This window comes from Streptomyces noursei ATCC 11455 (assembly GCF_001704275.1).
GTDB classification, from domain to species: Bacteria; Actinomycetota; Actinomycetes; order Streptomycetales; family Streptomycetaceae; genus Streptomyces; species Streptomyces noursei.
Genome location: NZ_CP011533.1, coordinates 1,644,691 through 1,759,709, shown reverse-complemented (window position 1 = coordinate 1,759,709; position 115,019 = coordinate 1,644,691). Strand labels below are relative to the sequence as shown.

The following is a 115,019-nucleotide window of genomic DNA, read 5'->3' as shown; positions in this document are numbered from 1 at the left end:
TGCACGTATACAACCGCGCCGCCGCCCAGCACGACGCCCAGCTGGGTACGACGAGCCGAGAGCGCCTCGGCAACTTTCTCGCACTTCATGCCGTGCTGACCGCGCCCTATGCCGGTCGCAACGGCTACCGCTACCGCTGGCTGCCCCAGCGCTGACCAACCCAAGGTCCCTCGTGATCACCACCGAACTCGTCTTCGTCCGCCACGGAGAAGCGCAGTGCAATGCCGATGGCCTCGTCGGCGGCCCGGCCACCTGCACAGGGCTCACCCGCCTCGGATACGTCCAGGTCGAGAGGGCCGCAGCCAGGCTGGCCGCCGAGCATCGGGCCCAGCCCTTCACCGCGCTGTATGCCGGCCCCCGACTGCGCCTCCAGCAGAGCGGAGAAATCCTCGGGCAGGCCCTCGACCTGGAGCCGCTCGTTGAACCTGGCCTCGACGGACCTGTTCATGGCGCGGCCGACGGCAAGCCCTGGCACTACGTGAAAACCGTGGCCAACGGCGGCCCGCATGCCCACCCCGACCAACCCTGGGCCGCCGGTTCCGACACCTGGAACGGCTACCTCCGCCGGGCCGAAGCGTTCCTCCACGACCTCATCGTCCAGCACCATGGCGACCGCGTTCTGCTCGCCGCCCACGGCGAAACAATCCTTGCTGCCCACGCTCTGCTGCTCGGGCTCGGGTCGATGACGGAAGCGGGTTTCACCGTCTCACATGCCTCCATCACCCGATGGCAGCACCATCTCAATCGGCTCGGCCAGCGCAGGTGGATGCTCGACCGGCACAACGACACCGCCCACCTCTCCGCCCTACGAGCGGGAGCGACGCCGTGAGCACGACCAACGAAGACCCGCGCATCGCATTCGCACGCCACACGGTCGGGCCGGTCAGCGTCGTCGACACCCCGAACCTCCCGTCCCACCTTCTCCAGCTCGTCGACACCCAGGGCAACACCTACGTCGCCAAGCAGTACGGAAGCCAGGCGCGCTACGTCCAGGAGACGCAGGCGTACATGACGTGGCGCCGCTATCTCAAGGACCACGCCCCCGAGTTGGTCGCCCGCCAGGACTCCATCCACACGCTCCTCATCACCGCGGTGCCGGGGCACAACGGCGACGCACTGCCGCCGGGTTCGGACGAGGAGGCGAGGGCGCACCACGACGCCGGAGCCGTCCTCCAGCTCCTTCATCATGCGACGCGCCGCCGTACGACTGCGGGGGCCGGAGCCGCCCTGGCGGATCGGCTACGAAGCTGGGTCGCCAGGGCCGACCACGCCAGCCTCCTGTCCCACGCCGAGCGAAAGATCCTCTCGCGGACCGCGGACGAGCTGGCCGGCAGCAGGATGGACAGTGCCGTCTGCCACCTCGACTACCAGCCCAGGAACTGGCACGTCGGACACGGCTTGTGGACCTACGACTTCGAGCACATGCGACGCGACGCCCGCATCCGGGACTTCGCCCGACTTCACTTCCGCCACTGGCAGGCAGCCCCCCGGCTGCGCGAGGCGTTCTTCACCGGCTACGGGAGCCGCCTCACAGACGCCGAGCAACGGCTCATGGAGCGATTCGGCGCCATCGAAGCCGTCACCGCACTCGTCCGCGGCCACGAACAAGGCGACATGACCCTGAGCGCCCACGGCCGCACCGTCCTGTCCCAACTCAGCTGACGCCCCACCCGCCAACCCGCCCACCTCGGGAGCATTCCGTGCCGGACACCCACTCCACAGCGACCCCCGCGATCCCCCGACGTGCCCTTGTGACCGGCGCGGCCGGCTTCATCGGATCCCACCTCGCCCAGACCCTCGCCCAGGCAGGCACCACCGTCATCGGAGTCGACCGCCGCGATCCAACCAGGGACCAGACGGCCGCCGCCAACCTCGCCCCACTGCACGGCCTCCCGGGCTACCTGCACATCACCGCGGATCTCCTCAACTGCGCCATCGATCCACTCCTCTTCGACGCAGACGCGATCTTCCATCTGGCAGGCATCCCCGGCGTACGACCCTCATGGGGACCGCAATTCAGCGAGTACGTCAACGCCAACATCCTCGCCACCCAGCGGCTGATGGACGCCGCCACCCGCATGCGCGTCCCACGGCTGGTCGTGGCCTCATCCTCCAGCGTCTACGGCCCCACAAACGGCGGTCCCAGCACGGAAGGCGACCACCCCCGGCCGGCATCCCCGTACGCCGTCACCAAGCTCGCCGAGGAACAGCTCTGCCTCGCCCACGCCTCCCGAGCCGACTGCTCCACCAGCGTCGTCGCCCTCCGCTACTTCACCGTCTACGGCCCCCGCCAGCGCCCCGACATGTTCACCCACCGCGCCCTCCACGCCGCGCTGACCGGGCAACCACTGCGACTGTACGGGGACGGCCACCAGCGCCGTGACTTCACCTACATCGACGACGTCGTCACCGCCACCATCTCCGCCGCGAGCGCCCCCATCGACACAGGCATCGTCAACGTCGGCGGCGGCTCGAACGCTTCCTTGCTCGACGTGATCAACATCGCGAAGTCCCTCGCCGGCCGAGAGATCCACGTCCACACCGACGGCGCCCGCAACGGAGACGTCCTGACTACCCGCGCCGACCCGCGGCGGGCCCGCTCCGTACTTGGCTGGCAGCCCACCGTCGATCTGACCGCCGGCATACGCGCACAGATGCACGCCATGACCGGACCCACCCACCAATCGGCCGCCTGACCGTTGCACGATGAGAGAGGAGCCGTTGTGGAGAGCCCAGAGAAAGCCCGGCTGGACGCCTTCTTCCGACGTATCACCGAGCGCTTCCCGGCCGTCGGCGACGTCAGCGCGCTGATCATCACGCATCTGCTCTCCGACCGCCCGGCCTTCCTGCGCGCGATGGCCCGCACGACCACCATCGCCGCCGTGCTCCCCAAGCCCAAGTCCGTGAATGCCACAGCCCTGGCAGAGACCCGCCGCAGGTACGCCGTCCACACCCTCACGCGCGAGATGTTCGCCGACCCGACCAGCGCCCTCGACTACCTCGAAGTCAACGTGCCAGGCCGCGACGTCGTCCTCCTCGACATCGGCGGCTACTACGCCCCCAGCCTCGACACCCTCGTCGACAAGTTCTCCGGACGCATCCTGGGAGTCGTCGAGGACACCGAGAACGGCCACCAGCGGTATGAGGCACTCGGCCAACTACCCTGCCCCGTGTTCTCGGTGGCCCGCTCCCCGCTGAAGGACTGCGAGGACCACCTCGTCGGGCGATCCATCGTCTTCTCCACGGAGGCCCTCGTACGCACCCGAGGTGACATCCTCACCGGCCGCGACGCCTGCGTCGTCGGCTTCGGCAAAGTCGGCCGGAGCATCGCCCAGACCCTGCGGGCCCACGACCTCCGCGTCGTCGTCTACGACAACGATCCCGTCAAGCGAGTGCAAGCCCACGCTCAGGGCTTCCGCACCACCGCCACCTGCACCGAAGCGATCCACAATGCCGGGCTCGTACTGTGCGCCACGGGCAACCTGGCCCTCCGGCAGAGCGACTTCGCGGCCCTCCGCAACGGCGCGTACGTCGCCTCGGTCACCTCCTCCGAGGACGAACTCGAACTCGACGCACTGAACGACCTCTACCGGCGCACGTTCACCGGGGAACATCTGGACCGGTACGACGTGACCGGCCACTACTTCTACGTCCTGGCCGACGGCAACGCCGTCAACTTCCTGCACGGTGCTGCCGTCGGCACATACATCCACCTCGTCCAAGCCGAAATACTCGCGGCCACATCCACGCTCACACAGGGCCCTCGCGACCCCGGCCTCCACGAGATGCCCTCGCGCGACCGCCAGGCCATCGCCACGGCCTGGCTCGACCACTTCGCCAGGTGAACCGCCATTCCTCCATCCCGCACGCACATCCGCAATGTGACCGCGGCATACCTTGTACGCCACTCCGACGAGCAGGAAGCACTCCAGCCACTACGGGAGGCCCTGGCACGCCGGGAAGATCCCACCAGCCACAAGACCTACCCGGGGCACGTCACTTGCAGTGCCATCGTGATCGACCGGCACGACCGGGTGCTGCACATCCACCACCGGATCCTTCGCAAGGACCTGCTGCCCGGCGGCCATATCGAGGCAGCCGACACCACTCTTCCTGACGCCGCTCTACGCGAACTCCAAGAAGAAGCCGGCATTCCGTCCAGCGCCCTGGCGACGCTGAACGGCTACGCAGACATCCCGTTCGACATCGATGTACACGACATCGCAGCCAACCCCGACAGAGGCGAACCACGGCACCACCACTACGACTTCCGGTTCGCCTTCCATCTCCTCGGCGAGCGGAAGATGCACCTCCAACCAGAGGAAGTCACGGACTTCCAGTGGCTTCCTTTCCCCGAGGTCACTGCTCCCACGATCGCTAGCAAGCTCGCCCTCCTGCACCGTTCCACGAGTTCCTGACCCATCTACCGTCCGGAGAACACCGTGGCCGTTACGCCAACGAAGCCCAAACGCCCCCCACGCCGGCACATAGCGGTGATCCCATGCCGCTGGGGCGCATCACGATTTCCCGGCAAGCCCCTGGCCATGCTCGGCGACAAGCCTCTGCTGTGGCACGTCCACCAGCGATGCCAAGAAGCTCAATGCCTTGACGACGCGGTCGTCGCGACTGATGACCACCGCATCGAGGAAGTGTGCCAACAGCTCGGCATCCCCTGCCTGATGACGGGCGAGCACGCCACCGGCACCGATCGCGTCGCCGCATGTGCCCAGCACCTCCAAGCCGATGGATACATCAACGTCCAGGGCGACGAACCGTTCATCGATCCTGCGGCGATCGACGCCGTCTCGGAAGCCGTGGCCCACCTCGAAGCCGCCACTCCAGCGGTCAATGCCTACACGCCCATAGCCGACACAGCAGCTGCCATCGACCACAACGTCGTAAAGGTCGTCATCGGCACGGACAGCAACGCCTTGATGTTCTCTCGGCAGCCGATTCCGTACCCGCGGAGCGGCTACCCGGCCTACTTCCGTCAGCTCGGGCTGTACGGATTCACGGCCGCCGGCCTGGAGGTCTTTCGGGAGCTGGACCAGGGGCCACTCGAACGCACCGAGGGCGTCGAGATGCTGCGCTTCGTCGAGCACTCGTACAACGTGCGGATGCTGCCCGTGGCAGACGCCGGCCTCGCCGTGGACACCCCCGAGGATCTCGTTCGTGCCCAACGCCTTCTACAACGGACGTGGTCTTGCCCCGAGGCGGAAGTTCCGCGGAAGTGCACCTGAGCCCACTGCTCGGACCGTGGGGGCGCCTACGAGTTCAATCCGTAGCCGAGGTGACCCACCGCCGTAGTCCGACGGCGCCTTGGCAGAGCGAGGGACCTGCGCCTACGAAATCAGGACATCCCGCCAAGGCTGCTTCGAGCGGAGAGGCTGCGTCGGGAGCAAGGCCGGCGAAGGCAGCTGCGTCACTCAACTCCCGTTGTGACGCGAGCGCTTGTAGGCCCAATCCACAGCAACGCGTCCTGCGGCACACGTCGTGCCGGTCTGGTAACTCCGACCGGAAATGATCAGTACGCCTGAATGGTGGTTGAGGCGGCTTTACCCCACTCATATGGTCATTTTCGACCGCGGCGTTGATCGACCACAGCAGGGGATGCGCATGACTGACAAGCGAACGGGCGGACTGGCCCTGGGGATTGCCGCCTTCAACGCGGCTCTGACCGTCGCGGCGGCGGTGGTCACATGGAACGGCGGCCCCAGTCCGTGGACGGTTGCTGCCGTCAGCTCCGTGCTTGTCCTTCTCGTGCTCCTCCGCAAGCGCTGACCGCCCTGGTCAATCCGAATTGCACCTACACATCTTGAGCAAGAAGGAAGTCCGCTTTCGTGAAGCTCTCTTACCGCGTCGCCTCTGCAGCCCTGGCAGGCGTCTCGCTCATTGGGATCACCGCCTCCCAGAGCCCGGCATTCGCCGCTCCGGTCGCCGCCTCGGCGGCCTCTGCGAGTGATGTCTCGCCCGAGACCGAGGCCCTGGTCAGCAACATCAAGGCGCTGCAGAGCCAGTCCTCCGTGCTTGAGGGCGAGCAGGCCCAGACATGGGTCAAGCGGGTCACCGCTGACGTCAGCGACCAGAAGGTCGCCACGCACCTCAAGGCCGGTTCGTCCCTCGTGACGGAACGCGCCACTGTCTACAAATTCCACAAGGGCAACACTCAGGTCTCCATCCCCTTCAGCGACCAGGAGCGCGGCGCGAGCCTGAACGTCGTCTACGACTCCTCCGGTAAGGTTGTCGAAACGCTGGAGATGCAGCTCACCCACGACGACAAGACCGGTCATGCGCAGGTGTGGCGCAACGGCGCCCTGACGGCCGACAAGACCATCAAGGCTGCTGACCTTCCCAAGGACCTGCCCGCCACGCAGCCGAAGATTTCCACCTACGGCTTCAGCTGGGGCAAGCTCAACGACTGCCTCTCCGGCGCCGGCATCTCGTCCTGGGCCCTTGCTCTCATCGGCACCGCATGCGCAGCAGCATGCGTGGGAACCGCTGGTGTGGCATGCGTTCCGTGCATCACCGCGGCCGGCGGAGTCGGAGCGGGCACCGTCTGGTTCTGCATAGGCAAGGCCACCAGCTGACCCCCACCAAGTAGTTTGCAACCCGCGGCCGTTCGCCCTCAGTCGCAGTGAGGGCGAACGGCCGCAGGCCGTGAACGCCACGTTAGCCTCGGACACCGGCACCTTCAAAAGAGCGGAAACGATCGAGCCTCAGGCGGATAGTGCCCCCGAAGGAAGCCGGAGGCGCCGAGCCGGACTGCTCGGTGATCAGAGACGCGGACTCATCATCCGGCCGGAGGTCGGGTCGACACGCACGCAGCACGCCGCTGCCATGACCACTTGGGACTCGGATCAGAATGAGGTGCTCCCAGCTCGGGTCCACGCCGAACTCGTCGGCGATGGCTGCGCTGAGAGTGTCCGTGTACCAGGTCCACATGCGTTCGGCGTACGCGCGCAGCACTGGCGTGGACTCCACAAGGTGGGTGAACTCGGCCGCCTGAGGGTGTGCCTCGATCGAGGGCCAGGTGTCGAGGACGTGCTGTCGGAGGGCGTCGAGGATCACCGTCATGTGCCCCAAGTGCGGCGCCCGGCGCGACTGGATGGTCATCTGCGACCGCAACGAAGTCAGCATTCGTTGCCGCTGCGCGCACCAGTGGGTCGAGCGCGAACTGACCCGTGCGGACTACATGGCGATGATCGGCGAAGGTATCGGCCAGGACTACCCGAGCCTGGAGGCCGCAGCCGAGGCTGCGGGATACGACGGCACACTGGCCGGCACCTATCTCGCCGAGCCCCGTGCGGAGTGAGGGCTCATCAACAGTGCCCGAAGACTCGGCTGTGTCCCGCACACCAGCTGGGCGAGCCCTTCGTCTGGAGGACGGCGTGCTGTCCGGTGGGCTTGGCTCAGGTCTCGTCTTCCATCGCGCTGTCGCAGTTGCCGCAGACCCGGTCGGCGTACGCCGGGGGGTACCACGGTGAACCGGGGTGTCCCGAGGGCCGCCAGGAGGATGTCTCCATGGCGAAGGTGTCCTTGCCGCAGAAGGTCCGTGGGCCGGGGGAGGAAGGCCCTCCTGGGGCGCCTGGCGCTGCGTGCACTCGTCGGACCCGGGCCCCGGCCTCGCCGGGTCGGGTGTCGGTCGTGCTCGTAGGTTGGTCGAGCTCGTACACGACGATGATCTCCATGCGCCGACCGTAGTCCGCCGGTAGCCGCGCAGGCGGTAGCCAATCGCCATGATCCGGTATGTGATGAGGATCTGGGCTTCAGCGTGGTGGGACGCCGTGCCGGTGTTCGGCCGAGGTGGGCTTCAGGATGACGGCAAGACGTCACGGCGGCCGAGGAATCATCATGGCGCACTGTCGGTGGCAGCGTCACGGCGCGACGGTTGCGCGACCGGTGCCGGCACTGCCTTCGGGACGGCCGTCGCCGGACGAGCGGGAAGGGCCACCCGGGGCAGGTGTTCCCAGGGAATGAATGATGCGGGCGATTCCGAGGAATGGCGTCCGCGCTGGCCCAACGGTGCCTCATCAAGGGCGGCCGTCGGGTTGCTAGTGATCGTCCGGTGGCGGGTTGGGGTGTTGCTGAGGGGCGGTCGTCGGCCGTCGAGCGGGGAGCGGGCGCATCAAGGGCGTGTGGGCCCCGGGATGGCTTGTGCTTTACCGGCGCGATCGACCCAGCTGATCGCGCCGGACGTATCGTCGAGGAAGTCGGCGGGCGGACCCTGCGGTACCGCCGGTCAAGCGTCGGGCCGACGGGCTGGCTCTGGTCGATCGCGATGGAGCTGGGCGGCTGTCCGGCGGCGAATCAACTACGGGCAGTTCAGGGCCTATCGAAACAAACCGGCCAGCCGATTGTTCCGAACCACTTGACGACCTAAGCTCCCTTCGCCGTGTGTTCATAGTGAACATTGACCTGTACCGCCACGGGGGAAGCGCGTGACCTACGACCAGGATTGGGACCGCCGGCTCAATCCGTTCCGTTACAACGATGACGGATCGCTCACCGATGTTGCCAAGCGGCAGAACGTGGCGATGGAGCTCAACTCCGCAGAGAGCAGGGGAGACGGGGGCGCAGGGAGCGGAGGACGGCAGACATCGGTCCGTACGGTCGCGCTGACCAAGGCGGCCAAGGCGCTGGAGGACCTCCGGGGCGACACCGACAAGGTGGACCAGCCCGCCCTGTCGGAAACCGACGTCGCGTCCAGCGCTCTGGGCGGCTGGCAAAGCTCTCAGGGGCTCTCTGCGCTGCACAAGAGGTGGGCGGACGAGTCCGTGCATCTGAGCACGATGCTGTCCGACGCCGTCATGAAGCTGCACAACACCAGCAGTTCGTACGAGCGGACAGACCGCTCCGAAAAATCCCGGATGGACGCTCTTGACGGCGGGAGGCACTGATCATGGTGGCATTCTCCGATCTCCTCCACGCCGACCTCGGCAAGCTCCAGGCATCAGCGGACGAGTGGAACCTGCTCCCCAAGAAGTACCAGGGCCTGCAGGAGCTGTTCGAGGCACGTGTCACCCAGCCCCTGAAGTCCGACTGGCACGGGGACGCAGCCGAACAGGCGCAGCTGTCACTCACGAAGATCAAGGAGCAGTACGCTGCCGCGGCGCAAGAGGCGCACGCCATCGCGACTCTGTTGCTCGACGCCCACGCGGAGTTCAGCGCGGCACAGAAGAAGCTCCACCGGATCATCGATGAGGAAGCACCTGCCGAGAAGCTCCAAGTGCTGGACAACGGCATGGTCATCGACACCGATCCGGACAGCCAGGGATTCATGGCCGGCGGATATAGCGAGGTCTTCCACCCGGAGCGCAAGGCCAAGATCGAGGCCATCCAAAGGCGCATCGAGAAGGTGCTGCGGGATGCCACCGCAGCGGACGAAGCTGCGGACTGGGCGCTGCGTCAGGACTCCAACGGCAAGAACAACGCTTCCTTCAACAAGAACATCTACACGTCGTTGGACTCGGCCCGAGACGCCAAGAAGGACATGGCCGAGGCTCTGAGACTCACCAAGAAGGGCGAAGACCTCACCAACGACGAGCTCGACCGATTGGGGAAGATCCTGTCCAAGCGCAAGAACGACATGGTCTTCGCGGAGAGGTTCTCCACCGTGATGGGTCCGAAGGGTGTACTGGAATTCTGGCGAGAGGCATCAGGGCCCAACTCCGGAGAGCGGGGCCCGGAGCGTAATGCAGCCCTCAAGCAGTTGCAGGCCGGCCTCGGCTCCACACTCGGAATTGCCACACAGAGCGACAGCACGGCGATGGACGAGTGGAAGCAGAAGATGCTGGCGCTCGGGCCGCAGACCATCGACCCTGGAGGGCCTGGCGGGCCCAGCGCCAAGGGGTACCAGCTCATGAGCAGCCTGATGCGGAGCGGCAGCTTCGACACCGACTTCCTCAACGACTACGGCCGAGACCTCGTGAGCTACGAGAAGTCCAGGGCCTCGTCGACGCCGAGGCAGTTGTGGGCTCCTGACGCCACCATGGCGCGAATCGACTACTCCAGTGACGGCCCGGGCAGCGATCCCATGACGGGCTACATGGACGCGCTGAGCAAGAACCCCGAGGCAGCCACGCAGTTCCTCGACCCGGGCGAGGACCGCCAGAGCGGGAACCTCAAATACCTTGTGCATGGCCGGCAGTGGATGCCGGACAGTTTCCATGAAAAGACCGGGCAGGGTTCACTGGCGCTGGCCATCGAAGCCGGCGCTACCGGACATGAGCCCGGTGAGGAAGACCCTCTACGTGAGCACACTGCGTCGCAGGCCAGGGTCATGCGTGACAGCATCAACATGCTCGATGGTGGTCCAAAGAACGAGAAGCTCCCTGAGGGCATGCAACGTCCGATCGCCAATGCGCTTGGTGACTACGTATCGGATACGCACGACATCCTGACAGCTAACAACGCTTCCCTGGACCATGCCGGGAAGGGTGAATCAGGCGTTTGGAGCGACGAAGGCACCGGACAGATACGGATGTCTACCGACAGGCCGTCCTTGATTCGGGTAATGCGCGGAGTCTCGGATGACCCTGAGGCGTACCACATCCTGCAGGAGGCAGAAACAGCCCATGTAGCACAGCAGCTGTCTGATCTCTCGCCCGATGCTCCAGAGAAGGACGTGAAGGGCGTCATGGGCGATGCTGCAGGAGCCACCGGCGCCATTGACGCTATCCAAGGGGACGTCATCCTCGACCGTCGTGACGACGGACTCACTGACAACAAATGGTGGATCGGAAAGGCTGGCTACCACACCGCTGCGGGCATCGTCACTAGATTCCCTGTAGTCGGCGATATCGCGGTTCGTCTCACCGACGTTGGTGTTACCGCCTGGCAGCAGCACATGGATTCAGCTGTTCAAGCAGCAGGGGCTGGCGAGATTGATCAGAACACCATTCACGGTGAACTAGGCAAGAGCGGACAAGCGGGCGTCCACAAGATGGTGGCCGAGTGGTACAGGATGCACAACGATGACCCCGATTCAGGACATGCTCATTCCATGCAGAATGAGATGCGCGGTATTTACGAAGACGGTCGCACCGATGCCCAAGACGCACTGGGGCGAGGGAAGAACCATAACTAGCCATGAATGATGCTACGGAACAGCGCCGCATCGGTGATCCCGCACCGGGAGTCGACCGCCTGAGCCGCAAACGCCTACTGATCTTCGTTGTCCTCGTCCTCGTCATAGCCGTGCCCTCCGTCTTCTACTTCAGTGGAGCGTATGACCGTTGGAAAGACGAGCGGAGTCTGGCAGATATTTGCAAAGGAAGTGTTGACACTTCGGAAGTCAAGGAGCTGCTCGGAGCTGATCGTCTGCGCGGACATGACGTTGCAGTAGAGCAGGGAATTAACCCGCGGGCAGGTCAACTGCACAAGTGCTCCGTAGGCGACCCTGATGGCCGCGCATGGCTGTCGACGGCAATGGACTGGAGTTCTGGAGCGGCAGGTGCTCTGCATGACTTCGGCGGCTTTCCGCCGAACGGTGGCTTGGGGATGGCCATTCCGCTTGGTCACGGGTGGGAAGGAGTGATGGACGAGGGGCGCTCGGGAGAGGGCCTCGTCGCGACGGTCAACATGCCGTGCGCTAACCACCGCAATGACCCCGAGCGCTCCTCCCTGATCGTCACGCTGCAAGGGCAGGCCATGCGATCGATGGAGGGGACCGCTCAGCGCGCCCGCTTTGCGCGTACGGCGGTGAAGACGGCGCAGAACGCAGCTAGGGCTTGGGGATGCAACGCCCGTCCCGGTGGCCCTATTGATCGTGTGCCGGACAATACGGCACACACAAAAGTGCCGCAGGGCGAAGCTGGGGGTAGCTGCGCAGGCATCGCGGCCGCTGTCCGCGAAAGTGCGACGGACTCAAATGCGCCTATCGAGAATTGCTACCTCCTATCGGATTCGAACAAACCCCACTACCGCCTTAGCGCCTTCTATGGCCCGTTTGTTCGGGCACTGCCGGCGCAGTTGGGGTATGGGGACGAGCTCGACTCTGAAAAGTCAGCCGGTCGTAAAGGTAGCAGCGTCTGGGCTACGGCCGAGTGTCCCTCCGGAGGCAAGGCGTTGTACATCGCCACGGCGCTGCCGGACGATGGCGATCGCTTTACCCCGGATGGGCAATTGGAGGAGTCTACTCTTAAGGCGTTCGCCACGCGGTCAGCCGAACGTCATGGCTGTGCCAGTCTGAAGATGCCGTAACGACCATGGTTGACGTCAGGCCGGCCAGCGGCTCTGGGCCGCCCTGCGAGGCGCGCCCTGCCCAGATTGGCCCACCTTGTCCCAGCTGTTATGTGAGCGGATCAGGGTCGCTTTTAAGACACAGTCATCAGGTCTTGAGTCGCCCCAAGAGATCGGTTGACCAGGCCTTCTGGCAGACGGTTTGATGGATCCGGTGTGCGTTAGGCGCTGTGCACAGGTCTGAAGTGGAGACGCCGGGGGGATTTTGCAGATGGTTGAAGAATATCGAGTTGATCTGAGTGCGCTACAGCAAGTCATCACGCGGCTCAACTCGCTTGTGGACGCGATGGATGGGGTCGGGACCACGGCTGAGTACAAGACGGAGCTGCCGGAGGGGTATCTCGGCCAGCGTTTCGCCGAGGAAGCCGGGCTCCGGAATGCGCACGGAAAGATGAAGCGGGAGATCGCCGACATGGTGACCGAGCTGAAGAGCATGATTGCCGACGCCAGCAAGAAGACGAGGACCGTTCACGACGGCTATGACGCCCGTGAGCAAGAGGTCCGTCAGTCCATGCGTTGAGGCGGCTGCCGTCGGCTCCATCACATGAGCGAGCACAACGGGGAGGGATGACATGGGTAGCGGGGGCGGACACTCCACCAACTTCTCGAGCCATACGCTTGAGGGCCTAAAGGCCATGGTGCGCGACACACGGCCGGACAAGGTCGAAGAGATCGCCCATCACTGGATGTACGTGCATGACCAGCTGGCCGGTGATGCGCCCGACGGAAGTGTGAAGGATCTGCTGGACAAAGCGGTGGCGGATGTCCGCGAGTACTGGCACGGCGCGGCGGCCGAGGCTTTCGAGGCTCGGGCGAAGATGCTCAGCACGAGTCTCAAGAATGGCGCGATGTACGCCAAGAACACCTCGCATGTCCTCCAAGGCGCGGCTGCCGACCTCCGCGAGGTCAAAAGATCAGTTATGGCCCTCCAGGACACCGTCTCTGAGCAGGAACACGGCAACTACGTGGGTGCCGTGGTGTCAGGGATCAAGGACGGCGCAAAATGGCTGAGCAATTTCGGCGTGCGTGACGATAGTGGGCTGAAGCAGGACGTGGCCCACGGCATGAGCGTCAGCGATGCTCTGGCCAAAAACGATGACACGCTTTCGCGGGGCAAGGAGATTGCCCTGCGGGCCGCTGCCCACATGGAGAGGCTCGGCGCCTCGTACAACGTCAAGGCGAATCAGTTGACGCCCCCACCTCCCCGCGACCGGGAGAAGCCCATCGCCCCACCGGACTCGACAGTGCCACCGCCAGATGTGGCATTTGCCGTGGTTCCAGCCATGGCCAGTCCACGGAGCGCAACCGTCCCTCGTGTGTCGGGCCGGAAGACGGCTGGCGACACGTCAGCCGCGGGTGCCGTCGCCTCGCCCCGGCCTTCAGAGCAGGGCGAGGCCACTGGGCGCTCTGCCCGACCTGGGACACGTCCTCCTGCGACGCAAGCACCGAATCCGGGTACAGCGTTGGACGGTGTCCGCGGTGGCGTGCCCAGCGCTCCCAGCCTTCCTGGCACGGGCTCTGCCGGGCCGGTAGTTGGCCAGGTTCCTGGCAACTCCGGTTCGGGCCCCGACGGGCCGGGACTGCCTGCTGGTGGTCCAGTGATTGGCGGGCGTGGCCCTCTGGGCGGCAGAACGATGCGCCCTGGTTCACCCGGCACTCCGAGCACGCCTCCGGGTGGCCGCGCTGGCGCAGGAAGATCCACTGTTCCAGGGGCTCCGGGTCAACCGGGCCGGGCAGGACGACCGCCAGTCGCCGGCGCCACAGACCCGGGCGCATCCGGTAAAGGGGGCGTTCGTGGCCGTCAGGGAGGGCTGGCACGGCGACCCGGCGGCGTCGTCGGCGAACCGAGTAAGCCTGGGGTTCCGGGGCGGGGTGCTCAGGGTGGCTCAGGGCTGCACCGTAGCCGAGGCGGCGCTCTGAGTGGCGGTTCGGGAGGTTCGTCCCGTGCGCGTGGGCCGCTGGGCATACCGGCCAACGGGCGACCCACACAGGAAGAGAAGAGGCGTCGGCAGGGGTTGCGTCCGGACTACTTGGTCGAGGATGAGGAGACCTGGGTCTCGCAGCGGGACGTTGTGCCGGGAGTTGTTGGCGTTTCGGCCACTGAGGAGCCGGCTACCGCTAACTCGCCAGAGCAGGAAGGCAGCGAGGCGGAGCCGGGCAGTTCGGAAGGAAGCAATTAGGCGTGACGTTCACACGATGGATGAGAGCGGCAGGCGGGACGGCACTGTTGTGCGTGGTCGGCCTCGCGAGCGTGGCGTCCCCGGCTGCCGCGGATTCCATTCGCGATCGTCAGTGGGCCTTGTCGGCATTCGATGCTGATGCGATTGAGAAGGTATCCACGGGGCGGGGCGTGACCGTAGCCGTCGTCGACACCGGTGTCGACGGGACACACCCCGACCTCGTGGGCAACGTGCTGCCTGGAAAGAACCTGCTTAAGGGCGACGGTCGTGCCGACCGTGAAACAGAGAGTTCGCACGGCACCGCCATGGCCTCCCTGATCGCAGGACATGGTCACGGGCCTGGGGGCGAGGCTGGCATCAAGGGGCTCGCCCCTGAGGCAAAGATTCTGCCGCTCATTGTGAACAATCAGGATGGCTTGCAGACCGGCACGGGTAAGGGTGAGTCCCCCGTCTCGCAGGCGATCCGTTATGCAGTCGATCACGGAGCGTCAGTCGTCAATTTGTCTTTGGGTGACACGTTCAAGATTACTGATCTGGACGATGCCGTTCGGTATGCGCGGCAGAAGGATGCCGTAATTGTTGCCGCGGCCGGCAATGATGGCGTCGACGAGCCGAACTACCCCGCGAGCATCCCAGGTGTGATCTCGGTAGGAGCGGTCGACTCTTCAAAGAAGATCTGGGAGAAGTCCAACTACGGGTCCAACAACCTGCTCGCAGCACCAGGAGTGGACATCGCTGGCGCAGGACGTGATCACGGCTACCAAAGCGGTACCGGAACCTCCGACGCCACCGCCTACGTCTCAGCCGCCGCCGCCCTGCTCCGCGCAAAGTTCCCAGACCTCACGGCCGGTCAGATCGCGAACCGCCTCGTGAAGACTGCCATGTTGCCGGATTCCATGAAGGGTACAAAGCTCCCGGACAAGCACTATGGCTACGGGTTCATCCGCCCGTACAGCGCCTTGACTGAGGACATCCCCGCCGGTTCGACGAACGGGCCGCTGCCGGACCCGTCGGCCGCGTCTATGCCCTCGGCAGCTCCCGCTGCTCCGTCCGGCGGTTCCGACGCCGCCTCCTCCAAGGACAGCGGTTCCGCATACGTCATCTGGGGTGTCGTCGGGGTCGTAGTGCTGGGGGTCGTGGCCGTACTGGCTGCGGTCGTCGTCAAGCGCCGGCGTCCCGTCGTGCCTCCACCTTCCCCGTACGGCCAGCAACCACCCAGGCCGCCCTTCCAGCAGTAGCCGGGTCCCGTTGGCAACCGTCACCGTCAAGCGCCCTCCACGTGCAAAGCACCCTGGCTATTCCCAGGATGAGCTGCGTCTGAAGGCGCCGCCTGTGCTGCCGGAGCACAAGCGCGAATCCGTCGTCCTAACACTGCTGCCCATAGCGGGTATGGCCAGCATGGCGGTGTATTTCTTCCTGCCCGGCTCACCACCGTTCATGAAGATCACGGGCGGCATCATGCTCATCTTCGCCGCCGTTACGGGGGTGGGCCAGTTCGTCCGTAGCTGGCGCGGCTCGTCGCCAGGTGTTCACGCGGCGCGTCAGGAATACCTGAAGTACTTGGCCCGCACTCGCGAGGAGGCACGGAACACTGCACGCGCTCAGCGGCTGAGCGAACTCCGTACCTTCCCCGAGCCGGCACAGCTCTGGGCGGTCATCGCCGAACGCACCCGGCTGTGGGAGCGCCGATCTGGCGACGACGACTTCGCCCAAGTACGCGTGGGACTTGGTCCGCAGACTCTCGCGACCCGCCTCATCGTGCCGCGGGCGGAGCCGGCGGAGGAGTGGGAGCCGCTGTCCGCGCACGCGTTGCGACACTTCGTGGCGGCGTACGAGTACCTCGACGAGCTGCCCCTGGCGTTGTCCCTGCGGGCATTTCCGCGACTGACGATCAGAGGGGATACCGACACCGTCCAGGGGACGGTCCGGGCGCTGGTCTGCCAACTGGCGGCGCTGCACTCACCAGATGATGTGCGCATCGCAGTCGTAACGGCTCCGGGGACGGTCGCCGAATGGGAGTGGATCAAGTGGCTGCCACATGCCCGTGCCACCGAGCGGGAAGCCGCCGACAGTCGACGGACCCAACGACTACTGATCTATTCCTCGCTCGACGACCTCGAAGAGGACTTTGCCGAGGACTTCTCCACGCGCCCCGCCTGGGATGCGGATGCCCAGCCCCTGCTCGACCGAGCCCATGTGGTGATCCTCCTGGACCCCGGCCCCACAATCACATTCCCGTGGCCATTTGACCGGGACGGTTTCCAGGGCGTGACCGTCATCGAACTCGAAACGGCCATCGACGGGCAGCGACAGCGCCGTACATCCGGACGTGGGGCACGTCGAGTCGATCGCCGACCGGGTATGGCCGTCGAGCAGAACACCCTGATCCTCGTCTCCAATTCCGGCTCCACCTACGCGGGCATTCCAGACACCCTCAGCGCGGTCGAAGCCACCGCACTCGCCCGCGCCCTCTCCCCGCTGCGGACCAGCGACGACGAGGACGCGGACCCGCTGCTGGGCAACCTCGGCTTCACCGAGCTCATGGGCATCGCGGACCCCACGACCTTCGACCCGGTGCCGAGGCATCACCTCGTGCAGGACCGCCTGCGTGTACCGCTTGGCGTGGACGGTGACGGAAAGCCCGTCGTCCTCGACCTCAAGGAGGCATCCCAGGGAGGCATGGGGCCACACGGCCTGTGCGTCGGCGCCACCGGCTCCGGCAAGTCCGAGCTACTGCGCACCCTCGTCCTCGGCCTCGCCGCCACCCACACGTCCGAGACGCTGAACTTCATCCTGGCCGACTTCAAAGGCGGCGCGACGTTCGCCGGCCTGGCCGACCTACCGCACGTGGCCGCATTCATCACCAACCTCGTCGAGGACCTCACCCTCGTCGACCGCATGCAGGACGCCCTCTCCGGCGAACTCCTCCGTCGCCAGGAACTGCTCCGCACCGCTGGCAACTTCGCCAACATCGCCGCCTACGAGCGAGCGCGGACGGCAGGTGCGCCACTCCGGCCACTACCCACCCTGCTGATCATCCTCGACGAATTCAGCGAACTGCTGGCGGCCAGGCCCGAATTCATCGACACGTTCCTGCAGATCGGACGCATCGGCCGCTCGCTCGGCGTCCACCTCCTGCTCGCCTCGCAGCGGGTGGACGAAGGCCGGCTGCGCGGCTTGGACACCTACCTCTCCTACCGACTGGTGATGCGCACCTTCTCGGCCGACGAATCCCGCATCGCCCTCGGCGTCGCCGACGCATACCACTTGCCCAACGTCCCCGGAGCGGGCCTTCTGAGCCAGGGAACGGAAGCCCTGACCCAGTTCAAGGCCGCATACGTCTCCGGCTCCTACCGCCCCCAGCGCACCACCGCCTCCGGCCGTCGGGAAGACCTCACCCCGATGCTGTTCACTGCCGAGTCCCTCGTCGAGGACGCCGACGCGTGCTTGATCAGCGAAGATGAGGCACCGCGAGACGGAGACGGCACAGACCTTTCCGTACTGGACATCCTGGTGGAGCGGCTCCGGGACCAGGGACCGGCGGCACAACAGGTCTGGCTGCCCCCGCTGGAAGAGTCCCCTTCCCTCGGCGATCTGCTTCCCCCGCTCACGGTCACCTCCGAACGGGGCCTGCAACCGGTCGAGTGGCGGGAGATGTCCCTCGTCGTCCCACTGGGCATCGCCGACGTGCCATTTGAGCAACGCCGCGAAACCCTTCACTGCGACTTTTCCGGCTCACAGGGCCACGCCGCGGTGGTCGGTGGTCCACGGTCGGGGAAGTCCGCCCTGCTCCGCACCCTCGTCATGGCGTTTGCCCTGACGCATACGGCCCGCGAAGTGCAGTTCTACTGCCTGGATTTCGGTGGCGGCAGCCTTTCGCCCCTGGCCGGCCTCCCGCACGTCGGGGGTGTCTGTTCCCGACTGGATGCGGCCAAGGTGCGACGGACCATCGCCGAGATGCGGGAAATCCTCGACGAGCGGGAGGAGTTCTTCCGGGCCCATCACATCGACTCCATCCGGACCTACCGCGGACGACGGGCTGTAGGGCACTACCCCGATCACCTCTTCGGCGACGTCTTCCTGGTGATCGACGGCTGGAGCAACTTCAAACGGGAGCACGAGCAGCTGATCCCCGACGTCGAGGCCATGGCCATTCGGGGCCTCGCCTACGGCGTTCACCTCGTCCTCACGGCCGGGCGGTACAACGAGATCCGCCCTGACCTGAAGGACCAACTCGGCACCCGGCTGGAACTTCGGATGGCCGACCCGCTGGACTCCGAACACGACCGCAGACGCGCCCGCAACGTGCCCACCACCCGGCCCGGACACGGCCTCGCCCAAGGCGGCCTGCACTACGTCGCCGCACTGCCGCACGCCACTTTCCCCAACGCCACGCACGACCCTACGGACGACGCCCACAGCTCTACCGAGCTGATCGCGGCCGTCGCATCCCACTGGCACGGCCCGGTGTGCCCACCCGTACGCATGCTCCCCGACCGCCTGCACGTCGACGCCCTCCCCAAGGCCAGCGAAACACCCGACCTCGGCTTCGCCGTGGGCTTCGACGAAACAGCGCTCGCGCCGGTCTATCTCAACTTCGACACCGATCCGCTCCTGGTCATCTACGGCGAAAGCGAGTCCGGCAAGTCAGCGCTGCTTCGCCTGCTCGCACGGCGACTGGCTGAACGGCACCAGCCCCATGAAGCTCTGGCTGTCGTGGGCGACTACCGACGCGGGCTGCACGGACAGCTCCCCGAGGACCACGTGCTGCACTACGCTCCCGCCTCAGCCTCGCTCGAAGACGGACTGAAGCGCCTCGTCCCGATCCTCCAAGCCCGGATGCCGACGGAGGACGTCACCGCCGAGCAGATGCGCGCCCGCAGCTGGTGGCACGGCCCCGAGATCTTCATCGTCATCGACGACTACGACCTCGTCGCGCTCCCCTCCGGCAACCCCCTCGAAGCACTGGCGGAATTGTTTCCCTATGCCCGGGACATCGGGCTCCGCATCATCGTCGCCCGCAACACCGCTGGCGCAGCCCGCACCTCGTTCGACCCGGTCACCCGACGCCTCAAAGAGCTCGGAGCCGCGGGTGCCATTTTGTCGGGCAACCCCGATGAGGGGCCGCTGGTGGGCACTACGAGAGCTGAGCGCATGCCGCCCGGGCGGGCTCAATTGGTCACTCCGCGGCAGCGGCCCCGGGTCATCCAAATCGGCTGGTCTGCCCCCAAGTGAGTCAGGGGGACTGTAAACCGCTCGCTTGGCAGCCCCCTTGAGTGCCCTGATGGGCCACTCGAAGACTCCCCGCTGATGTTGATCCGCGACTCCGACGAAGAGCCCTTCGCGGCTGCTCGCCAAGTGCGGGTGTGCTTTTAGGCGGGCGGTTCAGGGCCGGCACCACCCCGGAGGGAGGAGATGACGAGGCGCCCGTACCGAGTGGTGAGGGCTCCGGCGGTGGCGGCGATCGACAGGCCGAGGGCGACGAACAGGTGGGCGGCGGACTGGTCGCCGAGGACCTGGAGGACGCTGAGAGCCGTGCCGAGCGGGAGGCCGAGGATGGTGAGAACTCCGAGAGCGCCGCTGATCTGCTGGCTTTCCTGGTTCTGGGCCAGTCGGCTGTAGTCCGCGGCTTCGGCCAGGATCTCCGCGAATCGCTGGGGCAATCGGTGCTGAGTCTGGAAGGCAAGAAGCAGCTCGTTCGCCGGACCGTGTGCGGTCAGGTGCTGGCGCCAGTAAGTACTGCGGAAGTGCGCGATGTTCCTCTCCAACCAACCGACCTGGACGGAAAGAAGCGGGCCGTCGAACACCCCGGAGAGTTCGTCGGTGAGTCGGTCGATGTGGTCACGCTGGAGCGTTCCGAGTAACAGGGCGTCGAGGTAGACCGTACGGGCATGCAAGGCTGCGAAGTCGTAGAAGTCGCCCTCGCCGGCGTCGGGGCGATGACCGAGGAATGCGGCGCTGTGTCGCAGCACCAGAGCACTCCAGTCGGCGGAGATGCGCACAGCCTGATCGAATTCGTCGGCGGCGGATTCCGGAGCGAGAGGAAAGTCGCGTGGTGTGGAACGGGATGCCAGCTGCCACAGCCAGTGGTCGGCGGTGGCCGGGAGCGCTGCCGTGGGCTCAGATCGAAGCGCGGGGGTGTGGTGGGCTTTGGGAGTGAGGAGAGCGATGGTGTACGGGCGGGTGATCGCTGACGCGTCGGTGGCGTCGCGGACCTCGGCCACCTGTCCGAAGAGCTGCTGCGGCGCGAACGGGCCGGTGAGTGGGTCGGGGCCGGCGTCGGGCCGGTGGCCTATTGCTCGCAGTACGGGAAGCAGTGGTCTGTCCACGGTGAAGTGCAGCACCGCCAGAGCGTGTCCGTGGCTCCGTCCCGTGGCGGTACGCAGCAGCTCCATGCCCTGCAGATGCAGCCCGTCGTGGACGATTGACATCGTCCGATGCCAGCGACAGGGGCGCCCAGTCGATCCGTACAGCACTCTGGCGGAGGCGGGCGCGAAGTAGGTCGCGCGGGTGGCCGCATCCGTCCGTCTGTTGCCGACCTCGAAGGGGAAGGGCCCCTCCGGCCAGTCCGGGGTGCGCAGCAACCGTACCGGGAGCACGACCACGAGGATCTGTCGCGCGCCGGCGATGGCCTCCAACTCAACGGTCATCGGTAGTACTCCGCAGGGTCGGGCTGGTCGAGCCGGACCACAAACTCGGCGCCACCGGGGCGGTCTGCGGACGCATGGAACCGTACGCGCTCACCCGTGCGGATGGTGCGGAAGCCTTCGGTGACGATCTGCGTGTAGTCGAAGGTGTAGTAGCCACCGTCCGCCTCGTCCTGGACGATGAAGGCGCCGACCGCGCCGGTCAGTCCTCCGCCACTGGGCCGGCGGTCGACGATGATGCCGTGCCGCGCGTCGCTCATGAGATGGCCGCCTCTGGGTCGGTGAGGTCCTGTACGCAACGGAAACCGACCGCGTTACTGCAGCCACGTTTCCGGTAGATGCCCTTGCTGCTTGCTTGCACGGCGCGCAGCGGATTGTCGTAGCTGCCACCACAGATGACCGCTTCGCCTGCGTCATCGAGGCTGGTGGAGGTCCACTCCCACACGTTCCCCGCCATGTCGGTGATGCCGTACGGGGAGCGGTTCGCGGCCCTGTTGCCGACCGGGGTGACCCAGGCTCGGCGAAGTGCCTTTTGGGCGAACTCCTGCTGCCAGGCGTGGAAGGTCACCACGGGATGCCCGACCCACGTATCAGCACAGTTGACCGGCGCGCCGTCCGATGCGTCACCCCAGGGAAAGAGGGAAAGAGTCGGCCGTCCGTGCCGCGAGCTGCGGCCTCCCATTCCAGTGCGGTGGGCAGGCGCTTGCCCTCGAAGGCTGCGAACGCGAAGGCGCTCCACCAGCTGACGCAGATGGCTGGGTAGTCGTCGTAGCGGGCATCGCGGTAATAATCCGATTCGCGGAGCCGGTCGGCCCAGGGGGTGTGGGTGACGTTGTCCGGTTGGTCGGGGTGGTCCCAGGGCGAGGTGCCATCGGGCCGCAAGGCGTCGAGGAAGCGGCGGTAGCGGCCGACCGTGACGGCGTGGCGGTCGAATCGGACTGCGTGTCGTACGCGGCGCAACAAGAGTCGTTCGGCCGGTCCGACGAGGTGGACCCCCGCGGGAAGTAGGCAATCGTCGGAAGGGAGAACTGCCGATGTGCGGGCGAGGAAGGCTCTCACCTGCTCGGTGATGAAGGCACCTCCAGGCAGCTCTGCTGCCTCTTCACGACCGCTCGGCGTGGCAAGGAATCGGGCAGCCAGCAGCTCCTGGTAGGCGGTGTGGACGAAGGCGACCCGGTCAGGACCGGCCGGCCGCAACAACGGGGCGAGCGCGCAGCTGTCGAGTTCGAGGCGACCGTCGGTGAAGGCGCCGGGACCAAGGTCGCGGTGCAGGTCGAGGAGGGAGAAGACCGTTTGATCGGCGAGGAAGGCCCTGCCGAAGACTGCGGGCAGGCGCTCTTCGATATCGGCCTGACCGTGGTCTGCGAGGGTCTTCGTGATGTGTGCGCCGAGCAACGCGTCGAGGGGTTGTGGAGAGGCAGGTTGGAGGAAGGCGGTCAGCCGCATCTCCAGGAACGTGGCATCGGGGTCCGCGAGCCGTACCAGGTGGAAGTGCGGTACTCGGGCCGGGTCGACTCCGTTCGCGTACATTTGCTCGACCAGCTGCTCGGATCGGGCGGCGCAACTGTCCAACAGCTGGCGGACCTGGGGGGAGTCGGCGAGGAACGAGACCCGCGAGCTCATGACCACAGTGGACTCAGCGGAGAGCACAGGGGCCAGATCAGCAAAGAGCCGCAGGAAGCCGGCTGGGCTGGCTTCGTCCACACCCTCGTCAACCGCGTCCAGGACGCACAACGCAGAGCCGGACCGGATCAGGTAGAGGAACAGGTCGTACGCGTGGGAGCGGTCCGCCGTCATGCATGGGGACAGCAGGCGTGCAGCGTATTCGGGGAAGGTCTCGCCCCTCGGCTTGAGACTGAGGTCGAAGTAGAAGCGAAAGCGCCGTGCGTCGGGGTCCGCGGCCAGTGTCCGGAGCAACGTGCTTTTGCCGCTGCCGGGACGACCGGTGATCAGAACGTTGGCTTGGCCACGGGCAAGGCGGCCGAGGAGGGTGGCTGCGTCCTCGGCTGTCTGGATGAGGGACTCTCCCGTGCGGGCATCGGTTGACAGCACAGTGGCGGTGACGGCCCTGCGTGGCTCGGCACAGTCCGCGGAGGTCACGCCGGCCAGGTGGGCGTCAAGGTCGACGTGCCTGTCGATGAAGCTGTCGTAGCGCACCAGCCGGTAGTCGCGACCGAGCAGTTCGCGAATGGAGCCGGGCAACTCCTCGTCCTCACCGGCCTGATCAAGGATGACGAAGCGGGTGAGTTTGGGCAGACGGGTGCGCAGCAACTCACCGTCGTTGGACGTGAGTACGGCACGCAGATCGTCAACGTCTTGCGAGACCATCAGCTCGACGTACTCCAGGCGCATGCCCGATTCACGGCAGAAGAGCTGGTAGACGGTGTTGGAGGTAAGGACGAATCGCTTGGCCTGGCGGTAGCCGAGGGTGATGTACAGCCCGGCGAGGAACTCGCAGCGCCGGGCGACCTCGGGATCCATGTGTGGCTCTCCGCCCAGCAAGGCGGAGCTGCTGGTACTGGTGAACCAGACCAGTACGTCGACGAGTCGACGTACCGCGAGCAGCCCGTCTTCGTCGGAGATGTCGTAGCCGTCGTGCGTGGACCGGTTGCGCAGACGACGGATGTCATCCAGCGCGTTCAGGACGGTACTGCTGCGGATATGCGGCTGGCACCGCTTGACCAGGTCATTGAGGGTTCGGCCCGATGGGTCGCCCTCGATGCCGTGGTGTCGCCACAGCTCCTTGAGGAGCTTCTCCGTCAGCTTGCCAACGAGAGAGATCGCGTTCTCTGGATAGCCATCATTGAGGCTGCGTAAGGGACGTTCAAGATCGAGACCGAGGCGGTCGGCGACACGGGAGTGGTCGTCGAGTTCGTTGCGGAGCCGTTGCAGTCGTTCGTCCACCACCATGTTCATCGCCCTTCACCCGGTTTCACGCCCAGTACGAAGGCAAAGCGGTCGGGAAAGGCGAGCACCGGCTCCGGATGCGCGGCTCTCATCTCCTCGATTCCCTTCTTGATCTCGCTGTCACTGAACATGGAGAGCACTGACATGTAGCGGGCCCGAACCATCCCAATGTACTTCTCGCGGTCGAGGCGTAACTGGTAATCCACATAACGAAGTTGGGGGCGCAATCCGGCCGCCCGTAGGTGGTCGACGATGAGTTCGGGGTCGGGCTGGAGTTCCGCGAAACGGTCAAGCGCCGCCTGGAATAGCGGGTACTCGATGCTTGTCGGCAGCATGACCACGAGCAAATGACCACCGGGAGCAAGCCGATTGGCCAGGCCACGCAGGGTGGCGGCGGGATCGGTGACGTGATGTACCGACTCCTTCAACCAGATGGCATCCAGTTGCCCGTACGGCAACTGGACGTGTCCGACGGCGATGCCCTCCGCCGAGGCTACGATCGGAGTCAAGTCGACGGGCGGTGGGGTGCCGATTTGGCGCAGCATCGCCACTGACGGGTCCACGCAGAGGAGGGCATGCTCCGGGTTTACGATCCGCGCCACCTCGCGTGCGAACATCCCTGTGCCGCAGCCGATGTCGGCGATTCGGTCAGCAGAAGACAGACGCAGGGACTCGGCTATGCGTGCAGACATCCAGGTGATGTAGTGCGGCCCATACGCCCAATGCTCGTCGTACTCGGCAGCAAGCTGCTCGTAATGTCCCTGAACATCCCGCCGTTCCACAGTCCCCCCGCCCGGGTACACGGCCCTGCTAGCCCCCGGTCAGGCTACTCTTCCCGTAACTCCATGCAACCAATCAGCCACAGTTTCAGCCAGAGCGGCGGTCCCCGGAGCGGCTCCACCACCTGCGGCATCAGGACACGGTGTAGCGGGCCAGGAATGCGCGCTCGGCTTCCGAGAGGCGGCGGGGCCGACCCGTGTCGAGGTTGTAGGCGGCGATCGTAGTCGTGCCCTCGACGTACAGTTGATCGGCGTCGCGGATCTCGTAGGCCAGCTCGAAAGAGACGGCCCGGTGCTGTGTAACCCAGACGTGTACGTCGATGGGCGTTTCGCGGTAGTGCAGAGGGGCTCGGTAGTCGATGCTGGCGCGGCTCACCACGAATGCGTTCCGGCGACGGTCCACTTCGTCCGCGGGCAGCACTTCGCGGAACATCCTGGTGCGTGCTTCCTCCATGTACCGGAGGAACAGTGCGTTGTTGATGTGTCCGTAAGCGTCGGCGTCGGCCCAGCGCAGCGGGCAGGGGTAGATGTAGCTGTGCACGGAAAGGGCTTTCTACCAGTTCGGAAGGGTCACAGGGGCCGCAGCGGCGTGAAGCTCGCCGCCGTGTCCTTGGCTAGGCCCCCGGCCTGAGAGCGCGCTGCGCCAGGCCGGGCCGCAGCTCATAGACCTGGCTGTCCATGTCTCGGCAGTCGGGCTGTATGTGGTCGTGCCCAGACAAGTCCTCCTGGATTTCGCGAAGGAGCCGCTGCTCCTCATCGAGTTCGCCGAGGAGCAGCTCGATGTGGGAGTCGGCGGCGTCGCGGGGTGCGGGCAACGCGATGCGTATCAACTGCTTCATCTCTGCTCGTGCCTCCGGCGGCAGAGTTCCCCGTGGGACACGGGCGATCACTGTTGAGGGCGCCACTTCGCTTGCGCCCCAAGCTCCCGGCGCCTCTTCGATGGCCCAGATCACAGTGCGCTTGGACGGCGAGAGAGTCAGCTGACAGTCGGGCCCCAGGAGGCGGCTGAGGGCAGGCAGACGGATGCCCCCCGTGCCGGCCCGCGCCGCGGCTTCATCGGCGCTTTCCATCACGAGGCGAGCGGTGCGAACATCTTCGGCGCGGAGTCTCTCTGCGTCCGCGATCCGCTCCTGAGCCCGGTGTCGCTCGCCTGGTGTGTTGTGGGTCTCGCCGACCCAGGCGTTGCGGATACCGCCCAGCGCGTCCCGCTGGCTGTCTGATTCCGCCTCCACCCAGGTCATGACGACGAAACGGCAGTCGGGCATGATCGCGGGGTATGCCACATGGCTGACGATCTCGATCGTCTTCCAGCCCAGTGTCGGCACGCTGGCCAAGAAGACATGGCCATCGCGGTGCTCAACCATGCCGTCGTCCGAATCCCAGATATGCCGTACCTCGGGGTTCTTTCTGACGTCCTCGATCAGTTCCAGCAGGTCCGAGTCGTTACGCTGGTTAGTGAGCGCAAACCGGAGCATCCGCACGAAGACCGTGGCGTGCTTGTGCCAGTCGTGATAAGTGGCGCGCCCCTCGGCGGTCGTGAGGGCCCAGCGAATCAGATTGGCCCGGGGCTCCATCACCCACGGCCACAGCTCGGCCATGGCCTCGTTGTACGCGAGGATGTTCCAGTTGCGGTCGCACAGATAGGTGGGGCTGGGCATCTGCCGGTCGATAAGCAGCCTCAGCGCCGGCTTCACATCAGGGCGCTCCTCGGAGGGTGCGGTCCGCAGATATGTGCCCACGTTGTGGAGCAGCAGGGCGTGGCGCTTCTCGTCGTCGAGCTTCAGCACCTCTGCCAGAGCATCGCACTGAACCCGCGAGAACCGAGGCGTCGCACCGTGTTCGATGTCTCGGTACGTGCGCTCGCTGATGCCCAGGGCCCGCCATACAGGTCGCTGTGTGAGGCCGGCGGCTTCGCGCCATTGCTTGAGCATCGCACCGAACCCCATGTACTGCCCGGCGACTCCGGTGGGCCGGCCAGTCCTCTTGCCGGCAGAGCCCTTGCCGCTGCCGGCCCGCCGCTGCGCGACCATCAGCCCTCCTGTCGTGTCCTCGCTTCGGGGAGACGCCTGCTTTCGGGCATGAAAAAGAGGGGGCAGCGCGATCGCTGGCCCCCCTGCGTCTCGCGGTAGACGATACGCAAGATTTTGCGATCTTGTGTACTTGTGGTACTGGCCACACGCTGCGGAGAATGTCACCGTTCAGGATTGAACATTTCAAGCGGAGCGGCGGGGGATTGTGTGCGAAAGGGGCATCTCTCCCGCCCGCCGCGATGGAGATCGCAGGACCGGCAAATGTTTGCCGGTTTTCACCTCCCTCCATCGCAGCCGGTCTAGACCGCGATCGTGGAGCCACCCTCCAATCCGCCAGAATCTCTCATTCCGCTTGTAAAGCAAGGCAATTGGGGGCTCGTAGGCGCCCTCGTGGGCGCTCGTCACCCGAGCGATCTATCCACGCAAATCAGGCATAAGGTCGCCGTTGACGCCCTCTTGGTGTCTGACTTAAATCCTCGTACCGGCTGGTTCGACAAACAGTTGCGGCATGAGGCGTGCGGGGTCGAGTAAAGATCATCTCCGTGGCTCTTTTGCCCGTCGATGGAGGCGCAGTCATGGGGCACTGACGCCCCTCGCCCCAGTGCATCGCAAGATCGGCTGCGGGGAAGCCATGAGTATGAGGAACAGCTATGTGGAATGCCCTTGTCCAGGGAACGGCGGAGGCCGACGGTCACGGCGAGGGCGCGGGTGCCGACGCAAGGCAGCCCGTGGCCGCGGTGCGGCGCCCAAGACGTACCTGGCGCAAGCGTGCGGTCGACAGCGATCTGCAGCGTCGCATCCGGCAGGAACTGCGCGAGCTTGACGTTCAGCCTCCCCTGAGTGTGGAGGCCCTGTGCAAGGCGCTCGGCGAGAAGCGCGGGCGTCCCATCGAGCTTCGGGCGTACCCCCTGCCGCAGCCAGGGCCGTCGGGGCTGTGGTTCGAGACCTCAATGGTCGACATCATCATTTACCAGCAGGAAACGACCAAGCTCCACCAGGACCACATCATCCTGCACGAGATCGGCCATATTCTCGCGGACCACCAAAGCGACGACCGCGTGGACGAGTGGCATGCACTGATCGCCGGACTCGTGCCCAGCGCCATACGCCGGGCGCTGGGGCGCTGCACCTATGACGATGCGCAGGAGCAGGAGGCAGAGCTCGTCGCGACGATCATTTTGGGTTGGGCCTCGGTGCTGGACCGTGTCACGTCCTGCACGTCGGTGGACCCGTCGGTGCGCCGTCTCCACCGCACCTTCGGTGCCCTTGAGGGGTGGTTGTGATGGTGGTCATCTTGGTCTTCGCCGCCTTGGCCATCGCCGTCGCCTGGAGGCTGTTCCAGCTGCTGAAGGACCCGCGCAACCCCTCGCAGCGCAGCGTGTGCTTGTGCTTGGCGTGTGCTTTTGCGTCCTATCTCGTCGCCGCGCCGGTCGGGCCCGGCTTCGAGACGGTCGCGGGGCCGGGGTGGGGCAAGCTGGTGCAGAATGTGCTGCTTCTCGCAGCGGCGTACTTCGTGATGTGTGTCTACCTGTACGCGGCGTCGGACGAGCGCGCGGGCAGGCGTCGGGCGCGGCTTGAGGGCGTGGCCCTGGCTGTGGTCGTCGGCGTGATCAGCGTCGCGGCCCTGGCCGCCCCCCGGTCCGCTCTGACCGGCAGCGTGGGGACGGCGGACATGACCGTTCCCCAGGTCGCCGCGTTCTACGTCGCGGCCGGCCTGTACTTGCTCTACGCGCTGGCTGCGGCCTCCTACTGGACTCGGCGGTATGCGCGGATGTCCCAGCGTCCGGTGTCCACGGGGCTGTGGGCGGCGGCTGTGGGGCTGCTCGGTGGTGCCGTCGTGTGCGCGGTGAACGCGGTCTTCGTGATCGTCCGCTGGCAGGGTGGTGCCATACCCAAGGCGCTGACTGTCGCTGTGGCGCTGACGTTGATGGCTTCGCTCACGCTGGTCGCCTTCGGCTTCACCTTTCCGGGCGTGATGGCGCGGCTGGCGGCCTTGCGGGTATGGCGTGAGCACCGCCGCATCCACCGTCAGCTGGAGCCGCTGTGGCGGCTGCTGTGCCAGGCATATCCCCACAGTGTCCTGACGCCCCCGGGTGGCGCATGGCGTGACCGCTGGAGGGCAAAGGGCGTACATCGCCGCTACCACCGCCGAGTGGTGGAATGTCGTGACGGCCTGGTGCAGATCAGTACGCGCCTCCAGGGCCGCGGGCACGAGGGCGCCATCGTGGACTTGGCCTGCCCCGAGGTTCTGGCCCAGCATCTGCGAGCCGCCGTGGAAGCCCTCGCGAACGGCGCACCGGTCTCGGACCGGGCGGTCCCGCTGGCCGTGCCGGAGAACGGCGATCGGGACACTGATGTACAGCAGCTGGTCGCGCTGTCGCAGGCGTTGCGCAGCGGAGCCAGGAGCGGAAGGGAGACAGGGTGCTGATCACCGCTGGACGAGTCCTCACCGGCACCGCGGGCGGGTGGATTGCAGACGGTGCCGTCCTCATCCGGGGTGGCACGATCATCGCTGCGGGTCGGCGGGCAGAGGTGGAATCCCAAGCTCAGCCCGGCGAGGCCCAGATGGCCTTTCCCCATTCCACGGTGCTGCCCGGCCTGATCGACGCACATATCCACCTCTGCTTCGACGGCGGGACCGACCCGGTCGCCACGCTGCGCGATCGGGACGACGACGCTCTCCTGGGCGACATGACGAGCCGGGCCGAGCAGCTGCTGAGCACCGGTGTGACCACCGCACGCGATCTGGGCGACGGAAGCGGCCTCGCGCTGCAGCTGGCCGACGCCATCGCGCACGGTTCCGCCGTGGGCCCGCGGCTGATCTGCGCGGGACGTCCGCTGACCACCAAGGGCGGGCACTGCTGGTTCCTCGGCGGTGAAGTCGACGGGAAGGACGAGATCCGCGACCTCATCCAGCGCAACATCGCAGCCGGCGCGAAGGTCATCAAAGTCATGGCGACCGGTGGCGGCCTCACCAAGGGCGGGCCGGCCAGCTGGGAGACACAATTCACCCCGGAAGAACTCGCGTTCGTCGTCCAGGAGGCTCATCAGGCCGGGCTGCCCGTCGCCGCACACGCCCACGGGGCTGACGGCATCGCCGCCGCCGTGGCCGCCGGGGTGGACACCATCGAGCACTGCACGTGGATGACCCGCGACGGTTTCGAGGTGCGCGAGGAGGTGCTGGCCCAGATCATCGACAAGGGCATCTTCGTCTCTCGCACCGTCAGCCCCCAGTGGCCCATGCTGCCCAAAATCTTCGGCCCCGAGCGCGCCGAGGCCCTGGTCGCCATGGCCCGGCAGGTCACGGAATCGGGGGTGAGCCAGATCGCCGGCACGGACGCCGGGGTGGGGCGTGCCGGGTTCGACGGGCTGGCCTCAAGCCTCGGCTTCCACCGACACCTCGGGCTGCCGAACAGCCGGATCATCGAGATGGCGACCGTTGACGCGGCGCGCGCCCTGGGGCTTGGTGAGGTGACGGGTCGGATTGCCCCGGGGTACAGCGCAGACTTGCTCATCGTCGACGGAGACCCGCTCTTGGACCTCGACGCGTTGAAGGAAGTCCGGGCTGTCTTCGCCTCCGGCCTGCGCCACGAGCCCAACGCAGCGGCCGAGTAGGAGCTGTTCAATGCCCTGTTCCCGAGACTTCTCGCGCCTTGGGAACAGGGCACTATTCGTTGGTGTCGGGCGCGGCCTTCTTTTCGAACTCGGTTGCGAGGTCGTTCAGGAGTGCCAGGACGTCGGCTGGCAACCCCTCCGCGCCGAGGCCGCGAGCCCGGACGCGACCCACCTTTCCCTGCTTGGCCGCCGACAACAGGCGAAGCCCTTCGTAGACCTGCCGGGCCACAGCGTCGTCCGGCTCGAAATACAGTCGCGAGACGCCCAAGAAGTGGGCGAGACCTTCCAAGATGACCGGGGTGGGGGCCCCGGCTTCGCCGGTGCCCATTCGAAGGGCCTCGACCTTGTCGGCCGTGGTGACCTCCGACCCGGCGTAGGCGTTCACGGCTTTAGCGATCTCTGCGTCTCCTGGTGCTGTCCCCTTGGGGTATGAGCGTTCCAGGAGGAAGGTGATTTTCTCAGCGATCGTTCGGGGCGGCTTTTGGGCCGCTGCGACGGCGGCAGCCTCGCCCTCCACCTCTTCGCCGCGAGCCTTCGCCAGCGACCGTTCCTGTGCTCGCTTCACCTCGTCCACGGTGACGCGATATGCCTCCGCCAGGCCAGGCAGGTACCTGTCCTTCAGGCGCCGGATGCCGTTCTCTGCACCGGCCACTGGACCGTCGCTTTTGGTGCCGATGACCGCCGCCATCTCGTACCGGTAGAGGCCAGCGTCGCATCGCAGGTCGGTGAGGTCAGGCAAACCGTCGCGGGGGAACAGCTCGTCCAATGGCTTCTTGAGCACCCCGGCGAGGGCGGGCAACTTCTCCTGGTCCGGGACGCTTGTGCCCAGCTCCCACCCTGCCACCGTCGAGTCTGCAACACCGAGGGCAGATGCCACGTCGGACTGCGAAATCTCGGCGACTCGACGTACCGCGCGCATGCGAGTTCTATCGAAGCGTCGAGCTGGCATGAGACCCCATCTTTGTGCGAAGCGAAGAAACTTCGGACCGTTGACCTTTCGCGTGAATCAAGGTAGCTTCAGACTACCGAAAAACGAGGAGATTCGCATCCCTCGGTTGACAGGCCGTGCGCCCGCCGAAGGGCTCGCGCAAGGGAGAGGGAGAGCCTCACCTCCTCGTACGGCCTACGAAGAGACGCCGGTCAGAGACGGGCCAGGGAGGAGGCGGGGCGATGCAAACGAACGGTCCGTGAAGCGGCCATGCAACGAAAACCGGCGCCCGGGAGCTACCAACTCCCAAGCGCCGGGCTGGCACCCCCGAGGGGGCGCCGATTCACATCTCGCGGGGCGACGGGGCTTTTGCACGAGAACCGCCGCACCGCACTCCTACGAACAACGGAGTGTCTCATGCTCGCCATGCCGAGCGGAACCCCGGCCTGCCCGGACACTGATCGCCAGCACCGCCTCGCCGCCCAGCTCGCCGACATGATTCCGGGCGCGGCCACCATCAGGGTCAGCCTCAACGACCCGAGGCAGGCTTGGCCCCACCCGCACGCCATCGTCAAGGACGGGGGCGGGGAGACCATGGAGCTGGGCCGGACGACCGCCAGGGTCGCAGCCCGCTGGGTCCTGCGGGTCTGGCCGGAGGCGGACTGGACACGGCCGCACACCTTCGACCTTGCCAGCGCGACCCTCACCCGCGGTGACCTGATAGCCGCCGGTCGGGGCTGCTGACATGGCTCGGATACGAACCATCAAGCCGGAGGCATTCTTCTCCGAGTCGCTCGCCGAGGTGAGCGTCGAGGCGGAGCGGACCTTCTTCGGCCTCCTCACCCAGGCCGACGACCACGGTCGCCACCGCGACAACGCCGCGATCATCGCGGGACTGCTCTGGCCCTTGCGGGCCGAGCACACCTCGGTCCACGTCGAGGACGACCTCCAGCAGCTCGCCAACGCCGGCCTGATCTGCCGCTACACCGGCTGCGATGGCCGCCGCTACCTCCACATCGTGACTTGGTTCGAGCATCAGAAGATCGACAAGCGGAGTCAGTCCCGCCTGCCCTCTTGCCCGCAGCACCACGCGGACCGGTGCGGCACCTGCAAGGGGACCTGCACCAAGCGCACCGAGGTGTCGCCCACCCCTACCCGAGGGCTCGCCGACACCTCGCCGAACACTCCCGGAGCCCTCGATCAGCCCGCGCTGCCCGCCCCGGAGCTTCCCGCACCCCGGAGCGATGCCCCCGCTGCCCAGCAGGACGCCCTCGTCGGAGTCGCCGACACCCCTGATCGCAACAGCAGGGAAACCGCAGGTCAGGCAGCATTCCCCGAGGGCTCCCCGAACACTCCCCGAACCTTCGGAGAGGGCTCGGCGCCTGGATCTAGGATCTTGGATCCTGGATCTTCTTTCCCTACGGGGCGCACAGCGCCCGACGCGGGCGTCTCGGCCAAGGAGTTGATCGGCGAGTACATCGCCTCGTGCGGCCAGCGCCCGCCCGGGGACGTGATCGGCCACGTCGGACGGATTACCAAGAAGCTCCTCGGCGAGGGCATCGCCCCGGAGCACGTCCGCGCCGGGCTGCGGCGCTTCACCGAGATCCAGGGCCACCCCTCCCGGCTGCCGAGCCTGGTCAACGACTCGATGAACGCACCGGCCGCCGGTTTGGCGCGGCCGGGAATCCGGCCTACCGTGCCCGCTCACCAGGCGTGGACCAACCCGGTCGACGCTGCCGCCGCCTACGCCGAGGAGCTGTGATGCGCACCCGTACCCGCGACCCGCAGACCCTCGGCAGCGAGGGCACCCTGGACCGGATGGCCCGGATCCTGGCCGCCCGCAACATCGCTCCAGTCACCGCCGCCGCGTTGGCCGACGAGCCCGAGCCCTTCTCTCCGCTGGACGCCATGTCGGCTGGGATGCCCCCGCGCTACAAGGTCGCGGTGGCCGACCACCCGCAGGTCCTGGCCTGGGCCCGGGACGTCGCCCAGCAGGCCGTCGCCCCCAGCCTGGGAGCCCGGCGACAGGTCACCACGGGCCCGAGCCTGCTGATGGCCGGTGTGGTCGGCGCCGGTAAGACACACCAGGCGTACGGCGCGGTCCGACAGCTGGTGGAGAGCGGCGTCGGCGTGCGCTGGCGCGCGACGACCGCCGCCGACCTGTACGCGGATCTCCGCCCCCGGCCTGGGGTGGACAGCGAGCGGGAGCTGGCGGCCGTCAGCCGGTGCCCGCTGCTGATCATTGACGACCTCGGTGCGGCCAAGGCGTCCGAGTGGGTCGAGGAAGTGACGTACCGGCTGATCAACCGCCGGTACAACCACATGCTCCCGACCCTGGTCACCACCAACCTGGCGATCAAGGACCTCCGGGCTTACCTCGGCGACCGCGTCACCAGCAGGCTCGCGCAGATGACCACCCGGGTCGAGTTCGAGCCGGTCGACCGCAGACGCCACCGCACCGCCGCCTGACCTGCCGCAGGCAGCCACGCCGGGCCGCGCCCCCAGAGCGCCGCCCCATGCACCTCCCGACCCAGCGCACCCCCTCCGCCGACGCCCCTGCGCGCGGAGAGCGATCGGAGCAACCCGCATGACCACCACGACGATCAGCCCTGCCCGCCACCGGTCGCTCGGCGACCACACCTGGCAGGACCAGGCCGTCTGCCAGAGCACCGAGTACAACCCGGTGGACCCCGAAATCTTCTTCCCCGAGCCGGACGAGACCGCCAAGATCACCGCCGCCAAGTCGCTCTGCGGCCAGTGCCCGGTCCGCCGCACCTGCCTGGACGCAGCCCTCGAAGGCGGCGACACCCACGGCATCCGGGGCGGGATGACCGAGGAGGAGCGCGAGCCGCTGCACGAGAAGCTCGCCAACCGCCTCGACTACAGCCGCGTCAACGCCACCGTCGCCGGGCGCGACGTCCACCTCACCAAGGCCGAGCGGCGCGCGGTCGTCCTGGCCGCCTTCCGACACGGCCTCACCGAGCAGCGCCTGGCCTGGCTTCTGAAGATCAGCGAGGAGCACGCCCAGAAGCTGTACCGCGAGCTCCGTCGCGCCATCCGCAACCGAGACCTGAACCAGACCACGAAGACCGCCACGACTCCCGGGACCGACGGTAAGCGCCTGGGCCGCGACGACTTCGGGACGGCGGCGTGAACATCGCGAGCGCGTCGAAGGCGGCGCACATCACCGGCTGGGACCGCGCGGTCGTCATCGCCCTCGGCGGTGCCGGATGCGCCTTGTCCTACGACGCCCTGCAGCAGATGGCCGTCGCCATCCACGTCCGCGGCTTCCTGACCTACCTCTTCCCCCTGGTGATCGACGGGTTCATCGCCTACGGGATACGGGCCCTGGTGGTGCTCCGCAATGCGCCACTGCGCGCCAGGCTCTACGTCTGGACGCTCTTCGGCACGGCCACCGCTGCCAGTATCTGGGCCAACGCGCTGCACGCGGTCAGGCTCAACGAGGAGAACGCCTCGGCTACCGGGCTGCGGCTCGGCGACACGGTGGTTGCCGTGCTCTCCACCATCGCCCCGCTCGCCCTGGCCGGAGCGGTCCACCTGTACATCCTCATCGCCCGGGGGCTGGTCAAGGGCGGTGACCGAAGTGACCGCGATGACCTCGGTCAGGCCGGTCACCTCGGTCAGGCCGGTCAGCCCGAGCGCATCCCGGTCACTCGGACTGACCGGGCCGGTCAGTCCCAGCCCCAGCCCGGTCAGGTCAGCGCCGGGGAGCCGGTCAGCGCCCTGACCAACCGGCCCCGGCCCTCTCTGGACAAGCGCCACCCGGGCACCCGGACACTGACCGGGGACAGCGCCCCGGCGGACGCCACCCGCCCGGACACCGGTCACCACGACGGGGAGCCCAAAGCCGCTGACCTGGCCGGACAGCCGGACACCCTCCCGGCGGTCAGTGACCGACAGGCCGGCACCGAGCCCGTCACCGGTCACCCGCACAGCGTCCCGCCGGTCACTGACCCGGGCACCCGGACGGCCGGTGACCGGCGACCTGACCCGGACACCGAGGAGCTGCTGGAGATCGCCCGGTCAGCGGTCAGGGCCGAGGACAAGCTGACCCGCAAGGTGGTCGCCCAGGCGATCCGAGGTCAGCAGATCCCGCTGTCCAGCGACACGCTGACCGCCCTGATGGTCCAGCTCCGCGAGCAGCACGGACAGCCGGTCACCTCCTCCCGGAACTGACCGGACACCACGGGGCGGGTGACCGAGCCGGACACCTCGGCCGGTCACCCGCCCCCGGACACGCACCTCACAACCGCCCGAAGCGAACCGGAGAGCACCGCCATGCGCACGAACCCCGCCACACCGGCCGAGGTGGACTCCTGGCTGACCGTCCTGCACCAGCGTGGCCACCTCCACCGCGCCCAATCCGGACCCAACAACACCTGGACCGTGCAACGACGCCGCCACAGCCGCCCCTGGACCCTGCACCACCCGGTCCTGGCCATGGACTGGATCGAGGAAGTCGTCCGCGACATCCACCAGCAGGACGCGGAGACGAGGCGGTGAACGCCAACGACCCGGAGGTCACCACGCCCGGACCGCAGCGTGACCTCAACACAGCTCCTGGCGGAGCAAGTTGTCGCATACGACGGTCCTACGGCCCGTCGCACGCACTTGCCTCCGCCCAGGAGAGCGGAGGAAGTCCGGCTGGTCCCCGAGCGAGGGCGCACAGGGACCAGCCGGACTCCCGGCACCAGGGGGCGCCGGTCGCAGAGGGAGAAGCAGACAACCGCGCCCCGCGCGAGCAGCCGAGCCCCAGCCAGCCAGCGTTCCCCGACCGCAAACCGCGCCGGCGCACCCGCAACCCCAGCGAGCGCACGCACAAGACGACCACCCGCCTCTCCGAGGCCGAGAAGACCGAGATCACCGCCGCCGCCAAGCAGCGCGCCGTCACCGTCGCCCGATTCCTCGCCGCCGCCGGCCTCGCCGCCGCCCGCGGTTCGACCACAGTGCACGCCAACGAACAGCTCGACGCCGCCATTGACGAGCTGGCCGCCCTGCGCACCGCCCTCTCCCGCATCGGCAACAACATCAACCAGATCGCCTACGTCTACAACGCCGGAGGACAGCCCCGCCCCGGCGAACTCGACCACGCCCTCACGACCTTGACCCGCCTCCTCGCGCGTATCGACGACACGGCCGACACCCTGGTGAAGAAGCGACTTTGATGGTTCCCAAGATCCGACGCGGCTCACGCACCCACGGCCTGCTCGTCTATCTGTACGGCCCCGGCAAGCGCGACGAGCACATTGACCCCCACCTCGTCGGGAGCTGGGACGGCTTCGCACCCGACCCCGGCCGCGACACCAGCCCCGACCCCGACCCCAAGGTCCCCCTGGCCCGGCTCGCCGCCGCCTTGGACCTGCGGGTCAAGCAGGCCGGCACCAAGGCCCCGGCCGAGCATGTCTGGCACTGCTCGGTCCGCACCGACCCCGGCGACCGGACCCTGACCGACGCCGAGTGGAACACCGTCGCCCGCCGCCTGGTTCACGCCGTCAACCTCGCCCCCGAAGGCGATCCGGACGGCTGCCGCTGGGTCGCGGTGCGCCACGCCGACGACCACATCCACATCCTGGCCACCATGGTCCGAGGCGACCTGCGCCGCCCCCGGATGAACTACGACTTCAAGAAGGCCCAGGCCGAATGCCGCCGCATCGAAGACGAGATGGGCCTGCGCCGGCTCAAGCCCGGCGACGGCACCGGAGCCAAGACTCCCACCAGCGCCGAGCGCTTCAAGGCCGAGCGCACCGGCCGCCCCGAGGCTCCGCGCGAGACACTCCGCGAAGCCGTCCGCCAAGCCATCGCCGGAGCCGCCAGCGAAGAGGAGTTCTTCACCCGGCTGCGCGACGCGGGCCTGCGCGTCAAGATCCGGAACGCCCCGTCCGGCGATGCCATCGGCTACAACGTCGCACTGCCCGGCGACCGCAACCGCGACGGCCAGCCGATCTGGTTTCCCGGCTCCAAGCTGGCCCCTGACCTCTCCCTGCCGAAGATCCGTCGTCGCCTGGCCGAAGGGACTGTCGACGAGGCTATGCCTCCGGGCGCCGCCAGCGGCCGACCGGACTGGTCGCCGCCCGCCCGGGGACGACGCGCCGCCGCTGGGATCGCCGAGCGCGCCGCGATCCTGCTGGACAGCGACGACGACGAAGCCGCAGCCCAACTCGTCGGGGTTGGCGAACTCCTGGACGCGGTCGCCCAGACCTCCCTGGCCGCCACCCGCGCCGAGCTGAGTGCCGCCGCCCGATCCTTCGAACGCGCCACCCGCAGCCACGTCCGTGCCGAACGCGCCGACACCCGGGCAATCCGCTCGGCGGCCCGGGGCATCATCCAGGCCGGCGGCGCGCTCGGCCGGGGCGAGGACGGCGGCACCACCGCCATGCTGGTCTCCACTTTGGTCCTCGTCGCCCTGGCCGCCGCCCGTTGGCACTCCGCCCGCGGTCACGCCCAGCAGGCCGAAGCCTCCCGTCAGACCGCCGAACACCTGCGAGCCGCCTACCGCCAGGCCGCCACCGCACCCATGCAAGCCCTGCACGAACACGGCCGCGCCCTGCCCGATGCCGAGCGCCGTGCGTACGAGACCACCATCCGCGCAGTCCTTCCCGCCAGCGGGCTTCCTGCCGACGCCTCGACGAACACCGACGCCCTCGCCGCCACGCTGGCCCAGGCCGAACAAGCAGGCCACGACCCCAAGGTCCTGCTCCAGGAGGCCATTGACATGCGCGAACTCGACACCGCCGACGACGTGAACGACGTCCTGGTCTGGCGACTGCGCCGACTCGCCCAGCTCCCCGCGCACCCCGGCGATGCGGCCCGCCGCCCGCAGGCCGGCACCGGCCGCGTCAAGAATGTGCCCACTCGGTCCGGCATCCGGACCGCACCTTCGACAGCGACACGTCCCGCCGCTCCGGACCCGCGCAATCGCCCGCCGCGCCGTTGACCAGCAGCCCGGCAGGCCCATCACGGGCCTGCCGGGCTGCGTGAAACCCTCTGGACAACCCGTTCTACCGGCTGTTACGGATGAACAGAGAAGGCCCTCGACCGGGAGATGACGCTCGTGCTCAGAACGACCGACCACCACGTAGAGCCGACCCCCGTCCTGCCCGCCGTCCCCGCCGGAAGCGATCCCCTGCTGCAGCTCCAGTACGAGACGCAGCCCCCCAGCGGACCCGGCGCGACGCGCTGCCTCAGCCATCCGCGCGAGCTGTCCCTTCGTGGGATTCCCGTGATGTGCTCGGCCTGCCGCGCCCGGCGCGACTGGCTCCTCATCAACCACGGCCGCAACGTCTGGGTCCGCTGCCGCTGCAGCAACCAGTGGCTCGAACCCGAGATCAGCCGCGCCGACTTCGACGCCATGGTCGCCATCCCGGACGGAACGACCTACCCCAGCGTCGAGCAGGGCCTGATCGCACTCGGCTTCGACGGCGCCTTCGCCGGCACCTACCTGGAGTAGAGCAGTGCGGTTCCGCTCCATGCACGAGCGGCGAACACTGTTTGCGTAGCATGCTGTCGGCCCCCGGACGCATCCGGTGAGGCCGAGAGAGCGCGGTGAAAGGGCAGCAGTGCAGCGGATCGGCCTTTACTACCCGTACGTGCACTTCCGTGATGAGCGGTGGATCAAGGCCGCCGCCCTTTACTGGCCGGGCCTTGCCCGAGTAGTCCCCCCTGGGTTTCCTGTCACCGACCCGGACTTGGTCAAGGCCCTGCGCTACGAGCTGGACTTCGTCACCGACGTGGACCCCAGGGAAGCCGCAGCCGCTGTCGCCCCCACCTTCCTGAAGGCTGTCGAGGATCACGGCGGCGAACTGAGGCAGCGATTTCTGGCAACTGCTGACACCCGACCGTTCCGCGCGTATCAGGGGAACGAACCTGAGCTGTTGATGGGACAGCGCATCGTCAACGCGGAGCCGACCGCACCTGACGACCTGCGAACGCTTCCGCGCGACGAACGCCCCCTCGCCGGCCTGTACCCGCACGAAGTAGACCCACGGCTTGCGGATGCTCTTCGCGGTGCCGGTCTCGCTGTACCGGCCATGCGGTCGCGCATTGCCAGATTCGCGGACGTGACGTGGCTGGCCATGGACCCGGTCCTGGCCTGGATCTATAAGTGCGTGCTCACCGAGGAGCTCGCCCGCCGTACGAGGTACGCGCCGATCACCGACCAGGTGGCGGCCCACAGCGCCACGGACGGCTGGGACAGCGACCGGATCGCTGCCGCCATGTTGGGCGAGCCGCCCCGACCAGCAGGCACCGACGAGACAACACGACTCGGGCTGATGGCCGTGCAATGCGTGCTCCCGGACGATCTGCGGTCGGTGCCTGTGGCGAAGATCATCCAACTGCGGAGGGATCACCGAGCGGAATTCCATGCCTTTACCCAAGCGGTCGACAAGGCTGCGGCGGATCTACGAGAGCAGGTGGACGGCATCGAAGACCGGGCGGCGTTCGAGCAGCACCTTCGGCTGAAGTTCGACGAGAGCATTGCCCTGCCTCTTGAGAACCTGCGGAAGGCCATGAGCGGCCTCGGCCTCAAAACCTTCTACAGCGCGCTGAACTACAAGTTCGAACTGCCCGCCCTCGCCGCTGCGGCGAGCGGCTGGGCAGGCAACGTGCCGATCGCCGCAGGAAGCCTCGCGGTCGCCGCCGCAACCCTGCGCCAAGCCACGGTGGAGGCCCGCGATGCTCAGCTCAGTGGCTCTCCGGTCAGCTACCTGCTCAGAGTGGAACGGAACCTGAAGCCGACCACACTGGTGCGGCGAGTCGCGCGAACGCTTGGCCGCGCTGCGGGCTCCGCAATCTAGCCGCGCTCAACCACGGTTGCTGTGCTTGGGCAACTCGCCCCGGAAGTCACATCCAGGGCACTCGTCCTCGCCCTGAATGTGGCCCTCGTACCAGCCATGAACGGCCGCGTGGAGGCTCGCCTCCTCCACCGAGGCTTCGCCGCTGTGGACCGATGCGATGGCGTTGCCGACGATCAACCGGAGCACGGCGTTGTCAGGCGAGGGGAACGGCGGGGGACGGCATCGGCGAGCCGGTCGCCATGGCTGCGGCCTACGGCGGGTCTGGCTGCCAGTCAGCCGGATTCGGCACTGTCGTGCTGGGCTGTGCCGTGCAAGTCGCTGCGGAACCCCCGGCCGACCGGCTGCCAGCCCTGGATGGTGGCGGGCCTCCAGCGCGGCCGGTCCGGCACGCTGGTGTCGTCGGGCTCCGGCAGGCTGCCCCGGCTCTTGCGGCTGCGGGCGGCTTGGACGCTGATGCCCAGGTGGGTGGCGACCTTCGGGTACCCCCAGAGCTGCTGGTCGTCGACCATCGTCTCCTCCGTTCGTCAGTGACGGATGATGGCGCTCGTTGAATCTGGCTCTGGCCGCAGTTTCGTGAAGGTCATGGTTGGGTGAGGATGCGGGTGCGGAGAAGTTGGAATGAGGCCCGTCCGTACATGGCTCGCTTGAGCGTTTTGACCCTGTTGACGTGGCCTTCGACGGCGCCGGAACTCCAGGGGAGGGTGAGGCCGGCGGTGACGGCGTCGAGGTCCTGTCGGAGGGAGCCGGCGAAGCTCTGCATCGGTTTGGGAGCGTCCTGTTCGGCCTGACGGATCCACTGCAGCAGCAGGTATCCACGTTGGTGGCGGATGAGGTCGGCGAAGGTGCGGGCGAGATCGCAGGCGCGGGTGATGTCGGGGCAGGCGAGCCGGACTTGGAGCAATCGCTCCTCTTGGCTGTCGGTGAGGGTGTCACGGGGCCGCATGATCCAGGAGGTGATCTTGCGGGGGCTGGGGATGTCGGCTCGGACCGGTGCGGCGGTGCCCGCCCGGAGGGCGGCAAGGTGTTTGCGGACGACCTGGCGGCTGCCTCGGTAGCCGCGTTCGTGGATTTCGTGGAAGAGGCGGGTGCCGCTGGCCTGGCCCTGGGTCTCGGTGAAACGAGCGTTGAGGTATGCCTTGAACGGTTCCAGCACGCCGTTGGGCCGGCGGTCGCGAGCGGAGGCCAGTAGCTGGTCGAGGTCGGTATCGCGGAAGCGGCGCACGGTCTTGCGGTCGAGGTTCAGCCTCCGGGCAATGGCGCTGATCGACCAGCCTTGCTCCACCAGGCGGTGGATGTCCTCGTAGCGGTGACGGGTCCGTTCGATGATCTGGGTGCCAGGCAGCTCGGCGGGCGGCATCGGCATCGGTGGCGACTCCGGTGCGTTCGTCACTGTCTCCTGTTCTGCGTGTTTGCGCAGGCAGTCGCGGTGCTGGTGGCAGGTCTTCTCCATCGCGGCAGACAAGTTTTGAAGCAAATGCCAGCGATCGGCTACTTCCAGGGCGTCCGGGGCTGCCTCCTTGACCGCCTTCGTGTAGGCGGAAGCCCTGTCACGGCAGATGATCTCCGCACCGGGATGGTCCTTGAGCCAGGCCGCGAACGTCTCTGATGTGCGGTCGGGCAGCACATCCACGACCCGGCTGGCCTCCACATCGACCAGCACAGTGCCGTACGTGCAGCCTTTGCGGAAGGCGAACTCGTCCACCCCCAGGACCCGCGGGGCACGGTCCGGCACAGGCGGCGGCGTCAGCAGCCTGAGCAGCCGGGTCCGGCCCGCGGCCATCCGCAGCTTGCGGCACAGCCGCGCGGCCGGACGGCCGCCCAGCTCCACCGCGATCGACCAGAGCCAGCCCGTCATCCCGACGCTTGACCGGCGGTACCGCTCGGTCAGCCCGCCGACCTGCTCGACGAACGTCCGGCGCGAACAGATTGATCGATCGCAGAAGAACCGTCGCACCCGGAGCCGGACCGTGACCTGACGCGGACCCAACGGCCTCTCATCCAGGGAGCGTTGATACGAACTGTGCACGCGATCCGCCCGCTTCCGGCAGTCCGGGCACCGACCCGGACGCCCCGTGGACTCCGCCTCCAGCACCAGGCCGCCGGAGACATCATTGACGCGCACCACTCGCACATCCATCCCCGCAAACAGCACATCCTCGATCATCTTGCTCGCCACGGCAGGGAACACCGTGCTGAAACGATCCCTCGTTCCCACCCCTGACCATGACCTTCACGAAACTGCGGCCAGAGCCTTGAATCTCCCCAGCTCTTGCTCAGGGGTGGGACGGATCCGCTCACTCGTCTCCCCAGCGCGGCGGAGGCTTCTGCACCCGAGCGCCGGGCATGGATGCTCAAGGGCCGAACTGTGGAGCGGGAGTGGACCTGGTGAGCCTCAGGGGCAGGAATGCGAGGGCGGCGGAACAGGTCATCCCCAGAAACATGGGGACCGCGGTGTGCGCACCGCCCAGGCCGACCAGCGGGGCGGCCACCGCGCCCAGCAGGCCCTGCCCGGTTCCCAGAACGGCCGAGCCGGCACCGGCCGCCTGAGGGACACGGTCCAGGGCGAGCGCCGTGGCGTTGACGGTCACCAGGCAGATCCCGACGAGCGCCACGTAGACCAGTCCGAGAGCGAACGCCAGGGTGAGGGCGTGGCTCAAGGCGAGCACGGTCAGGGCGGCGGAGCTGGCGAGCATGGCGTACAGCCCGGCTCGCAGGAGCGCGGTCGGAGTGAAGCGGCCGACCAGTTTGGTGATGGCCACTGTGGCCAGGGCGCCGACGATGCCGGTGGAGGCGAAGGCCGCGGAGGTCTCCCCGATGCTCAGGCCGAGGATGTTCTGGAAGAGGAACGAGGCACCGGCGAGGTAGCAGAAGAGCACGGCCAGGGAGAAGCCGAAGGACAGCGTGTAGCCCAGGTACGACCGGTCTGCCAGTACTTCACGCACCGCGCGGATCGTGGCAGCGGCGCCCCCGGTGCGGCGCTGGTGCAGGGGGAGGCTTTCGGGCACCGCCACGGCCGCAGCCGCCAAGGCAAGGACAGTGGCGGCAGCCAGCACCCAGAACACCGTGCGCCAACCGCTGGCTTCGATCACGGCGCCCCCCGCGACCGGGGCGATCACGGGTGCGAGGCCGTTGAGAGCCATCACGATGCCGAACAGCTTCGCCGCTTTTTCTCCCGTGGCCACGTCGGCTATCACCGCCCGCCCGATCACCACGCCGGCGGCACCCCCGAAGCCCTGGAGGAACCGCAGCACCACCAGCCAGCCCAGCGACGGGGCCAGCGCACACAGCGCCGTGGCCGCTGCGCACACGACGCTGCCCGCCAGCAACGGCACCCGTCGGCCGAAACGGTCGGAGAGCGGGCCCAGGATCAGCTGCCCCAGGCCCATGCCGATCAGGAAGGTGGTCAGCGTGAGCTGGATGCCCGAGGCGTCGGCGTGCAGATCACCTGCCATCTGCGGCAGAGCAGGCAGGTACATATCCGTTGCCAACGGCATGACAAAGGCGAGCAGCCCCAAGGCTGCAATCAGGACGGGCATCCCACACTCCAGACCAACGAACGAGCGGTACCGGACAGCGGGCGCCCCCGTCCAGCCGCGCACAGCCAGACGGGGGCGGGCACGAATCTGCCGCTGTCCTGGACTCCGACCGTAGAAGCGGAAACCCTTATTCCGTATCGTCCGCAGGACCGGGAGTGCGAGGTCATTGGCCCTAGACCGTCAGCCCCAGCGGTGCATCAGCACACCGCGCAGGGAGGGCCTTGGCGAGACGGCCGCCGTCTACTGCTTCAACCCACAACGAAGTGGGGGCAGCGAGCGGCTCCGGCCGAAATCACAGAAGATCCACCATCTTGAAGTTGCTGGTGATGGGGCTGGCGTGGGAGCCGAGTCGTGTACTCGTCCTGGTCGGAGGTGGCTGTCTGAGATCAAGATCATCTGTCAGTGTGAAACGCGCAGGAGGGTAGTAGCGTGCCGCAAGTCCAGGCGGAGTTTGGTAAACACGTGCCGTTCTTCAGGTGTGTGAAGGCATGCCTGCAGACCGCGCGGACGGACGCGATCAGCTTGTTGACCTGCTTCTTCGCCGGGGTGAGTGGCTTGGTGCGGGCGGCCTTGTAGCCGGTGATGACCACTGGATTGTCTGGGTCGTCGTCCAGGTTGACGAAGCCGAGGTCGCCAACTGGGTGGGCCGTGAGTGCGGGCGGCGGTGTGCTGCGGCTGCTGAACGGCAGCCGCAAAGTCATCTTCCGGCGAAGATACCTCACCGCTACGATGCCTCTGGCAGTCGCGTGCTTGGGCATTAACACACGGAGCTGGAAGGCAGTTTGGCCATCCACGGAGGGTGCTATGGGGGACACGACTAGCACTGGCGAGGTGATCGGGCGCCGTTACACGCTAATCCGCACCCTCGGGATCGGGGGATTCGGCCAGGTGTGGCTCGCCCGTGACGAGGATCTGAACGTCGAGGTCGCCCTGAAGCAAGTGCGCTTTCCGGGCCCGGCGACGCCTGAGGAGCAGAGGCAACGCATCGCCCGCGCAGTGCGGGAAGCCCGGCACGCGGCCCGGCTGCGCGACCACCCCAACATCGTCACCGTCCATGACGCCCTTGAGCACGACGGCAGTCCGTGGATCGTGATGCAGTTCGTCGACGGCCACTCGCTCGCCGAGGAGCTGCGGCAGCACGGGCGCCTGCCGGTCGACCAGGTCACCAGGATTGCCGAGGCAATGCTGTCGGCCCTGGGTGCAGCACACAAGGCGGACATTGTGCACCGCGACGTCAAACCTGCGAACGTGCTGCTGGACGCTGGCGGGCAGGTGCTGCTCACAGACTTCGGCATCGCCATCGCTCCCACCGACGCCACGCTCACCGCCTCCAGCATGGTCGTCGGCTCGCCCGGCTACGTGGCACCCGAGCGGTGGCAAGGTGCCGAACCGGGCGCGGCGGCTGACCTGTTCGCCCTCGGGGTGACCCTGTATGAGGCGGTCGAGGGCGAACCGCCTTTCCCGCGCCAGAATCCGGTCGCGGCCCTGACCCAGGAGCCCCGGCCGCCCCGGCACTCGGGGCGACTCGGCCCGCTTCTGCTGAGACTGGTGGAGAAGGAACCCACCCAGCGGCCCGATGCCGCCGCCGCCCGCGCCCTGCTCCGGGCCGATCCGGATACCTCCATCACGGCCAGCACGCCCACCAAGGTCATCACCACGGCGCACACCCTGAGGAAGGAGCCCGCGCGCCCCTCGTTCAGCGAACCCGCGACGATCACCAGCGATCGGATGAAGACGGTCGAGGCACACGCCATCAGACGGGCCAACTTCTTCGGCATATTCTTCGGGGTGCTGGGCACGATCTTCGGGCTGGTGCTGGGACTCCAAGGCATGCCTGCGTACCCCAACGTCGGAGTGGGCCAATGCGTCCTGTACGGCGTCTTGGGCGGCTCGTTCGGCGGCTACGCATACGGCTGGATGCAAGGCGCCTGGAAGTGGCTGTTCCGCGATCTGGACAGTCTCACGGTCACCCCCGGCGGACTGACCATGACCGGCGAGCTATCGGCCACGTACAAGTGGGGTGAACTGAAAGCGGTGAAGCTCAAGCGATCCGGCAGCACCGTGACACTGGTTGCCACCGTCCGCCCGGAACGAGTGTCCGATACGAAGTGGCGATCGAAACACCCGGTCGCGATCGACAGCGAAGGCAACGCCGAGGTATTCGTCGGACGCGGCATCCCCGCAAGCGACACGGGTCGCGTGATGGCCGCGCTCTCCCACTACGCCGGGAACCTGTACAACGGTCCGTCCAGCCTGCCCTGACACACGTCAACGGGCCCCTCGCGTCGGGACAACACTCGACGTGAGAATGCGGCCCTCCACTGTGTGAGTCGTTGGTCGTGTCCTCGTGCTGGTTGTAGGCGATTGTCCGGCGTGAAGATCGTCTGTCAGCGGGTGACTTCGAGGTTCGTCAGGACGAGAAGGGCGCGCAGGAGCGTGGTGGCGTGCCGCACGTCCAGGCGGAGTTTGGTGAGCACGCGCCAGTTCTCACGTGCGCGAAGGCGTGCTCGCAGACCGCGCGCACTGACGCGATCAGCTTGCTGACCTACTTCTTCGCCGAAGTGAGCGGCTTGGTGCGGGCGGCCTTGTAGCCGGTGATGACCACCGGGTTGTCCCAGGCGTCGTCCAGGCCGGTGAAGCCGAGGTCGCCGACGGCGCCCAGCTCATGGGCGCGCAGCTGCTCCACGAGGTGGTTGTAGCGAGCGGTGGTGATCTCCGAGCAGCGTCCCGGGCGAGCTGCGGAGATCCACAGCAGGCGGCCCTTGTCGTCGGTGAGCGGGAGGAAGAACAGGCCGTGGACCTTGTGCTTCCCGCTGTAGTAGCGCCGGTTGTCCGCTCCAGTGCGGCGCCGGGTGCGGATCAGGGTGCCGCTGGGTCACCTACGCCAGACGCGACTGGGCCGAGTACCTCGCCGCCCGGGCCGAGGAAGACCCCCGCAAGCGCCGCTAGGCCCTTGTAGGCCAGCTTCCGCCGCAGCCCCTCCGGGGTGAAGGTGAAGTCCGCCGGCACGGGCCGTCGCCGTGGTGCACGGCGAGCAGGAGCGGCTGCTCGTGCTCAGGCGGCCACGGCTCGGCACCAGGCGTGCCGCCGTTCCACAGGTGGAAGACCACCATCGGCTGCCTGGGATCCGCGCCAAGGTGGCCGAGCGCCTTGTCCTACAGCGGGTTGCCGCTGTCGAACAGCACGGGCGGGGTGTCGAACTCCGCCGTCACGTCCACCCAGCCGCGGTCCTCCGGCCCACTGGCGGACCCGCGCCCTGAGGGCCTCGGTACGCGTCGCCCGCGAGCACCCGGTCCGGCCTGAGCCAGCTCGTCCGGAACGCCCCGCACAACTACTTGAGCGCTGTGAGGACGGACCGGGTCAGGTTGAGCGTCCGCTGCAGTTGGCGGTCCCTGCTCCCGGTCCCGCCGTCGTACCTGATGGTGACCATGTCGTCGCCATGAACGACGTAGAGGTCGGTGGAGTTCGGGAGGTTGTGCTCGGTGAACATCCATCCGCACAGTTTGTCGCCGAACTCGGCGGTTTCAGATGGCTTGATCAGATTCTCGGGGCGCTCCTCGTGTGACTTCATCTTCTGGCAGAGGTCGGCGTACATGCCGTTGCGGCCGCCGTCCTGGTCGAGTTTGATGGTGAGCTTGTAGCCGCCCGGGGGAGAATGCCCATCGCATGCGGCGATGTCGGGGGGAATCTTGTCGGACTCGAATTTGTTGTTCGGGGCGTAGTCGGCCAGTGTCTCGGCGCCGATTACGCCGCAGAGATCGTCGGTCACCTCTGGTTTGTGGCCCTTCGGCCACACGAGAACGGCGCCAGCGGCGATCACGGCCACCCCGGCCGCGATGGCGATCCAGGTGCGCCGGTCCCGTCGAAGCGGTGGCTTGGTCGGTGCGGCGACCTCTGCCGGTTCTGTCATGTGTGGATCTCTCCTGTCATCGCAGTTTGGCGAGCACCAGCCGGGTCAGTTCCACAGCGTTCTGCAAGGTGTCCTGCTGTCGTTCCGGCGGAATGCTGTACTCAATGTCGATCAGATCACCGCCCTGAACGGTGTGCACGAAGACCTCGTGCTGGTACTCGCTGTGCACGATGACGCCGCACATCCGGTCACCGAACTCGGCCGTTTCGGAGCGTTTCAGGGCGCGGCCGTCGATGTCGATGGCCAGGGAGCTCGCCCTCCGGCACGTCTTGGCGAAGTCCTTGACGGGCGACTTGCTCCACCGGTTGAGGTGTATCCCGAGGTAGAAGCCGGACGGTGAGTCGGCGGAACAGAACGTGTAGTCGGCATCCGGCTTGCTCAGCTTGGGGCTGGGGACGTACTTCGCGATCGCGTCCCTGCCGATGAACGCGCACAAGTCCTTCGGCGTCTCCGGGAGGTGGCCGCCGTCCCGCGGCCACACTAGGACGGCTCCGGTCACGACGACCGCCAGGCCGACGACGAAGGCGATCCAGTTGCGCCGGTCGCGCAGTATGGACGTACGAGTCCGGGGCGGTGAGGCGGGACTCGATGGCGTTGTCATGGGCGGACTCCTCCAGGCCGACCGATCAGGACTTCCCTGAACTGTCATCGCCTGGTGGGCCGGGCTTGGTCGGGCGACGACGGTCGAGAATCCGCCAGCCGACCAGCAGGGCCAGCATGCCGGCGACGATCAGTTCGATCCCCAGGTTCCGGTTGGACCCGGCAAGGTCCGAGAGCAGCCCCCACGGGCCCGACGACGTCGGGCCCTCGGGCTTGACCGGCGCGACCTCGGTGCCGGACTTCGACTGGGACACGCTCGCGCCCTTCACGTGCGTCCGGCCAGCCGACAGGCTTCGCCATCTAGCCTCGAAGTCCTGCTTGCTCACGTTGCGCTCGACGACCCTGCCGAAGTCGACCCCACCGGTCTTGATCCGGTAGATCTCCTCGCGCGTGCACCGGCGCTGAAAGCAGGACACCTGCTGCTCGTAGTTCCGCACGTAGCCTTTGAAGATCGTCTGCGGAGACCACCCCTGCCGGGCCGGCCACTTCGATACGTCGCCGCTGTCGATGACATACTCGAAGCCCGTCTCATGAAGAGCCGCCCGCTGGCGGACCCACTCGGCGGCGACCCGGGTGAGATAGACCCGTCGCAAGGCTGCGTACTCAGGGCTTTCGTTGACCTCGCGAACAACCTGGGGCAGGACGATGTCGTTGTAGGCGGCGTCGATGGCCGCCGAGACGTCCGCGGGCTGGCTGGGGCACCCCGCGTGACTGCGGTTCCCGGAATTCCCGATGTCGTCGATCTCCGCCTTCACCTCCAACGGGGCGTTCAGGATGTAGAAGTCGTCCCCCTCGCTGTAGACGTCGGCCGGCCCGGGGGTGATCCATAGGCGTTGGTCGTAGCATGCGCCGACGTGACGTAAGCGTTGGAGGCGCTGCCGGAACCGATTCGCGACCTCGTTGTCCTGGTAGATCAGATCCGCATCGACCTTCTTCAGCCGATCGTCGGCCTCAAGCAGGATCCTCCCGACATCGGTGCCGCCGAGCCGCTTATCGATGATCCGGTCTGGCTCGTTGGGATTCAGGTTCACCCAGAACGTCGACGTCGGAAGGGCCAGCCATACGTAGAACGAGTCGGAAGCTCCGCGCAGGCTCTGCGAACCGGCATCGGCGTGCTCCGCACTACTCGCCTGCGCGGTGAACTCGTAGCTGAATCCGAGCCGATCGCCCGGGTAGGCAGACAGGTGCCGCAACTCGACGGTCGAGAAGTCGATACCGCCCGGGGCGCCGATCGTGGCGCCGGCCATCAGCTGCCGCGGCGACCTTGAGCCGCCGCTTCCCCGCGGAGCGGCCTTGCGGCCGGAGGACTTCCGCGGTGGCGGGTCGAACAGCCCGTCCCCGTTCTGGTCCCGCCATTCGTTCTGCTTCTGGATCAGGTCCTGGACACGGCCGGTCGCCTTCCCCTGCTCCTCCTTGGTCCCGTAGGGCACCAGGAACCTCATGCCCTTGGAGTACCGGGCGCAGCGCGGCCCGCCGGCGTAGTCGCAGGGCTCCCGCTCGGAGGCTCCTCCAATGAGCCGCTCGGGTGTGATGTCCACCCCGTTCTTGGTCTGCAGCTCCGAGTCGATCTGGTCGTGGGAGGCGCCCTCCTTGAGCCGCTTGAAGGTGTACTCGATCTCTCCCAGGCGCCTGAGGATGAGCTCCTCGGAATGGCCGACGGCTTCGCCGCGGTACCGGGCGCTCCTGGCAACCACCTGCAAGGTCACGTCGCCGGGCTGCAAGCCGAGTTTCTTGAGCTGGGCGAAGAGTCCGGGATCCTGCTGCTCGATCTCGGCCGCGGTACGGACCTTGCGGTAGATCGCGTCGTTCCACTCGCCGCGGTGCCGGTCGAAGCGGGAGTAGAGCTCCTTGTCGAAGATCCTCAGCTCGGCGGCCGTGTAGTCCGTGACCCGGAGCCAGGCGACGGCATAGTTCACGGCCGCACGGTCCTTGGAGTCGTAACCGTCGAAAACCCTCCCCTCGTAAACGTACGAGAACATCGGATCGCCGTAAGGGGCCTGAGCCGACGAGCCGGACGCGGCTCGGACTGTAAGCGAGGGAGCGCCCGCAGCGGCCGTGGACGGACCGGTGAGGAGGCAAGCCAGCCCAACGAGCACTGCCAGCAGGCTCACGAAACGACTACGCATGCGGTCATTGTGTCGGCAACTTGCTTGTGGCGCCCATGACTTGGGCGATAGCCGCAGATCTGTCGCGATTCATTCACGCGAGCCCCGGTTTCGGGCCGTGAGGTTCCAGTTCGGCTCGCTGCTGCAGCCAGCCCGGCGGTCAGGCGAGGGAAAGCCACCGATCCGCGGCCCACGCGCGCCAGTCCGGCTAGCCCGGAGGGGCGCGTCGAGCTCTCAACCGCGAGCTCAGCCGAGTCGGGCTCTTGGAGCAGCGCGCGCCCGCGGCGGATGCCAGACTCGCTCATCGGGAAGGTCCGGTCCAGCGCCGTCGCCCAGCGGTGGGCGATGCAGGTGCGCTGGGCCTCCGGGGCTGGTGGGGGTGGATCACCGGAAGCTCGACATCAGTCTACTTTCCCTGCAGGTCGGGACTCCGAGCTTCGATCAGTGATGCCCTGCCAACTTGAAGTCGCAGGTCAGCGAGGTGGCGTGATCGGTGAAGGGCATGCTCACGCGGTTCGCGAGCGACAGTCTGTGCCCTTGATCGTCTGTCAGCGGTTGACCTCGAGGTTCGTCAGCACGAGCAGGGCTCGCACAAGGTCGGTGGCGCGGGCCGGATCGGTACGGAGCTTGGCGAGGGTGCGCCACATCTTGAGGTGGGCGAAGCCGTGTTCGACGGGAGCGCGTGAGGCGGCCAGGACGCGGTTGGCCTCCTTTTGGCCGGGGGTGAGCTTGCGGGCGCGGGTGGCTTTGTAGCCGGTGACGACGACGGGCTGGGCATCGTCGTCGTCCAGCCCCAGGAAACCGAGGTCGGCCAGGGTGCCGAGACCGGCGGTGCGCAGATGCTCGAGGATGTGGTCGCGGCGGGCCGCGGTGATGTCATGGGTGCGGCCGGGGCGCGCCGCGGAGATCCAGATGAGGCGGCCCTTCTCGTCGGTGAGCGCAAGAAAGTGCAGGCCGTGACGTCGGTGTTTGCCCGAGTAGTTGGGCCGGTTGTCCTTGCCGGTGCGACGGACTGTGGGGATGAGGGTGCCGTCGATCAGGACGACTTCCCCGCCCCGCTGGGCGATGTTCTTCAGGGCTCGGTCCAGGCGCGGTGCACGGGCGGCGAGCAGGGCAGTCAGCTCATCTCGCCAGCGTCGTACGGTCGTTTCGCCGACCTGGTTGCCGCCGGCCATGTCGGCGATGCGCTGGTCGTGGCGGAGCACGGCGAGGACGATGACGACGATCCGCCCGGGCGCCCGGCGGCGCCAGCGTGAACCGATCGTCTTGAGGTGGCGCCGCAGCAGGTCCGCGCAGTATTCGTTGGTTTTCCGGGACACCGGCAGACGGCACTGGTAGATAGGGAAGCCGGTATCCCCGGCGGGCTCGTTGAGCTTCTTCATGCACACGTCGAAGTCAACGACCGCCGAGGGAATGCCGGTTACGGCCCGCGGCCGTGGCTACGGCATGCGCTGGAAGCGCCCGTCGGGCAGCTTGCGCAGCCAGCCCCGGCCCGACAGCTTGGTCAACTTCCCGCGCAGTGGCTCCAGCCGACCCTTGACCTCTACTTCGAGGCCGAGCGCGGTGCCGACGTCCTTGGCGCGTACCGGGCCTCCCGCCTCCCGGACGATCTTCATGATCTGCTGGTAGTCCGGCGGCAGCGCGTCCTCGGCGATGCCCGCCTCGCGGTGCCGGACCAGCAGCACGCCACGGCCGCCGACCTGCGCAGGCACCGCTTGCGTGGCGGCCTTCTCCGTCTGCAGCTGAGCGTGCATGCGCTCCCACACTCGCATCGCCGCAGCGAGATCCTCGCGCTCCGCGCGGACCTTCTCAAGTCGTTCGACCAGGAGCTTCTCCTCCTCGTCGAGTTCCGCCCGGCGAGCGGCGACGCGTTCGGCGACTTCGCTGATCTCCGTCATCCCGCGAGCCTAGAACCCGCTCAGCCCTCTGACCTGGAAACGGACAGACCGCCCGTGACTCTCGCCCGACGATCAAGACGATGGACTACCGCCCACCACCAGCCCAAGGCCCCCGCGACGGCATCACACCAGCCCGCCTGACCAGCCCGAATCAAGTTGGCGCGGCTTCACAGATCCCCATCAACGAGCGTACGCAACGCCCGGGCAGGCGTACGGCGAGGCCGCCCCTGCCGGTTCGGCGCGGGGCGGCCTTCGGTATTTGTCAGGCATTGGCAAGGCGGTTGGAGAGGTCCAGTGCGGCGGTGGCCACCGTGAGGGCGGCGCAGAGGCCGAGGACCTCGTGGAGGGTCGGGCGGACCAGACGAGGCCAGCTGTCGGGGGCAGCGGGCCAGGAGGCGAGATGGACCTCGGCGGTGGCCAGCCCGAGGTGGGCAGTGACGTCCCAGCCCGCGAGGTGGGCGGGCTCCCAGTGAAGGCGGATGCGGCCAAGTGGGAGTCTGGGGCTGTTCACCGGGAGCCAGGAGACGTCGAGTGGTCCATCGGGAAGGGCGGAGACGCGCTGGACCAGCGCGCCGCGTACTCCTGTCGGCATGGGCCGATGGGCAAGGCTATGCAGCGGAGAGACTTCGGGTGATGAGGTGATGCTGCAACTCCTGTTCGTGAGGCGGTTCGCCTGGTGCGTGGCGAACGGGAGAAGCTGTCCGCGCGGGGCACGGACGGCGGTGGATAGAGGTCCTGGTCAGGGGGCGGTCAGTAGGGCGGCGGTGAAGGCCCGAATTGCTGTGGCAGGGACGCCGGTTGCGAAGGAGGCATGCCAGGCCGGTTCGGGGTCGCCTTCCCTGCGCGCCTCGTAAGACCAGCCGCCCTCGTCGAGGCGGACCTCAAGGTGTCCGCCGGGTGCGGTGTACGTGGCCGGGACGTTGTCGTCGTCGAGGGTCCAGTCAGGAAGTTCGAACAGTTCGGCGACGACATGCGCGGCGTCTTGCCCATCGAGGTACCACGGTTCACCGTCCGAATCGGCGGGCTCACTCTCCACGACCGAGTGCTCGGTGGTCGCCCAGCCGAAGGCAGTGCTGGCAGCGCGGGGCAGATAGCCCTCCTGGCCATCCTCGGCGATAAAAGCGGCGTTGTCGGCATCGACGACGCGGCCGACGAAGTGGGAGAAGGGCCAGTCCGGGTTGACGGCCAGGCGGACGGGCAGATCGGAGTTCAGGGTCTGGAGCTGGTGGATGAGCTGGCCGACGGTGAGTGAGCGCGGCATGCGGTACCTCCAGGGTGAGCAGCACGTAGAGAAGAAGAGGCGGGTCGTGGTCAGGGGGCGTCGATGCGGGGCGGGTCGCGCAGGACGTCCAGCAGTTGGATGGGCTACGGATGGGTGGCGAGGTGCCGCCTGCGGGACTCGTTGACGTAGCCCTTGCCGGGGTTCTTCATCCGCCAGTCGCCGCAGGAGCAGACGGCTGCGTGTACGCGCGGCCAGGGCAGTCGGTGCCATCGGCATGGTGGTTGGTCAGCGGGGCGCGGAAGGGCATGGTGGATTCCTCGTGGATAGGGGGCTGCAATCCGTCAGCCGGGCTCGGTCGGTACCAGGTGTGCGCGGTCATTCAGCGAAGTCGCGCTGCCACTGGCGTCGTTCGGCACGACGGGCAGCACGGCGGCGCACGGTCTTGGTACGGCGGCCGTACTGGCCAGGTAGGTAGAAGCAAGTGCAGCGTCGGGCGTAGGCGCACTTACGGCGGTAGCCGGGGCGGGTGGCCAAGAGCATGCGCACGGTCGGATCCTCCTGCCGGTTGGTGCTGTTCGGAGCAGGTGGCATGGAGGCACGGTCAGCGGTGGGCGACGAGGGCGGCGATGAATCCGGCGACGGCCTCGGAGGGGGTGTAGAGGCCGAACTCCTGGACCCAGGGCTCGGCGTCGGTGGGAAGCACCCGGACCTGCCAGACGATGCCCCGCTTCCAGGCGGCGGTGTCCTCGGGGAGCCAGCCGACGTAGACGCGGCCGTCCGGACTGGTGCAGTGCACGTTGGCCTCCGGGGTGTCGACGATCGCCCAGCCGAGCGCGCCGACCAGGTCGAGCACCGGGCCTGCGCAGTGGTCGCTGGAGAGCCAGGCGCGCTCCTCCGTGGTGGGGCGGACGACAGTGGGCAGGAGGGTGCTGGAGGCGTTCACGACTAGACGATCCCTTCGTTGACCTGCGGTTTTTCCCGACACTCGTACGTTGACATGCGGTGTGCCGAAGTACGTAGTCGTTTCCCGGAAGGTGGCGTCTGCCGTGGGCGAACTGGCCGTCGGAAGCGATGGACCGACGGGCCGGGGAATGGTTCGGCGCGGCCAGTTGTCGTAACTAGGTTGCGGTGCAAGGCCGTACGAAGTCGAAGGGGGAGAAGGCGTGACGGAGTCGAGCAGACACTGGGACGGAGCGGGGCTGGAGCGCAAGATTCGCGCGGCCGGGCGGCCGTGGACGGTTGGTGACATCGCGATGGTCGCCGACGGTCAGTGGGCAGTGGGTATGAAGCCCGAAGCCGAGGAGTTGCGCGACGGGGAAGCCGCGGCGGAGCGCCGGATCGCGGATGGGCGGTGCATCGAGCTGACGGTGGAGGAGCTGGCCCGCGCGGTGGGCTCCCGGTTCGGGGAAACCCACCGCGACGAAGACCCCGCCTGACCGATCAGCGGTGCGGCCTCAGTCTGGCCACCGACGGGCCGACAGCGGCCGAAGGAGCGGGCTGATCGGGCGCCTGGCCCAGGGCGCGTGGAGCGTGCCCGGAGCGGGCGACAGCGGCCTGGGCCAGCTGAACTGCTGGGGCCCGGTCCGCGGTCGCGGCGGCTTCACGTGCTTCGATCACGTGGCTGATGGCCTGCAGGGAAGTACGGCTCTCCGCTTGAGCGACGCGAAGGTCCGTCGCTGAGCTGGTGATCCGTTCCAGGTCGTAGAAGGCCGGCACGTGGCCGGGCCGGGTAAGGGCGTGCAGACGGTCCTGGTGCATGGCCACGGCGTTGTCGGTGATGACCAGGGCCGAGCGGATGTGCATGGCCGAGCGCAGGAGCGGGTCGTCGCTCGGGCGGCGGACCGCGAGGGATTCCAGAGCTTCGATAGGGCGGTCCCAGGCTTTCTCGATCATGGCTGTGGCCTGGTCGAGTGCGGTGGCGTCGGGCATGGCGGAACTCCCGATATTCGGAGGTGCTGCTTCGGTCAGAGGTGAGGCGCCGGAAGGCCCGGAGCCGAGGTCAGCGGTTGCGGCGTGGGGTCGACGGGCTGGCCAGCGGGCTGGCCCCGAGAGCGGGCGCGGGATTGCTCGATCGGTTCTGTGCCGAAGTCGCGGTGCGGCTGCGGGCGGCCATGACCCGGAGGTCGGCGGCTGTCTGCGGGAAACGTGCGGCGCGGTGGACGGCCTGGGCGACCGCAGTGCGGCGCACGTCGAGGGGGGTCGGAGCCCGAGGAACCTGGGGGACGGTCGGGCCCACGGGAGTGAGCGTGACCAGGTCCTCCATCTTGCGATCGAGCTGGTGCCGCTCACGCATCACCGGGGCTGGATCGGTCATGGCGGCTGCCGTCGCGGCGATCAAGTGGGACGGGGTGCGGGCTGTGAAGACCGCCTCCGCGCGTGTGCCCCAGCCCGGTGGGCCGGCCCACAGCGTGACGGTTTCGTCGTCCCAGCCGGACAGGCGGTTGTCGATCAGGACGCCTGCTTGTCCGTCAGGGGCGATGATCTCGACGGTGCCACGCTCGGCTCCGCCGTCGCGGGTCCAGCCGGCTTCGGTCAGTGGCCGGACGGCGTCGGCCCTGTACAACGACGGGTTCGCCAGAAAGCGCGCGTTGCCGTTGTAGGCGTCGGCTTCGGCGTAGTCGTGGGCCAGAGCGGTGGTGAGACCGGCGACGATCTCGGCCGGTGTGACATGGTTGAAGGTCGCCGTCCAGCTGGGTGCGGAGACGGCGTCCCCGGCTGCGGTGATCTTCCACAGCTCGAAGTCGTCGCCGAACCAGCCGATACGAATCCTCTGGTCGGGCGAGGTGACCAGGAGCTGGCAGGGGCCCTCGTCGAGGTAGTGGTGCGGCCAGTGAGCGACGGGGGCGAATCCGGCGTCGCCGGTCCCGTTGGAGCCGGCCAGGTACATGGGGCTGACCAGTACCTCTTGGTAGGGATGCTGGTCGTAGGGCTGGGTGCTCATAGTCGAGGCTCCGGGGGCGTAGGAGGGGAACGCGCCCGCGTGCACAGCGGAACGGGCTGCTCGACTGCACGCGGGCGCCGTGGCAACGGGGAGACGCGGCTGGCTCTCAGCGGCACCCGGATCACCGGCCCCGAGAGGGGGCCGACTGGGCGGTGACGGCCGCCGGCACCCGCGGTTGCGGCTGCGGTGCGTGGCTGAACAGGGCGCTCGGCGCGGCGGCGCTCCGGCGCAGGGCCGCTGTGGTTCGGATGCCGTCCGACCTCAGCGGGACGCCGGTGTGGGTCCGGGTGACCGACGTGACGGGGGCCGGGGGTGCCGAGTGCCCCCGCGTGGCGACGGGGTTACTCCAGTGCTCGGCGGCTGCGTAGACGGGGCCCAGCGCCCGCCCGGCGTCGGTCAGGACGTAGGGGTCGCCGTGGCGCGGTCCGGTACGGGCGACCAGGCCGTCGGCCTGAAGCCGGTTGAGGCGATACCGGGTGAAGCTGTTGTCCAGGCCAGCCTCCTCGGCGATGTGGACGAACCGCATGGGGCCGCCCGCGTCGAGGACCTGGATCACGGCGGTCGAATGCCGAAGATGCAGACGCCGCACGGCGTCCTCGACGCGTTCGGCACCGGCTACCTTGCCGAGCGACAGGTTGGTCTGAGACCAGTCCGACAGGGCGCGGTGCACCGAAGACAGCGACTCGCCCAATGCGCTGAGCTGGTACGGGGCACCGTGGCGGTCCTCGGCTCGGGTGACCAGACCGTCAGCGTGCATCTGCGCCAGCCGCTTGCCGACGAGTTGCTCGCTGACGAAGGGGAGCCGGGCGGCGACGTCACGCGCGCGCATGGGGCCGCCGTGCTGGGCAAGCGTCTGCGCCGACCAGGTCGTCCACTTCGGCGCTATCAGGGAGAGGGCGTCCTCGACGCGTTGCGCGTCGACGGAGCCGATCTGGGGAGTGGTGGGCTGTGCGTTGGTGGACATGGTGATAACTCCGGTGAGGGAAAGAATGGTTGGGGTGGTCAGGCGCGGGCGGTCGGGACGGGCTCGTAGGCGTCGCGTTCGGCGCGAAGACGCTGGAGCACTGTGCCGATCCGACGGTTGCTGACGCGGATGCCTCGGTCGCGCAGGCCCCGGCGCAGGGCTTCGCGGTTGAGACGGGGCAGGGATGCGGCGACCTGGCGGGCGGTGGTCATCAGGTCCTCATCGCCGGGAGCGGAGCCGGTCCGGCGATCCGAAGGCCGGCGGGCGGCAGGCTGGTCCAGCAGGAGGCGGACGTCCAGCAGGTCCCAGACCGCCTCGGTTTCTGACTGCTCCTGGCGTTCGAGGTCAATGACTTCGGCCGCGTGCAGCAGCACGGGGCCGTCGAGGGTGTGCTCGCCGGAGCGGCAGAGCTGCCAGGCCGTGTCCAGGTTGCGCCGGGCGGCACGGACCTGGGCGTTGGTCTCAGCCAGGTCGCCGAGCCGGCGCAGCACGATCGGCAGAACGGGATCGCTGGAACCGCCGTGTGCGCCGATGCGCTGGAGTTCCTCCAGCGAGCGGCCGTATCGGTGCTCGACCAGGTAGCGGGTGTAGATCGCGGTGGACATAGGGATCTTCCTTCCTCGGGGTTCAGCGGGTGCGGGTGGGCTTCGCGGCCGTGCCGACGGGCGACGCGGAGGCGGTGTCGGTGACTCCCGGAGCCGGGCCAGGGTGGCTGCGGCTGAGGGCAGCGGAAACGCGTGGTGCAGTTGATCGCCCGTCCTGGAGGGCTGCCTCGCCTTGCGATGTGAGCGACAGGAGCTGTCCAGGGCGGTACGACGACGTGCGGGTGTCCTTCTCCAGCAGCCCGTCCGCGAGGAGCCGCTCGGCGGTCTCGGCCAGCACCTTCGACCGGTTACCGGCCCCGTCGGAGAGCCAGGTGTAGCCGTAGACCGCGCTCTGGTGGAAGCGCAGGCCGCCTGCCTCGACTGCTTCGAGGGCGGCGAATTGGCGACCATCCGCGATGGCCCAGTCGTCGTCCCGCCCCGGTTCCTGCCCCGGGGCCAGGCGCACGCTCTGACGCGGTCCCTTCGAGGCCGGCACAGCGTCGGGCTCGGGCAGAAGGCGGTGGTAGGTGGACACGGCCCTGGTCAGTTGCTCGTAGGCCGCACCCCGGCGGGCGACGAGCAACTCGATCTGCGGGCCAGTGGTGCGCAGGATGCCGTACCAGCCGTGCATGCTGGCGTGTTCGCCGCGCCCGATGGGTTCCAGAACCTCGATCGCGGACTGGGCGGCGCGGGTCAGTTCGCGGTGCAGCTCGTCGACATCGCGGGCGGCCTCGGCGACCATCCTCCCGACGAGGTCGCGAGGGTCGCGGGGCGGGCGGTTGTCGGTCAGCGCCCAGGGGTCCTCGACGCCGAACTCCTCGGCGACCAAGTGCGCGCCGGGCCGCTTGGCCGGGTCGTGGGGATTCACTCTGCCGCCTCCATCCGGGCCAGCAGGGAGCGCACCAGGGTGGGCAGGCTGTCGGGGCCGTCGCCGATCCAGACGTGGTCGGTCGCCTCGCCGAGGACGTAGGAGGCGTCTTCGAGTAGGCCGTTGGAGATTTCCATGCAGGCGTCCGTGATCCGCGAGGCAGCGAGGAGGGACTGGGAGAGGACCTCGACGTAGTCGCCGGGGGTGAGGCCGGCGGCCTCGGCGGCGGTGCGGATGGCGGCTAGTTCCAGCGCGCTGAACGCGAAGTCGAACTTGCTGTCAGGCTCGGTCGGTGTGGGTGCGGCGAAGGCTGGGTCCGGGGGCTCGGTGGGGATGCCGACTCGCGTGCAGATCTGGTCCACGGAGGCGGTCAGCTCTGCGAGGGACTCGGTGAGCCAGCCGAGTGCGGAGGCGTACGACGCCAGGGTGAACAGACCGGCGGGGGTGGCGGTGAGCGGTTCGTCGATGACGAACCTTTCGAGCCGGTTGTTCAGCTCGCAGACCACCTGGGGGCCTGCCGAGAGCGCGCCGAGAACGGGATGCAGGTACGAGCGGCTGGGGGAGGTGGGGTACTCGGTGGTCAGGACGGCGGAGACGCTCTGCGCGGCGTCGGTGAGCAGTCCGGCCAGTTCAGCGCGGGCCAGGGGGGTGCGGTCGGCGGTCATCGCTGAGGGGCCTTTCGGGAGACGGATGCGGTGGGGTGGGCTGCCGCAGGTGCGGCGGCCGGGAGGGACGCTGTCTGGCCGACCGCGTGGGGAGAGCGGGATCGTGCTGCCTGCACGCGCGCCTCGGCCGCCGAATCTGCTTCGATGTCCTGGCGGGGGCCGGTTCGGAGATGGGCCGCGCGGTAGACCGCGTAGTCCTTCCGAGTACCGGCGGCAACGAGGTAGATCTCGCGCTTGTGGGTCGAGGCAGGCGGGGCCGGGCGGAACTGGATGACCATCCGGTAGGAGACGGCCGGGTCGACGTAGACCTTGTGGTAGCCCGCGAGGCGGCCCTTCAGGGGCAGGCAGTCGTCGCTGCCGTGGACCAGGTTCTGCAGTTCCAGCAGGGCCAGGTCGCGTATGTCGTCCGGGAGTTCGCGCAGGTCCGCGATGGCGTCGGGGTGCGCGGCGAAGGCGAAGCGGGCGCGGCTCACATCGACCTCCGAACGTTCGGCTGCTGGGCCGTGCTCACGGACGGCGTGATGTTGGGGCCGACGCCGGCCTCGGAGTTCGAGGAGGTGTTGGCCAGCTTGGGCGCGGGGGTGGCCAGCACACGATGGTTGGGCCGGGTCGGGCTGGTCGTGCACGCGGCGAAGGGGCCGTCGGGAGCACGGAGGTGGACCAGGGCCTGGTCGAGGTGGTCGCGGTGCCACGTCGAAGGACCGGACAGGCCGGCCTCGGCGTCAGTGAGCTGCTGCCACGCGAGCCAGAGCGCGTGCAGCCGGGCCACGGCCTCGGGGTGCTCGTGCCACTGATCGCACCACGGTCGGGTGGTGCTGATCTCCCGGCCGTAGACGGGCAGGAACAGGTAGTTCACCCAGTCGCTGAGAGCGGCGAGTTCGACGGCGTATGCCTCGCCGCCCAGGGCGAGGATGAACACCGAGGTCGGGCCGTCGGCCTTGTCGGCGTCCGCTGTCTCTGCGGCCGGAGTGTCGCTGGTGGGCTGAGGGGCGGGGTCGGGCTCGGAGCCGAGGCGGTCGAGGATGACACCGTGCTGGCGTACCTCCGCCATGGTCTTGGCGAGGGTGCTTGCGAGATCGTCGAGATCGCCGTCGGGTACGCGGAACGGCTCGGGGGTGGCCTTGCTGGGGTCGGACATGGCGGATCCAAGGGAGTGAGTGAGCAGGGCGGGGGCGAGGTGCGGCGCGCTCTTCTGGAGGTCATTGCGGTGCTCCGTTCGCGGGTCGTCATGGGCAAGAGGATGCGGAGAATCCGCGATTTGGTACGGCCGGAGAAAGGTGGTAGTTGAGCCTTAAGGCGCGGTGCAGCGGGGGCAGTGAGGGAAGGGCGGAGCCAGCAACTGCACAGCTCGGGCAGCCTGTTGGGGGACCACGCCGTTGCCGAGCGCGGTGAGTTGAGCCGGTCGGCCAAGCCCTGGAGTGGCGGTCACCCAGCCAGCGGGAAGGCCCTGCATCCACTCCACGAAGTCGGCGCGCAGGCGTCCGGCCGCGTCGGTGGGTGCCGGTGCGGGACGGGTGAGCGTCTCCCATCGGGTGATGGCGGATCCATAGGCTCCCCATCGTCCGTCGGGCCCCCGGCTCCCGGGTCCGCTTCCGCCCACAGCGGCAGGACCGCCGCCGACAAGGGCGGGCGCCAGCTCTTGCCCGGACGGCGGACTGAACTGCTGGTGTCGCTCGCCCTCGGGGTGGGCAGCAGCGAAGCCGCCGCGCTTGGCAGCGTCATGTCCCCGTTGCCGTGCCGCTGGTTCGGCGAGCCCTTGATTCCGTGACTTCCTTGGGTTCAGAATTTCCGAGGGTTCTTCGGCGGGAACTCGGGCTGTTACCGACTGTCGTGGGCGGTCGGGGCCTTGGGTTGTCGGACGACATCGAGATGGGCTCTGGCACGGCAAGCGTGAACCGATAACTGACCGTGGCGGCGTTATGAGGAGTACAGGACTCGGCGGCGGAGGAGGTCCAGCTTCGCCCGCCCTGACCGCCGTTTCCCGACGAGTGTCTGATCGTTGAGCCGGACATGAAATCCCACCTTGCTATCAGCGCGATTCTGGCGGTCGTCGCCACCTTCGTTGTCGCCCCGGCCGCTCAGGCCGCTTCCAGGACCATTGAGGTGTCGGTCATCGCGGCCCGCAACCTCGCGAACAAGGACGGCTTGTTCGGTAAGACCGATGCCAACGTGCTCATCAAGGTAGGTGGCAGGAACCCGGCAAACGGCCATGCTTGAGCGGAGGTCTGCGGCGGTCGAGACCCCTCACCGCTCAACCGCGGCCTCTGGCTACTGACATCCGATTCTGCTGTACCACCGGCCCAACCCCCAGCACGTGCTGTCTGCCAGAGCCCAGCCCAGCTCGCCCCCGATGAATCCGGCTCCGAGCCCCAAATCCCAGGGGAAACAGATGCCGTTGGACGCGAGAACGGGCTTTGGCAGGGCAAGTGGGAACCGGTGACTGACCGTGGCCGCGTGACGTTGTGATGTGTGTACGAGTTACCGGAGCTTGATCGCCTGTTCCCTCACCTGTCGGACGTGGTCATCGACAGCATCGAGGGGGACGGCGCAGAAGTGCACGTCCGGGCCCAACCGCAAGCCGACGACCTTGAACGTACCGGCGGCTCAGGTCTGCCAGGCCGCCACGTGCCGTTCTCGAGCCACCCGTGCCAGCGCTTTCCGCAGCGCCTCACGGTCCGTGCCCCGGGTCTTGAGGGCGTGGCAGTTGGGGCACAGGGCCACCATGTTCACCGGGTGGTCTGCGCCGTCCAGCGCGAGATCTCGCACGTGATCAACCTCCAGGATGGGCTCCCCGGCATCGGTGACCGCCTGGAAGCCCGGCGAAGAGCACTCAGGGTTCTCGCATAAGCCTCCGCTGCGGGCCAATACCGCAGCCCGTGCCCGCGCCGAGCGTTGGCGCCGGTTGATGGTCGATGGCCGGCGGGTGTTGACGCTCCCCATGGAGTCCAGGGCGTTCACGAGCTCCTGGTAGCTACGGCTGGTGGCGCTCGCCGTGGCCGGTGTCGTAATTCGCCTCGCAGAAAGCTCAGGAGCTGGCGCTGGGGGTGGCGTGGAGAACGCAGTCGGTACGGCAGATGTCGGCTCGGTATCACGGAGACGGGCGCGCGGCTCCGTGCGTCTGCGAGGCTCGCTTGCGTCCGGTGCCGGATGCGAGGCAGCCGCGTGCCTGGGCACGGGTTCAGGGTCTTCCCGGCGGCGATCCTGCTGTGGTGGCAGCGCGGGCTTGGGCTCCTTTTTGCGGGCGCGGGGCTCCTCCGGCGGCGGAATGTATGTGCGGGCCGGTTGGGGCTGCTGCACAGCCTGGCGCGCTGCGTTCTCCCCCTGCCGTCTGCGGCGCTCCTCCCTTCGCTGTGCATCCTTCTGCGCCTGACGCCGCCGCTGTTCACGCTGCCTGGCGGCGGCTTCCACGACCAGGCGCCGCACGGACGGCTCGGTGGCTGTTCGACGGAGCCATGCCGCGTCGAACGCCTGTGGAGCGCGCTGCAAGAAGGACGGCATCGGCTGCGGTTGCTGCTCCTGGTGCCGCTTGCGCAGGTAGGCGATCATCTCTGCCGTCCAACCAAGGTCCGCAAGTTCCTGGACGGCGATGCGCCCGCTGCGGGAAGGGACCTCGTTGGACGGCCGCACCTGCTTCTTGTTCTTCGACAATGCGCCCCCGCCTTAGTTAGACGCCGCGCAGTTTATTCGTAACTACGGGCACCGTGATGGGCGTCGAAGGTTGAGGCCGTGGCGCGCGGAGCCAGGGCATCGGAGATAGGAGTGTTGTCCACGGTGTGTTCCAGAGGTGAGGTCGGTCGGATGGCTTGGGGTGGCGGGGAGGGCGAGTCAGCCGTGGGTGCGCGAGGGAGGCCGTGCGCCTGATGGCTTGGAGGCAGGGAATGGGCGTTCCGGTGGCCGGGCGGCTGGTCGTGGAGTGCTGCGGGCGAGGGCGGCGTGGACGCGTGCCACAGCGGGTTCCTCGGTTGGCGGCGCGGGGGTCGGCGACGGCGGTGCGGGGTGGCCGTTCGCGGCCTGCCAGCGGGTGCGCACGTCTTCGAGCGGACCGAGCGCATGCAGCGCATGGCTGATGAGCCGCCCGAGGGCCAAGGTCTCGTTCTCGGCCAGCGCGCGGATGGCGCGAGCGGAGACTGCGGCCGTGCGGGTGACGGAGGAGCGCATGACCTGTTCGCCGAGCCACTCGGCGCTGCCGGGGCCGACACCGTCGCAGATGGCGGTGAGCTGTTCGGCGGACAGCGTGCCGTCGGCAAGCAGACCGCGACGCTGGGCCTCCCACAGCACGGTGATCCGGTCGATGGGCTCGCCCCGGTGGTGCAGTGCCCCGAGGCAGCGGTAGAGCTGGCCGTGGGCCGGGTCGGCGAAGTCGCCCGGCCGCAGCCAGCCGACCACTTCGTCCATCGCCTTCGGCCGCTCGACCAGAACCGCCAGCAGGAACCGCTCGTCCTCGGCGACCTGGTCTGCCCGGACTGGTGGGGGCGCGGCCGGGGCGGCGGCCGGTGGCGTGGCAGGCGCGACCGGGCGAGGCTCGAACCCCCAACGCCGTGCGAGATCGCCGAGCACCCCGGTCAGGACATCCGCATAGTGCAGCGCTCCCTCCACCTCGCCCTGGAGGGCGTCGGCGCGGGCGGCCTGGTGAAGGCGGACCGCGTGCTCGGTCACGGTGCGATGGATCGCGCCCTCCAGCACCATCCGGCCGTACACCGGAGCGTGCCTGGGGCGCGGGCATGCCGAGATCAGGGTGTGCGCGTATGACGCAGTTAGCCCCCGGATGTGGAGGCTGGCCTCGTCGACCGCATCGGTCACCCATGACAGCGGCACGGAATCCACGGTGGCCAACGCGGGGTGGCCGTCGGTTTGTAGCTTGCGCAGTGCGGCGAACAGCGCTTGGTGGACCGGCCGGTAGAAGTGATCCGGCGCGAGCCAGTCGAGGTGCGCGAGCTGACTGGGGTCAAGCAGCACCGAGCCGAGCACTGCCTGTTCGACATCCAACAAGGGGCTCATCGCTGCCCCCCACCATCGGGAGCCGGGTGTCCGTTCTGCCGGGAACGGAGGTCAGCGACGGCCTGGTCGGCGGCGGCCACCGCTGCGGCGAAGCCGTCCAGGGCGCCGGTGAACGTCGGGTCGGTGGCGAGAATCGAGCCGGCACCGCTGACCAGCCACCACCGGCCGTCGCGCCGAACGACCGGTGAACCCACGAGACGACCGGATCGCGGCGTGGGCGCGCTCATGCCGACAGCCCGAAGTCGTCGCGGCCAAGGGGTTTGGCGGTGGCCCGCTCGGTGATGGCCTCCGTTGCGCGGGCCGAGGCCCGGCCGACCACCTTGGCGGAGGGCTCCTTGTACCAGGGCCGGAGGTCGAGCATGGCCACCCGGATGCCGGTGGCGAACAGCAGCGCCCTCCCCTTGGGAAGCGCGCGAATCGCGTCCGGCGGCAGGATCCGCTCGGTACGCATACTCACCGAAGTGGACTTTCCGCCGTCACTGGTCGACACCGACGTGGTCTGCACGTCGTGGTCACCGACCTGCCTGCTCAGGCGGTCGGCGAAGTCGGCATCGTCGATGCCGCTTCCGACGATCTTGATGGTGGCGGCGGACCAGAGGGCGTCCATGCCTGCGTCGCCCCAGCACCGCTGGCCCTGCCGGTAGGACTGCAGGATCGTCATCGGGATGACGCCCCGGCTGCCCAGGTGGCTGTACAGGTCGGGGAGATCGCTGATCTTGCAGACGTTGGCGGCCTCGTCGAGGACGCACAGGGCGGGCGGGTCGAGCCGCCCGCCGGAGCGCTCGGCGACGACCACGGCCGCGCGCATCACGGCATCGGCTGCTGCGGCGATGATCGCCGACGCCGAGCCGCCGCCGTCCTTGCTGAGGAGGTACAGAGTGTCGCGGGAGGTGGCGAACGCGGAGGGCTTGAACTCGGGAAGGTGCTTGCTGGGGGTGACCCAGGCGGCGACGTCCGGGTCGAGCAGGCAGCTCGCGTACTGCCTCGCGGTCTCATAGATGCCGTCCCGCGTTTCGGTGGCCCCGCTGACGGTGCCCTGGAGCTGGGCGGCGACCGCGTCGTGGCCAGCGTCGGTGAGCAGGTCGACGGGAGTGCGGTCAGCAGGGGAGGCGAGCCAGGCCAGGACGTCGGTGATGGGGCGTCGGTGACTGGCGGCAGCGAGGAACAGCGCGCCGAGGGTGTTGCTCGCGGCGGTGGACCAGAAGTCGGAGCCGTTCGACTCGTCCACGCTGGCGGCGACGAAGTGTCCGGCAAGGCGTTTCGCCCCGGCGAGGTCGCGGGCGTCGGCCAGGATGTCCCACCACATCTCGCGCGGGTGGTGGGCGATCTGCTGCGGGTCGAGGGTCCAGATCGTGCCTATCTCGGCGCGGGCGTCCACCGTCGCGGTGAAGGCGTCGTTCGCCGCCTTGTTCGAGGTCAGCAAGACCGGGCCGGGAGCCGACAGGATCGCGGGGATCGCCAGTCCGGAGGTCTTGCCGGAGCGCGGGGCCATGATCGCGACGATCACGTCCTCCCAGGAGGCGCGGACCTTGGTCCGACCCGGGGAGAGGGTGCCGACGAGGATCCCGCGGTCGGCCGGGGCGACCTGGTTCGGCTTCAGATCGGACAGGCTCGGCCGCAGGCTCCTGGCCTTGGCAGTGATCTCCTTGTCCAGCAGCGGAGCGAGATCCGCCTTGCGGGCGAGGCCGTTCTTCGCGCCGCCGCGCAGACGCATCCACAGGACCAGGCCGGCGGTGGTGAGACAGACGGAGAGCAGGCCGGGGATGATCCGGGCGCCGACCAGCAGCGCTGTGGGGCTCAGGTGCGGCCAGAGCACGTCGGGGTGAAGCAGCGCGTCGGTGGCCCTGAAGGACACCCACGGGCCGGCACCGACCAGGGTGTTGGTGAGGTTGCCTGTCAGCCAGGCCAGGGAAGCGAAGGCGAGAGCGATGCCGAGGATGCCGATGAAGAGGTAGAGGAGCGCGTCGGACCCGGTGGTGGTCGAGGGCGCGCTGGTACGCGGTGCGGGCATGGTTGGTCCTGGGAGTGAGCGGAGGCGAGTGGTGGGGGCGGGGCGCGCGGCGCTCTTCTGCTGGTCATCGGGGCAGCTCCTGTTCTGGAAGGAAGTCGGTGGGCGAGGTCATCGGGTGCGCGGCGACCGGGGCGGCGGGGCGCCGGCCGGTGGTCCTGACGTACTGGCCGAGGGCGTCGTGCGCTGGGCGGCGGCCTGCGGGGAGGAGGTACGGGCGGCGCGCTGCCGATCCGCCTCCGGACTCCGTGTGGCGGACGGTGCGGTTTCCGCGACCGCGTCGGCACCGAGGACGTCGCTGAGCAGTTCCCTGGCCCGTAGGACGTTGACCATCTCGTGGTGCCTGGGCTCGCTGAGGCCGGTACGGCACGCGGCGATCCCGTCCTTGGCGATCTCCAACTGCTCCTGGGCGTCGCGGAGCATTCCGTGGGCGGCGGCCAGTCGTGTCCACGTCTCGAAGGCCGGGTTGTGGTGCGGGTCGTCGAAGTCCAGGCGGACGCGGGCCCAGTCGGCTGCTGCGGCGACGAGTTCGGTCAGCTGCGGCAGGGCCCCGACCAGGGCACCGTTGACCTCCTCGATGATTCCGGCGACCTCATCTGGCGTTGCGGTCTCGGTGAGCCGGGCGATCATCCCCGGGACGGAGTGCGGGTCGGCAGACGGATGGGGCAGGTAGCGGACCTGCAGCGGCGTGTCGGAGCCGGACGCCTCACCGCCGTGGGCGAGCCGGATGTTGTGCTGCATCGCGGCGCCGACGACCTCACCGATGCTCGGGTAGAACTCGGCCACGGTTCCTCCTCGGTCGTTGTGCTGGACGTTGCGGGCTGGATGGGGAGCAGGGGGAGCGCGTGCTCCCCACCCGTATGGGCGGGCCGGCGCGCGGCAGGTTGGCGGAGAGAGAAGAGGGGAGAGCACCGGGGTCACCGGGTCCGAGGGCCGGGGACCTGCGACGGACGTACGGCCGGGCCGACCTCCTGTGCCCCAGCACCGAGCGCTGACGACGCTTTCGCCTTGGCCGCCGCGGGCGATGTGGCGAGAGCCGCGATTCGGGAGCCGGGGAGCGCTGGGGACAGCGTCCGCGCCTCCACCTGGTCCTGCTGCGAGTCGTCGGCACGCTGCAATTCGGTTTCCGCTCCGAAGAGTTCGGACTGCGCCGCGCAGACAAACTCCGCAGCGACGCCGAACCGGTCGGCGACCGCATACGCCTCGTCGTCGAGGTCGGATATCTGCTCGCCTGCCGCCTCCAGCGCTTCCCGGACGCGTTCCAGTGCGCCGTGCTCAGGGTGGAGTAGGTGATCGACCGCCTGTTGAAGTTCGGCCCTGCTCTCGGCGGCCCGGATCTGGTCGGTGAGGCGCAGGATTTCGGCTCCGGCCGTGTAGGGCCCGAGGAGGTTTGCTGGGGTGGTCGACCTGTTGGTGTCGAGTGAGGGGTCGAGGTCGACGGTGTAGCGGGCGGCGCGGAGCATCTCGGTTGCGTGGGTGGCGATGGCGGAACGGTCAGCGGTCGGGGTGGTGGTGGGAAGGCGGTGGCGTCGGCCGTACCAGTCCTGGATCTGCTGGAAACCGGCGTGCTTGAGAAGCGTGGCGGAAAGGTCGTCGTTGGCGCCCTTCGCCGAGATGCTGCCGCTGGGCTCGGTGGTGATGGTGATGGAGGGGGAAGGCACGAGGGTCTCCTGGGCGCGGTGGGTCGGGCTGGGAGCTGAGGGGAGGTGGCCGAGGTCGGCCGCGATGCGCTGGCACTCGGTCTGCAGGTGGAAGGCGTCGCGGTAGGCGTTGTGGAGGCTGCCGTCCTCGCGGGCGAGGGTGGCCACGACGTAGACCCGGTGGGGCTGGTTGCGCAGGGCGATCCATCGGCAGGCGTCCGGATCACCGTCCGGGGCGATCCCGGTGGCCGCCACCACCCGGCGGGCAACGTCGGCCCACTGTGAGTCGGTCAGATCGGGGCGCCGGGGGTCGGAGCGGACCGAGCAAACCCACACCGGCCGCTCGGGCGCGCGGGCCCCGAGGCGCTCGACGGGCGCGTCCAGAGCGTGGGCCAGGTACGGCAGGGTCTCGGGCTTGGCGAGCATCTCGATCGGCGCGCCATGGCCGTCCCCCGCGATCAGGCGGGGGTTGATGTGGCTTCCGTGCTCGCCCGGCCCGTACAGATACGTGAGCAGGCCGGCGGTGTGGCTGGCGCGCTGCAGATGGGCGATCACGGCGTCTACCTCGAAGGGGAGTGGCGAACGAGAGCCCGGGGGGTCGGGCCGTCAGGGAGAGAGGATCCGCAGATTCCGCGATTTGGCCGAGCCGGAGATGGCTGGTAGACGCTGCGCTCACCCCGGCTCGTCGAGGCCATGGTCATAGGCGAAGTTCGCGCAGGCGGAGCGGGCGAAGTAGGCGTCGTTGTGCAACCGGGCCCAGCGGCCGTCCTGGCGGATGACGGTGGCGACGATGTCGAGTCTGTTGGCCTGGTTGCGCAGGGCGGCCCACCGGCAGGCCGCTGGATCTTCGTCCGCCTCTCTGCCCGTGGCGTCGAGGACCTCGCGCGTCAGCTCGAACCAATCGTCGTCGTCGAGCAGGTTGGTGGTGCTCTCGGTGCGCCGCACATCGCAGCGCAGGGGGTACTCGGGCATGGGGTATCCGCATCACTGGCAAGGAGGGGGCCGGTGCCCCGCCGGGGCGGGGCACCGGGTGGTCAGAAGTGGGGGTTCTCGGTGGGCCGGTCGGCTTCGGTGGCGGCCTGGAGCAGCTCGGTGAGGTCGCCAGGCTCGGAGGAGCGCTGGTCGATCCACCATCCGGCGCGGGTGATGGTGCGAGCCGACTCCTCGATCTGCTCCCACTCCCCCTCGCTGGTCTCGCCTTCGAGGACCAGAGCGGAAAAGGCGGCGGACAGGACCTGGTGGCGACACCGAACGCCCCAGGCGACGGCGCGCTCGGTCCCTTCGAGCGGCGGCATCCGGTACTGCTTTGACCAGGCTTCGGACTCGGCCTGCTCTTCGGCGCGCTTGGCCGCCAGCCGGGCGGCCTTGTCCTGCTCGTCACCCTCCTTCGCGGCCCGCCAGCAATCGGTGCACTCCTGCTTGCCGAGCCACTCGGCGAAGCCAGCGCGACGGTCGGCCGCCCGGTCGGACAGGTCACGGGCGGCGCTGTGCCCACAAGAATGGGTGATCTGCCAAATGGTCTTCACGGCCATGGGAACTGCTCCTTACGGAAGTTGGGTCAGCGATTGCGGGAGAATGCGATGCGCGGGTCCACAGGGCGGGTCGCCGGAACGGAGGCGGCGGGCGCAGGAACCGGTGCCTTGCCTGGGAGGCCGGCACGGGCGGGACTGGCCGCGAGAGCGGCAGCGCTGTTGGGGGACTTGTGGGTGGTGAAGCCCTGCCTGTGCTCGTGGCGCGTTGCCGTCGTGGGTGCGGGTGGGCGGCGCCCGGCTACGTCCTGGGCGAGAGCCGGCTGCATCGCCACCTGGAGGTCGGACCGGTGCATCGACAGCGTGGTGTTGGCGACCTTCCCGAGCGCCTCGCTGCGGTCGGTGGTGATGGGCAGCGTGTAAATGTCCAGGCTCGGGTTATGCCGCCAGCCGTGCTCTTCCAGGATGAGTCGGCCGCCGAGAGCGGAGGAGGTGTCGGCGGTGGCGGCGACTACGCCGAGCTGCGGATGCTCGGCGAACGCGACGTCCGGCTCAACGCGCGGGGGCCGGTCGCGGGCGGGCGCTGGTCCAGAGGCCAGCGAGGGGTCGAACGCGGAGTCCACGTCCACTCGGTAGCCGGTCTTGCGCAGCAGCTCGACGGCCCGGGTGGCGCGGCCCTGCCCGTCACGCTGCTGGTTAGCCAGTGCGTACAGCGTCGGGTGGCCGGGGACTTGGTGGAAGTCCAATCCCTTCAACATCCAGGTACTGGCGGCCAGTTGCTTGGGGTTGGCGGCGACGATGCCGAAGTTGGGGTGGCGGCCGACTGCGACGTCGGGAAGGGGCTCGTGCTCGGGGGTGGTCATTGCGGATCCATCCGGTGCGGGCATGGGGAGAGGGGCGGTCGAGGGCGGGGATGGTTCTGCTGGTGCGGGACATGGAGGGCTCCAAGTGGGCCGTAGTGGCGTTTCGTTGATGATCCGGCGATCGGGCGGTTTGGCCTCGCCGGAAGTCGGTGCTAGAGGCGTCAGCGCGAGCGGCGCGTGGCTGGGGTGACTGACGCCGCCGAGGCGGGTGGTGGAGCGGGCGAGGCGCCGCGTTGGCCGGAGGCGGATCGGGCCAGGGCCGCCTGGACACGCTCGGTGGGCGCAGGCTGCTCGACGCCGATCCGGTCGGTCAGATGATCGGCAACCTTGGCCAGCGCCCGTCCGCTGTAGCTAAGTTCGTCGGCGTAGCGCCAGCCTTCGGAGTTGCGTATCTCCCGGGCCCGCTCCAGGTAGGTCTCGCGCGTGTGACCGGACTCGCAACCGGTGATCAGTGCGGAGACCTGATCCCATTCGTGGCGGTGAGCAGCCGCCCGTTCGAGCACAGAATCGATACCCCGCAGTCGCTGAAGGTCGTTGCTGATCGGGCTGTCGAGGTAGTCAGCCGCGGTCGCGGCGGCCCGGACGCCCGCGAGGACCTCGGGGCCGTGTGCGAGGAAGGTCTCGACGTGCTCCCAGGCGGCGGCGTCCCGGGCTACCTTGCCGCCGGCGTATCCGGTTTTATCGACAGGCCAGCCGCCCTTGTTGCGGTACGAGTCCGAGACTGCGTCCCACTGGTCCGATGCCTGAGTGATGCCGTCGGCTGCGGAGGCCAGGTCCTGGACGCGCACCTTCCATGCCGCCCGCTCGCTGGCATCTTGCGGCGGGCCATCAGGGGTGGCGGGGGAGCCGGGGGAGGTGGGCATGGTCGTTCCTCGTTTCTGTACGGGTTCCTCACCGCGAGCGCGGCAGCGGGCGCGCGGCGGGCGGCGGGGCAGGAGTGGGAGCGCCGTTCTGCTCGCCTGGGGTACTGCCCCAGGCGGACGCCGCAGGGGAGGGGCAGGCCGCCGCTGCCGCTCGGTGCGATCGGGCGCGGATCTCGTGGTCGACGTTCTCCCCGACGAGGTGGAACTCGTCGCCGAGGTCGGTCAGCCGGGTGGCGAGGGCGTCCAGTTCGGACGCGCTGCTTCGGGCGCCGTGGGTGCGGCACCACTCGGAGGCGGTTTCGAGCATCTGATGCAGGCAGGCCACCGCGCCGAAGTCCTCGGTGACGGCCTTGTGGAACAGGTCGGTGAACTCTTCGGGCCGGGCGGTGGCGAGGCGGTCGTTCCAGTCAGTGGCCGATGCGTCGCCGTGACGGCGGGCGGTCGGGCCCGTCGTCTGCTGGCGCTGTGGTGGGCCCGGGTTCTCGGGTGGCAGGGCGGGCTTCGTTGCGAGGCTGGCGGGGCCGCGGCGGCTGCCCTCATGCACCCGGTAGGCTGGTTTCGGTACGGGCCAGGGCACGGTTCAACTCCCTTGTTTCATAGGCTGGTTGGGTCAGGCGGACATGCGGGCATCGGTGTCGAACAACTCACGCTCGGCCGGGTGCAGGATGTGCTGGGTGATGAAGCTGCGACCTGCGACTTTCCACAGACCGCGGCCCTTGGTCAGAGCGGACACGGCCTGGGTTTCGACGCCGGTCAGGCCGAGCAGGGACGCGGCGGCGGCGAGCTGGTCGGGCTCCTGGCGGTAGATGATGCGGGTGGAGCAGTCGGCGAGGAGGCCCTCAGCCAGCACCCGTCCTCGCGAGCCGGCGTCGCCCGCGCTCAGCAGATCGCTGAGACGGTGGATGACCATCAAGTTCGCGATGCCGAGACCTCGGCTGAGCTTCCACTGGCTCTGCATGCGCTCCAGCAGGCCGACGTGCCTCATCACGCGCCATGCCTCGTCGTAGATCACCCAGCGCCTGCCGCCGTCCGGGTCGGCGAGCGCCGATTCCATCCAGGCGCTCGCACAGGTCATCGCGAGGACCAGCGCGGTGTCGTCGCCGGAGCCGCCGAGCCGGGACAGGTCGATGGACAGCATCGGCGTGTTCGGGTCGAAGGCCACGGTCGAGGGCGCGTCGAACATGCCGCTCAAGTCGCCGTGCACCAAACGGCGCAGGGCATGCGCGAGGTCCTGCGCGGCGAGCCCCATGTGCCCGGCCTGGTCGCCGAGGGCGGCGTCGAGGCGTTCGGGCGAGCCGAGGGTGTGCGCGATCTCGCCGAGCAGAGGCACGGTGCCGCCGGCCTCGGCTTCGGCAACGACCAGGTCCAGCGCGAGATCCAGGGCTGTGTGCTCCATCGGCAGGAGATCGCGCTTCAGCACCGTGCGCGCGAGGCCGCCCAGGAGCAGGAGACGGCGCTTGCGGACCTCGGTCGACCAGTCGTCCTCGCTCACCGAGGCGGGCCGGGCCGGAGCATCCAACGGGTTCAACCGCCCCGGGAGCCCCGGCCCCAGCGCGATGCTGTAGCCGCCGAGGGCCTGCGCGACGGCCGTCCACTCGCCCTTGGGGTCACAGGGCACGTAGACCCGGTAGCCGTGGGCAATCGCCCTGGTGGCGATGGACTTGGCCAGCGCTGACTTGCCCATGCCGATGATCCCGGCCAGGACCGCGTTGGGATTGGTGAAGCCCTCGATCCGGCCGCTGCTGTACAGCGAGAACGGGTCGTAGCAGAACGCGGCCTCCGCGTGGACATCGCGACCGATGAAGATGCCCTCCGCGCCCAGTCCGCCTTCCGCGAGGAAGGGATAGGCGCCGCTGACGGTGGCGGTGGTCATCCGGTGGGCGGGCAGGCTCAGCTTGCCGCCGCGTGCCGAGGAGGAGCCGGGGCGTCCGGACGGCGGGTAGGTCGGCCGCAGCTCCGGGTCAAGGGTTTCCCCGTCGCGGCGCTTGGGCGGGGCTCCGGCGAGGCGGGCCTGGCGGCGGGCCTCGGCGAAACCGGCGCGGGCGGCTCGCTGATCGGCACGCGATGCCTTGCGGGGGACGAACAGGTGGGAGGCGCTGGCGCGTGTGCGGGGCATGACGTTTCTCCAGACGGAAGACAGGGTCAGTGGCGGACGAGGCCGGTGAACGGCGCGTGCAGGTCGGCCGGGGTGGTGCGGCGGCGGACCAGGTGCGCGGTGCGCTGGTGGCGCTGGCAGATGGTCAGCTCTGGTGCGCCTTCTGGCAGGCCGGCCTGGCACGCCTCGCGTTCGGGGACCTCGCCGGAGTCCGGCCGCGGCGCCGCGTGGTAGGCGGCGTGCACGTGGTCGGCGGCCTGCCAGATCCGGGTGCGGGCGGCGCGGAGTTGGTCGCCCTCGATCGGGACGAGCTGGCCGGTGCGGGCGGCGTGGGCATCCAGCAGGCCGTGCAGCGAGACGAGGTGGGCGTGCAGAGCGTCCAGCTCGGCGCGGGTGGTGACGAGCGGACCGCCGGGAACGTTGAGCGCGCGGTGGAAGTCGAGCGCGGCGGTGGCGAAGGGCACGAAGTCCTGCGCGGTGGGGCTGGCGGTGCGGGACATGGGGGTGCTCTTTCGGAAGGGAGAAGGGCCGGCATCAGGCGGCGAGGGCGAGCGGCATGGCGGCGGCGGTGAATGCTTCGGCCTGCTGCCAGGTGAGCGGTCGGAGGTCGAGCTGGGCGCCGACCGCCGCGGTCTCCACCACCGCGCAGGCGGAACGCAGCTCCTCCTCGGAGTCGGCCGAGACGGTCAGCAGGCCAGTCAGGGCGACATCCGCGTGGCCCGCGATGAGCTGGCGCTCACGGGACTTGATGTCCTGGTACTCGATCGAGTCCGCTTCGGAGTCGACCTGGCCGCGACGGGCTCGCTCGGCGGCGTCGGCGATCACGCTGGCCTTCTTGCGCTGGACATCGCGCAGTGCGGCGTCCAGCCCCTTCGGCTCGTACGACAGCGACAGGGTCCGCCGCACCCCGGCGGTGAACAGAAGCTGGTGCAAGAAGCCCGCCGACGTCTCGGTGCGGGGCCAGTTCTCCACCCAGTACGTGGCATGGACGGCCGAGTCGGTCGCGATGTGGTCCGACTTCTCGACGACCACGACCGGGCCAGCGGCGGCGGGGTCAGCCTCGGGCCGCCCCGAGGAGGACCAACGGTCCAGCGCACCAAGGGCCTTGGGGTCGTACGCCGTTCGCACGACGGCCGCGATCTCGTGGGCGGTGAGCCAGCCGGTGGGGTTGAGCCCGGCGGTGCGCGCGGCCTGATCGAAGGTCGACGTCAACTGCGCCAGGACACTGAAGGACCCGGTCAGACCGCCACCGGCCTGGTTGATCAGGCGCCTGGCGGCCTTGGCGTCCAGCGAGACCGCGACGTATGCCTCGTGCGGAGCCGCAGCGGGTCCCGCGCTCTGGATCAGCTCGCTGTAGACCGCGCCAGCCACCGGGGCGTCGGGCTGGCCGTGCTCCTCCCAGTACCGGCGAAGGGCGTCGCCGGAGTCCGGCACGGTGCGCTCGATCACCTGGATCCGGGCGACCTGACCGGTGCGCGCCAGTGCGGCGAGCGCACGTCCCCAGCCGTTGACGTTGGCGTTCTGGGTGCCCGGGTCGAGCAGCGCGTAGGCGCGGGAGGACACCTTGACGACGGCGGTCAGCGTGCCGGTGTGGGGGTTATGGACCGCACCATACCGACGGTCGGGAGCGGTGACCACGCGCAGGCTGGCGGCAGTACCGGGCAGGTGGAGGAGTCCTTCGCGGACCGGGCGGCGGGAGGGCCGGGTGAGCCAGATCAACTGGCCCCGCATCCTGCGGAGCACGTACCGGGTAGCGATGGGAGCCCAGTCGGCCAGGGCCCGGCCGCGGTAGCGAACGAAGACCAGCAGGGCGATAGCGGCCCACAACGGGATGAGTTCGAGAGCGCCGACCACACCACGGGTGAGGATTACGGCGAGCAGGAGCAGGCCGGTGAGGCTCACGACGATCAGTTGCGGGGCGGTCAGGCCGAGCAGGATGCCGCGCTTGCTGCGGTGGGGGAACTTCACGGTGGCCGTGGTGGCTTCGGCCTGGGGGTTGTCAGACATGGCGGTTCCAGACAGTGGGAGCGGGAGGGGTGGGGCGGGAGGCGCGGCGCTCTTCTGGAGGTCATGGCAGGACTCCGTATCGGGTGATCGGGTGCGCAGAGGAGGGGGCGGGCTGCGGACCGGCTGGATGCAGCCCGCCCCTGTTGCGGTTGGTCAGGAAGCCGACGGCGGCCGGTTGGGATACACCCAACTCGTCGGGGTCGGGGAGCCGGTCGCCGACGGACCGGTGGAGGGCGGCGGCGGTGCGGCGGGACCGGCAGGCGGCGCGGCACCCGCGCGGGTCATGCTGCTACCAGGAACCGATACACCGGCCGGCGTGCTCCCTTCGGAGCCTCCCGTTTCGGCCTCGCCTGGCCGTGTGATCAGCGTCGGGATACCGGGTCGCTGGATCAGGGCGCGGCCCTTGTCGCCGGAGGCTTTCGGGTCCTCGCCGTACCGGAAGCTGGTCTGCGGCTTGAGCGGTCCGGCGTCGATGCCCTCCTTGCTCAGCTTGCCGCCGGCGGGGTTGATGCCGGAGGCGACACCGTCGCTGCCCGCGCCGGGGACCTTGCTCGGCCCCTGCGGAGCAGGAGTGCCGGTGCTGGCCTGCATCGCGAGGCTGCCGGCGGTCTTCGCGGCCCCGGCGGCGACCGCCATGCCGGCGACTCCGGTGCGGTGCAGGTCGTCGTGGCCGCCGCCGTCGGTCGCCCAGTGGACGAACTTATAGGTGGCGTACGGGCACAGGAGGACAAGGACCATCACGACGATGCCAGCCAGTGCGTCGGACAGGGCGGCCATCCCGTTGTGGGAATCCGACTTGCCCATCGCCGAGACGCCGATCAGGAAGACCACGGTCATCAGCAGTTTGCTGACGACCAGCGTGGCGGTGGCCTCGATCCAGCCGCGCCGCCAGCGCTTGGCGACCTCCCAGCCGCCGCCGGATCCGGCGAAGACGGCAAGGGCGACCATGATCAGGACGCCGACCTTGCGGGCGACCATGACGCCCCAGTACAGGAACGCGCCGATCGCGCAGCCGAGGGCGACCAGGGATGGGACACCCCAGCCGAGGCCGTACATCGCCCCGAGTTCGTCGACCTTGATGACGCGGCGGATCGCGTCGTCAACTGAGCTGTTGGCTGCTTTGAACAGGCCATCGGACAAGGCGTCGACCACCGTGATGGCGACGGAGGTGAAGGCGACGGCGCAGAAGGAGAAGAGGACGCCGGTCATGGTGCCGATCGCGGCTTGGGCGAGGGCGCGTTCGTCCCGTCGCCAGGCCGCGAACATCAACTGGATGCAGAACGTACCGACGGTCAGGACGAGCCCGATAGGTAGGAGCAGCTCGTAGTTGTCCCGGAACCATCCGGCGTTGAGATCGATGACGGTGGTCGCGTTGACGGCCTTGGCGGCGAGATTGGCCGCGCTGGCGGCCAGCTCACCCGCTGATTTCGCGATCCAGGCCCCGATGCCGTCGGTGACGGTCCCGGCGGGGTTGGTGGCGAAGTCGACGGCGTCACAGACGGTGCCCATCAGCGGCAGGTCGCAGACTCCCATGGCGGTACCTCCTTACGTGGGTAGGGGTCAGGGCGCGACAGCCGGCAGGACACCGGCCAGGGCGCAGGGCTGGGAGGGACGGCACTGGACCGCGAGGGTGGTGACGCGGTTCTCGGCGCCTCCCGCGGGTGAGCCGGTCCACGCGATCGACTGCTTGCCGGAGACCGTGACGGCGTAGACGTACGCCTGCGTGATCGTCCCGGGATCCGCCTGAAGGGCCCGGCTGAACGAGTCGGGGAAGTGGCCCTCGTTCACGGTGGCGGTGGCGAACTGGCCGTTGGCGGCCATCTCCTTCCACAGCACGGGCGAGGGGACGACCGCGTCGACCGAAGCGGCGTCGGCGTACTTCGTCTCACGGGTCAGCCACCTGTGCAGGGCTGCCAGCAACTCAGGCTGGGAGTAGGCCCGGGTGTCGTAGGACCACAGCGCTGCCGCTGCCGCCTTCCCGAAGGCGATCGGGTCGTGGGTGGTCGGGGGAACGGGAAGGGCGCTGTGGTGCCCGCTCGGTGGTGGCGAGCCGGACGTCGAAGCGGTCGGGGAAGAGAGGGAGGCCGAACTCGTCTGCGGAGCAGGAGGCTTGGAGGAGTTCCTGCCGTCGCGGGTGAGGTAGGCGGCCAGGCCGGCGAGGGCGACAAGCACCACCAGAACAGCGGTGCCGAGCAGCGCCCGGCGGCGCACGCGAGATGCGCCGCCGGGGTTCGAGGAGCGGGGAGCCATCAGTGGACCTGCGTCCCCAGCGTGCTGAAGAACGCGACCACACCGTTCGCGGCACCCAGCAGGAGGGCAGCGCCAGCGCTGACCAGCACGCCCTTCTTGCCGTTGGCCTCGGCCTGGTGACCGCCGGAGTGGTGGCCCCATGCCCACACGCCCGCGCTGACGGCGAGCGCGCCGACCACGGCGATGATCCCGAAGAGGTTGACGGAGCCCATCACGTGCTTGAGGACCGCGAGGCCGGGCAGGCCGCCCTCGTTCGGCTTGATCCCGGGGTCGTAGGCGAGCTGGACGACCTTGTCGGCGAGATACATTATGAACTCCAGTTCGATTCAGTGCACGCCAAAGCCCGAGAGGGCGAAGCGGCGGTGCGAGGAAGGGGGAAGGGAGAAGGGAGAAGCGCCGGTCAGACGACTCGGCGGGCCGCGAGAATCCGCGATTTCCAGGACGCGAGGGTCGCGATGCGAACCACGTCGCCGGTGTGCGGGGCGTTGACGATCAGCCCCTGGCCGATGAACATGCCAACGTGCTCAGGGACTTCGGCCGTCCCCTCGGTGAAGACGAGGTCACCCGGCTGGAGAGCGTCGACCGATACCGGCTTGCCCTCCTTGACCTGTGTGTACGTCGTCCGCGTGAGGGTGACCCCGGCGGCCTTGTACGACTGCTGCATCAATGAGGAGCAGTCGCAGCGGCCCATGGGGTCGGACCCGTGGGAGCCGGTGCAACTCCCGCCCCACTGATACGGGGTGTCGAGCTGGCCGAGCGCCCAGCGGATCGCCGTCTGGACCTTCGGCGAAGCGTCTGCCGGGATCTTGTATCCGGCCGGCACCGCGCCGGGCGGGATGGTTCCGAAGTTGGTTCCGTCCCCGCCGCTCGTACAGCCACCCGCGGTACTCGGCGGAGGGCTGCCCGTGCTGCCCGAGCCGGATGGCGAAGGGCTCGGCGACGCGCCGCCGGCCTTCGACAGCAACGGCTCGATCGCCTTCTGCAAGGCGGTGGCCAAGGGCTCCCACTTCGCGTAAGCCTCGGGGAAACCAGAGCCCTGCACCGCCTGGGCGGCCTGGGTCACGGACAAGGACTGCCAGCCCGAGACCTTCCCCAGCGCCTCGTAGAACTTCGTCGAGGCGTGCACCGGGTCGAGAACCTCGTTCGCGGTGCCCCATCCCTGCGACGGACGCTGCTGGAACAAACCCAGCGAGTCACGGTCGCCGTAGGTGAGGTTGCGCAGGCCGCTCTCCTGCAGGGCGGTCGCCAGGGCCACGATCTGCCCCCGGGCGGGGATCTTCATCGCGACACCGGTGGCCTGGATGGTCTTGGCGTTGGACACCTGCTCGGCCGGGTCGTCCAGACCCGGCACGGAGACCGTCCCCTTGCCGCCGCCACCCAGGATCGCCTTCACCTGAGCGGCAACGGCTGAGGTATCCACAGCCTGTGTACCGCCGGTCGAGCAGGAGGCCGAAGCACTCCCGGCCCCGATGGCGAGGATCGGAACGGCCAGCAGCAGCGGACCGCAGGCGAAGAGGCCGACGATGCCTCCGGTGGTCTTCTTCATCGCCGCCGCCGTTCGCCGGGGCGGGCAGCCCGGCCGGGCGACGGGTTTGGGTCAGGGCGTGGGCGTATCAGGGCGTGCTGCATCGCAGCGGCTCCTCGTGGTTCGTAGGAGGCGCGGTGCCGACTTCTCGTGCAAAGCCGTCGGCACCGCGCCGATGTGAATCCGCCGCTCAGGGCGGGCCCGGGTCAGGGGAGTTGGTAGCTCCCGAACGCCGGTTTCTGGTCATGCGCGGCAGCCAGCCGCGCTCGTAATCTCAGGTGGTGCACCGGGTCTCCTCACGGCTTCGGGAAGGGGGGGGCAACGTGCCTGCCGGGCCACGCTTTTGGACGAGGCAACACGGATCAGCACAGGTCAACGGGGGTGGAGCTGGGCTCCGCCTCGGTGACATGGCGAGACAGTAGACCGGGATTCCGGCCGCACCAAACGGCCGCCGAAACGGGCCCGGAGCGCGGCACGGGCTCGTTAGGTGCGGCTGGAAATCGCGGCTAACCTCCGGCGCAACCCCACTCCGAACGGCCTCTGTTGCGCCGTCCAGAGTGGGCCCAGTCCCGCCGTGCCCTGAAAGAGGCCCGAACATGAGCTACACCCTGCACCGAGGCGACGCCCTCACCGTGCTGAAGAACCTCCCGGACGAGAGCGTCAACGCCGTCATCACCGATCCCCCGTACAACTCCGGCGGACGCACCAGCTCGGACCGCACCGCTCGCACCGCCCGCGCCAAGTACGTCACCAGCGGATCCGCGCACGACCTGCAGAACTTCCCCGGAGAGAACCGCGACCAGCGCTCGTACCGGAGTTGGCTGACGGCCCTGCTCACCGAGGCGTACCGGGCCTCGACCGAGCACTCCGTCGCCATGGTCTTCTCCGACTGGCGCCAAGAGCCGACCACCAGCGACGCCCTGCAGATGGCAGGGTGGACCTGGAGTGGCACGATCCCCTGGATCAAGCCCGCCAGCCGACCCCGCAAGGGCGGATTCAAGCAGTCGGCCGAGTTCATCATCTGGGGCGTCAAGGGCAGCCTCGACAAGGACCGGGACCTCTACCTGCCCGGCCACTTCATCGCCTCCCAGCCCCGCAAGGACCGCGTCCACATCACCCAGAAGCCGGTCGAGATCATGCAGCAACTCGTGCGGATCTGCCCTGAAGGCGGCACCGTGCTCGACCCCTTCGCCGGCAGCGGCTCCACGGGCGTCGCCGCTCTGCGCGAGGGCCGGCAATTCGTGGGAGCCGAGCTGTCCTCGCACTACGCCGACGTCGCCGAGCGAAGGCTCCGAGCGGAGTTGACCCAGGACGACTTCGCCCTGGCAGGACCGGAGGCGTGACCATGAGACCGACCAGACCAGGGCCGACGGACCGCAGACGCAAAAGGGCGGCTGGTGCATCGAGAAACCGATGCACCAGCCGCCCTTCCTCTTGCGTCAGGCCGCCTCGAACGCCCTCCGAATCAGCGGTCCCGCCTTCTCCAAGTCGGCAGCCGAGGCTATCCGCACCTCCAGGTCCCCCGTCCCGAGGTGACCGATGCCACGCATGTCGCGGGAGAAGCCCTCCTCCAGCTCGACCGTGTCCGGATCGACTCTGAGGTAGACCAGGATCACCTCGTGCTTCGGGCGGAAGACCACCGAGGCGAGGTTCACCATCCGCCGGTACGCGACGTAGTGCAGCAGCGGAGCCACCTCGACCTCGCCCCACACGGTGAGGGCCTCGTCCAACTCGGCGTACAAGTCCTGCAGGCAAGCTGGAGCCGCGCCCGGGGTCGCCTGGACCGACGGCTTCCCGTCCCCGCCGCCGGCACCGGCCGCGATCTCCCGCTCCCGACGCTGCCGCCGAGCCGAAGCCGGACTCGGAGAACCAGGTGCGGACTCGATCAGCAGCAGGCTCAGCAGCCCGCCATCGAAGACGCGGTAGCGCACCAGGTCCATCCGCTCGCGCAGCCGCTGCACCGCGACCCGGTCGTGGTGAGAGAAACTGGCCGCAATACAGACCATCCGCGGGTTCCGCCAGTCGATCGACTCGGCGACCTCGGTGCCCAGCCTCTCCTTGATCAGTGCCTCGAACTCGTGATGTGCCGAGTCCAGCCACGACAGGTAAGAGACGGCCTGCGACAAGACCCCGCTGTCGGAGCCTTTCTTGTATTCGATCACGACCGGTGTGTTGTTCTCGTCGAGCCCGAGCGTGTCGATCCGGCCCCGGTGCCACGGCCCCGTCGGGTACTCGGATGCCAGGAAGCGGATGCCGAGCATCGACTCCATCCCCGCCTCGATTCGACGTTGAAGCTCGACCTCCAGAGCCACCGTCGAACCCCGCAGCTCGACGTCCTGGCCATTGGCATCCAGCCGAAACAGCTTCAGGTCGGTCACCAGTGCCCCCTCCCGCGATCACTACAGGAGAAGCAATCGAAACCGGCCTGCGGGTATTCCGGGTGTCGGGCGACACGAGATTGTCAGTGGTCGGCGACACGGGGTGTGTCAGTGGTGGCGCTCGCTTCGTCGTAGGCGGCGAGGGTGCGATACAGAGTGGAGCGGCCGACACCCAGGTGGCGGGCGATGGAGGCGACGGGTTCGTTGTGTCGTCTGCCACGAGAATGTCAGTCGTTCTGCCACGGGAAGTGTCAGTGACTCGTACGCCCGTCGTCCGGTTCGGCGTGCGCCTGGTTCCTCTCGTCGACATCGCCTCCGGTGCCGACGCCGTACGGCCTGAAGGGCCCGCTCTTCCCGGCGGCGCAGGCGCCCAGGACGAGAGCGGCCCCCTTCATGCGGTGCGGGTGCGAGATCACCCGGCGCTCCCTTCCAGCACCGGCCGCCGGCCGAACCGACGGCCGTGCGATATGGCGAGGTACTGCCTGCTAGGGCCTGTATCGGGTCGTGATCAATCTGCGGAATCGGCCTGCGTCGCGTGGCACGTCCTGGTAGATCGTCTTTCATGACGCGGGTGCAACTGACTGATGAAGAGTGGGAGTTCATCGGGCCGTACCTACCGATAGGCAGGTACGGCCCGTATCCCGAACGGCTGCGGCAGCAGTTCGAGGGCGTGATCTGGAAGTTCAGGTCGGGCGGGCAATGGAGGGAGATGCCGCAGAAGTTCGGAGCCTGGTCCACCGTCCACAACCGTTTTCGCCAGTGGCGGGACGCCGGCGTCTTCGAGACCCTGCTGGAGGGCCTGATCGCCGAGGCTGCCAAGCGGGACGAGGTGGACTTGTCCCTGGTCAGCGTGGACTCCACCACCACTCGCGCCCACCACGACGCCGCCGGGATGCACCTGGATGACGAAGTCCTGACCGCCCTGGAGAAAGCCGCCGCCGAGGAGGAGAAGGCCCGGCAAAAGGGGGCAGCCCGGAAGGACAAGGCGGACAGGACGGCGATCCCGTCCGCGAGGAGCGAAGACGCCTTCGACGCCGGCACCGAGTCCGGCTGAAGGCCGCCCTGCTGGGGCGCTCGCGGGGCGGACAGACCAGCAAGGTCCACCTCGCCGCCGACCGCCAGTGCCGCCCACTCGCGATCATCCTGACCGCCGGACAGGCCGCCGACAGCCCTCAGTTCATCCCCGTGCTGAAGAAGATCCGGGTCCGCGGCCCCATCGGGCGTCCCCGCACCCGCCCCGACGCGGTCGCCGGCGACAAGGCGTACTCCTCCCGTGGCAACCGCGCCTACCTGCGCAAACGCCAGATCAAGGCGGTCATACCAGAGAAGAAGGACCAGGCTGCCAACCGGAAGAAGAAGGGCCGCCGAGGCGGCCGGCCCCTCAGCCACGACGCCGAGCTCTACAAGGTGAGGAACACGGTTGAGCGCCTGATCAACAAGCTGAAAGCCTGGCGTGGCATCGCCACCCGCTACGACAAGACCCCCGAGAGCTACCAAGCCGGACTCCACCTTCGCGCCTCCATGATCTGGATCAAGGACCTCATCCGAACCACATGATCACGACTCAATACAGTCCCTAGGCCGGGAGGTCCGGCATCACGGAGAGGGGCCTGCTGCTGCGTCGGGATGGCCGCTCTCGACGAGGTCGGGCTGCCTGGCGAGTGGCCGAGATTAGGATGACCGCCCCCAGAGCGAGAGGCAGCCGATGGAGCCCGAACACTGTCCCTTCCACCGTCGCGACGACTTGTGCGTGCCCACGGCCCGACTGCTGGCACAGGCCGGTCTCCTCGACCCGGCCACGCGGGCGCCCGCCGCGCCAGGGGCAAGCGACGATGCCCCCTCTATCCCGCCGCGCCAGGTCACGCTCGCACGCATCGCCCAGCACCTGAACCAATGGGGTCGGGTCGTCATCGACCCCACTTTTCCGTTTACGGAGGTGACCGCGTTGGAGGAGCGCTCCCTGCGCTACAGCCTTCAGGCTCTGTGGGAAGCGGTCAGTGAAGGCACCCGCAGCCGTGTCGCTTCCTTGGACGCGGCTGCCTCGCACTGGTGGAAGGTCGGCTGGGCTCTCCAGGAGGCCCAGCAGGCCGGACGCCGGACCACTACGGGCGGCGATCCCGGCGAGGCAGATCTGTGGTGGCACATAGCCTTCTTGCACCTGGACCACGCCCGTCGCCTGTGGAAGGTGCACATCGGTCAGCCCCTGCCGCGGTGATGCCTCGACGGGGGGCATTTCTTGCAGCGGGCCGGCATCGTCCTGGTGACGAGTCCATGCCCGCACTCAGTGCAGATGATCAGGCTGTCGTATGGGTCGATGCCGATTGGTCGCCGCTGGTAGATCACTTTGCAGCGTCGTAGAAGCCGCCCATTTCACGTTCCACACCGGCTGCTCGGGTTCCGTGACCCGGCAGTCGGTGTGGGAGATCATTTGTTCAGGCAGGTTCCAGGATCTCGTTGGCCTCATCAACCACAAGTTCCAGGTGACGCCGGAGCAGTCGCAGCTCCTTGGTTCGGGACTGCTTAGCGTGCGGGAGGACCGTTCCCGCTAGCACCCGGAGACTTCGCGTCGCTTCTCCCTTGAGGCGCATGATCTCGTACGCCTCAGCTACTTCTGGAATGTATGCGGTGCGGTAGAGATGTCCGTTCGGATCGTAGGAGTACACCGCATCAGTGCCCTTCATTCCCGCAAGGGCTTCTCGCATGACACCCAAGCCATGCTCTACCTGAGACTCGGTGTAATTGGTCGCCTCCATGAGTTCGTCGAAGGTCAGTCCCCGTGTACCCGCCCTCTGCAGAGCGTCGAACACGCTCTGGCCCAGCGAATCGGGGCGCAGGTGCGCGGTCATTGTTCTCGTCTCCTCAGCCCCCTGCCGGACGAGTAGTCTCGGCCGCGCGCCGAGTTTGTTCTTCTCGTCCGGCTATTTGTTGTGGATCTTCCTATCGCCTTCCCTACGCGTCGGTGGAAGGACGTCTTCTTACGGCCGCCCGCGTGTCAGAACTCTCCCGCGATCAGGCGTTCCAGCGCCTTATCCATGTCGGTACGTCCGGTCTGCAGGACGTGCTCCGTCCACTCGACGGCGGCGGTAACCCGGGCGAGGCCCTCCCGGATGGAGTCTTTGGCGTCGTCCGACAGGTCGGCGAGGTGGAGGCCCGGCAGTGTCCTGCCTATGCCGCTGGCGAACGAGGAGCACAGGCCGAGTACGGTCAGCACCTCTTGCTGCTCGTTCAGCTTCTGGACCTCTGGACGCCTCCGCGTCTCTTCCCGGGCCTCGCGGATCCTGGTCGTTTGCGCGCGGTTGAAGGCCTCGCGGACGTGGGGCTTCTCGGCGACCTGTTCCACTACCTTCGGACGGCGCACCATGACGCGCTCGACGACTTCCACTGCCATCTCTTCGTCGCTGAGCAGATCCTCGACCTGACGCACCCGCTCTTCTATGGTCTCGGGCATGTGCGTCTTCCGGCCGAGCACCCGGAGGGCGCCGTCGCAGGTCCAGCGACGTTCCCCTGTGCGGCGGTAGACCGGCGGGTTCTTGATCAGGTCGAACCGTTCGGGTCGGCGCGCCAGGATGTCATGGACGCTCCAGCAGACGTTCTTGGCACGCTGCTTCTTCGGCCACGCTCCGGCTACGAGGCGATACTCCTCGAATCGCTCTCGTTCGAGTCCCACTTCCTCGGCGTAAGCGGCCAGGAGCTTGTACGCCTTCGCCGGCACGCGCTTCCCTTTAGGCGGCAGGGGGACCATCTCCAGGCCGATATCTCCCAGAGACCACTGTTGCGCGCCCTCAGAGGAGACGAGCCGCTGTCCCCGGTGGACTAGCTTGTTCCACTCGGCCGGGCGGTAGTCGGTGACGGGGCTGGTCATAGGGGCCTCCCAAGCAGCCACTCTTCCGATAGGAGCATCTTATGTCGATATGAGAAGAGAGGGCTTATTGATCCATATGTAGGGCCAGGGGATGGAATCGCGGCGGAGTAGACCGTCCGCGCAAACCGCTGTCGCCCGACACCGGGTACGGGGCGGAGGGGCAGACAGCGGCTAGGGCCTGTCTGATGGGTCAGTGACGAACCGAGGCGAGGACTCGTTCCCGGGCATGTGGGGCGGGGCGATCTCAGTGACGCGGAGTGGGCCAGGCTGAAGCTGCACTTGCCGAGGAACGTGGGGCGGGGCGGGCGTTGGAAGTGTCACCGCAGAGTGATCAACGGGATTCTGTTCCGGCTACGGACCGGTATCCCGTGGCGCGATCTGCCCGCCCGGTTTGGTAAGTGGCAGACGGCATACGACCGGCATCGCCGCTGGTCGGCGGACGGCACGTGGGAGAAAATCCTGCGGGCCGTCCAGGCCGATGCCGATGCGCAGGGGCGCATCGACTGGTCGATGGCGAGTGTGGACTCGACGGTTTGCCGGGCGCACCAGCACGCTGCGGGTGCCCGCCGCCGGCCCCGAAGGTGCCGGGCAGGCGAGTCCGGCCCGCTCACCACCGGGATGACGAGGGTCTCGGTCGCTCCCGCGGCGGGCTCACCGCGAAGGTCCACCTGGTTGGGGAAGGCGGCCTGCGGCCCTTGGCTCTGTTGATCACTCCCGGGCAGTGGGGTGATGCGCCCCAGATGATTCCGGTCCTGGACAGCGTCCGCGTCCCCCGCCCAGGCGGCGGGCACCCCCGCACCCGCCCGGACCACCTCAGCGGTGACCGCGCCTACAGCTCACGGCGTAACCGCCGCTACCTGCGCCGCCGACAGATCAAGCACACCATCCCCGAGCCGAGGAATCAGCAGGCCAACCGCCGGCGCCAAGGCAGTGCGGGCGGTCGACCCACCGGCTTCGATCGTGAGCGATACGCCCGCAGGAACGAAGTGGAGCGGCTGATCGGGAAGCTGAAGATCAATCGGGCGGTTGCCATGAGGTTCGACAAGCGGGCCTACATCTTCCACGGCACCGTGACCATTGCCGCCATTCGCCTGTGGCTTCGTGCATGACCTGTCAGACGCAACCTAGGTGCGGTGACCGTCTGGGACGGTCCTTCAATATGTCCAAGTCGATGACGAGTTATACTTAGTCCTTTTGCTCGCGTCTTCCTTCTTTACAGCGAAAAGCGGCTCAAGGGAGGCTTGTTGGTTTTTCTGTCCGTACCGTGATGAGTGTGCCTTTCGCTGTCCCCGCCCAGGCCCAAGCGCTTCCCGGCTACCCCGGTCCCCGTCAGTGGCGGCAGGTCCCCGTCACGGGCCAGCACTATGTCGATGTCGGCACGGGTGACCCGGTGCTTTTCCTGCACGGCAACCCGACCTGGAGCTACCTCTGGCGGAGCCTGCTCAGCACTCTGTCAGCGGACTTCCGTTGCATCGCCCCCGACCTGCCGGGACTCGGTCTGTCCCCGCGCCCCGCCGGACCTCAACGGGGCGTCGGCTGCCTCGAGCGGCAGCTCATATGCCTGGATGGCTTCTTCCACCATCTCACCGGCAGTGTGGGGTTGCCGGCTCGCCGGTGGACCCTGGTGGTGCACGACTGGGGAGGGCTGATCGGTATCGCTTGGGCACAGCGCCATCCCGGCGTGGTGGCGCGGCTCGTCGTCCTCAACAGCATCGCCTTCCCGTGGCCTGCCGGTCACCGGCTACCGGTGCATCTGAGGTGGATCAGGGACAGCGCATCCATCGCCGCCCTCGCGCAGGTCGGCAATGTCTTTCCGCGTGCCGCCGTAAGGCTGGGAGTGGTACGGGGGCTCGGTGAGGCTGAGCGGATGGCGTACCTGCTGCCCTTCGCCGACAGGCAGAACCGCCGCACGGTCGTGGAGTTCATCCGGAGCATCCCCCGAGGTGACGACGATCCGGTGTGGCGCCTGTTCAAGGCCCCGGACACGGAGAGCCAGATAGCCCGGCTGCCGATGTTCATCGGCTGGGGGATGCGGGACCGCCTGTTCACGCCGGTGGTACTGGAGGAGTGGGTCCGTCGTTTCCCGCAGGCCCGGGTACACCGCTATCGCGACGCCGCCCACTTGGTGACGGAGGACGCGGCCGGCGCGCTCGACCGCCATGTCCGCGCATTCTTACTGGGGGCGTGACGCGGTGGACGATCCCGACCGCCGCCGGTGCGGCTTCTTCCGGATGGTTCCGCCGACGGGTTCCTTCGGCTGCCCAAGTTGACGCCAACAGGCTGCCGCGCCAGCGCAGTTGGCGGGCGATCTCTGTCCATCGCGATCTCGTAGTCGCTTGATCGCGCACGGGGTTTTTCAGGAATGGGGTGTGGGCTGGTGGGGGTTTCGTATGCCACGGACGCGTTCGCGATCGTCGGTCTGGGCTGCCGACTGCCCGGCGGGATCACGGATCTGGCCGGGTTGTGGGAGGCGTTGGAGGCCGGGCGTGACCTGGTGGGGACGGTCCCGGAGGATCGGTTTGAGGCGGTCCGGTTCGTCGACACCGAAATGGCGCGGCCGGGGAAGTCGTACACCGCGCGAGGTGGGTTTCTGACGGACATCGCGGGGTTCGACGCGGACTATTTCGGGATCTCGCCGCGGGAGGCGGCACAGATGGACCCGCAGCACCGGCTGCTGCTGGAGACGGCGGTGGAGGCGCTGGACGACGCGGGGATCGCCCCGGGGAGGCTGGCGGGTTCGGACACTTGTGTGTTCGTGGGTGTCTCGGACTTGTCCTACGGCGGGCTGCAGATGATCAGGTCCCGGCAGATGAACGCCTATTCCATGGCCGGCGGCGCGCATTCGATCGCGGCGAACCGGCTGTCGTACTTCTTCGATCTGCGTGGGCCGAGCATGGCGGTGGACACCGCCTGCTCGTCGTCGCTGGTGGCCGTGGAACGCGCCTGCCAGGAACTGGCGGCGGGCGGAAGCCGCGTGGCGCTGGCCGGCGGGGTGAACGTGCTGCTGAATCCGGGCCCGTTCATCGGGTTCAGTCAGGCGTCGATGCTGTCGAAGAGGGGTCGGTGCGCGGCGTTCTCGGCGGACGCCGACGGGTTTGTCAGGGCCGAGGGTGCGGGTGTGGTGGTGCTGAAGCCGCTTGCCGACGCGGTCGCCGCCGGGGACCGGATCCATGGGGTGATCGCCGCCTACGGCAGCAACTGCGACGGACGCACCATGGGGCTGGCGCTGCCCAGTGCGCGGGCGCAGGAGGACTTGCTGCGGCGTGTGTACGAGCGGGCGGGGATCGGGGCCGACGAGGTGGTGTACGTGGAGGCGCACGGCACCGGCACGCAGGTGGGCGATGCGGCTGAGTGCATGTCGTTGGGCCGGGTGCTGGGCGCCGCGCGGTCGGTGGGGCCGTTGCCCATCGGGTCGGTGAAGTCGAACGTGGGGCACCTGGAGCCGGCGTCGGGCATGGCGGGGCTGTTCAAGGCCCTCGCGGTCCTGCGGTACGGCGCGATTCCTGCCTCGTTGCACCTGGAACCGCTCAACCCCGGCATCGACTTTGCCGGTCTGGGACTGGCGCCGGTGGGGCGGGCGCGCCCACTGGTGTCCCGGGAGGGGCGGTGCTTCGTGGGCGTCAACTCCTTCGGGTTCGGCGGGGCGAATGCCCATGTGGTTGTCGGCCCTGCGCCTGCCGCTCCGCCGCCGCCGGACGTCGAGGTGGCAGGGAACCTGCCGGTGATCGCTTCGGGTCGTACCGCGCAGGCGGCCGAGGAGGCGGCGCGGCGGCTGGCCGCCCGGCTGACGGGCGCCGCATCGCAGGAGTTTTACGACATCGCGGTCACCGCCGGCGTCCGTCGGGCCAGGCACCGCTACCGCCGGGTGGCGCTGGCGTCGACGCCGTGCGAGGCCGCGGGGATCCTGTCCGATGAGAGCGTGACGGGCGAGGCGGTCGAGCGCGGCCGGGTCGGGCTGGTCTTCGCGGGCAACGGTTCGCAGTGGGCGGGGATGGCCACTGATCTGCTGGACGGCGACCCGGTCTTTTGCGCCGAGGTGGAGGCGGTCGACGCCGCGCTGGCGCCCCGGCTCGGCTGGTCGGTGGCCGGGGCGCTGCGGCGGCCGGCGGACGAGTGGGGGCTGGAGGCCACCGAGGTCGCGCAGCCTCTGCTGTTCGCGGTGCAGGCCGGGATCGTCGCGGTTCTGCGTGAGCGGGGTGTGAGGTGGACGGCCGCGCTCGGGCACAGCGTCGGGGAGGTGGCGGCCGCGTACGCTGTGGGCGCGCTGACCCTTCAGGAGGCGGCGTGGGTGGTCGCCGAGCGTAGCCGGGCCCAGGCGCTTGCCGCCGGTCAGGGACGGATGGCGGCGGTGGGGTTGTCGGCGGCCGAGGCGGAGGAAGCCCTGTCCGCCTTCCCCGGACTGATCGTCGCGGCGGTGAACAGTGCCAGGGACGTGACGGTGGCCGGGCCGGTGAACCAGCTCAAGTCGCTGGGCGAGGAGTTGGCGTCCCGGGAGGCGTTCTTCCGGCTCATGGATCTCGACTACGCCTTCCACAGCCCGGCTATGGAGCGGGTCCGGGGCCCGCTGACAGCCGGCCTCGACGGGTTGGCCCCGCAGGGAAGCACCGGGGCTCTCATCTCCACCGTGACCGGCGGCCCGGTGCCCGAGTCCGGCCTGGACGCCGACTACTGGTGGCGCAACGTCCGCGAACCAGTCCGCTTCGCCGCCGCCGTCGAGCACGTCCTGGACGCGGGCATCGACGTCCTGCTGGAGGTCGGCCCCCATCCCGTCCTGCGCACGTATCTACGCCGGATCACCGCCTCAAGCGATCGGGTGGCCGTACTGGCGACCTTGCGTCGCGACACAGCCGGGCCGATCGCGCTGCGCCAGGCGGTGGAAGCCTTGTTCGCCGCCGGTGCACAGATGGACTGGACGCGCTGGTTTCCCCGCCCCGCACGGGTGGCGGAGCTTCCCGCATACCCGTGGCAGCGAGAACGGCACTGGAGCGGCACCCCGCACCATTGGATCGCCAGCAGCGGATCGGGACGGCTGGACCACCCCCTGCTGGGCGAACGGCTGCCGACGGCTGAGCCCTCGTGGCAGGGGCCCGTCGAACCGGCACTGGTGCCCTGGCTGGCCGACCACAAGGTGGCCGGATCCGTGGTGTTCCCGGCGGCCGGTCACATCGAACTGGCCCTGGCCGCCGGCCGACGAGTGGTGGACGGGCCGGTGGAACTGGCCTGGCTGGAGGTGAGCCGCCCGCTGGTCATCCCCTGGGGCCGGGCCGGGGACGTCCGCATCCAGGTCGCGTTCTCACCCGACGACGGCATGGTGACCATCACCAGCACCGAGGCCACCGACGGCGCCGACGGCGCCGACGCCCACGCCACGCAGCCGCGTCCGCATGCCCGGTGCCGGGTCCGCGAGCTGATCGGCCGCCCGCCCGCGCGGGTCGACCTGGCCGATGTGCGCGCCCGCTGCACCCGCCGGGGCGCCGCCGATGTCCTGTACCCCGAACTGGCCGCGACCGGCTTGGACTACGGGCCCGCCTTTCGACAGCTCACACGGCTGCATGTCGGCGAGGGTGAGGTTCTGGCGGCCTACCGGCACACCACGGCCCCGGCGGACACCGCACAGTACGTGGCGCATCCGGCCCTGCTGGATGGCGCGCTCCAGGCGTGCGTGCCGCTCGTGGCCGCCCGGGTGGGCACCGGGCAAGCCTGGCTTCCCGCCTCGATCGGGGCCGTACGCGTGTGGCGAAGCCCGTCCTCGACAGGAATGCTGCACGTCCGCGACCGCACGCGCGGCACCGCGGAGCTCTGCTTCGACGTGGTCGTCACCGATGCGGACGGCAGCGTCACTGTCGAACTGGACGCTGTGCGCCTGCGGCGCGTGCCCGCCCCCGCCGACCGAACGCCCCAGCGGTACGAGACCGTGCTGCGCGCCGCACCCCATCTCCACCTGCCGGCCGCGCCGTCGCCGCTCGGCGGCAACCACGACCTTGCCGAGGCCGTCGCGGGAACCGTCGACGCGGCACAAGCCGACGCGAACTCCGTGCGCCTCGCGGACTTCACGGCACGCCTCAAACTGCTCACCGCCCATGTGGCCGCCGCCGCGTTCGCGGACCTACTCCCAGCAGACGTGGTCGGGTTCACGCCAGCCGACCTGGTCCGGCAGGGCATGCAACCCGGACATGACCGGCTGGCGCGAGCCCTGCTCGGCCTGATGACCCGGCACGGCCTGGCCGCCATCGGCGACGATGATTGGTGGCGGCTGACGGATACTCCGGACCCGGCACCTCATCTGGCGCGGCTGCCGCTGGACTTCCCTGCCTTCAGTGCCGAGGTGCAGCTGGCCCTTCGTCAGCTGTCGCATCTTCCAGCGGTGCTGCGCGGTGAACAGGACGCACTGCATCTGCTCACCGACCAGAGCTCCCGAGATGCCTTCGAGCAGTTCTACGACGTGGCGCCGTCCTGCCGGTTCTCCAACCGGATCCTCGGTGCCCTCATGGCGCAGATCGTGCGTGCCTGGCCCAAGGACCGGCCCTTGCGGATCCTGGAGATCGGCGCGGGCACGGGTGGCACGACCGCCGTGCTTCTCCCGTTGCTGCCGCCGGAACGGACCGTCTACCACTTCACCGACCTGTCCGCGGGCTTCTTCGCCCGCGCCCGATACCGCTTCGCAGAGTACCCCTTCGTCGATTACCGCCCGTTCGACCTCGACACCGAGCCTGGCGAGCAGGGATTCGCCGACGGCACCTACGACCTCGTCGTCGCGGCCAACTCCTTGCACACGGCGGCCAACCTACCCGCGGCCCTTGACCGCGTGCGGGCGCTACTGGCGTCGGGTGGCCGACTTCTGGCCTTGGAGACTCACGACACGGATTCTCTGCTGCCGCTGTTCGGCGGACTGCGCAGCTTCTGGGATCACGACGACGAACTGCGGCAGGATTCGCCCTTGCTCAGCCGGGACCAGTGGTTCGATGTGCTGGGTGGGTGCGGCCTGTCCGACGCCGTCTGTCTGGGGGACACGATCGGGGAGGCAGGGGGGTTCGCCTCGGTGCTGCTGGCCTCGGCAGCCGCACGGGAAACCGCTCTGCCCGCGCCTGCCCGGCCGGACGAGGGCACGCGGTGGATCGTGGCCACCGAGAGCGAACCGGAGACGCCGCTGGCCGAGCACCTCGCCGCCCTGCTCGCCGGGCCCGGTACGCGGTCGGTTGTGGTGGCACCCATGCCCGTCGCCCCGGCAGTCTGGTCGGCATCGCTCACCGGCGACGGAGATCCTGCCGTGGTCCTTCTGCTCGGGGACGCCCCGGCCGACCCGCAGGCGATGCTCAGCCAGGCCGTACGACGCACGGCCACGCTGGGCGCGCTGGCCGCGGCCTGCCAGGACCTCCCCAAGGGAGTGCGCCCTGCCCTGTGGCTGGTGACCCGGCCCAGCGGCGCGCTGCCCGCACCCGAACGTGCCGCCCAGCCGCAGGACGCCGCCGCCTGGGGCGTGGCCCGCACTCTCGCCAACGAACACCCCGGTCTACGGGTGACCAGGCTGTCGCTGGAACGACTCGGCGACCCGGCCGCCGACGCGCACCGGCTGGCCCACGAACTCCTGCAACCCCTCACCTCGCCCGCTGAAGACGACGGCGAAGGCGTGGCGCTACGCGAGGACGAGATCGTGCTCACCTCGAACGGCCGTTTCGTACCCCGTGAACGGGCTTTGCCCTGCGGTGAGTACGACGAGCCGAGCGGCGACGGTCCCTTCGCCCTGGAGATCCCGGCGCCCGGTCTGTCGTACGAGCCGGTCTGGGCGCGGATTAGGCCCGTCGCTCCCGGGGCCGGCGAGGTGGTGATCGCGGTGCGTGCCGCGGCGCTGAACTACCGGGACATCATGCTGGCGACCGGTCTGCTGCCGCCCGAGGCCGCCGAGGGGACGTTCGGCGAGAACAGGCCCGGCCTCGAGTGCGCCGGGATCGTCACGGCCGTCGGCGAAGGAGCAGGCGACCTGACGGTCGGGGACCGAGTGTGTGCGGCCGTGCCGGACAGTCTGGCCTCGCACACGGTGGCTCCCGCGCCGGCCGTGGTCAAGATCCCCGACGGCCTCGGTTTCGCGGAGGCCGCGACCCTCCCGGTGGCCTTCCTGACCGTCCACTACGCACTGCATGACCTGGCGCGCCTGACGGCGGGGGAGACCGTGCTGGTACACGGTGCCGCGGGTGGGGTGGGGCTGGCCGCCGTCCAGTACGCCCGCCTGGTGGGCGCCACCGTGATCGCCACGGCCGGCAGCCCGGCCAAACGAGATCTTCTGCGTGCGCTGGGCGTCGAACACGTACTGGACTCACGCACCCTCGACTTCGCCCACCAGGTGCTGGGGATCACCGGTGGGCGCGGGGTCGACGTGGTGGTCAACTCGCTGGCCGGGCAGGCCATCGACCGAGGACTGGAGACACTGCGGCCCGGCGGCCGGTTCATCGAACTCGGAAAGCGAGACATCTACGCCAACAAGCCGTTGCTCATGCGGCCGTTCAGCCGCAACATCGCCTTCTTCGGCGTCGACGTCACCGCCCTGCTGTCCGACGAGGCGGGGCTCCACACCGGTCGGCGCCTGCTGGCCGAGGTGGCCGAACGAGTGGCGGACGGCCGGTACCGGCCGCTGCCGCACACGGTGTATCCGGCCCCGCGGGTCAAGGAGGCGTTCACGCTGCTGCAGCACTCCCGGCACGTCGGCAAGGTCGTGGTGAGCCTCGATCCGCAGGACGGCCCGATTGCCGTCCGCACCCGTCCTGAGCCGCCCCGGCTCGACCCGGACGGCAGCTACCTGGTCACCGGCGGGCTGAGCGGGTTCGGCGCCGCCACCGCCCGCTGGCTCGCCGACCGCGGCGCCCGCCACCTTGCCCTGGTTTCGCGCCGGGGCGCCGACAGCCCCGAGGCAGCCGCCGTGCTGACCGACCTGGCCGCGCGGGGCGTGACCGCCACGCCGTACGCAGCCGACGTCACCGACACCGACGCCATGACCGAGGTGATCGGCCGCATCGACGCCACCGGGCACCGGCTCGCAGGTGTCGTCCATGCGGCCATGACGCTCGACGACGCCCCGCTCACCGAACTGACCGACGAACGGATCCGTACGGTCCTGGCCCCCAAGATGGCCGGGGCGGCAGTCCTCGACACCCTGACCCGGGAACGCGACCTGAGGCTGTTCTGGCTGTACTCCTCCGGCACCGCGGCCGTCGGCAACGTCAAGCAGTCCGCCTACGGCGGTGGGAACCTGTTCGCGGAAGCACTGGCCCGGCAACGGCACGGCGTCGGGCCGGCCCTCGCCGTGGCCTGGGGCGCGCTCGGGGACTGCGGTTATGTCGCCCGCGAGGGCCTGGGGCCAGTCTTGGAGGCTCTCGGCATGGCCTCGCTCGGCTCCCGTGAGGCACTGGCGGCCTTGGGGACGGTGGCGGCGTCCGGCTCTGCCGTCGCAGGTATCGGCCGCTACGACTGGGCGCGGCTGCGCACCCTGCTGCCCGCCCTGGCCGCTCCCCGTACGGCGGCGTTGCTCCCCGCCGGCGGTGATCTCGGCGGGCATACCCGCGAGGACCTCCTGGCCGCCTTGGCCGGACTCACCGCGGACGAGGCACTGCAATTCGTCAGCGGCACACTCGCAGAGCTGCTGGCCGGCGTTCTGCAGACCGACGTCGCACGCCTCGATCCGAGGCTGCCGCTTCAGGACCTCGGTGTGGACTCCCTGATGGGCGCCGAGCTGCTGACCATGCTGCGGCAACGCATCGATGTAGAGATCCCGCCCATGGAACTTCTCCAGGGCGGCCTCACCCTCACCGATCTGTCCCGCCACGTGCTGCTGCGCCTCGGCGTCCGTGCCACCGACACCGCCAACAGCTGAAAGAAAGGCCCGTCATGGTGACCTGTCAGGAACCTCACGGCCCGGTGGCGGACTCGGCCCCAGGCACGCTCAGCTTCGGCCCTCTCATCGGTGGCGTCACCGCCTGCGGCCACACCGAGTGGGTCTATTCAATCCGCGCGAGCGCGCTGATCGACGATCCCATCGGCGCCACCTGCTACCGCAACGCGCTGAACGCCGGACGCATGGGCCCCGACGCCCATCCCGAGACGATCCTGGGGCGCTGCGCCCTCGCCGGACCCGAACACATGCAGGCCGCGCTGCGCACCGCCCGGCAGGCGGCCACCGAGTGGGGCGGCAGCCCACCCGGCCAGCGCGCGGCCCTCGCCGAGACGTTCCGGGCGCGGCTGCGGGAACACGCCGACACGCTGACCGGGCTCCTGGTCGAGGAGGGACACCCCGTCCGGCTGGCCCGGATGGAAGTCGCCAACCTGCTCACCTTCTTCGGGCCCGAAACCACCGAGTGGTGCCTGCGGCAGATGCAGGCACAGCAGACCGCCGAAGGCCGGACGGTGGTGCTGCGCCGGGTACCGGACGGTGTGGTGTGCGTACAGCCGCCGCAGAACACCCCCGCGCTCAGTGCCGGCGCCGCCTTCCAGTCCGTGCTGGCCGGCAACGCGCTCGTGGTGCGGCTGTCCCGGCACGCGCCGATCGCCGCCATGTACCTGCTGGAACGCATCGCCCTGCCCGCGCTCACCGAAGCCGGCGCCCCGCCCGGCGTCCTGTCGGCGCTGTGCACCGACCCGGCCCAGGCACTGGACACCTGGCTGGGAAGCCCGTTGGTCGACGACGTGCTGTACTTCGGCGACTCGATCCGCGGCGAACAACTCGAGAAAGCCTGCCTCGCGGCGGGCAAGAAACCGATCCTGGAACTCGGCGGCAACGACATGGTCGTGGTGTGGCGTGATGCGCCGCTCGACCAGGCCGTCGAAGCGCTGCTGGAGTCCTACCACGCCAGCGGCCAGATCTGCTGCGCGCCCAACATCGCGCTCGTCCATCCCGAGATCGCCGACCCGCTCACCGACCGGCTGTGCGAACGGGTGAGGACGCTGCGGCCCGGCTTCCCGGACGACCCCGGGGTGGTGCTGGCCGCCACGCCCAGCACCGCCGGATACGACGCCACGCTCGCTGACGCCCGGCGGGCGGGCGCCCGGGTCCTGACCGGCGGACGTCACCTGGACGTCCACGGCCAGGACAGCGACGTCGCCGTGTTCGCGGAGCCGGCGCTCGTGAGGGCCGACGGGCTGTCCTTCGCCGCCAAGCTCCGCTCGGTGCGCGACGAGACGTTCTTCCCGCTGCTCACCCTGGCGGTCCCCCACCAGGCCCCCGACGACGAACTCCTCACCGAGATGCTGTCGTTCGTCGCCTCCGGCGCCTACGGCCTGCGCAACTCGCTGTGGACACAGACGCCGCAGGTCATCGACCGCTTCGTCCGCGACATCCGCTCCTGCGGGCAACTGCGGGTGAACGACTCCCACCTCGCCGGGGTGCCGTACCTGTCCAATCACGGCGGCCCGGGCCTGAGCGGCGACCGGTTCGGAGAACTCAACTACCCGATGCTGCGCACCAGCCGGCTCCAAGGCGTGTCCATCGCGCAGGACAGTCCGTCACCGGCCCAGGATCCGAGCCCCTACGTCCCGGCACAGCCAAGGCCCCGGGTCGAGGCAGCCCGGGAGTACCCGCCCAACTGGCCCCCCGATCAGCTGCCCGGCGGTCTGCCTGCCCCGTTCACCGAGGCGTTCCAGCACGACCCCTACCCGACGCTGCACTGGCTGCGAGAGCACCGGCCGGTCAGCCGGATCGTCAGCCCGGACGGTCCGGGCTGGCTGCTGACCCGCTACGACGACGTCCGCAAGGCCCACACCGATCCGCGCGTGACCTGCGACAGCAAGCGCATCCCCGCGGGCGTCATGTGGCTGCGGCACTGGCCGTCCGAACTGCGCGAGCGGCTCTTCGTGCACCTGCTGGACAGTGACGACCCGCGCCATGGCGAACTGCGCCGCATCATGCAGCCCTTCTTCACGCCCGCCCGCCAGGAGCAGTGGCGCTCGCGGGTGCAGCGCCTCGTCGACAACCGGATCGACCAGATCGTGGACCGCGGCCGCGGCGACCTCATGGCGGCCGTCGCCTATCCGCTCGGCGGCAACGTCCTGTTCTCCGTGCTCGGCGCCACTCCGCCGCAGATGAACCATCTGCGGGCAATGATCTGGCGTACCGCCGAGTGGAACAACGACGTGCCCTACGTGGCGGCGCTCGCCCACGAGGTCGACGCGTTCGTGCGGGCTGCCGTCGCCGAGAAGCGCCGAGCCCCGGGCGACGACCTGATCTCGCTGCTGGTCCGGGCCCGGGACGAAGACGGCCTGCTCAGCGAGGACGAACTGCACGGCCAGGTCCTGATGATGCTCGTGGCAGGCCAGGACCCCAGCATCAACAGTGTCGGCAACAGCCTGCACGCCCTTCTCACCCACCCCGACCAGCTCACCGCGCTCCGCGACGACCCCTCCCTGATCGCAACGGCCATCGGCGAGCTGCTGCGCCACGAAAGCCCCCTGCCCTTCACCAGCTGGCGCGGCACCCTCGAACCCGTCGAGTTCGGCGACGTGACCGTCCCCGCGAACGAGTCCCTGTTCCTGTGCATCGGCGCGGCCAACCGGGACCCCGGACGCTTCCCCGACCCCGACCGCCTCGACCTGCGCCGACCCACCCCCGGTCACCTCGCCTTCGGCCACGGCGCCCACTACTGCCTGGGCGCCCACATCGGCCGGATGACCGCCGAGACCGCGATCACCACCGTCCTACGGCGCCTGCCCGGACTCCGGCTGGACGGCACACCACGATGGCGGCCCAGCATGTTCGAGCGCGGACTCAGCGTCCTGCCCACCGCCTGGGACGCCACGCGAAAGGAGGCGGCGCGGTGAACCGGGCCGAGATCCTCGCCGAACTGAAGAAGATGCTCGCCGAGTTCGGCGGCATCGATCCCGAACAGGTCGACGAACAGACCGCGTTCGTCGCGGACCTCGGGCTGGACTCCCTGGTCCTGGTGCGGATGACCGTCATCGCCGAGGAGCGGTTCGCCGTGCGCATCCCCGACGAGGTCGCCTGGGAACTGCACACCGTCGGCGCCGTCCTCAACCACGTCGAACAGGCCCTGGCCGGGCAGATCGGAGCCGGCGGTGAGTGAACTCATCCGGTTCCTGCGCGAGAAGATGTGGCTTCTCGGCGACACCCGCTGGTACGCGCGGGTGGACAGCGTCCGCGGCGACCTCGTCGAGGTGGAACGCCTCGGATACGCCCAGCTCGACGCACGAGCCCGCGCGATGGGAGCCTGGCTGACCGACCACACGCCGCCCGGCGCGCACGTCATGCTGATGTACCCGGCCGGCATGGAGTTCCTCACCGCCTTCCTCGGCTGCCTGTACACCGGGCGGATCGCCATCCCCGCCCCGCTGCCGGACACCGACCGGCGCGCCCTGCAACGCGCCGAGGGCATCATCCACGACGCCGATGTCGGCCTCATCCTCAGCGACACCGCACACCAGCCGGCACTCGGCTCCTGGCTGGACGGTCTCGGCCCGGCACGGCGGGTCGAGTGCGTTGCGACCGACGGGACCGTCCCGCCGGCCCCGGACACCTGGTCCCCGCTCTCGCTGCACCTCTCCGACGCCGCCTACGTCCAGTACACCTCGGGCTCGACCAGCGAGCCGCGCGGCGTCGTCATCAGCCACCGCAACCTGCTGCACAACCTGCTGTCGATCAGGGAAAACCTGCTCCCCGAGGAGATCCTGGACGAGCTGCGCCACGACCCGTCGCCGACCGGCGCCGGATGGCTCCCGCACTACCACGACATGGGCCTGGTCGGCATGCTGCTCAGCCCGATCGCCAGCTACGGCAACCTCGTCTTCTGCTCCCCAGTGTCCTTCATCGCCCATCCGCTGCTGTGGCTCCAGATGATCAGCCGGTACCGGGCCTTCTACACACTCGCCCCGAATTTCGGCTACGAATGGCTGCTGCGAAGCCTCAAGACCGGTCAACTCACCGACATGGACCCGGATCTGGACCTGGGCAGCCTACGGTTCGCGCTCAGCGGCGCCGAGCCCGTCCGCGCCGACATCCTGAACGCGGTCGCCCGCAGACTCGCCCCCATCGGCTTCCGCCCGGAAATCTGGGCCCCCAGCTACGGCCTGGCCGAAGCCACCCTCATGGTCACCGGCACCCCCTGCGGCCACGGACCCACCATGAGACGCTTCGACCGGGACGCCCTGGAAGCAGGTGCAGCCGTGCCCGCACCGGACGGCGTCGAACTCGTCGCCAGCGGCCGACCCGCCGGTATGGACGTCAGGATCGTCGACCCGGCCAACTCGCATCCGGTCAAAGACGGGCAGATCGGCGAGATCTGGGTACGCGGCCACAGCGTCGCTCCCGGCTACCTGGGCAACCCACGAGCCACCGCCGAACATTTCGCCGCCCGCACTGCCGACGGCGACGGCCCGTACCTGCGCACCGGAGACCTCGGCTTCCTGCAGGACGGCGAGCTGTACGTCACCGGCCGCGCCAAAGACCTGATCATCGTCAACGGCCGCAACATCCACCCCCAGGACATCGAACGCATCAGCGAGACGACCGACCCGGCAACCGGACCCTGCGCCGCTTTCGCTCTGCCCGACGCCACCGGCCGCGAACACATCATGGTGGTCCAGGAGGTCCGCCCCCTCCACCTCAACGGCCGCGCTCCCGCAGCCCTCGCCGAGCTCATCAGAAAACGCCTCGCCCAAGAACTTCGGCTCGCCGTCCAGATAGTCATCGTCGGGCCGATGACCGTGCCCCGGACCACCAGCGGCAAAATCCAGCGCTCACGAACCCGGGAGGAACTCCGCGCGGGACACCTCGACCCACTTCACTCCGACCTGCCCGTCAACAGTCCCCTCACCACTGGTCGCCCGGTCAGGTGACGGGCAAGTGAAAGGACCGTTGTACTGGCATGAACACCGCGTTGTTCGGAAAACACCTCTACGACAGCGCGGGCGACCTCGCTGATCGACTCCGGGCTGACATCGACCGGATCACCGAGGTACGCCGCCGGTGGAGTCCGGATCTGGCTAGGTTGCGTCTGACAGGTCATGCACGAAGCCACAGGCGAATGGCGGCAATGGTCACGGTGCCGTGGAAGATGTAGGCCCGCTTGTCGAACCTCATGGCAACCGCCCGATTGATCTTCAGCTTCCCGATCAGCCGCTCCACTTCGTTCCTGCGGGCGTATCGCTCACGATCGAAGCCGGTGGGTCGACCGCCCGCACTGCCTTGGCGCCGGCGGTTGGCCTGCTGATTCCTCGGCTCGGGGATGGTGTGCTTGATCTGTCGGCGGCGCAGGTAGCGGCGATTGCGCCGAGAGCTGTAGGCGCGGTCACCGCTGAGGTGGTCCGGGCGGGTGCGCTGGTGCCCGCCGCCTGGGCGGGGGACGCGGACGCTGTCCAGGACCGGAATCATCTGGGGTGCGTCGCCCCACTGCCCTGGGGTGATCAACAGGGCCAACGGCCGCAGGCCGCCTTCCCCAACCAGGTGGATCTTCGTGGTGAGTCCGCCGCGGGAGCGGCCGAGCCCTTCGTCGTCCCGGTGGAGGGCGGGCCGGGCTCGCTTCCCCGCTACCTTCGGGGGCAGGCGACGGGCGCCCGCAGCGTGCTGGTGGGCCCGGCAGACCGTCGAATCTACGCTCGCCATCGACCAGTCGATTCGCCCTTGCGCATCGGCATCGGCTTGGACGGCCCGCAGGATCGTCGCCCACGTGCCGTCCGCCGACCAGCGGCGATGCCGGTCGTATGCCGTCTGCCACTTACCAAACCGGGCAGGCAGATCGCGCCACGGGATACCGGTCCGTAGCCGGAACAGAATCCCGTTGATCACTCTGCGGTGACACTTCCAACGCCCGCCCCGCCCCACGTTCCTCGGCAAGTGCAGCTTCAGCCTGGCCCACTCCGCGTCACTGAGATCGCCCCGCCCCACATGCCCGGGAACGAGTCCTCGCCCCTGTCCGTCACTGACCCGTCAGACAGGCCCTAGGATGAGGTGCTACCAGGGAGGAACCACTGGCGGATGGCTTGTAGAGGTCCCACAGTGACCTTCGCTCGTCTCTCCGGCCGGTCGACAGTACCGCTGAGCAGCTCAGCGACGGTCTCTCTGGCGGGCCGGCGAGAGCCCCACCGGTGGACAGCCGGTGGACAGACGCCTTTGGACCGTGCATCACGGGGTGGCACAGGTCAACCCGTCGCACATGCTCTGATCAGGAAAAACGTCACCGGACAGCACGACGAAGCACCACGCAACACGAACGCTCATGGTCTCGTAATGCGTAGGTCTCGGGTTCGAATCCCGAAGGCGGCTCACTGAGAAAGTCGGGTCAATCCCCGTCTGACCTGGCGTTTCTCTTGCCAGAGGGCAAGTCGCATGAAACGCTCACTGATCCTCCTTGGGTGCGTGCCCCTCCTGGAATATGCCTTGTTCAGCGAGCCGAGTGCAGGTGGCGGCGCCGGGACAGCACCAAGTCGCGCCAGCGGTCGCGGGTGGGTCCTACCCCGTCGATCCACTGCGCTGGTGAGCTGCCCCCGTCGAGGAGGGGGAGGCCGGCCATGAAGTGGGCGATGTCGACGTAGTAGGCGTAGTAGTCCTGGCGGGTCAGCTCGCGCAGCCGGTGGATGCTGGCGGCGATCCCTTCGTGGTCGTTGCGAACGGCGTGGTGGAAGCCGAGGGCCAGTTCGAGCTTGGCGTGGGTGAAGGCGAGCCCCGAGGCGCTGATCTCGGCCCTGAGCACCTGTGCTCTGTCTTCGAGGCCGGTGTTGCTGCCGGCGTCACGCAGGAGTGTGGCGATGCGGGCGTCGAAGGTGGCGGCGCGCAGGTCGACGGGGACGAGAAGGTGTTCGGCGAGGTCGATCTCGTCGTCGGCTAGGTCTGGGGCGGTGAAGGCGAGCGTGAAGGCGCGCATGGCCTGGGACATGGCCGCTTCCCCCTGCTTCCCGTGCTCTTCGCCCTCCAGCCGCGCGGCCTGGAACGCCTGCGCGCCGCGGGTCATGTCCCCCTGGACCCACCACACATCACCCCTCACGCGGTGGTGACGCCCCTCCCAGCCCAGGTTCTCGGCGGCTTCGAGGGCAGTGGGGAAGTCGCCGGCAAGACGGGACAGGTGCGCGAGCCCGCGGCGAGCGTTGGGTGCCAGGCGGCCACCGCCGGCGACGACATGCTGCATACCGCGGCGGGACTCCGAGGTGCGGCCCAGGTCCCGCTGCGCTTTGGCCAAGTAGTAGACGGCCATGTCGTGCAGGGCGGGGGGCAGCAGGCCGGCTTCGGTGACTGTGGTGAGGCGCTCGGCGGTGCGTGCCCGGTTCTCATGCTGCCGGCGGGTGAGCGCACTGAGGGTTTCCACCAGCGCTTCGGCAGCCGACTGCAGTCCTGCGGTGGCTGGTTCGTCCCGGGCGGGAGGTGCGAGGGGCTCCCAGATGGAGTCGCTGACGTAGTGGAAGGCGGCCTCGGTCAGCCAGTCCAGATCGAGGCCGAAGTCCCTTGCCAGGACCAGGGCTTGGCGCAGGCAGCCGACGAGCAGCATGCGGTCCTGCGTCGGCGCGGTGCTCCACCGTTCGCCCAGCGCCTCGAAGGCCCGCTGGGCGGCGTTGTGCCAGTCGCGCGGGGACCAGCGGTCGTCCGTGTGGTCGTCGGCATTGCGGACGGTGGAACGAATCAGGGCATGCAGATGGAAGGGCCACAGGCCGAAGGGGTCTTCCCGGATGAAGGGGCGCTCGGTCAACCGCATCGCTGCAGCCTCATGGGCCATGCCCGCTGCCCGGGTCGCCAGGGCGAGGTCGAAGGCATCGAGGAGGCTGACCGAGCGCAGGACGTGCCGCTCGTCCGGTGTCAGGTCGGACAGGGTACGGGCGATCAGGGCCGGGAAGTCGTGGTCGAAATCGGCCGGCTGCGGAGTCTGGCCGGTGCGCCGGATCTCCAGAAACCGCATCACCGACAGATCGAGATGCAGCGGCAGACCGTGCGAGCGGCCGGTGATGACCTCACGTAGTGCTTCGCCGATGAGAGGCTGCCCACCGCTGCTGAGACAGCGGGCGAGGTAGTCGTCGCAGTCCTCGGGGGAGAAGTCCCCGATCAGGACCTGCCGTTCACGGCCGCCGGCCGGCTCGGTGGTGCTGGCGTGCGGGACGTGGTCGGTGTCCAGGCAGGGCCAGGCCGCGGGGCCGGTGAAGTCGAGTTGGCCTTGCAGGGCTTCGTCGGCCCATTGCAGGCGGCTGCGGCCGGTGATGACGAAGAGAACATTGGGCATGAGCCAGACGACGCGCTGGAGAAGCCGCTCCAGGTCACGGTGGGTACGGTCGCCGGTCTCCTCGAAGGCATCCAGCAAAATCACCGGAGCCACGGCCTTGTCCACGGGCAGCTGCGCGAGCTCCCACGCGAGCAGATGAGGGTAGAAGGAGAGCGCGTCCATGTCCGGCTCGGCCTCTAGGAGATCGGCGAGGCGGGCGCAGCCAGCCAGAGCCCGTATCGACTGCCGGCGTTCGCGCAGGGCCCGCACCAGCGAGCCGGTCACCTGGCCGATCGCGGTGCCGACGGTGCCCGGTAGCAGCAGCGCCTGGGCGACGTCGCCGAGCGCGGACTGCATCTGCTGCGGCAATGCCCTCCCGAACCGGCTCGCCAGCCCGCCGCGGCGCAGGTACTCCTCCAGCGACTCGTCGGGATGGTTGTGTTCCCAGTACCGGCGCAGCGCCAGGTCGAAAGCGGGCAGGGGGCGGCCGAGTTGGGCGAGCGCGAGCCGGATGGTCAGGATGACGCGCTCGAAATCCGTGCCAGCGGAGCGAGCAAGGTCAATCCGCACCGGCAGGATCCGCCGGGTGGTCCACTCGTAGTGCGGCCACTGGGCTGGCCTGTCCTCACTACCGGCAAGGGCAGCTTCGACCTTACGGGACAGCGTGGTCTTCCCGATCCCGCCCACCCCGTGGAAGACGATGACGTTGCGCCGCGATGCTTCGAGGTCCTCGACGTCGAAGGCAGGGTCGCCGATGCGCTGCAGGTGCTCGGCGAGCGCTGCCGCAACCGCCTCCCACTGAGCCTGGCGATTGGTGAACGCCTCCTGGGCGGCGAGCCCCCGGTCGTTCGTGCTGAACAACGCCCTCAGATCCCGACCTGCCACACCAGCCCCCGAAGTGATCAACGACGCCGCAACCTACGCCCCCATGTGCCGCGTTACCCCACAGCATCCACGACCGCTCCGGCTGCGGGACTTCTTCCGGCCACGCCAGCTGAACCCTGCAGGTTCGCCACCGTGGAGTACACCTCTTCGCCGCGGAAGAGATCGGAGATCGCCCCTTGAAGAAGGTGCCGAAACGGGCCGGAGCGGCGCAGGGACACGGCAGTTCTCGCAGTCGGCCTGCATCCACGCGCGCGGCTCGGCGCCGCTAGCGGGTGCCGAAGGTGCCCTGGCCTGTTTGCAGGTTGCTGTAAAAGGCGTCGTCGGCGCCGGAGCCAGCCGTCGGTCCCCCACAGCCTGCCGATGACGTGAGTGAATGCGGCTTGAGACCCCGCGAGCGTCGTTCACCCCTCTCGTCGGCACGTGACCCCTGATCGCAGTAGCCCACCCGTTCCGGCACACGCAGCTGGGTGGGTGTGAAAGGCTCTCACGGCAGAACAAGGGGCAGGAGGATGCGTGCAACCACCTTCGACAATCGGTCAGTTGGTATCGCTCGTGCTACTCGTTCTGCCGGGGCTGACCTATCAGTTCCTACGCGAACGCTGGCGCGGGCCGGTCGCCGGAGAGGCGCAGCTGGGCGAGAGGATCCTGCGCGCCATCACGGCCAGCGTTGCCCTGAACGGGGCCTACGCGGTTGTCGCAGGCCCCGCCCTCGCCTCTGCCTGGCGCAAGGCTGGAAAGTCAGGGTTCGCAGCCTTGGTCGCCGAGCACCCCCGGGCCGTGGGTCTGTGGGCTCTGCTGCTTTTTCTCGGCGTTCCCGCTGTCGCTGCCGCCGCTGTCTCGTACCGCGAGCGGCGCAGTGCCCGTTCCGTGTACCTGCCGGTGCCGACGGCGTGGGACTACGCCTTCGGCGGCCGTACCCACACGGGGCCGCGCTACGTACGGGCCCGGATGAAGGACGGCACCTGGGTCGGAGGCTGGTACGGCAGTCGGTCGTATGCCTCGGGCCACCCGCAGGAACCGGACCTGTACTTGCAGTGGTCCTACCGGATGAGTGCGGACGGTTCCTTTGGGCCCCGGGTGGAGGGCACTGAAGGGGTCTACCTGCGCATGGCCGACGTCGACATTCTGGAGATGGTCGGCCCTGTCGACGTACGACCTGAAGGAGATCAGGATGACAGCAGCGGATGATGAACTGACTCCGTGGGAACGGGCCTTCCTCGAAAACCCTGGTGAACCTCGTGGATATCAGCCCAAGGGCTCGGCGGGCACCGAGGAGGCGCCTCCGCCACCCCCACCCGGTCCGGCGGGCGCATCGCCACTGCCAGAGCCGACCCGCCCTGGCTTGGCCGGCGGCCCGTCCGTCAGCGACTGACCATGTTCAGCTCGTATCCGGCCTGCTGGAGCCCGATCGCAGTCTCCTGGAGATCCTCCTCCCGGAACTCCCGCCAGGTTTCGAGCAGTGCCTCGATCGGTGCGAGCAACGGCACATTCGCATACTGGGCGGGGGTGCGCCAGTGCGGGATGACGGTGGGGATTCCATACGGGCTGGTGCCGTTCACCTCCACGTCGAACGGGTGCCAGTGGAGAGTGTGGTCGCCGAAGCCGACGTCCAGAATGACAATGCCCGTCGCGAAGTGCTCCTCCGGTAGTTCGAGCGCGGTGCGCAGGTCGCAGTCCTCCCACGCGACGATGAGGCGTGTCGCCATGAGTATGGATGGAAGCAGCCCCAGATCGACGAGGGCGCTGGCAGCGTCCCTGCCGCGGTAGAAGGGCCGGCACGTGACGAACCCGACGTACGGCTGATCCATGTCCTCCGCGAGGATGTGGACTTGGGGCCGTAAGCAGAGCCCGTGGTCCCGGAGCATTGACTCACTGACTTCGAGGATGGTGTCGATCACACCGTCGGCTGCGGCTGGCATGCACTCAAAGTAGCTTTCAGCACGCGCATTTGGCTGAGGAAGACAGGAGAAGGGCACGCATGCGAGAGCGGTGGGCGTCGGCCGTCCGGTCCCGGATCGATGGGTCCGGCGGCCCGTACGGATTGCTCGACGATGCCGCTCTGACCGAGGCCGTGGAGCTCTTCGCCCGCACGACAGACCCCCGGGACATCCTGGAGACATGCCACCTCGTCGGACTGCTGCACTGGAAACGGGGCAGAGCACTTGCCGACGAGCGCGCGCTGCCCGAAGTGCGGACGGGCGCGGCATTGCTCGTCGTTGTGCAACGGTCGGGAGCTGAACTGCCCTTGCCGGACCCGTTCCCGCGATCCGCGGCGCCGTCCACGGCGTCGGTCGGTGAAGCGGTCTGGGAGGACCTTCTCATGGGACTGGGACTGCGGCTGGAGGACGGGGCGAACGCGCACACCGCCCGGCTGGCGGTGTGCGCCGGACGCAACGCAGTGGCCGATACCCACGAGGGTCCAGCCCGACTCGCCGACCGGCTGCGCATTCTCGGGATGGGACTGAGCCGCCTTTTCGACCACACAGGGCATGTGCCCACCCTGCAGGAGGCCATCGAGGTCGCCCGCCAGGCGGTCGCAGCGGCGCGGGAGGCCGGCACAGACCCATCGATGTACCTGCACAATCTCGCTGAGGGGCTGCGCGACCTCTTCAAGCGTACGAACGACGCCCGATCGCTGTATGAGGCTGTGGACATCGGGCGGCAGTTGATCCGGAACCCGCCAGGCGGTGAGAGTGAACGGGCGGTGATCCGGGGCGGGCTGAGCGACTCCCTGCGAATCCTCTACCAGCGTACGAACGACCCCGCTTTTCTGGACGAGGCCCTCCAGGTGAATGCCACCTCCGCAGAGTGCGCGTCCAGTTCCGGATCTGGCAGGACACGGGCCGAGCCGCTGATGAACGCCGCTCTGCTACGTCGTGCGGAGTTCGAGCGCACCGGGGATCAGGCGGTCCTGCACGAGGCGATCACCATGGCACGCAGAGCGGTCGGCGCCGCGCCGCGCGGCACGCCCCTCCACCATACGTGCCTGTTCAACCTTGGCGGCATGCTCCACGTGCTGGCCGGCCACGTGGGTGACCTGGCGGCCCTCGACGAGGCCATCGTTTGCGTACGCGCCGTGGTCCGGGCCACTCCCGCCGATCACCCTGACGGGCCGTTGTACCGGGCGACGCTTGCCGGGCAGTTGCACGATCGGTACTTTCAGGCCGGGGACACCGCCTTGCTGGACGAGGCGATCACCTTGGGAGAAGAAGCGGTGGAGGCGACGCCGCAGAACCATCCCGACCGATGGGTGTACCTGTCGAATCTCGCCGTACCGTTGAAGGCGAAGGCCGAGCTCACGGAAGATCTCAACATCCTGCGGCGGGTGATCTCGATCCAGCGCCAGGCAGCTGTTTCGGCCTCGGAGGCAGGCCGCGACCAGGTCGGTGCCCTGTCGAACCTCAACAACTCCCTCCGCATGTACTTTCACTGGACGACGGAGCTGCCCGCACTGGAAGAGGCGATCACCCTGGGGCGAGCCGCCGTGGCCGCGGCTGCCACAGACCACCATTTCGGGTCGCAATGCGAGTTCAATCTCGCCACGGCGCTGAGCAGTTACGGCCTCGCCGTCCACGACGACTCGTTGGTGGAGGAGGCCCTGAGGCTGCTGGAGACCGCAGCAACCAGGAACAGCGCCCCGACGGCGCTTAGGGTGTCAGCAGCCCGTGAGTGGGCCGAAACCGCGGTGGCCGTCGGACGCTCAGAGGAGGCGGCGCGGGCCTTCGCGTTCGGCGTCGGTCTTCTGCCGCGCCTGGCCGCCCGCGGCCTGGACCGCGCCGATGCGACTCGGTTGATCGCCGAGCACGCACGACTGGCGAGCGACGCGGCGGCTTGTGCGCTGGCCATTGGGCGGCCGGACCAGGCGGTCGAACTGCTCGAAGCCGGCCGAGGCGTGCTGTTGGCGCAGGCGCTGGAGTCCCGGTCGGATCTGACCGAACTGCGCGAGCGCGACCCGAAGCTGGCTGACCGCTTCCACTATCTGTGTGCACGCCTGGACGGTGACACGTCCACCGACGGGACCACGGGAACGGCCCTCGATGCATCACAGGGCGAGGACGCCCCGGACGCCCGCCGCATGCTGGCTCAGGAACTGGACGCCCTGGTCGCACGGGTCCGGGCGTGGCCGGGCCTGGAGCGGTTTCTGTTGCCTCCGCTGGCCGCCCGGCTGACCGCCGAAGCACACACCGGGCCCCTCGTCATGATCAACGTCAGCCGGTACCGCTGCGACGCGCTCATCCTGACCAGGAGCGGCGTCCAAGTATGCGAGCTGCCTGAGGTGGACCACGACGACGTCCACGACCGACTCAGCGACATGCATCATCTGATGGACCGGATGGGCACGTCCCCCGAGGCCCGCCGGGAGGCCGAGAACGTCATGGTGCACGACACGCTGCCCTGGCTCTGGGACGCCGTGGCCGGACCGGTGCTCGAACAGCTCGACCTCACCGGCCCGGTGGACGAACACCGCACGCGCCGCCTGTGGTGGATCCCCTGCGGCCCACTTGCGTTCTTCCCGCTGCACGCCGCCGGCCACCACCTCGAAACGCCCGCGACTGGGCCCCGTCGTACGGTCATGGACCGGATCGTGTCCTCGTACACGCCCACCGTGCGAGCCCTGTCCCATGCACGCGCGCAGCGCGCCCGGCAGACAGCGTCGTCGCCCGGCGGTCCGCGCCCGCCACGCGTCCTGGCCGTCGCCATGCCCTCCACGCCCGACGCCTCGGACCTGGAGGGCGCCCGGCGTGAGTACGAACACCTCGTACGGCTCTTCCCCACGCTTGAGGGCCTGGTCGGAGAAGACGCCACCCGCGAGGCCGTACTGTCCCGCCTTGCCACCCACCCCTGGGCTCACTTCGCTTGCCACGCTGGTGCCGACCCCGCCGACCCGTCCCGGAGCCATCTACTGGTCCACGACCACGCAGACCGTCCGCTCAGCGTGCTGGAGGTCTCCCGGCTGCGCCTGGACAGCTCCGAGTTCGTCTATCTGTCCGCCTGCAGCACGGCTGTGACTACGCCCCGGCTCGCCGATGAGTCCCTCCACGTCGTCACTGCCTTCCAGCTCGCCGGATTCCCACACGTCGTAGGCACACTGTGGGAGATCAACGACACCGTGGCCGCGACTATCGCTGAGCAGATCTACACGCACCTTGGGGCAGGCGGATACGACCCCGCCCACACCGGCGCCTGCGTTCACCGGGCGACCCGCCTGATGCGGGACCGCTTCCCCAACTTCCCCACGCTCTGGTCCGCCCACATTCATATGGGTGCGTGAAGGTCGGGCCCGACGCGCATGGCAGCAGGGCCGTGGAATACAACACACCTCTAATGAAGTCGAGTTCGTCGTGATCAAGAGCCCTGCCTCGTCCCGTGTGGGCGGACAGCGTGAATTCCCCGGTCGTGGACAGGAGCACCGCCGGCGCTTGGACAGTTGCTCTCCCTGATAACGGACATCATGTGACGCAGCGTGCCCAGGCTGGATGGCTGGTTCGGAGATGACTGCGCCTATGCCCGGCCCGCCTGAAGCGCACGGGGAAAGTAATGAGGACCGTGGGCGAGGTGATGCGATTCCGGACCGAAGAGAGCCCTGACAGTGACGGCTGAGTGGTACAAGATCCATGGCGGAACATCGAGTTCGGGAGGACAAAGCGAGATGTCGGTAGTGCGAAGGTGGACGACTGGTCTGGCCGCGGCGGTTGCTGTCGCAGCCACTGGCATCGCAGCCGCCGTGGTACCGGACCACATAGCGGTATCTGCTACGCCCGAGCGACGGGCCGCGCTGGCCACGGACGCAGCGAGGCAGTCCGCGGCCGGTGACAGCCGTCCGTTGATCATCGCCCACCGGGCCGGTACTGCCGACTTCCCAGAGAACACCGTGCGGGCCATCGACGGGGCGCTGGCGCACAAGGTGGACATGATGTGGCTCAGCGTGCAGGTGAGCCGGGACGGTGTCCCCGTCCTCTACCGGCCCGCCGACTTGTCCGCGCTGACTGACGGGACGGGCAAGGTCGCGGACCGCGACGCTGCGGAGCTGACGCGGCTGAACGCCGGTTACCAGTTCAAGGACGCCTCCGGCGGCTACCCGTACCGTACGCGTCCCACGCCGCTGCCCACGCTGGAGGAGGCGTTGCGGCGGATCCCGCAGCGGATGGGCGTGCTGCTGGACATGAAGTCAGCCGATGCCGAGGCCCTGGCCCCAACTATCGCCAAGACGTTGGACGCCCTGGAGAGCGAGGGGCGTGGGGAGTGGCAGCGCGTGCGGTTCTACTCCACCGAGAAGCCGAATCTCGACGCCATGGCGTCCTACCCCCGGGCGCGGCTGTTCGAGGACCGTGACACCACCCGCACGCGCCTGGTCACCTCACGACTGACTGGCGACTGCCTCAAAGCTCCCCGGTCAGGTACGTGGGCCGCGTTCGAGCTGCGTCGTGACGTGACGGTGACGGAGAAGTTCACCCTCGGCGAGGGCCGCAGCCCGGTCAAGCAGGCCCTGATGTGGGACCGGGCCACCTCGACCTGCTTCCACACCCACCCCTCGGTCAGGACCGTTTTGATCGGTATCGAGACCAAGGACGACTACGCCACCGCCATGAGGCTGAATGCCTATGCCGTCCTGGCCGACTCCCCCGAGCGGATGATGAAGATCAAGAACGAGGCAGCAATGACACCTCGCTGAGGAGCCAGGAACAGGCCCTCACCCGCCCGTGGACGTTCATCAGCCAGCTTGGTGCCGACGGCCCATAGCGACCCACGCCCCAGCGCGCCCATCCCGCGGACAACTACCGTCTGTGACGGTTGAGGTGGGGACTCGACAAGTCCGTGAGCGGGGGATTTTCGCTGTCCGCCGTCAGTCCCGCCGCGCGGCATGCATGGCGCGCGCGACGGCCACGGCCGATATGACGTTCATAGGCGGGGCCCGCAGCGGCTGTGCCGGTTGCCCCTCCAGGCGGCCACACCCTCCTCGACGCGGTCACGTCGAAGCTGGGCGGCAGTAGTACCGAAGCGTCAGGAAGAACGAAAGCGTCTTGGCTGGCATGGATGCGAGGCCGACGGCTGGGGCGCGATCTCCGTGAGCGGGCGGCGTAGCACATGCCGGTTCGCGCAAGATCCGCCAGGACGATGGCGTGATCACCACGTTCATATCGGCTTACATCCCCCTTGGTGCTCTGGTGGATGCGTCTCGGGATACGTAGTGCCCGCCGGGCCGATCAGGTGGCCTGCCGCTACGAGCGGCTGTCTAGCACTTAATCGCGGCCGGTCCAAACCGGCTTTTCTCCGGACACTGGTCTCGCCCGCCAGGAGCAGCCCGGACGTCGCCGCTGCACAGCTGGTGGGAGACCGGCGCGGCTGCCGGTACGTCGAAGTCCTCACCCGGAGATATCCAATGAGTCATCAGAAGCAGCCTTTCGTCGAGACGGCGTTCCTGAACGTGGAGAACGCTGCTACGTACCTCGGTATCTCGACGAACACTTTGTACGTCTGGCGTCACCGGCGGCAGGGGCCGCCCAGCTTCCGTATGGGCCCTGGCGGGCGGGTCATGTATCGCCGGGATTTGCTCGATGCATGGCTTGCGGAACAACAGGAAGCCGATTCGCGTTCGAACCCGGCCCTTAGCCCGATGAACAGGGCGCCGCAGCGGCGTTCGCCACGCACCGTGTCCTGATGCGGAATACCGGTCTTGCAGTTGGACGGGTCAGGGCGGGTTGTGGCCCAGGGCCGGCGGGTTGAAGAAGTGGACGATACGCGGAATTTCGTGCAGACGAAGGTCGTCTGTGTGCTGAGCATGGCGCGGGATGCGCCTTGTGAATTGGCTCTCCGACCTTAAGGGGCTTCATATGGCGGGATACATAGAGGACAGGTGGCTCAAGAAGCGGCCGAACAAGGAGACCGGCAAGCGCGAGCGCACCGAACTCTGGGGGAAGCGCACCCGCTACCGGGTGAAGGGGATCCCCGGAGTTCAAGACCGCTCGTTCGACACGGTCGCGGACGCCAAGGCGTGGCTCGCCGAGGCTCAGACCGACTCGCGCCGCGGCGAGTTCGTAGACGCCCGCGACGGCGAGATCACCTTTCGCGAGTATGTCGAGAAGCACTGGTGGCCGTCGCAGGTCCACCCCGCGCAGACGCGGGAGAGCATGCACTATCGGATCTGGGGACACGTACTGCCATACCTGGGTGAGACCCCGCTGCGGGACATCGGCACGGCAGAACTCCGTAAGTGGTCCGCCGACGTGCAGCGCGCGGTCGGAGCCGGCACGGCGCACATCGCCTGGATCTACCTGAAGGCGATCATGCAGGCCGCGGTCGAGGACAAGCGCCTCTTCCGTAATCCCTGCAAGGGCAACAGCAGCATCAAGCCGCCGAAGAAGCCGGAACGGAAAGCCCGCTCCTGGGATCAGCCGCGTGTGGACGCCGTTCGTCGGGGGCTCCCGGAGCGATACCAGGTGGCGCTCGACCTCGGCGTCGGGTGCGGCCTGCGGCAGGGGGAGGCGTTCGCGTTGAGCCCCGGAGACGTCCGCGGCGACTCGGTGCACGTCGAGCGGCAGATCCTGCGGCACCGGTCGCAGCTGTACTTCGGCCCGCCGAAGGGCGGCAAGGAGCGCGACGTCCCTCTGTCGGCCGCCCTTGCCAAGCGGCTGTTGACGCACCAGGAGCGGCTGAAGCCCGTTCTCGTCACCTTGCCATGGCTCGACCCGGAAGAGCCGGACCTTCCCCGCGAGAAGCGACGTACGGTCACGATCCCGCTCCTGGTCAGCACGACACGAAGCGGCGCGATCAACCGCACCACCTGGAACACCAAGACCTGGAAGCCGGCACTCGCCAAGGCCGGGGTGATCCCGCCCCTCGCGAAGCCGAAGCCGGGGGAGAAGGCCACCCGCGTCTGGGAGCCGAGCCGGGAGCACGGCTTCCACGTCCTGAGGCACACCTATGCCTCGGTGATGCTTGAGGCTGGTGAGTCGATCGTCTCGTTGGCCCAGTGGCTCGGTCACTCCGACCCGGCCTTCACCCTCCGCACCTACACTCACTTCATGCCGCAGGCCGGCGCCCGTGGACTCTCCGCCATCGAGGCGTGGTTCACCGCTGTCGACTGAAAGTCCCCGAGAAGTCCCCGCGGGCCCAAGAGTCCGAAAAGATCATGCAAACGTGCAGGTCAAAGCATGATCGTTGCCGTGGGGGACAGAACCCGGCGTACAGGCCGACTCGTCCGCTTTCCCACCCCTGACCAGGCGAAACGCCCCGGTCGGGGCCTTTCTGTGTCCCGCCGGGCTTCCCTCCCTGACCTGCGGTTTCCCGCGAGTTCCCGCGTGAATGTGCACTGGTTGTGCACGCGGGTCTGTACGCGCGCCAGGGCGCCACGGGTGCCGTCCACGGGGGAATGCTGGCGCACCTGTGTGGCTGGGGCCGGCGCGGAACACGGGCACGGCGCGATGCCGCCCGACGGAAGGCGAGCACGTCTGTCGCGAACGACGGGGACCGCGAGGCAGGACCTCCGCACGGTGGCCGCAGGTTTGAGCCCCCGGCGGAGCGCGATACAGATGAGAAAGGGCGTGACATGCGGATTTCCGGCGCTCTGGTCACTGTAGAGGCCGCGTACGATCTTTCGTAGGCACGCGGATGCGGTGATCAGGCCCGGCTGTGGGTGCGGGTGCCCCCTTCAGTTCCTCGCGGGCGCGCCGCAGCATTTCTTGTACTTGCGGTTCGACTCGCACCAGCAGGGGCCGTTGCGTGCGGGCGGCCACAGCAGGGCACGCTCGGGGTGCTCCGTCGTGGCGTGCCACTCGCTGAAGGCGCGTCGGGTCTCCGCCGCACCCGGTTCCCGTCCGTGCCGGCGGGCGTATTCCTCGAACTCGGCGAGCGTGGCGCTGACGATCCGGATACGGGCGGCACCGGCTTCGCTGTAGGCGTGGGCGTCATGCTGGAGGCGCGCGGCGTAGGTGTCGTAGTCGTCTCCGTACGAGGCGGTCGACTCCGGCCAGCGGGCGCGGACGGCGGCGAAGTCATCGCGGACCCAACGCAGCAGGATGCCGTCGAACGCCTCCGCGTCCTCGGGCCCGTCCACCGCCGGGTCCTGCGACAGTGCCTCCAGCAGGCTGTCCCGGAACTGTGTGAGGGATGCGTCTGCCTCCGCCTCTGCGGCGAGGTCGTCCTCGTCGAGCTCGATCCCCAACTCGCTCCGCAGGAAGCCGCGGTGGATGAGGAGCCCGTGCCGGTACTTGGCCGCCTGCGGAATGCCTTCGTCAGCGGCGATGGCATCGAGGCCTGCCTGGCACCACGTCAGGGCGTGCTCGTGCCGCCCGGTCTCGGCCAGGACCTCGACCATGTCGTCGATGACCCGCAGTCGCGACGACCCGGCGGGCTCGGCATCGAGGCAGGTCCGGAGTTCCTCCTGGGCGCGCTCGGCGTCCTGCGTTCGGCCCAGGGCGTACAGCTGGTCGACGATGCCCACCCGGGCGTCGAGACGGTGCTCGCCGTCACCGTCGGCCGCGCGACGGAAGAGGGCCAGAGCCGCCGCACCGCTGCCGCTACGACTGGACCGGGCCGTCAGCCACCCGGCGTCCACCAGCGCTCTCGCC

Annotated in this window: 102 protein-coding genes and 3 pseudogenes (2 of these 105 only partly in view); 46 read left to right on the top strand and 59 right to left on the bottom strand. The window is 68.6% G+C overall.

Annotation, left to right across the window (positions count from 1 at the left end; genetic code table 11):
• The 9 genes from SNOUR_RS07395 to SNOUR_RS07355 all read left to right on the top strand — a co-directional run.
• Positions 1–155: the end of a phosphotransferase gene (locus SNOUR_RS07395; RefSeq protein ID WP_067344829.1), read on the top strand. The gene continues 586 nt to the left of window position 1, outside the view; 155 of the gene's 741 nt are visible here — the last part of the coding sequence; its start codon lies beyond the left edge, outside the window; the stop codon is at positions 153–155.
• Between the two features lie 17 nt (positions 156–172).
• The gene (locus tag SNOUR_RS07390) at positions 173–829 is read left to right on the top strand and encodes a histidine phosphatase family protein (protein WP_067344827.1); all 657 of its coding nucleotides are present in this window, start codon (positions 173–175) and stop codon (positions 827–829) included.
• The gene (locus SNOUR_RS07385; protein ID WP_067344826.1) at positions 826–1,662 is read left to right on the top strand and encodes an aminoglycoside phosphotransferase/kinase family protein; all 837 of its coding nucleotides are present in this window, start codon (positions 826–828) and stop codon (positions 1,660–1,662) included. The genes SNOUR_RS07390 and SNOUR_RS07385 overlap by 4 nt, the downstream gene beginning before the upstream one ends.
• Positions 1,663–1,700: 38 nt before the next feature.
• The gene (locus tag SNOUR_RS07380; RefSeq protein ID WP_312632094.1) at positions 1,701–2,696 is read left to right on the top strand and encodes an NAD-dependent epimerase/dehydratase family protein; all 996 of its coding nucleotides are present in this window, start codon (positions 1,701–1,703) and stop codon (positions 2,694–2,696) included.
• 27 nt (positions 2,697–2,723) lie between these two features.
• A complete protein-coding gene (locus tag SNOUR_RS07375; protein ID WP_067344824.1) occupies positions 2,724–3,845 on the top strand; it encodes an adenosylhomocysteinase in 1,122 nt (373 codons plus the stop codon).
• 36 nt (positions 3,846–3,881) lie between these two features.
• Positions 3,882–4,418: an NUDIX hydrolase gene (locus SNOUR_RS07370; protein ID WP_312632093.1), complete on the top strand. Its 537-nt coding sequence runs from the start codon at positions 3,882–3,884 to the stop codon at positions 4,416–4,418.
• A 24-nt stretch (positions 4,419–4,442) separates the two neighbouring features.
• Positions 4,443–5,240 carry a 3-deoxy-manno-octulosonate cytidylyltransferase gene (locus tag SNOUR_RS07365; protein ID WP_067344820.1) on the top strand — a complete coding sequence of 266 codons (798 nt, stop codon included), beginning with the start codon at positions 4,443–4,445 and terminating at the stop codon, positions 5,238–5,240.
• A gap of 328 nt (positions 5,241–5,568) precedes the next feature.
• Positions 5,569–5,781 carry a hypothetical protein gene (locus SNOUR_RS07360; protein WP_067344819.1) on the top strand — a complete coding sequence of 71 codons (213 nt, stop codon included), beginning with the start codon at positions 5,569–5,571 and terminating at the stop codon, positions 5,779–5,781.
• 59 nt (positions 5,782–5,840) lie between these two features.
• Positions 5,841–6,587 (top strand): hypothetical protein, encoded by a 747-nt coding sequence (locus tag SNOUR_RS07355; RefSeq protein ID WP_067344818.1) that lies wholly within the window; start codon positions 5,841–5,843, stop codon positions 6,585–6,587.
• 295 nt (positions 6,588–6,882) lie between these two features.
• On the opposite strand, the pseudogene SNOUR_RS42685 reads toward SNOUR_RS07355, so the two are convergent.
• Positions 6,883–7,065, bottom strand: a pseudogene (locus SNOUR_RS42685) (TetR family transcriptional regulator); the annotation flags it as partial.
• A gap of 7 nt (positions 7,066–7,072) precedes the next feature.
• Between SNOUR_RS42685 and SNOUR_RS07345 the strand changes: the two are divergent.
• Positions 7,073–7,312 (top strand): hypothetical protein, encoded by a 240-nt coding sequence (locus SNOUR_RS07345; protein WP_174717849.1) that lies wholly within the window; start codon positions 7,073–7,075, stop codon positions 7,310–7,312.
• 97 nt (positions 7,313–7,409) lie between these two features.
• Here SNOUR_RS07345 and SNOUR_RS42680 read toward each other — a convergent pair whose 3' ends face one another.
• Positions 7,410–7,688, bottom strand: coding sequence for a hypothetical protein (locus SNOUR_RS42680; protein WP_079142321.1), 279 nt, complete (start codon positions 7,686–7,688; stop codon positions 7,410–7,412).
• Positions 7,689–8,438: 750 nt separating this feature from the next.
• On the opposite strand from SNOUR_RS42680, the gene SNOUR_RS07340 reads away from it, so the two are divergent.
• The 6 genes from SNOUR_RS07340 to eccCa all read left to right on the top strand — a co-directional run bounded on the left by SNOUR_RS07340 (position 8,439) and on the right by eccCa (position 19,655).
• Positions 8,439–8,897, top strand: a complete 459-nt coding sequence (locus tag SNOUR_RS07340; protein ID WP_067344816.1) for a hypothetical protein — start codon at positions 8,439–8,441, stop codon at positions 8,895–8,897.
• Between the two features lie 2 nt (positions 8,898–8,899).
• The gene (locus SNOUR_RS07335) at positions 8,900–11,086 is read left to right on the top strand and encodes a DUF6571 family protein (RefSeq protein WP_067344815.1); all 2,187 of its coding nucleotides are present in this window, start codon (positions 8,900–8,902) and stop codon (positions 11,084–11,086) included.
• Positions 11,087–11,088: 2 nt separating this feature from the next.
• Positions 11,089–12,201, top strand: a complete 1,113-nt coding sequence (locus SNOUR_RS46065; RefSeq protein ID WP_159425824.1) for a hypothetical protein — start codon at positions 11,089–11,091, stop codon at positions 12,199–12,201.
• Positions 12,202–12,451: 250 nt separating this feature from the next.
• A complete protein-coding gene (locus SNOUR_RS07325; protein ID WP_067344813.1) occupies positions 12,452–12,760 on the top strand; it encodes a hypothetical protein in 309 nt (102 codons plus the stop codon).
• A 1,662-nt stretch (positions 12,761–14,422) separates the two neighbouring features.
• Positions 14,423–15,658: a type VII secretion-associated serine protease mycosin gene (gene mycP, locus SNOUR_RS07315; RefSeq protein ID WP_312632092.1), complete on the top strand. Its 1,236-nt coding sequence runs from the start codon at positions 14,423–14,425 to the stop codon at positions 15,656–15,658.
• Positions 15,659–15,668: 10 nt separating this feature from the next.
• Positions 15,669–19,655, top strand: coding sequence for a type VII secretion protein EccCa (eccCa, locus tag SNOUR_RS07310; protein WP_067344810.1), 3,987 nt, complete (start codon positions 15,669–15,671; stop codon positions 19,653–19,655).
• A gap of 137 nt (positions 19,656–19,792) precedes the next feature.
• On the opposite strand, the gene SNOUR_RS07305 is transcribed toward eccCa, so the two are convergent.
• The 7 genes from SNOUR_RS07305 to SNOUR_RS07280 all read right to left on the bottom strand — a co-directional run bounded on the left by SNOUR_RS07305 (position 19,793) and on the right by SNOUR_RS07280 (position 26,783).
• A complete protein-coding gene (locus tag SNOUR_RS07305) occupies positions 19,793–21,070 on the bottom strand; it encodes a hypothetical protein (RefSeq protein WP_067344809.1) in 1,278 nt (425 codons plus the stop codon).
• Positions 21,067–21,327: a hypothetical protein gene (locus SNOUR_RS07300; protein WP_067344808.1), complete on the bottom strand. Its 261-nt coding sequence runs from the start codon at positions 21,325–21,327 to the stop codon at positions 21,067–21,069. Before SNOUR_RS07300 ends, SNOUR_RS07305 begins: the two co-directional genes overlap by 4 nt.
• Complete coding sequence (locus tag SNOUR_RS48145) at positions 21,324–21,749, bottom strand: formylglycine-generating enzyme family protein (protein ID WP_312632091.1); 426 nt, start codon at positions 21,747–21,749, stop codon at positions 21,324–21,326. The genes SNOUR_RS07300 and SNOUR_RS48145 overlap by 4 nt, the downstream gene beginning before the upstream one ends.
• On the bottom strand, positions 21,632–23,983 hold the full coding sequence (locus SNOUR_RS07295) for an SUMF1/EgtB/PvdO family nonheme iron enzyme (protein WP_312632090.1): 2,352 nt from the start codon (positions 23,981–23,983) through the stop codon (positions 21,632–21,634). The genes SNOUR_RS48145 and SNOUR_RS07295 overlap by 118 nt, the downstream gene beginning before the upstream one ends.
• Positions 23,980–24,756 (bottom strand): class I SAM-dependent methyltransferase, encoded by a 777-nt coding sequence (locus SNOUR_RS07290; protein WP_067357833.1) that lies wholly within the window; start codon positions 24,754–24,756, stop codon positions 23,980–23,982. Before SNOUR_RS07290 ends, SNOUR_RS07295 begins: the two co-directional genes overlap by 4 nt.
• Before the next feature lie 130 nt (positions 24,757–24,886).
• Positions 24,887–25,294 carry an acyl-CoA thioesterase gene (locus SNOUR_RS07285; protein WP_067344807.1) on the bottom strand — a complete coding sequence of 136 codons (408 nt, stop codon included), beginning with the start codon at positions 25,292–25,294 and terminating at the stop codon, positions 24,887–24,889.
• 73 nt (positions 25,295–25,367) lie between these two features.
• On the bottom strand, positions 25,368–26,783 hold the full coding sequence (locus SNOUR_RS07280) for a helix-turn-helix transcriptional regulator (protein ID WP_067344806.1): 1,416 nt from the start codon (positions 26,781–26,783) through the stop codon (positions 25,368–25,370).
• 650 nt (positions 26,784–27,433) lie between these two features.
• Here SNOUR_RS07280 and SNOUR_RS07275 point away from each other — a divergent pair.
• From SNOUR_RS07275 to SNOUR_RS07265, 3 genes are read left to right on the top strand one after another with little or no spacing between them, the layout of a single operon-like run.
• Complete coding sequence (locus SNOUR_RS07275) at positions 27,434–28,066, top strand: hypothetical protein (RefSeq protein ID WP_312632089.1); 633 nt, start codon at positions 27,434–27,436, stop codon at positions 28,064–28,066.
• Positions 28,066–29,211 (top strand): MAB_1171c family putative transporter, encoded by a 1,146-nt coding sequence (locus SNOUR_RS07270; protein ID WP_067357828.1) that lies wholly within the window; start codon positions 28,066–28,068, stop codon positions 29,209–29,211. The genes SNOUR_RS07275 and SNOUR_RS07270 overlap by 1 nt, the downstream gene beginning before the upstream one ends.
• Entirely contained in the window at positions 29,205–30,398 is a 1,194-nt protein-coding gene (locus SNOUR_RS07265; protein WP_067344805.1) for an amidohydrolase family protein, read from the top strand. The genes SNOUR_RS07270 and SNOUR_RS07265 overlap by 7 nt, the downstream gene beginning before the upstream one ends.
• Before the next feature lie 52 nt (positions 30,399–30,450).
• Here the strand turns inward: SNOUR_RS07265 and SNOUR_RS07260 are convergent, their stop codons facing one another.
• Complete coding sequence (locus SNOUR_RS07260) at positions 30,451–31,317, bottom strand: helix-turn-helix transcriptional regulator (RefSeq protein ID WP_312632088.1); 867 nt, start codon at positions 31,315–31,317, stop codon at positions 30,451–30,453.
• Between the two features lie 426 nt (positions 31,318–31,743).
• Here SNOUR_RS07260 and SNOUR_RS07255 point away from each other — a divergent pair, with 426 nt between their 5' ends.
• From SNOUR_RS07255 to SNOUR_RS07210, 10 genes are all read left to right on the top strand, one after another.
• Positions 31,744–32,070, top strand: coding sequence for a transcriptional regulator (locus tag SNOUR_RS07255; protein ID WP_067344803.1), 327 nt, complete (start codon positions 31,744–31,746; stop codon positions 32,068–32,070).
• Between the two features lies 1 nt (position 32,071).
• Positions 32,072–33,088 (top strand): hypothetical protein, encoded by a 1,017-nt coding sequence (locus tag SNOUR_RS07250; protein WP_067344802.1) that lies wholly within the window; start codon positions 32,072–32,074, stop codon positions 33,086–33,088.
• Positions 33,088–33,795 (top strand): ATP-binding protein, encoded by a 708-nt coding sequence (locus tag SNOUR_RS07245; protein ID WP_067344801.1) that lies wholly within the window; start codon positions 33,088–33,090, stop codon positions 33,793–33,795. The genes SNOUR_RS07250 and SNOUR_RS07245 overlap by 1 nt, the downstream gene beginning before the upstream one ends.
• A 118-nt stretch (positions 33,796–33,913) precedes the next feature.
• Positions 33,914–34,480 (top strand): WhiB family transcriptional regulator, encoded by a 567-nt coding sequence (locus SNOUR_RS07240; protein WP_067344800.1) that lies wholly within the window; start codon positions 33,914–33,916, stop codon positions 34,478–34,480.
• Positions 34,477–35,523 carry a DUF2637 domain-containing protein gene (locus SNOUR_RS07235; RefSeq protein ID WP_067344799.1) on the top strand — a complete coding sequence of 349 codons (1,047 nt, stop codon included), beginning with the start codon at positions 34,477–34,479 and terminating at the stop codon, positions 35,521–35,523. The genes SNOUR_RS07240 and SNOUR_RS07235 overlap by 4 nt, the downstream gene beginning before the upstream one ends.
• A 102-nt stretch (positions 35,524–35,625) precedes the next feature.
• The gene (locus SNOUR_RS07230; protein ID WP_067357825.1) at positions 35,626–35,850 is read left to right on the top strand and encodes a hypothetical protein; all 225 of its coding nucleotides are present in this window, start codon (positions 35,626–35,628) and stop codon (positions 35,848–35,850) included.
• Positions 35,847–36,512, top strand: a complete 666-nt coding sequence (locus SNOUR_RS07225) for a MobC family plasmid mobilization relaxosome protein (protein ID WP_067344798.1) — start codon at positions 35,847–35,849, stop codon at positions 36,510–36,512. Before SNOUR_RS07230 ends, SNOUR_RS07225 begins: the two co-directional genes overlap by 4 nt.
• Positions 36,512–38,281, top strand: a complete 1,770-nt coding sequence (locus SNOUR_RS07220; RefSeq protein WP_067344797.1) for a relaxase/mobilization nuclease domain-containing protein — start codon at positions 36,512–36,514, stop codon at positions 38,279–38,281. The genes SNOUR_RS07225 and SNOUR_RS07220 overlap by 1 nt, the downstream gene beginning before the upstream one ends.
• 108 nt (positions 38,282–38,389) lie before the next feature.
• A complete protein-coding gene (locus SNOUR_RS07215) occupies positions 38,390–38,794 on the top strand; it encodes a hypothetical protein (RefSeq protein ID WP_067344796.1) in 405 nt (134 codons plus the stop codon).
• A 109-nt stretch (positions 38,795–38,903) separates the two neighbouring features.
• Positions 38,904–40,142 (top strand): DUF6236 family protein, encoded by a 1,239-nt coding sequence (locus SNOUR_RS07210; protein WP_067344795.1) that lies wholly within the window; start codon positions 38,904–38,906, stop codon positions 40,140–40,142.
• 272 nt (positions 40,143–40,414) lie between these two features.
• On the opposite strand, the gene SNOUR_RS07200 is transcribed toward SNOUR_RS07210, so the two are convergent.
• The 4 genes from SNOUR_RS07200 to SNOUR_RS46060 all read right to left on the bottom strand — a co-directional run bounded on the left by SNOUR_RS07200 (position 40,415) and on the right by SNOUR_RS46060 (position 44,379).
• On the bottom strand, positions 40,415–40,651 hold the full coding sequence (locus tag SNOUR_RS07200) for a MarR family transcriptional regulator (RefSeq protein ID WP_067344794.1): 237 nt from the start codon (positions 40,649–40,651) through the stop codon (positions 40,415–40,417).
• A gap of 71 nt (positions 40,652–40,722) precedes the next feature.
• Positions 40,723–42,279: an ISL3 family transposase gene (locus SNOUR_RS07195; RefSeq protein WP_067357823.1), complete on the bottom strand. Its 1,557-nt coding sequence runs from the start codon at positions 42,277–42,279 to the stop codon at positions 40,723–40,725.
• Between the two features lie 214 nt (positions 42,280–42,493).
• Positions 42,494–43,678 carry a multidrug effflux MFS transporter gene (locus SNOUR_RS07190; protein WP_067344793.1) on the bottom strand — a complete coding sequence of 395 codons (1,185 nt, stop codon included), beginning with the start codon at positions 43,676–43,678 and terminating at the stop codon, positions 42,494–42,496.
• Between the two features lie 392 nt (positions 43,679–44,070).
• On the bottom strand, positions 44,071–44,379 hold the full coding sequence (locus tag SNOUR_RS46060) for a hypothetical protein (RefSeq protein WP_159425823.1): 309 nt from the start codon (positions 44,377–44,379) through the stop codon (positions 44,071–44,073).
• Between the two features lie 103 nt (positions 44,380–44,482).
• On the opposite strand from SNOUR_RS46060, the gene SNOUR_RS07180 reads away from it, so the two are divergent.
• The gene (locus SNOUR_RS07180; RefSeq protein ID WP_159425822.1) at positions 44,483–45,940 is read left to right on the top strand and encodes a serine/threonine-protein kinase; all 1,458 of its coding nucleotides are present in this window, start codon (positions 44,483–44,485) and stop codon (positions 45,938–45,940) included.
• A 283-nt stretch (positions 45,941–46,223) separates the two neighbouring features.
• Here the strand turns inward: SNOUR_RS07180 and SNOUR_RS42675 are convergent, their stop codons facing one another.
• The 10 genes from SNOUR_RS42675 to SNOUR_RS07135 all read right to left on the bottom strand — a co-directional run bounded on the left by SNOUR_RS42675 (position 46,224) and on the right by SNOUR_RS07135 (position 54,356).
• Complete coding sequence (locus SNOUR_RS42675; RefSeq protein WP_312635867.1) at positions 46,224–46,538, bottom strand: transposase family protein; 315 nt, start codon at positions 46,536–46,538, stop codon at positions 46,224–46,226.
• Between the two features lie 471 nt (positions 46,539–47,009).
• Positions 47,010–47,588, bottom strand: coding sequence for a hypothetical protein (locus SNOUR_RS07170; protein ID WP_067344790.1), 579 nt, complete (start codon positions 47,586–47,588; stop codon positions 47,010–47,012).
• A 16-nt stretch (positions 47,589–47,604) separates the two neighbouring features.
• A complete protein-coding gene (locus SNOUR_RS07165) occupies positions 47,605–48,189 on the bottom strand; it encodes a hypothetical protein (protein ID WP_159425821.1) in 585 nt (194 codons plus the stop codon).
• 25 nt (positions 48,190–48,214) lie between these two features.
• Entirely contained in the window at positions 48,215–50,167 is a 1,953-nt protein-coding gene (locus tag SNOUR_RS07160; RefSeq protein ID WP_159425820.1) for a hypothetical protein, read from the bottom strand.
• A 674-nt stretch (positions 50,168–50,841) separates the two neighbouring features.
• Complete coding sequence (locus tag SNOUR_RS07155) at positions 50,842–51,675, bottom strand: transposase family protein (RefSeq protein WP_067344787.1); 834 nt, start codon at positions 51,673–51,675, stop codon at positions 50,842–50,844.
• Positions 51,676–51,732: 57 nt separating this feature from the next.
• Complete coding sequence (locus tag SNOUR_RS07150) at positions 51,733–52,191, bottom strand: hypothetical protein (RefSeq protein ID WP_067344786.1); 459 nt, start codon at positions 52,189–52,191, stop codon at positions 51,733–51,735.
• 262 nt (positions 52,192–52,453) lie between these two features.
• Positions 52,454–52,783 carry an esterase gene (locus SNOUR_RS07145; protein ID WP_067344785.1) on the bottom strand — a complete coding sequence of 110 codons (330 nt, stop codon included), beginning with the start codon at positions 52,781–52,783 and terminating at the stop codon, positions 52,454–52,456.
• 147 nt (positions 52,784–52,930) lie between these two features.
• Positions 52,931–53,452 (bottom strand): SPDY domain-containing protein, encoded by a 522-nt coding sequence (locus SNOUR_RS44530; protein ID WP_067344784.1) that lies wholly within the window; start codon positions 53,450–53,452, stop codon positions 52,931–52,933.
• A 336-nt stretch (positions 53,453–53,788) separates the two neighbouring features.
• Positions 53,789–54,004 carry a hypothetical protein gene (locus SNOUR_RS46055; protein ID WP_159425819.1) on the bottom strand — a complete coding sequence of 72 codons (216 nt, stop codon included), beginning with the start codon at positions 54,002–54,004 and terminating at the stop codon, positions 53,789–53,791.
• A gap of 10 nt (positions 54,005–54,014) precedes the next feature.
• On the bottom strand, positions 54,015–54,356 hold the full coding sequence (locus SNOUR_RS07135; RefSeq protein WP_067344783.1) for an SPDY domain-containing protein: 342 nt from the start codon (positions 54,354–54,356) through the stop codon (positions 54,015–54,017).
• Between the two features lie 220 nt (positions 54,357–54,576).
• Between SNOUR_RS07135 and SNOUR_RS07130 the strand changes: the two genes are divergently transcribed.
• Complete coding sequence (locus tag SNOUR_RS07130; RefSeq protein WP_067344781.1) at positions 54,577–54,849, top strand: hypothetical protein; 273 nt, start codon at positions 54,577–54,579, stop codon at positions 54,847–54,849.
• A gap of 4 nt (positions 54,850–54,853) precedes the next feature.
• Here SNOUR_RS07130 and SNOUR_RS07125 read toward each other — a convergent pair whose 3' ends face one another.
• The 8 genes from SNOUR_RS07125 to SNOUR_RS07090 form a co-directional block, all read right to left on the bottom strand.
• A complete protein-coding gene (locus SNOUR_RS07125) occupies positions 54,854–55,342 on the bottom strand; it encodes a hypothetical protein (protein WP_067344780.1) in 489 nt (162 codons plus the stop codon).
• Positions 55,343–55,412: 70 nt separating this feature from the next.
• Positions 55,413–56,354, bottom strand: coding sequence for an SPDY domain-containing protein (locus SNOUR_RS07120; RefSeq protein WP_067344778.1), 942 nt, complete (start codon positions 56,352–56,354; stop codon positions 55,413–55,415).
• 121 nt (positions 56,355–56,475) lie between these two features.
• Complete coding sequence (locus tag SNOUR_RS07115) at positions 56,476–57,318, bottom strand: winged helix-turn-helix transcriptional regulator (RefSeq protein WP_067344777.1); 843 nt, start codon at positions 57,316–57,318, stop codon at positions 56,476–56,478.
• A 38-nt stretch (positions 57,319–57,356) separates the two neighbouring features.
• Entirely contained in the window at positions 57,357–57,923 is a 567-nt protein-coding gene (locus SNOUR_RS07110; protein ID WP_067344776.1) for a hypothetical protein, read from the bottom strand.
• A gap of 22 nt (positions 57,924–57,945) precedes the next feature.
• Positions 57,946–58,770, bottom strand: coding sequence for a hypothetical protein (locus SNOUR_RS07105; RefSeq protein WP_067344775.1), 825 nt, complete (start codon positions 58,768–58,770; stop codon positions 57,946–57,948).
• Positions 58,767–59,435 (bottom strand): hypothetical protein, encoded by a 669-nt coding sequence (locus tag SNOUR_RS07100; RefSeq protein WP_067344774.1) that lies wholly within the window; start codon positions 59,433–59,435, stop codon positions 58,767–58,769. Before SNOUR_RS07100 ends, SNOUR_RS07105 begins: the two co-directional genes overlap by 4 nt.
• The gene (locus SNOUR_RS07095; protein WP_067344772.1) at positions 59,432–59,908 is read right to left on the bottom strand and encodes a hypothetical protein; all 477 of its coding nucleotides are present in this window, start codon (positions 59,906–59,908) and stop codon (positions 59,432–59,434) included. The genes SNOUR_RS07100 and SNOUR_RS07095 overlap by 4 nt, the downstream gene beginning before the upstream one ends.
• Positions 59,905–60,573, bottom strand: a complete 669-nt coding sequence (locus SNOUR_RS07090; protein WP_312632087.1) for a DUF4913 domain-containing protein — start codon at positions 60,571–60,573, stop codon at positions 59,905–59,907. Before SNOUR_RS07090 ends, SNOUR_RS07095 begins: the two co-directional genes overlap by 4 nt.
• An 872-nt stretch (positions 60,574–61,445) precedes the next feature.
• Here SNOUR_RS07090 and SNOUR_RS07085 point away from each other — a divergent pair.
• Positions 61,446–61,652, top strand: coding sequence for a C2 domain-containing protein (locus SNOUR_RS07085; protein ID WP_067344770.1), 207 nt, complete (start codon positions 61,446–61,448; stop codon positions 61,650–61,652).
• Positions 61,653–62,039: 387 nt separating this feature from the next.
• On the opposite strand, the gene SNOUR_RS46050 is transcribed toward SNOUR_RS07085, so the two are convergent.
• From SNOUR_RS46050 to SNOUR_RS06995, 18 genes are all read right to left on the bottom strand, one after another.
• Positions 62,040–63,083 carry an HNH endonuclease gene (locus tag SNOUR_RS46050; RefSeq protein WP_159425818.1) on the bottom strand — a complete coding sequence of 348 codons (1,044 nt, stop codon included), beginning with the start codon at positions 63,081–63,083 and terminating at the stop codon, positions 62,040–62,042.
• Between the two features lie 177 nt (positions 63,084–63,260).
• Complete coding sequence (locus tag SNOUR_RS07075; protein ID WP_067344767.1) at positions 63,261–64,433, bottom strand: DnaB-like helicase N-terminal domain-containing protein; 1,173 nt, start codon at positions 64,431–64,433, stop codon at positions 63,261–63,263.
• Complete coding sequence (locus SNOUR_RS07070) at positions 64,430–64,627, bottom strand: hypothetical protein (RefSeq protein WP_376738501.1); 198 nt, start codon at positions 64,625–64,627, stop codon at positions 64,430–64,432. Before SNOUR_RS07070 ends, SNOUR_RS07075 begins: the two co-directional genes overlap by 4 nt.
• 29 nt (positions 64,628–64,656) lie before the next feature.
• Positions 64,657–66,444 carry a type IV secretory system conjugative DNA transfer family protein gene (locus SNOUR_RS07065; RefSeq protein ID WP_067344762.1) on the bottom strand — a complete coding sequence of 596 codons (1,788 nt, stop codon included), beginning with the start codon at positions 66,442–66,444 and terminating at the stop codon, positions 64,657–64,659.
• Positions 66,445–66,552: 108 nt separating this feature from the next.
• On the bottom strand, positions 66,553–67,227 hold the full coding sequence (locus SNOUR_RS07060; RefSeq protein ID WP_067344761.1) for a hypothetical protein: 675 nt from the start codon (positions 67,225–67,227) through the stop codon (positions 66,553–66,555).
• Between the two features lie 131 nt (positions 67,228–67,358).
• Positions 67,359–68,636: a hypothetical protein gene (locus SNOUR_RS48140; protein ID WP_312632086.1), complete on the bottom strand. Its 1,278-nt coding sequence runs from the start codon at positions 68,634–68,636 to the stop codon at positions 67,359–67,361.
• 117 nt (positions 68,637–68,753) lie between these two features.
• Positions 68,754–69,053: a hypothetical protein gene (locus tag SNOUR_RS07050; RefSeq protein WP_067344759.1), complete on the bottom strand. Its 300-nt coding sequence runs from the start codon at positions 69,051–69,053 to the stop codon at positions 68,754–68,756.
• Between the two features lie 62 nt (positions 69,054–69,115).
• On the bottom strand, positions 69,116–69,613 hold the full coding sequence (locus SNOUR_RS07045) for a hypothetical protein (RefSeq protein ID WP_067344757.1): 498 nt from the start codon (positions 69,611–69,613) through the stop codon (positions 69,116–69,118).
• 26 nt (positions 69,614–69,639) lie between these two features.
• On the bottom strand, positions 69,640–70,413 hold the full coding sequence (locus SNOUR_RS07040) for a hypothetical protein (RefSeq protein ID WP_067344756.1): 774 nt from the start codon (positions 70,411–70,413) through the stop codon (positions 69,640–69,642).
• Between the two features lie 161 nt (positions 70,414–70,574).
• Positions 70,575–71,276 carry a hypothetical protein gene (locus tag SNOUR_RS07035; protein WP_067344754.1) on the bottom strand — a complete coding sequence of 234 codons (702 nt, stop codon included), beginning with the start codon at positions 71,274–71,276 and terminating at the stop codon, positions 70,575–70,577.
• Positions 71,277–71,304: 28 nt separating this feature from the next.
• On the bottom strand, positions 71,305–71,853 hold the full coding sequence (locus SNOUR_RS07030; protein WP_312632085.1) for a hypothetical protein: 549 nt from the start codon (positions 71,851–71,853) through the stop codon (positions 71,305–71,307).
• Between the two features lie 33 nt (positions 71,854–71,886).
• Positions 71,887–73,392, bottom strand: coding sequence for a putative type IV secretion/conjugal transfer ATPase (locus SNOUR_RS07025; RefSeq protein ID WP_067344751.1), 1,506 nt, complete (start codon positions 73,390–73,392; stop codon positions 71,887–71,889).
• Between the two features lie 26 nt (positions 73,393–73,418).
• A complete protein-coding gene (locus SNOUR_RS07020; RefSeq protein WP_067344749.1) occupies positions 73,419–73,871 on the bottom strand; it encodes a DUF6238 family protein in 453 nt (150 codons plus the stop codon).
• Positions 73,872–73,905: 34 nt separating this feature from the next.
• Positions 73,906–75,378: an SCO6880 family protein gene (locus SNOUR_RS07015; protein WP_067344747.1), complete on the bottom strand. Its 1,473-nt coding sequence runs from the start codon at positions 75,376–75,378 to the stop codon at positions 73,906–73,908.
• Between the two features lie 153 nt (positions 75,379–75,531).
• A complete protein-coding gene (locus SNOUR_RS07010; protein ID WP_067344745.1) occupies positions 75,532–76,911 on the bottom strand; it encodes an SCO6881 family protein in 1,380 nt (459 codons plus the stop codon).
• Between the two features lie 27 nt (positions 76,912–76,938).
• The gene (locus SNOUR_RS07005; RefSeq protein ID WP_067344744.1) at positions 76,939–77,628 is read right to left on the bottom strand and encodes a hypothetical protein; all 690 of its coding nucleotides are present in this window, start codon (positions 77,626–77,628) and stop codon (positions 76,939–76,941) included.
• Complete coding sequence (locus tag SNOUR_RS07000) at positions 77,628–77,936, bottom strand: DUF6112 family protein (RefSeq protein ID WP_067344742.1); 309 nt, start codon at positions 77,934–77,936, stop codon at positions 77,628–77,630. The genes SNOUR_RS07005 and SNOUR_RS07000 overlap by 1 nt, the downstream gene beginning before the upstream one ends.
• 92 nt (positions 77,937–78,028) lie before the next feature.
• The gene (locus tag SNOUR_RS06995; RefSeq protein ID WP_067344740.1) at positions 78,029–79,174 is read right to left on the bottom strand and encodes a C40 family peptidase; all 1,146 of its coding nucleotides are present in this window, start codon (positions 79,172–79,174) and stop codon (positions 78,029–78,031) included.
• Between the two features lie 575 nt (positions 79,175–79,749).
• On the opposite strand from SNOUR_RS06995, the gene SNOUR_RS06990 reads away from it, so the two are divergent.
• Entirely contained in the window at positions 79,750–80,496 is a 747-nt protein-coding gene (locus SNOUR_RS06990) for a DNA-methyltransferase (protein WP_067344738.1), read from the top strand.
• 96 nt (positions 80,497–80,592) lie between these two features.
• Here SNOUR_RS06990 and SNOUR_RS06985 read toward each other — a convergent pair whose 3' ends face one another.
• The 3 genes and pseudogenes from SNOUR_RS06985 to SNOUR_RS46045 form a co-directional block, all read right to left on the bottom strand.
• Positions 80,593–81,531 carry a DUF5655 domain-containing protein gene (locus tag SNOUR_RS06985; RefSeq protein ID WP_067344737.1) on the bottom strand — a complete coding sequence of 313 codons (939 nt, stop codon included), beginning with the start codon at positions 81,529–81,531 and terminating at the stop codon, positions 80,593–80,595.
• A gap of 83 nt (positions 81,532–81,614) precedes the next feature.
• Positions 81,615–81,728, bottom strand: a pseudogene (locus SNOUR_RS49210) (hypothetical protein); the annotation flags it as partial.
• Between the two features lie 54 nt (positions 81,729–81,782).
• Positions 81,783–81,947, bottom strand: coding sequence for a hypothetical protein (locus tag SNOUR_RS46045; protein ID WP_159425817.1), 165 nt, complete (start codon positions 81,945–81,947; stop codon positions 81,783–81,785).
• A 146-nt stretch (positions 81,948–82,093) separates the two neighbouring features.
• Here SNOUR_RS46045 and SNOUR_RS42655 point away from each other — a divergent pair.
• Both SNOUR_RS42655 and SNOUR_RS46040 read left to right on the top strand, forming a co-directional pair.
• Positions 82,094–83,088 (top strand): annotated as a pseudogene (locus SNOUR_RS42655) (IS5 family transposase).
• Positions 83,089–83,467: 379 nt separating this feature from the next.
• Complete coding sequence (locus SNOUR_RS46040) at positions 83,468–83,746, top strand: hypothetical protein (RefSeq protein WP_159425816.1); 279 nt, start codon at positions 83,468–83,470, stop codon at positions 83,744–83,746.
• A gap of 217 nt (positions 83,747–83,963) precedes the next feature.
• On the opposite strand, the gene SNOUR_RS06965 is transcribed toward SNOUR_RS46040, so the two are convergent.
• Both SNOUR_RS06965 and SNOUR_RS06960 read right to left on the bottom strand, forming a co-directional pair.
• Positions 83,964–84,377 carry a hypothetical protein gene (locus SNOUR_RS06965; RefSeq protein ID WP_067344733.1) on the bottom strand — a complete coding sequence of 138 codons (414 nt, stop codon included), beginning with the start codon at positions 84,375–84,377 and terminating at the stop codon, positions 83,964–83,966.
• A gap of 146 nt (positions 84,378–84,523) precedes the next feature.
• Positions 84,524–85,393 carry a DUF6192 family protein gene (locus SNOUR_RS06960; RefSeq protein ID WP_067344732.1) on the bottom strand — a complete coding sequence of 290 codons (870 nt, stop codon included), beginning with the start codon at positions 85,391–85,393 and terminating at the stop codon, positions 84,524–84,526.
• Between the two features lie 228 nt (positions 85,394–85,621).
• On the opposite strand from SNOUR_RS06960, the gene SNOUR_RS42650 reads away from it, so the two are divergent.
• From SNOUR_RS42650 to SNOUR_RS06930, 6 genes are all read left to right on the top strand, one after another.
• Positions 85,622–86,502, top strand: a protein-coding gene (locus SNOUR_RS42650; RefSeq protein WP_099055663.1) for an IS5 family transposase whose coding sequence is annotated in 2 segments (ribosomal slippage) — positions 85,622–85,967 and positions 85,967–86,502 — 882 coding nt in all. Because the reading frame shifts where the segments join, the coding sequence is not laid out codon by codon here.
• 158 nt (positions 86,503–86,660) lie between these two features.
• Positions 86,661–87,581, top strand: a complete 921-nt coding sequence (locus tag SNOUR_RS06950) for an alpha/beta fold hydrolase (protein ID WP_067344730.1) — start codon at positions 86,661–86,663, stop codon at positions 87,579–87,581.
• 189 nt (positions 87,582–87,770) lie between these two features.
• Positions 87,771–95,255 (top strand): SDR family NAD(P)-dependent oxidoreductase, encoded by a 7,485-nt coding sequence (locus SNOUR_RS06945; protein ID WP_312632084.1) that lies wholly within the window; start codon positions 87,771–87,773, stop codon positions 95,253–95,255.
• A 14-nt stretch (positions 95,256–95,269) separates the two neighbouring features.
• Complete coding sequence (locus SNOUR_RS06940) at positions 95,270–98,191, top strand: aldehyde dehydrogenase family protein (RefSeq protein ID WP_079142309.1); 2,922 nt, start codon at positions 95,270–95,272, stop codon at positions 98,189–98,191.
• Positions 98,188–98,454, top strand: coding sequence for an acyl carrier protein (locus tag SNOUR_RS06935; protein ID WP_159425814.1), 267 nt, complete (start codon positions 98,188–98,190; stop codon positions 98,452–98,454). Before SNOUR_RS06940 ends, SNOUR_RS06935 begins: the two co-directional genes overlap by 4 nt.
• Positions 98,447–100,222 (top strand): fatty acyl-AMP ligase, encoded by a 1,776-nt coding sequence (locus SNOUR_RS06930; protein WP_079142305.1) that lies wholly within the window; start codon positions 98,447–98,449, stop codon positions 100,220–100,222. The genes SNOUR_RS06935 and SNOUR_RS06930 overlap by 8 nt, the downstream gene beginning before the upstream one ends.
• Positions 100,223–100,388: 166 nt before the next feature.
• On the opposite strand, the gene SNOUR_RS06925 is transcribed toward SNOUR_RS06930, so the two are convergent.
• Both SNOUR_RS06925 and SNOUR_RS06920 read right to left on the bottom strand, forming a co-directional pair.
• On the bottom strand, positions 100,389–101,270 hold the full coding sequence (locus tag SNOUR_RS06925) for an IS5 family transposase (protein WP_067344725.1): 882 nt from the start codon (positions 101,268–101,270) through the stop codon (positions 100,389–100,391).
• Positions 101,271–101,766: 496 nt separating this feature from the next.
• A complete protein-coding gene (locus tag SNOUR_RS06920; protein ID WP_067344723.1) occupies positions 101,767–104,451 on the bottom strand; it encodes an ATP/GTP-binding protein in 2,685 nt (894 codons plus the stop codon).
• A 513-nt stretch (positions 104,452–104,964) separates the two neighbouring features.
• Here SNOUR_RS06920 and SNOUR_RS06915 point away from each other — a divergent pair.
• Positions 104,965–105,639: a DUF6338 family protein gene (locus SNOUR_RS06915; protein WP_067344722.1), complete on the top strand. Its 675-nt coding sequence runs from the start codon at positions 104,965–104,967 to the stop codon at positions 105,637–105,639.
• Between the two features lie 173 nt (positions 105,640–105,812).
• Here the strand turns inward: SNOUR_RS06915 and SNOUR_RS06910 are convergent, their stop codons facing one another.
• On the bottom strand, positions 105,813–106,370 hold the full coding sequence (locus SNOUR_RS06910) for a hypothetical protein (RefSeq protein ID WP_067344720.1): 558 nt from the start codon (positions 106,368–106,370) through the stop codon (positions 105,813–105,815).
• Positions 106,371–106,429: 59 nt separating this feature from the next.
• On the opposite strand from SNOUR_RS06910, the gene SNOUR_RS06905 reads away from it, so the two are divergent.
• The 4 genes from SNOUR_RS06905 to SNOUR_RS06895 all read left to right on the top strand — a co-directional run bounded on the left by SNOUR_RS06905 (position 106,430) and on the right by SNOUR_RS06895 (position 113,537).
• A complete protein-coding gene (locus tag SNOUR_RS06905) occupies positions 106,430–109,723 on the top strand; it encodes a CHAT domain-containing protein (protein ID WP_067344719.1) in 3,294 nt (1,097 codons plus the stop codon).
• Between the two features lie 552 nt (positions 109,724–110,275).
• Positions 110,276–111,124 carry a glycerophosphodiester phosphodiesterase family protein gene (locus tag SNOUR_RS06900; protein WP_312632083.1) on the top strand — a complete coding sequence of 283 codons (849 nt, stop codon included), beginning with the start codon at positions 110,276–110,278 and terminating at the stop codon, positions 111,122–111,124.
• A 189-nt stretch (positions 111,125–111,313) separates the two neighbouring features.
• Positions 111,314–112,111 (top strand): helix-turn-helix domain-containing protein, encoded by a 798-nt coding sequence (locus tag SNOUR_RS48135; protein WP_312632082.1) that lies wholly within the window; start codon positions 111,314–111,316, stop codon positions 112,109–112,111.
• A 172-nt stretch (positions 112,112–112,283) separates the two neighbouring features.
• Positions 112,284–113,537 (top strand): tyrosine-type recombinase/integrase, encoded by a 1,254-nt coding sequence (locus tag SNOUR_RS06895; protein ID WP_067344715.1) that lies wholly within the window; start codon positions 112,284–112,286, stop codon positions 113,535–113,537.
• A 563-nt stretch (positions 113,538–114,100) separates the two neighbouring features.
• On the opposite strand, the gene SNOUR_RS06890 is transcribed toward SNOUR_RS06895, so the two are convergent.
• Positions 114,101–115,019, bottom strand: partial view of an SEC-C domain-containing protein gene (locus SNOUR_RS06890; RefSeq protein ID WP_159425813.1) — the 3' portion only. The gene runs 134 nt beyond the window's last position; the window shows 919 of its 1,053 coding nt (coding positions 135–1,053); its start codon lies off the right edge, out of view — the gene reads right to left on this strand; the stop codon is at positions 114,101–114,103.

Excerpts from the sequence above, each read along its gene's own strand:
- SNOUR_RS07360 (WP_067344819.1), top strand. The coding sequence starts at position 5,569 with ATGGTCATTTTCGACCGCGGCGTTGATCGACCACAGCAGGGGATGCGC.
- SNOUR_RS07345 (WP_174717849.1), top strand. The coding sequence starts at position 7,073 with ATGTGCCCCAAGTGCGGCGCCCGGCGCGACTGGATGGTCATCTGCGAC.
- SNOUR_RS42680 (WP_079142321.1), bottom strand. The coding sequence starts at position 7,688 with ATGGAGATCATCGTCGTGTACGAGCTCGACCAACCTACGAGCACGACC.
- SNOUR_RS07335 (WP_067344815.1), top strand. The coding sequence starts at position 8,900 with ATGGTGGCATTCTCCGATCTCCTCCACGCCGACCTCGGCAAGCTCCAG.
- SNOUR_RS46065 (WP_159425824.1), top strand. The coding sequence starts at position 11,089 with ATGAATGATGCTACGGAACAGCGCCGCATCGGTGATCCCGCACCGGGA.
- SNOUR_RS07325 (WP_067344813.1), top strand. The coding sequence starts at position 12,452 with ATGGTTGAAGAATATCGAGTTGATCTGAGTGCGCTACAGCAAGTCATC.
- SNOUR_RS07305 (WP_067344809.1), bottom strand. The coding sequence starts at position 21,070 with ATGACCGTTGAGTTGGAGGCCATCGCCGGCGCGCGACAGATCCTCGTG.
- SNOUR_RS07300 (WP_067344808.1), bottom strand. The coding sequence starts at position 21,327 with ATGAGCGACGCGCGGCACGGCATCATCGTCGACCGCCGGCCCAGTGGC.
- SNOUR_RS48145 (WP_312632091.1), bottom strand. The coding sequence starts at position 21,749 with ATGGGAGGCCGCAGCTCGCGGCACGGACGGCCGACTCTTTCCCTCTTT.
- SNOUR_RS07295 (WP_312632090.1), bottom strand. The coding sequence starts at position 23,983 with ATGAACATGGTGGTGGACGAACGACTGCAACGGCTCCGCAACGAACTC.
- SNOUR_RS07280 (WP_067344806.1), bottom strand. The coding sequence starts at position 26,783 with ATGGTCGCGCAGCGGCGGGCCGGCAGCGGCAAGGGCTCTGCCGGCAAG.
- SNOUR_RS07275 (WP_312632089.1), top strand. The coding sequence starts at position 27,434 with ATGTGGAATGCCCTTGTCCAGGGAACGGCGGAGGCCGACGGTCACGGC.
- SNOUR_RS07270 (WP_067357828.1), top strand. The coding sequence starts at position 28,066 with ATGGTGGTCATCTTGGTCTTCGCCGCCTTGGCCATCGCCGTCGCCTGG.
- SNOUR_RS07260 (WP_312632088.1), bottom strand. The coding sequence starts at position 31,317 with ATGCGCGCGGTACGTCGAGTCGCCGAGATTTCGCAGTCCGACGTGGCA.
- SNOUR_RS07255 (WP_067344803.1), top strand. The coding sequence starts at position 31,744 with ATGCTCGCCATGCCGAGCGGAACCCCGGCCTGCCCGGACACTGATCGC.
- SNOUR_RS07250 (WP_067344802.1), top strand. The coding sequence starts at position 32,072 with ATGGCTCGGATACGAACCATCAAGCCGGAGGCATTCTTCTCCGAGTCG.
- SNOUR_RS07245 (WP_067344801.1), top strand. The coding sequence starts at position 33,088 with ATGCGCACCCGTACCCGCGACCCGCAGACCCTCGGCAGCGAGGGCACC.
- SNOUR_RS07240 (WP_067344800.1), top strand. The coding sequence starts at position 33,914 with ATGACCACCACGACGATCAGCCCTGCCCGCCACCGGTCGCTCGGCGAC.
- SNOUR_RS07230 (WP_067357825.1), top strand. The coding sequence starts at position 35,626 with ATGCGCACGAACCCCGCCACACCGGCCGAGGTGGACTCCTGGCTGACC.
- SNOUR_RS07220 (WP_067344797.1), top strand. The coding sequence starts at position 36,512 with ATGGTTCCCAAGATCCGACGCGGCTCACGCACCCACGGCCTGCTCGTC.
- SNOUR_RS07215 (WP_067344796.1), top strand. The coding sequence starts at position 38,390 with ATGACGCTCGTGCTCAGAACGACCGACCACCACGTAGAGCCGACCCCC.
- SNOUR_RS07200 (WP_067344794.1), bottom strand. The coding sequence starts at position 40,651 with ATGGTCGACGACCAGCAGCTCTGGGGGTACCCGAAGGTCGCCACCCAC.
- SNOUR_RS07195 (WP_067357823.1), bottom strand. The coding sequence starts at position 42,279 with ATGGATGTGCGAGTGGTGCGCGTCAATGATGTCTCCGGCGGCCTGGTG.
- SNOUR_RS07190 (WP_067344793.1), bottom strand. The coding sequence starts at position 43,678 with ATGCCCGTCCTGATTGCAGCCTTGGGGCTGCTCGCCTTTGTCATGCCG.
- SNOUR_RS46060 (WP_159425823.1), bottom strand. The coding sequence starts at position 44,379 with ATGACTTTGCGGCTGCCGTTCAGCAGCCGCAGCACACCGCCGCCCGCA.
- SNOUR_RS07180 (WP_159425822.1), top strand. The coding sequence starts at position 44,483 with ATGGGGGACACGACTAGCACTGGCGAGGTGATCGGGCGCCGTTACACG.
- SNOUR_RS07170 (WP_067344790.1), bottom strand. The coding sequence starts at position 47,588 with ATGACAGAACCGGCAGAGGTCGCCGCACCGACCAAGCCACCGCTTCGA.
- SNOUR_RS07165 (WP_159425821.1), bottom strand. The coding sequence starts at position 48,189 with ATGACAACGCCATCGAGTCCCGCCTCACCGCCCCGGACTCGTACGTCC.
- SNOUR_RS07160 (WP_159425820.1), bottom strand. The coding sequence starts at position 50,167 with ATGTTCTCGTACGTTTACGAGGGGAGGGTTTTCGACGGTTACGACTCC.
- SNOUR_RS07155 (WP_067344787.1), bottom strand. The coding sequence starts at position 51,675 with ATGAAGAAGCTCAACGAGCCCGCCGGGGATACCGGCTTCCCTATCTAC.
- SNOUR_RS07150 (WP_067344786.1), bottom strand. The coding sequence starts at position 52,191 with ATGACGGAGATCAGCGAAGTCGCCGAACGCGTCGCCGCTCGCCGGGCG.
- SNOUR_RS07145 (WP_067344785.1), bottom strand. The coding sequence starts at position 52,783 with ATGCCGACAGGAGTACGCGGCGCGCTGGTCCAGCGCGTCTCCGCCCTT.
- SNOUR_RS44530 (WP_067344784.1), bottom strand. The coding sequence starts at position 53,452 with ATGCCGCGCTCACTCACCGTCGGCCAGCTCATCCACCAGCTCCAGACC.
- SNOUR_RS46055 (WP_159425819.1), bottom strand. The coding sequence starts at position 54,004 with ATGCCACCTGCTCCGAACAGCACCAACCGGCAGGAGGATCCGACCGTG.
- SNOUR_RS07125 (WP_067344780.1), bottom strand. The coding sequence starts at position 55,342 with ATGCCCGACGCCACCGCACTCGACCAGGCCACAGCCATGATCGAGAAA.
- SNOUR_RS07120 (WP_067344778.1), bottom strand. The coding sequence starts at position 56,354 with ATGAGCACCCAGCCCTACGACCAGCATCCCTACCAAGAGGTACTGGTC.
- SNOUR_RS07115 (WP_067344777.1), bottom strand. The coding sequence starts at position 57,318 with ATGTCCACCAACGCACAGCCCACCACTCCCCAGATCGGCTCCGTCGAC.
- SNOUR_RS07110 (WP_067344776.1), bottom strand. The coding sequence starts at position 57,923 with ATGTCCACCGCGATCTACACCCGCTACCTGGTCGAGCACCGATACGGC.
- SNOUR_RS07100 (WP_067344774.1), bottom strand. The coding sequence starts at position 59,435 with ATGACCGCCGACCGCACCCCCCTGGCCCGCGCTGAACTGGCCGGACTG.
- SNOUR_RS07090 (WP_312632087.1), bottom strand. The coding sequence starts at position 60,573 with ATGTCCGACCCCAGCAAGGCCACCCCCGAGCCGTTCCGCGTACCCGAC.
- SNOUR_RS07085 (WP_067344770.1), top strand. The coding sequence starts at position 61,446 with ATGAAATCCCACCTTGCTATCAGCGCGATTCTGGCGGTCGTCGCCACC.
- SNOUR_RS07075 (WP_067344767.1), bottom strand. The coding sequence starts at position 64,433 with ATGAGCCCCTTGTTGGATGTCGAACAGGCAGTGCTCGGCTCGGTGCTG.
- SNOUR_RS07065 (WP_067344762.1), bottom strand. The coding sequence starts at position 66,444 with ATGCCCGCACCGCGTACCAGCGCGCCCTCGACCACCACCGGGTCCGAC.
- SNOUR_RS07050 (WP_067344759.1), bottom strand. The coding sequence starts at position 69,053 with ATGCCCGAGTACCCCCTGCGCTGCGATGTGCGGCGCACCGAGAGCACC.
- SNOUR_RS07045 (WP_067344757.1), bottom strand. The coding sequence starts at position 69,613 with ATGGCCGTGAAGACCATTTGGCAGATCACCCATTCTTGTGGGCACAGC.
- SNOUR_RS07040 (WP_067344756.1), bottom strand. The coding sequence starts at position 70,413 with ATGACCACCCCCGAGCACGAGCCCCTTCCCGACGTCGCAGTCGGCCGC.
- SNOUR_RS07035 (WP_067344754.1), bottom strand. The coding sequence starts at position 71,276 with ATGCCCACCTCCCCCGGCTCCCCCGCCACCCCTGATGGCCCGCCGCAA.
- SNOUR_RS07025 (WP_067344751.1), bottom strand. The coding sequence starts at position 73,392 with ATGCCCCGCACACGCGCCAGCGCCTCCCACCTGTTCGTCCCCCGCAAG.
- SNOUR_RS07020 (WP_067344749.1), bottom strand. The coding sequence starts at position 73,871 with ATGTCCCGCACCGCCAGCCCCACCGCGCAGGACTTCGTGCCCTTCGCC.
- SNOUR_RS07015 (WP_067344747.1), bottom strand. The coding sequence starts at position 75,378 with ATGTCTGACAACCCCCAGGCCGAAGCCACCACGGCCACCGTGAAGTTC.
- SNOUR_RS07010 (WP_067344745.1), bottom strand. The coding sequence starts at position 76,911 with ATGGGAGTCTGCGACCTGCCGCTGATGGGCACCGTCTGTGACGCCGTC.
- SNOUR_RS07005 (WP_067344744.1), bottom strand. The coding sequence starts at position 77,628 with ATGGCTCCCCGCTCCTCGAACCCCGGCGGCGCATCTCGCGTGCGCCGC.
- SNOUR_RS07000 (WP_067344742.1), bottom strand. The coding sequence starts at position 77,936 with ATGTATCTCGCCGACAAGGTCGTCCAGCTCGCCTACGACCCCGGGATC.
- SNOUR_RS06995 (WP_067344740.1), bottom strand. The coding sequence starts at position 79,174 with ATGAAGAAGACCACCGGAGGCATCGTCGGCCTCTTCGCCTGCGGTCCG.
- SNOUR_RS06990 (WP_067344738.1), top strand. The coding sequence starts at position 79,750 with ATGAGCTACACCCTGCACCGAGGCGACGCCCTCACCGTGCTGAAGAAC.
- SNOUR_RS06965 (WP_067344733.1), bottom strand. The coding sequence starts at position 84,377 with ATGACCGCGCACCTGCGCCCCGATTCGCTGGGCCAGAGCGTGTTCGAC.
- SNOUR_RS06960 (WP_067344732.1), bottom strand. The coding sequence starts at position 85,393 with ATGACCAGCCCCGTCACCGACTACCGCCCGGCCGAGTGGAACAAGCTA.
- SNOUR_RS06950 (WP_067344730.1), top strand. The coding sequence starts at position 86,661 with ATGAGTGTGCCTTTCGCTGTCCCCGCCCAGGCCCAAGCGCTTCCCGGC.
- SNOUR_RS06940 (WP_079142309.1), top strand. The coding sequence starts at position 95,270 with ATGGTGACCTGTCAGGAACCTCACGGCCCGGTGGCGGACTCGGCCCCA.
- SNOUR_RS06910 (WP_067344720.1), bottom strand. The coding sequence starts at position 106,370 with ATGCCAGCCGCAGCCGACGGTGTGATCGACACCATCCTCGAAGTCAGT.
- SNOUR_RS06905 (WP_067344719.1), top strand. The coding sequence starts at position 106,430 with ATGCGAGAGCGGTGGGCGTCGGCCGTCCGGTCCCGGATCGATGGGTCC.
- SNOUR_RS48135 (WP_312632082.1), top strand. The coding sequence starts at position 111,314 with ATGCATGGCGCGCGCGACGGCCACGGCCGATATGACGTTCATAGGCGG.
- SNOUR_RS06895 (WP_067344715.1), top strand. The coding sequence starts at position 112,284 with ATGGCGGGATACATAGAGGACAGGTGGCTCAAGAAGCGGCCGAACAAG.